99 protein-coding genes, 2 tRNA genes and 1 other RNA gene (1 of these 102 cut by a window edge) are annotated in these 115343 nt (G+C 40.3%); 44 read left to right on the top strand and 58 right to left on the bottom strand.

All coding sequences use genetic code 11. The features are described from left to right. Nucleotides 1-15 precede the first annotated feature (15 nt). The gene (locus tag DX873_RS01340) at nt 16-1110 is read right to left on the bottom strand and encodes a BT_3928 family protein (RefSeq protein ID WP_116182736.1); all 1095 of its coding nucleotides are present in this window, start codon (nt 1108-1110) and stop codon (nt 16-18) included. After that, nucleotides 1107-1649, bottom strand: a complete 543-nt coding sequence (locus DX873_RS01335) for a DUF1599 domain-containing protein (protein WP_116182735.1) — start codon at nt 1647-1649, stop codon at nt 1107-1109. Before DX873_RS01335 ends, DX873_RS01340 begins: the two co-directional genes overlap by 4 nt. A gap of 95 nt (nt 1650-1744) precedes the next feature. Between DX873_RS01335 and folP the strand changes: the two genes are divergently transcribed. Next, nucleotides 1745-2578: a dihydropteroate synthase gene (gene folP / locus DX873_RS01330; RefSeq protein ID WP_116182734.1), complete on the top strand. Its 834-nt coding sequence runs from the start codon at nt 1745-1747 to the stop codon at nt 2576-2578. A 44-nt stretch (nt 2579-2622) separates the two neighbouring features. Then, nucleotides 2623-3408 carry a diadenylate cyclase CdaA gene (gene cdaA, locus DX873_RS01325; protein ID WP_116182733.1) on the top strand — a complete coding sequence of 262 codons (786 nt, stop codon included), beginning with the start codon at nt 2623-2625 and terminating at the stop codon, nt 3406-3408. A 112-nt stretch (nt 3409-3520) separates the two neighbouring features. On the opposite strand, the gene DX873_RS01320 is transcribed toward cdaA, so the two are convergent. Both DX873_RS01320 and truA read right to left on the bottom strand, forming a co-directional pair. Beyond that, the gene (locus tag DX873_RS01320; RefSeq protein ID WP_116182732.1) at nt 3521-5293 is read right to left on the bottom strand and encodes an ABC transporter ATP-binding protein; all 1773 of its coding nucleotides are present in this window, start codon (nt 5291-5293) and stop codon (nt 3521-3523) included. Continuing rightward, nucleotides 5286-6032 (bottom strand): tRNA pseudouridine(38-40) synthase TruA, encoded by a 747-nt coding sequence (gene truA / locus DX873_RS01315; RefSeq protein WP_116182731.1) that lies wholly within the window; start codon nt 6030-6032, stop codon nt 5286-5288. Before truA ends, DX873_RS01320 begins: the two co-directional genes overlap by 8 nt. 88 nt (nt 6033-6120) lie before the next feature. Between truA and DX873_RS01310 the strand changes: the two genes are divergently transcribed. Together DX873_RS01310 and DX873_RS01305 are read left to right on the top strand one after the other, a co-directional pair. Beyond that, nucleotides 6121-6615, top strand: a complete 495-nt coding sequence (locus DX873_RS01310; protein WP_116182730.1) for a metallophosphoesterase family protein — start codon at nt 6121-6123, stop codon at nt 6613-6615. A gap of 1 nt (nt 6616) precedes the next feature. Continuing rightward, entirely contained in the window at nt 6617-7582 is a 966-nt protein-coding gene (locus tag DX873_RS01305) for an MBL fold metallo-hydrolase (RefSeq protein ID WP_116183765.1), read from the top strand. A 131-nt stretch (nt 7583-7713) separates the two neighbouring features. On the opposite strand, the gene DX873_RS01300 is transcribed toward DX873_RS01305, so the two are convergent. After that, nucleotides 7714-8124: a DUF4293 domain-containing protein gene (locus DX873_RS01300; protein WP_116182729.1), complete on the bottom strand. Its 411-nt coding sequence runs from the start codon at nt 8122-8124 to the stop codon at nt 7714-7716. Between the two features lie 194 nt (nt 8125-8318). Here DX873_RS01300 and rho point away from each other — a divergent pair, with 194 nt between their 5' ends. The 3 genes from rho to DX873_RS01285 all read left to right on the top strand — a co-directional run bounded on the left by rho (nt 8319) and on the right by DX873_RS01285 (nt 11420). Further along, nucleotides 8319-9908, top strand: coding sequence for a transcription termination factor Rho (rho, locus tag DX873_RS01295; RefSeq protein WP_116182728.1), 1590 nt, complete (start codon nt 8319-8321; stop codon nt 9906-9908). A gap of 138 nt (nt 9909-10046) precedes the next feature. Continuing rightward, the gene (locus tag DX873_RS01290; RefSeq protein ID WP_116182727.1) at nt 10047-10718 is read left to right on the top strand and encodes a hypothetical protein; all 672 of its coding nucleotides are present in this window, start codon (nt 10047-10049) and stop codon (nt 10716-10718) included. Between the two features lie 12 nt (nt 10719-10730). Then, nucleotides 10731-11420 (top strand): hypothetical protein, encoded by a 690-nt coding sequence (locus DX873_RS01285; protein ID WP_116182726.1) that lies wholly within the window; start codon nt 10731-10733, stop codon nt 11418-11420. 80 nt (nt 11421-11500) lie between these two features. Here the strand turns inward: DX873_RS01285 and rpsT are convergent, their stop codons facing one another. The 4 genes from rpsT to proS form a co-directional block, all read right to left on the bottom strand. Further along, nucleotides 11501-11752, bottom strand: a complete 252-nt coding sequence (rpsT, locus tag DX873_RS01280) for a 30S ribosomal protein S20 (RefSeq protein WP_116182725.1) — start codon at nt 11750-11752, stop codon at nt 11501-11503. Between the two features lie 32 nt (nt 11753-11784). After that, nucleotides 11785-11856: transfer RNA gene (locus tag DX873_RS01275), tRNA-Glu, on the bottom strand. Nucleotides 11857-11913: 57 nt separating this feature from the next. Beyond that, nucleotides 11914-11985, bottom strand: a tRNA-Glu gene (locus DX873_RS01270). Between the two features lie 78 nt (nt 11986-12063). Continuing rightward, entirely contained in the window at nt 12064-13539 is a 1476-nt protein-coding gene (gene proS, locus DX873_RS01265) for a proline--tRNA ligase (protein WP_116182724.1), read from the bottom strand. Between the two features lie 94 nt (nt 13540-13633). Here proS and DX873_RS18800 point away from each other — a divergent pair, with 94 nt between their 5' ends. Together DX873_RS18800 and DX873_RS01255 are read left to right on the top strand one after the other, a co-directional pair. Beyond that, nucleotides 13634-14941: a hypothetical protein gene (locus DX873_RS18800; RefSeq protein WP_181899415.1), complete on the top strand. Its 1308-nt coding sequence runs from the start codon at nt 13634-13636 to the stop codon at nt 14939-14941. Between the two features lie 34 nt (nt 14942-14975). Continuing rightward, the gene (locus DX873_RS01255) at nt 14976-16475 is read left to right on the top strand and encodes an OmpP1/FadL family transporter (protein ID WP_116182722.1); all 1500 of its coding nucleotides are present in this window, start codon (nt 14976-14978) and stop codon (nt 16473-16475) included. A 53-nt stretch (nt 16476-16528) separates the two neighbouring features. Here DX873_RS01255 and DX873_RS01250 read toward each other — a convergent pair whose 3' ends face one another. Further along, nucleotides 16529-17983 carry a T9SS type B sorting domain-containing protein gene (locus DX873_RS01250; RefSeq protein WP_116182721.1) on the bottom strand — a complete coding sequence of 485 codons (1455 nt, stop codon included), beginning with the start codon at nt 17981-17983 and terminating at the stop codon, nt 16529-16531. Between the two features lie 117 nt (nt 17984-18100). Further along, nucleotides 18101-19903 carry a T9SS type B sorting domain-containing protein gene (locus DX873_RS01245; protein WP_116182720.1) on the bottom strand — a complete coding sequence of 601 codons (1803 nt, stop codon included), beginning with the start codon at nt 19901-19903 and terminating at the stop codon, nt 18101-18103. 129 nt (nt 19904-20032) lie between these two features. Between DX873_RS01245 and folE the strand changes: the two genes are divergently transcribed. The 9 genes from folE (at nt 20033) to DX873_RS01200 (ending at nt 27904) form a co-directional block, all read left to right on the top strand. After that, nucleotides 20033-20713, top strand: coding sequence for a GTP cyclohydrolase I FolE (folE, locus tag DX873_RS01240; protein ID WP_116182719.1), 681 nt, complete (start codon nt 20033-20035; stop codon nt 20711-20713). A 13-nt stretch (nt 20714-20726) separates the two neighbouring features. Beyond that, nucleotides 20727-22208 carry a cysteine--tRNA ligase gene (cysS, locus tag DX873_RS01235; RefSeq protein WP_116182718.1) on the top strand — a complete coding sequence of 494 codons (1482 nt, stop codon included), beginning with the start codon at nt 20727-20729 and terminating at the stop codon, nt 22206-22208. Nucleotides 22209-22214: 6 nt separating this feature from the next. Then, the gene (gene yidD, locus DX873_RS01230) at nt 22215-22469 is read left to right on the top strand and encodes a membrane protein insertion efficiency factor YidD (protein ID WP_116182717.1); all 255 of its coding nucleotides are present in this window, start codon (nt 22215-22217) and stop codon (nt 22467-22469) included. 121 nt (nt 22470-22590) lie between these two features. Continuing rightward, the gene (gene lgt, locus DX873_RS01225; RefSeq protein WP_116182716.1) at nt 22591-23556 is read left to right on the top strand and encodes a prolipoprotein diacylglyceryl transferase; all 966 of its coding nucleotides are present in this window, start codon (nt 22591-22593) and stop codon (nt 23554-23556) included. Then, nucleotides 23557-24036 (top strand): DUF192 domain-containing protein, encoded by a 480-nt coding sequence (locus DX873_RS01220; RefSeq protein WP_116182715.1) that lies wholly within the window; start codon nt 23557-23559, stop codon nt 24034-24036. Beyond that, on the top strand, nt 24036-24560 hold the full coding sequence (locus tag DX873_RS01215) for a GNAT family N-acetyltransferase (protein ID WP_116182714.1): 525 nt from the start codon (nt 24036-24038) through the stop codon (nt 24558-24560). Before DX873_RS01220 ends, DX873_RS01215 begins: the two co-directional genes overlap by 1 nt. 40 nt (nt 24561-24600) lie before the next feature. Then, the gene (locus DX873_RS01210; RefSeq protein WP_116182713.1) at nt 24601-25857 is read left to right on the top strand and encodes an ATP-binding cassette domain-containing protein; all 1257 of its coding nucleotides are present in this window, start codon (nt 24601-24603) and stop codon (nt 25855-25857) included. Beyond that, a complete protein-coding gene (locus tag DX873_RS01205; protein ID WP_116182712.1) occupies nt 25844-26368 on the top strand; it encodes a GNAT family N-acetyltransferase in 525 nt (174 codons plus the stop codon). The genes DX873_RS01210 and DX873_RS01205 overlap by 14 nt, the downstream gene beginning before the upstream one ends. A gap of 72 nt (nt 26369-26440) precedes the next feature. Then, nucleotides 26441-27904: a glycosyltransferase gene (locus tag DX873_RS01200; protein ID WP_116182711.1), complete on the top strand. Its 1464-nt coding sequence runs from the start codon at nt 26441-26443 to the stop codon at nt 27902-27904. A gap of 91 nt (nt 27905-27995) precedes the next feature. Here the strand turns inward: DX873_RS01200 and secDF are convergent, their stop codons facing one another. Beyond that, on the bottom strand, nt 27996-30971 hold the full coding sequence (gene secDF / locus DX873_RS01195; RefSeq protein WP_116182710.1) for a protein translocase subunit SecDF: 2976 nt from the start codon (nt 30969-30971) through the stop codon (nt 27996-27998). A 166-nt stretch (nt 30972-31137) separates the two neighbouring features. Further along, the gene (gene mdh, locus DX873_RS01190) at nt 31138-32064 is read right to left on the bottom strand and encodes a malate dehydrogenase (protein WP_116182709.1); all 927 of its coding nucleotides are present in this window, start codon (nt 32062-32064) and stop codon (nt 31138-31140) included. Between the two features lie 234 nt (nt 32065-32298). Between mdh and DX873_RS01185 the strand changes: the two genes are divergently transcribed. Then, nucleotides 32299-32670 carry a hypothetical protein gene (locus DX873_RS01185; RefSeq protein WP_116182708.1) on the top strand — a complete coding sequence of 124 codons (372 nt, stop codon included), beginning with the start codon at nt 32299-32301 and terminating at the stop codon, nt 32668-32670. A 79-nt stretch (nt 32671-32749) separates the two neighbouring features. Here the strand turns inward: DX873_RS01185 and DX873_RS01180 are convergent, their stop codons facing one another. From DX873_RS01180 to asnB, 3 genes are all read right to left on the bottom strand, one after another. After that, a complete protein-coding gene (locus tag DX873_RS01180; protein WP_116182707.1) occupies nt 32750-33760 on the bottom strand; it encodes a DUF6588 family protein in 1011 nt (336 codons plus the stop codon). A 71-nt stretch (nt 33761-33831) separates the two neighbouring features. Beyond that, the gene (gyrB, locus tag DX873_RS01175) at nt 33832-35772 is read right to left on the bottom strand and encodes a DNA topoisomerase (ATP-hydrolyzing) subunit B (protein ID WP_116182706.1); all 1941 of its coding nucleotides are present in this window, start codon (nt 35770-35772) and stop codon (nt 33832-33834) included. A gap of 250 nt (nt 35773-36022) precedes the next feature. Further along, on the bottom strand, nt 36023-37693 hold the full coding sequence (asnB, locus tag DX873_RS01170; RefSeq protein WP_116182705.1) for an asparagine synthase B: 1671 nt from the start codon (nt 37691-37693) through the stop codon (nt 36023-36025). A 241-nt stretch (nt 37694-37934) separates the two neighbouring features. Between asnB and DX873_RS01165 the strand changes: the two genes are divergently transcribed. Continuing rightward, nucleotides 37935-38465 carry a DUF2911 domain-containing protein gene (locus DX873_RS01165; RefSeq protein ID WP_116182704.1) on the top strand — a complete coding sequence of 177 codons (531 nt, stop codon included), beginning with the start codon at nt 37935-37937 and terminating at the stop codon, nt 38463-38465. A 48-nt stretch (nt 38466-38513) separates the two neighbouring features. Here DX873_RS01165 and DX873_RS01160 read toward each other — a convergent pair whose 3' ends face one another. Together DX873_RS01160 and DX873_RS01155 are read right to left on the bottom strand one after the other, a co-directional pair. Continuing rightward, a complete protein-coding gene (locus DX873_RS01160; protein WP_116182703.1) occupies nt 38514-40136 on the bottom strand; it encodes an amidohydrolase in 1623 nt (540 codons plus the stop codon). A gap of 50 nt (nt 40137-40186) precedes the next feature. After that, nucleotides 40187-41269 carry an OmpA family protein gene (locus DX873_RS01155; RefSeq protein WP_116182702.1) on the bottom strand — a complete coding sequence of 361 codons (1083 nt, stop codon included), beginning with the start codon at nt 41267-41269 and terminating at the stop codon, nt 40187-40189. Between the two features lie 162 nt (nt 41270-41431). Between DX873_RS01155 and DX873_RS01150 the strand changes: the two genes are divergently transcribed. Continuing rightward, entirely contained in the window at nt 41432-41755 is a 324-nt protein-coding gene (locus DX873_RS01150) for a carboxypeptidase-like regulatory domain-containing protein (protein WP_116182701.1), read from the top strand. 10 nt (nt 41756-41765) lie between these two features. On the opposite strand, the gene DX873_RS01145 is transcribed toward DX873_RS01150, so the two are convergent. The 3 genes from DX873_RS01145 to DX873_RS01135 all read right to left on the bottom strand — a co-directional run bounded on the left by DX873_RS01145 (nt 41766) and on the right by DX873_RS01135 (nt 47777). Then, nucleotides 41766-42857, bottom strand: a complete 1092-nt coding sequence (locus DX873_RS01145; protein WP_116182700.1) for an OmpA family protein — start codon at nt 42855-42857, stop codon at nt 41766-41768. Between the two features lie 131 nt (nt 42858-42988). Further along, nucleotides 42989-44740 (bottom strand): TonB-dependent receptor, encoded by a 1752-nt coding sequence (locus DX873_RS01140; protein WP_116182699.1) that lies wholly within the window; start codon nt 44738-44740, stop codon nt 42989-42991. A 13-nt stretch (nt 44741-44753) separates the two neighbouring features. Then, nucleotides 44754-47777, bottom strand: a complete 3024-nt coding sequence (locus tag DX873_RS01135; RefSeq protein ID WP_116182698.1) for a tetratricopeptide repeat protein — start codon at nt 47775-47777, stop codon at nt 44754-44756. A 147-nt stretch (nt 47778-47924) separates the two neighbouring features. Here DX873_RS01135 and DX873_RS01130 point away from each other — a divergent pair, with 147 nt between their 5' ends. Together DX873_RS01130 and ppgK are read left to right on the top strand one after the other, a co-directional pair. Continuing rightward, nucleotides 47925-48608: a cell division ATP-binding protein FtsE gene (locus DX873_RS01130; RefSeq protein ID WP_116182697.1), complete on the top strand. Its 684-nt coding sequence runs from the start codon at nt 47925-47927 to the stop codon at nt 48606-48608. A 147-nt stretch (nt 48609-48755) separates the two neighbouring features. Then, nucleotides 48756-49523, top strand: coding sequence for a polyphosphate--glucose phosphotransferase (gene ppgK / locus DX873_RS01125; protein WP_116182696.1), 768 nt, complete (start codon nt 48756-48758; stop codon nt 49521-49523). Here the strand turns inward: ppgK and typA are convergent. From typA to DX873_RS01110, 3 genes are all read right to left on the bottom strand, one after another. After that, nucleotides 49520-51319, bottom strand: a complete 1800-nt coding sequence (gene typA, locus DX873_RS01120; protein WP_116182695.1) for a translational GTPase TypA — start codon at nt 51317-51319, stop codon at nt 49520-49522. The genes ppgK and typA overlap by 4 nt on opposite strands. A gap of 95 nt (nt 51320-51414) precedes the next feature. Then, nucleotides 51415-51957, bottom strand: a complete 543-nt coding sequence (locus tag DX873_RS01115; protein ID WP_116182694.1) for a hypothetical protein — start codon at nt 51955-51957, stop codon at nt 51415-51417. A 62-nt stretch (nt 51958-52019) separates the two neighbouring features. Next, on the bottom strand, nt 52020-54419 hold the full coding sequence (locus DX873_RS01110; protein WP_116182693.1) for a TonB-dependent receptor: 2400 nt from the start codon (nt 54417-54419) through the stop codon (nt 52020-52022). Between the two features lie 187 nt (nt 54420-54606). Here DX873_RS01110 and DX873_RS01105 point away from each other — a divergent pair, with 187 nt between their 5' ends. Together DX873_RS01105 and DX873_RS01100 are read left to right on the top strand one after the other, a co-directional pair. Beyond that, nucleotides 54607-55665 carry a sensor histidine kinase gene (locus DX873_RS01105; RefSeq protein WP_116182692.1) on the top strand — a complete coding sequence of 353 codons (1059 nt, stop codon included), beginning with the start codon at nt 54607-54609 and terminating at the stop codon, nt 55663-55665. Next, nucleotides 55662-56384 (top strand): LytR/AlgR family response regulator transcription factor, encoded by a 723-nt coding sequence (locus DX873_RS01100; RefSeq protein WP_116182691.1) that lies wholly within the window; start codon nt 55662-55664, stop codon nt 56382-56384. Before DX873_RS01105 ends, DX873_RS01100 begins: the two co-directional genes overlap by 4 nt. A 12-nt stretch (nt 56385-56396) precedes the next feature. Here the strand turns inward: DX873_RS01100 and DX873_RS01095 are convergent, their stop codons facing one another. After that, entirely contained in the window at nt 56397-56954 is a 558-nt protein-coding gene (locus tag DX873_RS01095) for a hypothetical protein (protein WP_147296586.1), read from the bottom strand. A 70-nt stretch (nt 56955-57024) separates the two neighbouring features. On the opposite strand from DX873_RS01095, the gene kdsA reads away from it, so the two are divergent. Then, the gene (gene kdsA / locus DX873_RS01090) at nt 57025-57843 is read left to right on the top strand and encodes a 3-deoxy-8-phosphooctulonate synthase (RefSeq protein WP_116182689.1); all 819 of its coding nucleotides are present in this window, start codon (nt 57025-57027) and stop codon (nt 57841-57843) included. 11 nt (nt 57844-57854) lie between these two features. Here the strand turns inward: kdsA and menE are convergent, their stop codons facing one another. Genes menE through DX873_RS01065 form a run of 5 tightly spaced genes read right to left on the bottom strand, consistent with a single transcriptional unit; the run spans nt 57855 to nt 65266 of the window. After that, the gene (gene menE, locus DX873_RS01085; RefSeq protein WP_116182688.1) at nt 57855-59342 is read right to left on the bottom strand and encodes an o-succinylbenzoate--CoA ligase; all 1488 of its coding nucleotides are present in this window, start codon (nt 59340-59342) and stop codon (nt 57855-57857) included. 9 nt (nt 59343-59351) lie between these two features. After that, nucleotides 59352-60338: a 3-oxoacyl-ACP synthase III family protein gene (locus DX873_RS01080; protein ID WP_116182687.1), complete on the bottom strand. Its 987-nt coding sequence runs from the start codon at nt 60336-60338 to the stop codon at nt 59352-59354. 14 nt (nt 60339-60352) lie between these two features. Next, nucleotides 60353-62791 carry a TonB-dependent receptor gene (locus DX873_RS01075; protein WP_116182686.1) on the bottom strand — a complete coding sequence of 813 codons (2439 nt, stop codon included), beginning with the start codon at nt 62789-62791 and terminating at the stop codon, nt 60353-60355. Nucleotides 62792-62814: 23 nt separating this feature from the next. Continuing rightward, nucleotides 62815-63768 carry an alpha/beta fold hydrolase gene (locus DX873_RS01070; protein WP_116182685.1) on the bottom strand — a complete coding sequence of 318 codons (954 nt, stop codon included), beginning with the start codon at nt 63766-63768 and terminating at the stop codon, nt 62815-62817. Beyond that, nucleotides 63755-65266, bottom strand: a complete 1512-nt coding sequence (locus DX873_RS01065; protein WP_116182684.1) for a sodium:solute symporter family transporter — start codon at nt 65264-65266, stop codon at nt 63755-63757. The genes DX873_RS01070 and DX873_RS01065 overlap by 14 nt, the downstream gene beginning before the upstream one ends. Nucleotides 65267-65661: 395 nt before the next feature. On the opposite strand from DX873_RS01065, the gene DX873_RS01060 reads away from it, so the two are divergent. Beyond that, nucleotides 65662-66399: a beta-ketoacyl-ACP reductase gene (locus tag DX873_RS01060; protein ID WP_116182683.1), complete on the top strand. Its 738-nt coding sequence runs from the start codon at nt 65662-65664 to the stop codon at nt 66397-66399. 49 nt (nt 66400-66448) lie between these two features. Next, nucleotides 66449-67843, top strand: coding sequence for a hypothetical protein (locus DX873_RS01055; protein ID WP_116182682.1), 1395 nt, complete (start codon nt 66449-66451; stop codon nt 67841-67843). Between the two features lie 13 nt (nt 67844-67856). Here DX873_RS01055 and DX873_RS01050 read toward each other — a convergent pair whose 3' ends face one another. Beyond that, nucleotides 67857-68225 (bottom strand): DUF1801 domain-containing protein, encoded by a 369-nt coding sequence (locus DX873_RS01050; RefSeq protein WP_116182681.1) that lies wholly within the window; start codon nt 68223-68225, stop codon nt 67857-67859. A gap of 109 nt (nt 68226-68334) precedes the next feature. On the opposite strand from DX873_RS01050, the gene DX873_RS19055 reads away from it, so the two are divergent. Both DX873_RS19055 and DX873_RS19050 read left to right on the top strand, forming a co-directional pair. Beyond that, nucleotides 68335-69018, top strand: a complete 684-nt coding sequence (locus tag DX873_RS19055) for a PHP domain-containing protein (RefSeq protein ID WP_232520829.1) — start codon at nt 68335-68337, stop codon at nt 69016-69018. Nucleotides 69019-69042: 24 nt separating this feature from the next. After that, nucleotides 69043-69471 (top strand): Sb-PDE family phosphodiesterase, encoded by a 429-nt coding sequence (locus DX873_RS19050; protein ID WP_232520828.1) that lies wholly within the window; start codon nt 69043-69045, stop codon nt 69469-69471. On the opposite strand, the gene DX873_RS01040 is transcribed toward DX873_RS19050, so the two are convergent. Next, entirely contained in the window at nt 69455-69730 is a 276-nt protein-coding gene (locus DX873_RS01040; protein ID WP_147296585.1) for a hypothetical protein, read from the bottom strand. The genes DX873_RS19050 and DX873_RS01040 overlap by 17 nt on opposite strands. 84 nt (nt 69731-69814) lie before the next feature. Further along, the gene (locus DX873_RS01035; protein WP_116182679.1) at nt 69815-71020 is read right to left on the bottom strand and encodes an NAD(P)-dependent oxidoreductase; all 1206 of its coding nucleotides are present in this window, start codon (nt 71018-71020) and stop codon (nt 69815-69817) included. Between the two features lie 329 nt (nt 71021-71349). On the opposite strand from DX873_RS01035, the gene ssrA reads away from it, so the two are divergent. The 3 genes from ssrA (at nt 71350) to DX873_RS01020 (ending at nt 72460) form a co-directional block, all read left to right on the top strand. Continuing rightward, nucleotides 71350-71749, top strand: a transfer-messenger RNA (tmRNA) gene (ssrA, locus tag DX873_RS01030). A 129-nt stretch (nt 71750-71878) separates the two neighbouring features. Continuing rightward, nucleotides 71879-72118: a GIY-YIG nuclease family protein gene (locus DX873_RS01025; protein WP_116182678.1), complete on the top strand. Its 240-nt coding sequence runs from the start codon at nt 71879-71881 to the stop codon at nt 72116-72118. A gap of 57 nt (nt 72119-72175) precedes the next feature. Further along, nucleotides 72176-72460 (top strand): DUF2188 domain-containing protein, encoded by a 285-nt coding sequence (locus DX873_RS01020; protein WP_116182677.1) that lies wholly within the window; start codon nt 72176-72178, stop codon nt 72458-72460. 43 nt (nt 72461-72503) lie between these two features. On the opposite strand, the gene DX873_RS01015 is transcribed toward DX873_RS01020, so the two are convergent. Then, a complete protein-coding gene (locus DX873_RS01015; protein WP_116182676.1) occupies nt 72504-72719 on the bottom strand; it encodes a helix-turn-helix domain-containing protein in 216 nt (71 codons plus the stop codon). A 94-nt stretch (nt 72720-72813) separates the two neighbouring features. On the opposite strand from DX873_RS01015, the gene DX873_RS01010 reads away from it, so the two are divergent. From DX873_RS01010 to DX873_RS00990, 5 genes are all read left to right on the top strand, one after another. Continuing rightward, nucleotides 72814-73134, top strand: a complete 321-nt coding sequence (locus DX873_RS01010; protein WP_116182675.1) for a hypothetical protein — start codon at nt 72814-72816, stop codon at nt 73132-73134. A 160-nt stretch (nt 73135-73294) separates the two neighbouring features. Further along, nucleotides 73295-74683 carry a hypothetical protein gene (locus DX873_RS01005; protein ID WP_116182674.1) on the top strand — a complete coding sequence of 463 codons (1389 nt, stop codon included), beginning with the start codon at nt 73295-73297 and terminating at the stop codon, nt 74681-74683. A gap of 6 nt (nt 74684-74689) precedes the next feature. After that, nucleotides 74690-75583, top strand: a complete 894-nt coding sequence (locus tag DX873_RS01000; RefSeq protein WP_147296584.1) for a hypothetical protein — start codon at nt 74690-74692, stop codon at nt 75581-75583. A 43-nt stretch (nt 75584-75626) separates the two neighbouring features. Next, entirely contained in the window at nt 75627-77579 is a 1953-nt protein-coding gene (locus DX873_RS00995; protein ID WP_116182672.1) for a tetratricopeptide repeat-containing sensor histidine kinase, read from the top strand. Beyond that, on the top strand, nt 77569-78201 hold the full coding sequence (locus DX873_RS00990; protein WP_116182671.1) for a response regulator: 633 nt from the start codon (nt 77569-77571) through the stop codon (nt 78199-78201). Before DX873_RS00995 ends, DX873_RS00990 begins: the two co-directional genes overlap by 11 nt. Nucleotides 78202-78429: 228 nt before the next feature. Here the strand turns inward: DX873_RS00990 and DX873_RS00985 are convergent, their stop codons facing one another. The 20 genes from DX873_RS00985 to DX873_RS19045 all read right to left on the bottom strand — a co-directional run bounded on the left by DX873_RS00985 (nt 78430) and on the right by DX873_RS19045 (nt 104849). Further along, the gene (locus DX873_RS00985; protein WP_116182670.1) at nt 78430-79575 is read right to left on the bottom strand and encodes a type II secretion system F family protein; all 1146 of its coding nucleotides are present in this window, start codon (nt 79573-79575) and stop codon (nt 78430-78432) included. A 6-nt stretch (nt 79576-79581) separates the two neighbouring features. Next, a complete protein-coding gene (locus tag DX873_RS00980) occupies nt 79582-80052 on the bottom strand; it encodes a PulJ/GspJ family protein (protein ID WP_116182669.1) in 471 nt (156 codons plus the stop codon). After that, a complete protein-coding gene (locus DX873_RS00975; RefSeq protein ID WP_116182668.1) occupies nt 80033-80374 on the bottom strand; it encodes a hypothetical protein in 342 nt (113 codons plus the stop codon). Before DX873_RS00975 ends, DX873_RS00980 begins: the two co-directional genes overlap by 20 nt. Continuing rightward, the gene (locus DX873_RS00970) at nt 80362-81624 is read right to left on the bottom strand and encodes a hypothetical protein (protein ID WP_116182667.1); all 1263 of its coding nucleotides are present in this window, start codon (nt 81622-81624) and stop codon (nt 80362-80364) included. The genes DX873_RS00975 and DX873_RS00970 overlap by 13 nt, the downstream gene beginning before the upstream one ends. Further along, complete coding sequence (locus DX873_RS00965; RefSeq protein ID WP_116182666.1) at nt 81611-82081, bottom strand: hypothetical protein; 471 nt, start codon at nt 82079-82081, stop codon at nt 81611-81613. The genes DX873_RS00970 and DX873_RS00965 overlap by 14 nt, the downstream gene beginning before the upstream one ends. After that, entirely contained in the window at nt 82078-82773 is a 696-nt protein-coding gene (locus tag DX873_RS00960; protein WP_147296583.1) for an Ig-like domain-containing domain, read from the bottom strand. The genes DX873_RS00965 and DX873_RS00960 overlap by 4 nt, the downstream gene beginning before the upstream one ends. Nucleotides 82774-82776: 3 nt before the next feature. Then, the gene (locus DX873_RS00955) at nt 82777-83505 is read right to left on the bottom strand and encodes a hypothetical protein (RefSeq protein WP_116182664.1); all 729 of its coding nucleotides are present in this window, start codon (nt 83503-83505) and stop codon (nt 82777-82779) included. Nucleotides 83506-83567: 62 nt separating this feature from the next. Beyond that, nucleotides 83568-87074 carry a T9SS type B sorting domain-containing protein gene (locus DX873_RS00950; protein WP_116182663.1) on the bottom strand — a complete coding sequence of 1169 codons (3507 nt, stop codon included), beginning with the start codon at nt 87072-87074 and terminating at the stop codon, nt 83568-83570. After that, entirely contained in the window at nt 87071-87229 is a 159-nt protein-coding gene (locus DX873_RS18795; RefSeq protein ID WP_181899414.1) for a hypothetical protein, read from the bottom strand. Before DX873_RS18795 ends, DX873_RS00950 begins: the two co-directional genes overlap by 4 nt. A gap of 122 nt (nt 87230-87351) precedes the next feature. After that, nucleotides 87352-87942 carry an outer membrane beta-barrel protein gene (locus DX873_RS00945; protein WP_181899413.1) on the bottom strand — a complete coding sequence of 197 codons (591 nt, stop codon included), beginning with the start codon at nt 87940-87942 and terminating at the stop codon, nt 87352-87354. A 96-nt stretch (nt 87943-88038) separates the two neighbouring features. After that, nucleotides 88039-88269, bottom strand: coding sequence for a hypothetical protein (locus DX873_RS00940; RefSeq protein WP_116182661.1), 231 nt, complete (start codon nt 88267-88269; stop codon nt 88039-88041). After that, nucleotides 88270-92853 (bottom strand): RHS repeat domain-containing protein, encoded by a 4584-nt coding sequence (locus tag DX873_RS00935; RefSeq protein ID WP_181899412.1) that lies wholly within the window; start codon nt 92851-92853, stop codon nt 88270-88272. A 44-nt stretch (nt 92854-92897) separates the two neighbouring features. After that, the gene (locus tag DX873_RS00930) at nt 92898-98195 is read right to left on the bottom strand and encodes a hypothetical protein (protein ID WP_116182659.1); all 5298 of its coding nucleotides are present in this window, start codon (nt 98193-98195) and stop codon (nt 92898-92900) included. 17 nt (nt 98196-98212) lie between these two features. Beyond that, nucleotides 98213-98821, bottom strand: a complete 609-nt coding sequence (locus tag DX873_RS00925; protein WP_116182658.1) for a hypothetical protein — start codon at nt 98819-98821, stop codon at nt 98213-98215. Beyond that, nucleotides 98818-99462, bottom strand: a complete 645-nt coding sequence (locus DX873_RS00920) for a hypothetical protein (protein WP_232520827.1) — start codon at nt 99460-99462, stop codon at nt 98818-98820. Before DX873_RS00920 ends, DX873_RS00925 begins: the two co-directional genes overlap by 4 nt. Nucleotide 99463: 1 nt before the next feature. After that, nucleotides 99464-100042, bottom strand: coding sequence for an OmpH/Skp family outer membrane protein (locus DX873_RS00915; RefSeq protein ID WP_232520826.1), 579 nt, complete (start codon nt 100040-100042; stop codon nt 99464-99466). Next, nucleotides 100035-101081: a tail fiber protein gene (locus tag DX873_RS00910; RefSeq protein WP_116182657.1), complete on the bottom strand. Its 1047-nt coding sequence runs from the start codon at nt 101079-101081 to the stop codon at nt 100035-100037. The genes DX873_RS00915 and DX873_RS00910 overlap by 8 nt, the downstream gene beginning before the upstream one ends. Further along, a complete protein-coding gene (locus tag DX873_RS00905) occupies nt 101078-102118 on the bottom strand; it encodes a hypothetical protein (protein ID WP_116182656.1) in 1041 nt (346 codons plus the stop codon). Before DX873_RS00905 ends, DX873_RS00910 begins: the two co-directional genes overlap by 4 nt. After that, nucleotides 102118-103092: a tail fiber protein gene (locus DX873_RS00900; RefSeq protein ID WP_116182655.1), complete on the bottom strand. Its 975-nt coding sequence runs from the start codon at nt 103090-103092 to the stop codon at nt 102118-102120. The genes DX873_RS00905 and DX873_RS00900 overlap by 1 nt, the downstream gene beginning before the upstream one ends. Nucleotides 103093-103139: 47 nt before the next feature. Further along, nucleotides 103140-104849 carry a fibronectin type III domain-containing protein gene (locus tag DX873_RS19045; RefSeq protein ID WP_147296582.1) on the bottom strand — a complete coding sequence of 570 codons (1710 nt, stop codon included), beginning with the start codon at nt 104847-104849 and terminating at the stop codon, nt 103140-103142. A gap of 529 nt (nt 104850-105378) precedes the next feature. On the opposite strand from DX873_RS19045, the gene DX873_RS00890 reads away from it, so the two are divergent. Further along, on the top strand, nt 105379-105816 hold the full coding sequence (locus tag DX873_RS00890; RefSeq protein ID WP_116182653.1) for a general secretion pathway protein GspG: 438 nt from the start codon (nt 105379-105381) through the stop codon (nt 105814-105816). 280 nt (nt 105817-106096) lie between these two features. Here DX873_RS00890 and DX873_RS18790 read toward each other — a convergent pair whose 3' ends face one another. Continuing rightward, nucleotides 106097-106252, bottom strand: a complete 156-nt coding sequence (locus DX873_RS18790; protein ID WP_181899411.1) for a hypothetical protein — start codon at nt 106250-106252, stop codon at nt 106097-106099. A 38-nt stretch (nt 106253-106290) separates the two neighbouring features. On the opposite strand from DX873_RS18790, the gene DX873_RS00880 reads away from it, so the two are divergent. The 5 genes from DX873_RS00880 to DX873_RS00860 all read left to right on the top strand — a co-directional run bounded on the left by DX873_RS00880 (nt 106291) and on the right by DX873_RS00860 (nt 112977). Next, a complete protein-coding gene (locus DX873_RS00880; protein ID WP_116182651.1) occupies nt 106291-107709 on the top strand; it encodes a GspE/PulE family protein in 1419 nt (472 codons plus the stop codon). A 4-nt stretch (nt 107710-107713) separates the two neighbouring features. Then, on the top strand, nt 107714-109918 hold the full coding sequence (locus tag DX873_RS00875) for a type II secretion system protein GspD (protein WP_116182650.1): 2205 nt from the start codon (nt 107714-107716) through the stop codon (nt 109916-109918). A 92-nt stretch (nt 109919-110010) separates the two neighbouring features. Beyond that, a complete protein-coding gene (locus tag DX873_RS00870) occupies nt 110011-111138 on the top strand; it encodes a PilN domain-containing protein (RefSeq protein ID WP_147296581.1) in 1128 nt (375 codons plus the stop codon). Nucleotides 111139-111190: 52 nt separating this feature from the next. Beyond that, entirely contained in the window at nt 111191-111634 is a 444-nt protein-coding gene (locus DX873_RS00865; protein WP_116182648.1) for a hypothetical protein, read from the top strand. 224 nt (nt 111635-111858) lie between these two features. Next, the gene (locus DX873_RS00860; RefSeq protein ID WP_116182647.1) at nt 111859-112977 is read left to right on the top strand and encodes an MBL fold metallo-hydrolase; all 1119 of its coding nucleotides are present in this window, start codon (nt 111859-111861) and stop codon (nt 112975-112977) included. Nucleotides 112978-113011: 34 nt separating this feature from the next. On the opposite strand, the gene DX873_RS00855 is transcribed toward DX873_RS00860, so the two are convergent. The 3 genes in view from DX873_RS00855 to DX873_RS00845 are tightly spaced (at most 25 nt apart) and all read right to left on the bottom strand, a layout consistent with a single transcriptional unit that may run on beyond the window. Then, nucleotides 113012-114082, bottom strand: coding sequence for a class I SAM-dependent methyltransferase (locus DX873_RS00855; RefSeq protein ID WP_116182646.1), 1071 nt, complete (start codon nt 114080-114082; stop codon nt 113012-113014). A gap of 3 nt (nt 114083-114085) precedes the next feature. After that, a complete protein-coding gene (locus DX873_RS00850; RefSeq protein ID WP_181899410.1) occupies nt 114086-115000 on the bottom strand; it encodes a phosphate/phosphite/phosphonate ABC transporter substrate-binding protein in 915 nt (304 codons plus the stop codon). Nucleotides 115001-115025: 25 nt separating this feature from the next. Further along, a protein-coding gene (locus DX873_RS00845; RefSeq protein WP_116182644.1) for an APC family permease crosses the window boundary here: on the bottom strand, nt 115026-115343 show its 3' portion. Its footprint extends 1053 nt past the window's final position; only the last 318 of its 1371 coding nucleotides appear in the window; its start codon lies beyond the right edge, outside the window; its stop codon occupies nt 115026-115028.

The raw sequence follows: 115343 nt of genomic DNA, 5'->3' as shown, positions 1-115343 counted from the left end.
TGTTATTTATATCTTTTAAAAACTTAGTTGGTCCAAATCGTTATAATGTACTTTTTGTAATATGGTTCCTTTTTCCAAGACCAAAACTGCCGGATTGGAACGCACAATGGTCTTTAACGTAGTTTCGTCAGTAAAATAAAAACTGAAATCCAGGCCGTATTTTTTTGCGATTTGTTGTTTTAGTTCATCACTTGAAGCGGACATGCCAATTACTTTGTAACCTTTTTTTCTTGCCGTCGAGGTTACTTGTGCCACTTCAGTGAAAAATTCCTGATTGCTCTTAGCCAGGTCATATGCTACCACCATAACCAGTTTTTCCTCCTCCAAAAGTTCAGCGGCATAATCCTGCCCTTCCTGTTCAATGGTGAAATCATGAATGGGCGGTTCATATCCTTCTTGGATTTCGGTAGTTTCCACATCTATAAATTCCCCATCCACACTGGGATACTCTCCATGGGTCACAACGATTTTTTCCGAACCATCAACCTTAAACCTCCAAGCATATTCATAAACAGGTTTAGGAGCATCATCCGGAATGGTCATGCCCTCTTGGATATTAGCCTCAATCTTATATGGTCTAAAGTCTACGGACGGCAGGTGGTTCAATACCTGGTTGGCAAACAAAATACAGGCCAGCAAGGCAACTCCCCCAACAATCCAATTGGTTTTGGCATTAAAAATTGGGGTAATAAACCTTCTTCCTACAAACAGAATCAATATGAATATTAAAAGCACTATATCTTTTGTGAACGACTCCCAAGGGGTAAGTTTTACTGCATCCCCAAAACATCCACAGTCCGTCACCTTATTGAAATAAGCCGAATAGAATGTCAAAAATGTAAAAAACACTATCATCAACAAAAGGCTCCAAACGGTAAATTTTGGTTTAAATCCAATTAGAAGAAGTACCCCCAGAATTACCTCAACAATGACCACAAAAATGGAAATACCTAAAGCTAATGGCTCCAAAAAAGGAAGGTTAAGCACTCCCTGACTAAAATATTCTTCCAATTTGAACGAAAAGCCCACGGGATCGTTCAATTTGATCAGTCCGCTAATGATAAAAAGTACTCCGACAAATATTCTTGAAATCCAAACCAAATACTTCATTCCTTCTCGCTTAAATGAATCATTGCAAACACGGCATAATTGACAATATCTTGATAGTTGGCATCTATTCCCTCGCTAACCAAAGTCTCTCCTTGATTGTCCTCAATCTGCTTGATTCGCAATAGTTTTTGCAAAATCAAATCCGTAAGAGAGCTTACACGTATGTCACGCCAGGCTTCGCCGTAGTCATGGTTTTTGTCTTCCATCAACTTTTTGGTGACGGCAGCTTCTTCATCATAAAGAGCAATGGCTTCTTCGGCGGTCAAATCGGGTTGTTCCGCCACACCCTTTTTCAATTGAATCAAAGCCATTATGGAATAGTTGATTATTCCAATAAACTCGGATTGCTCTCCTTCATCCACCTTTCTCACTTCATTTTGCTGAAGGCTTCTTATTCGTTGGGCTTTTATAAAGACCTGATCGGTCAATGAAGGTAATCTCAATATCCGCCAAGCGGTACCATAATCCTGCGCTTTCTTAAGAAACAGTTCCCTGCAGGTGTGGATGACCGTGTCATATTGTTGGGAAGTCTGATGCATGTATTCGTGCTAATTTGCGTAAATTTCGTCCATGTTCGGGTGCCTACAAAGCACCTTGCCAAAGATAATCAAACCCAACAAAGCACGTATTGTTTATGGTCATAAACTGCAAAGGTGAGCTGATCGACCTAACCACCCCAAAAGTCATGGGTATCTTGAACCTTACTCCTGATTCTTTTTATGATGGAGGAAAGTATAAAGATGCATCCATAATTCTCAACCAAGTAGAAAAAATGTTGGCGAATGGCGCTACTTTTATTGATATGGGTGCCTACAGCTCCAGACCTGGCGCCGAACATGTTGAAGAAGAATTAGAAATGCAACGATTGCTTCCCATTTTGGAACTGATTCTAAAAAACTTTCCAAAAACGCTTATATCCATTGACACCTTTAGAAGTAGACTGGCCGTAGAAAGCTTGGAAATGGGAGCCGCAATGATCAATGACATTTCCGCTGGGAACTTGGACCCCAGTATGTTCTCGACCATTGCAAAATATCAGGTCCCCTATATAATGATGCACCTCAAGGGCACCCCACAGTCCATGCAAAAACAGGCTCATTATGATGATCTCATCAAGGATTTACTTTTCTATTTTTCGGAAAAAGTAAATGAGACAACCGCAAACAAAATCAATGACATTCTTATTGATCCCGGATTTGGTTTTGCCAAGACCACTGAACAGAACTATACGCTACTGAACCATTTGGACTTGTTTCAAAGCTTCAAAGTTCCCGTCTTGATAGGTTTGAGTAGAAAGTCAATGATCTATAAAATATTGGAAACATCTCCTAAAGAAGCTTTAAATGGCACCACTTCACTACATACCATTGCACTGATGAAAGGAGCAAATATATTAAGGGTGCATGACGTAAAAGAGGCTATGGAATGTGTAAAATTGGTTGAAGCCTTAAAGGCTAATGCCCTCTAGCTTTTGGTTATGCTATTTTTGCTAATTTTACAAAAACACCTCGGTTGGATTTTCTAAATTTTCTTGAATTCCAGATTACAGATGTCATAGACATTCTGCTGGTAGCCGTTTTACTCTACTATATCTACAAACTGGTCAAAGGAACCGTTGCCATCAATATTTTTATAGGAATTGTCATTGTTTGGGCCCTTTGGAAATTGACGGAGCTTTTGGAAATGAAGATGATCAGCAGCATGGTGGGAGGGTTTATGAACATTGGATTGATTGCCTTGATTATTGTCTTTCAACAGGAAATAAGAAAGTTTTTGTTGATGATAGGATCCACAAACTTTGCCACCAAACGTAATTTTACACGTCACTTTAAATTTTTAAAGCAGGAGGTCATGTCCACCAAAACTGATGTGGACGCAGTAATAGGGGCATGTGAAAATATGGGAGGGTCCAAGACAGGTGCCATTATTGTAATGGAACGAACCAACTCTCTTGATTTCGTTAAATCAACTGGTGATACCATGAACATTGAAATCACCCAACCCATTTTGGAAAGTATCTTCTTTAAAAATAGCCCGCTTCATGATGGTGCGGTGATAATCCAAGATAACTATATAACGGCAACACGGGTTATATTACCTGTCTCCAATGACCGTAATATTCCACTAAGGTTCGGGTTGCGCCACCGCGCTGCGGTAGGAATTACTGAGAAGACCGATGCAATTTGCCTTGTGGTTAGTGAAGAAACCGGTTCAATCTCTTACATAAAGAATGGAGAGTTCATTCCGTTCAAGGGGGCAAAAGAACTGGCAACTCTAATTAAAAAGGATTTGGAATAACCACTGCTAAAAATTTCTTTTAAACTTCTTCTATCGTTTTGATTCTTTTTTGGAAAACCAATCAAGAACAAGAATATTTGGTTGCAATTAAAGGTTTTGTTCCCAGGTAGTATTAAGCCACTTCTTCGGCCATAAATTGGGCCTCATATAAATCGTTATAATACCCACCTTTTTCAAGTAGTTCCTTGTGCGTGCCAATTTCCACTATCTCGCCGGCATCCATAACAATGATCTTATCGGCTTTCTTAATGGTGGCCAATCTATGTGCAATGATAATCGAAGTCCTACCTTCGGTAATCTTATCGGTAGCTTGCTGGATCAGTTGCTCAGAATAAGTATCCACAGATGATGTGGCCTCATCCAAAATCAAGATACTTGGGTCGCTAACATAGGCCCTTAGAAATGCTATAAGCTGCCGTTGCCCACTGGAAAGCATGGTTCCCCGCTCTTTTACATTGTACTGATATGCTCCCGGAAGACTTGATATAAATTCATGCACCCCTATCTGCTTGGCCGCAGCCTCTATTTCCTCAAGGGAAATGGATTCATCACGCAATGAAATGTTATTGGCTATCGTATCAGCAAACAGAAAGACATCTTGCAAAACAATAGCTATGTGCGAACGTAGCGATCTTAAAGTATAGTCTCGAATGCTATGGCCATCAACCAAAATTTCACCCGAGTTTATTTCATAGAAACGGTTGAGCAAGTTGATGATAGTAGATTTTCCAGCACCTGTGGCCCCTACAATGGCCACGGTCTCGCCAGCCTTTACTGAAAAAGAAATACCATGAAGGACCTCCTCATCTTCGATGTAGCCAAAACGGACGTCCTTGAATTCAATGGCTCCTTTGACGTCTTCCTTTACCAATTCACCAGTGTCCGCAATATGACTGTCCGTATCCAGGATCTTAAATACCCTATTTGCTGCAACCATGCCCATTTGAAGCGTGTTGAACTTGTCAGCAATCTGTCGTAGCGGTCTGAACAAGAGGTCCATCAAAAAGAAAAAGGCAAAGATGGAACCAGTATCGTTGAGCGCTTCGTTTTCAATATTTTGAATTACCCCGAAGTAAACCACCAAACCAATTCCTATTGAATATGAAATTTCAGCTACGGGAAAGAAAATGGAATTGTACCAAACTGTTTTTAACCAGGCATTCTGATGTTTTTCGTTGATTGACCTAAATTTCTCCTTCTCTATTTCCTCCCTATTGAACAGCTGCACGATTTTCATTCCTGCAATTCGTTCCTGAACAAAGGAGTTTAGATTTGCCACTTGCGCCCTTACCTCAATAAAGGCCACTTTCATTGCCTGTTGAAACAGTCTTGTAGCAATCAAAATAATGGGGAGAATGGCAAAAACGATCAGTGCCAACTTCCAACTGGCATAGAGCATAATTGCTGCCGCGGATAACATCTTAAGTACGTCGGCCACAATCACAAAAAATCCCTGACTGAATATTTCTCCAATACGTTGCATGTCAGCAACCGCCCTGGTGACCAACACCCCAATTGATGAGTTGTCAAAATAGGTCATTTTAAAGCTCATCATTTTTTTGAATAGTCGTATGCGGATATCCTTGATGACAGATTCACCAAGTAAGTTGGCGTAGTAATTGAAAAGTAACTGGCTGACCACCTGACCAAAAAGTACCCCAAGCATCAAAAGCACCAAAGTGAACAGTTGCTGGGCATCCTTGTTTTCCAAGGCTTCATTAATGATCCTACGCACCAAAATGGGAATCTCAACAGCAAAGCCAGCAGACAATACCGCCACAAAGGCCACTACCCAAAAGATAACCCTGTACGGCTTGGTATGTTCAAAAACACGCTTGAACAAACCAAAATCAAACGCTTTTCCTATTTCGTCATTTTTACTCATCAAATATATCTTGAGGGTATAAAACCTTGGTCAAATATAATCCTTTTGCGGGGACGGAAACCCCAGCCTCACTTCTACTTTTGCTCTTGATCACATTGTTGATTTCTTCAGGCTTCATTTTACCCATTCCCACATCCAACAACGTCCCTACAATTGCTCTTACCATATTTCTCAAAAAACGATCTGCCGAAATTGTGAAGATCAATCTATCTTCCTTGGTTTCCCATTTGGCGTGTCGTACATCACATATAAATGTTTTGACATCTGTGTTGGATTTTGAAAAACACTCAAAATCATCATGTTCTTTTAAAAAAGAAGCCGCTGCATTCATACTTTCTATATCCAAAGGGTACCTTGCAAAATGGGCCAAGTCTTTGTAAAATGGATTTTTGGATTGAACTACCCAATATTCATAGGTACGCTCCACGGCGTCAAAACGGGCATGGGCATTCTCTTGCATCTTGTGAATGCCATAAACGGAAATATCTTCTGGAAGAAAGGCATTCAACCTATAGACCAGATCATTTTTGTCCGCAATGGGCTCATAGTCAAAATGGGCGTACATTTCCTTGGCATGCACTCCTGTATCTGTTCTTCCAGCACCAACAATTTCTGTATTGCTTCTCAAAAGGGTGGACAAGCCATTTTCCAATACTTCTTGGACAGTAATGGCGTTGGGTTGTTTTTGCCATCCATGGTAGGCTTTCCCCAAATAGGAAAATCGGATAAAATATCTCAATCGAATACTTTACTTTTAACTCGTTAAAGATAATTCAATCCCCTCCAAAAGATAGATTACCCAATTTTTTTAGCATATTTTTAGCGTTATGACCAAAATTTTGTTGCTTTCGGATACTCATGGGCATATTGATGACACCATCTTAAAGTATGCTGCCCAGACAGACGAAATATGGCATGCCGGAGATATTGGAAATCTGGAAATCATGGATGTTTTGGCAAAATATGGTAGGGTTCGAGGTGTACATGGCAATATTGATGACCACCTAATTCAGAAAGAATTTCCAGAACACAACCGTTTTTTTTGCGAAGACGTGGATGTGTGGATCACGCATATTGGAGGTTATCCAGGAAGGTACAATGTGAAGGTGAGGGACAATATCAGAACAAATCCACCTAAACTATTTATATGTGGCCATTCACATATTTTAAAAGTGATGAGCGACAAAAAGTTGGGACTCTTACACATGAACCCCGGAGCCTGTGGCAAACATGGATTTCATCATGTAAGGACCATGTTGAGATTTGTGATAGATGGTAAAAACATATCAGATTTAGAGGTAGTTGAACTTGGAAAAAGGTAAAATGAAGGTTCATTTTTTTGCATTGGCGCTATTAATTTCATCCTGTATCACCAAAAACGATAAAAAAAGTGCAGATCAATCCCTTGCGCAAGAAATCCAATCTGCAAAAGTAACTTTACACATATTGGGCACGGTGCAGGACGGGGGAAGTCCCCATATAGGGTGCCAGAAAGAATGTTGCAAAGAGCTTTTTAAAAATCCCGATAATACACGAAAAGTGGTTTCTTTAGGCGTAGTGGACCACGAAAACGAGAAATCATATTTGTTCGAGGCCACTCCAGATATCTCCGAACAACTTAAATTGCTCAAAAACCTATCAAAAAAAACCTCCGAAACACCTGATGGCATTTTTTTGACCCACGCCCATATTGGTCATTATACAGGGTTGATGTATTTAGGGAGGGAGGCCCTCGGGTCCAATGCAGTTAAGGTGTATGCCATGCCCAAAATGAAAACATTTTTGGAAACCAACGGCCCTTGGAACCAATTGATAGATTTGGGCAATATTAGTATACTTCCCATTCAGAACGAAGAAATTACGATGCTTTCAAACAATCTGCAGATCATACCCATAAAAGTTCCACATAGGGATGAGTTTTCCGAAACCGTAGGTTTTAGGATAATGGGACCCAACAAATCGGTTCTTTTTATTCCTGATATTGACAAGTGGTCTAAATGGAAAAAGGATATTGAGCAGGAGATTCAAAAAGTGGATTTGGCCTTTTTGGATGCCACTTTTTATAGTGGAACTGAAATCAATACCAGAAATATTGAAGAAATCCCCCATCCTTTTGTGATAGAAAGCATGGAACAATTCAAAAATCTTCCTTCGGAAGGAAAGAGCAAAGTCCATTTTATCCATTTCAACCATACCAACCCATTGCTTGATAAAAAAAGTAAAGCGCACAAAAGTGTAGTGAAAGCGGGTTTTCATGTTGCCCATTTTAAAGAGAAGTTTGATTTATAGCTTAATAGTACATTAAAGTCATAGACACTGTGCTTGAATTATTCCGCTATTAAAGAGGCAAACATGAATTTAAAATAAAAACCCCGGCCAAAGCCGGGGTTTTTCGCACTAATACTACTAAGATGTTAGGTTCAACGCAAGCGATCAACAGATTTTACAAGATCTTCATCCTTTTTGATAGCCCTGTTGGCCAGGACCAGAAAAACGATAGAAAATACAGGAATCAGCATCCCAATACCCTTCTCAGAAATTTCACTTTCTCCGGATAAGTTTAGCGATCGATAAACGAAAAATCCTAGTAAAAAAAGGTTCAATATCATATTCAATCTGTTTATCACAAATTGATGTTGTCTTGTTTTGTACTTAAAAATCGAAACTATTGCCAAGATTGCCGAGGCATAAAATACCACATTGACCCATAGCACATTTTCCGCAAAAACCCCTGTTCCGTCAGCATTGACCCAGAGGCTAAGAAAAAAGGGTAGAATCCCCGCAATCAGGGCAACCAGCACCAAAAAAAACGTCTGAATACGTTGAATCATTGTGCAAATCAATTTCGAAAGGCAAAAATAGCCCTCTTTTTGATAAAAATGGGGTTATTCTTGAAAAATAATTTGTATACTTGTGCCGTTATTAGTGAAGCTCTTACCCAAAGGAAATCTTTCCTCCAGTAGTTCCCCAAATAACCTTACTTCAATTATTCAGAATTAGACAAGTTTAATTTATTCTTTACTTAATGTTCGAGATTTCAGATCTAAAAGCTAAAAAGCTTCCTGAGTTACAAGAAATTGCAAAAGACCTTAATGTTCCCAAATTCAAGTCACTAAAAAAATTGGATTTGGTCTACCAAATCCTTGACGTACAGGCCTCAAATCCTAAAGTTGTGGAAAAAGCCGTTGCGACTCCACAAGAAAATGGTACTCCAAAGCCAAAAAGAGAAAGAGTTTCAAGACCCAAAGGTGATCAGTCCGCTAAAAAAGCAGCCCCTATAAAGGAGCAATCCGTAGACGAGAAAAAACCTCAAGAGAAAAATGAGGATCCCAAAGGGCCATCGCAAAAAAGGGACCACAAACAACATACCCACCAAAAAAATCAAGGCGGGCATAAAAGAGGCAACCAACCGCAACACCAAAAAAATGGTGGGCATGACAAAAAGAACAGCAACTTTGACAAGGACCTAAAAAACAGGTACAAAGAGCCCGAGTTTGAGTTTGACAGTATTATTGAGAGCGAAGGTGTATTGGACATCATGCAAGACGGATACGGATTCTTGCGCTCATCGGACTATAACTACCTGTCTTCCCCAGATGACATCTACGTTTCACAATCTCAGATAAGACTGTTTGGATTAAAGACCGGGGACACTGTTTTAGGTAATATTAGACCTCCAAAGGAAGGAGAAAAGTACTTTCCCTTGATCAAGGTGAACAAAATTAATGGTTTGGACCCCCAAGTGGTCAGGGATCGTGTTTCTTTTGAACACCTTACGCCATTGTTCCCTAAAGAAAAATTTAAGTTGGCAGAACGCCAAAGTACCATATCCACTAGAATTATGGACCTGTTCTCTCCCATTGGAAAAGGACAGCGTGGTATGATCGTTTCCCAGCCCAAAACAGGGAAAACAATGTTGCTTAAAGATATTGCCAATGCCATAGCGGCCAACCACCCAGAGGTTTATCAAATAATCCTTTTGATTGATGAGCGCCCTGAAGAGGTAACCGATATGCAACGAAATGTGCGAGGTGAGGTAGTAGCATCAACCTTTGATAAGGAAGCTACTGAGCATGTACGTGTTGCTAATATTGTGCTGGAAAAAGCCAAGCGCTTGGTGGAATGTGGCCACGATGTGGTCATCCTTTTGGATTCCATTACGCGTCTGGCCCGTGCCTACAACACCGTTCAACCTGCTTCCGGAAAAGTTTTAAGTGGTGGTGTTGACGCCAATGCCCTGCATAAACCAAAGCGTTTCTTTGGAGCGGCCAGAAACATTGAAAATGGAGGCTCGCTTTCAATAATTGCAACTGCTCTTACCGAGACCGGTTCTAAAATGGACGAGGTTATTTTTGAGGAATTCAAAGGTACCGGTAATATGGAACTGCAATTGGATCGTAGAATCTCCAACCGTAGAATTTTCCCTGCCATAGATTTAATTTCCTCATCTACACGAAGAGATGATCTTTTATTGGATGAAAATACCATTCAACGTATGTGGATCATGCGAAAATATCTGGCGGATATGAATCCTGTTGAGGCTATGGAATTCATGGAACAGCGTATAAAACAAACAAAGAACAATGAAGAGTTTTTGTTGACCATGAACGAATAGTTTCTTTGTAAGAAATTGAAAATCAATACTATATAAACTCCTTGGTGCTTTCCAAGGAGTTTTTTATTGACCTATTTTAAAGAAATGGCATATCTTTAAAACAATTCCCTCAAAATTGAACACTAAAACACTTACAAAATGAAAAACACCCGAAACACAGCCACCTTGTTTTTGGTCTCCCTCTCACTTATGCTTGGAGCTTGTCAACAAGGGCAAAAAAAGGAATCCTCCGAACCTGAATCCCCTAAGCACCAACAAGAAAGAGTTGCTCCCCCGAAGGGAATTATTACTTTGGAAGAATCAAAATCATTATATGATAATTATACTCGGAACAGAGTGGATGTCATCCAACAGTTTGAGGCCGAGCAAAATGATGATGAAAAGTTTGAAGTAGCACGTTTTACCTCATTTGAATATTCCGAAATCAAACAATATATGGCCTATATAGAACAGGAAGCAAAAGGTGCCGGAGTGGACATTTCATCTCTACGTTTCTATTTTGCCAACTATCCCAACAAGGAAAAATTTCCTGATGGAAAGAAGATTGTACATCCAAGACAGAATTCAATTTTCCTAGTTCCTACCATAAATGTAGATGGCAAGGATTTTGGGTTCTACATTGGCGCAGATGGAAAAGCCAAGTTGATCAAAGATGCAATGGACGCAAAAGGAATGGGCCAAACCAGTGGCGAAAAAACAAAATCCTATGCAAGCTTTGTTCCTACATTAAGCCCTTCGCCCGCAATGCAAGAGGGAAGCTTAAATCTAAACAGGGGTAATTCTTCCCCTCCTCCTCCAGGTGATTTTTAATGTAACGGTTGTATGGCCCCTGAAATCTACGACTTCTTAAAGGAGCATTATTTTGTTCCCTTTTATCTCCTTACCTGGATAATCTCTGTATTGACCTACAGAAGATATTTTGATACTGCATTGAAATACTTTCCAATGTTTATTGCGTATACCTTTTTTACAGAGCTTCTTGGTTACTTCATCAAGTACCATGAGGAGTTTCAGTTTTTTTCAGATGACAGATATTCTTGGCGTAACATTATAATTTACAATATCTACCAAGTGGTTACCTTTCTTTTCTTTTATTGGGTCTATTGGAGGGTACTCAAATCCAAAACCTATAAAAAGTGGGTGAAATATGGTGCAGTAGTTGCGATGTTCAGCTATGCTGTAAGCCTATTTTTTCAAAACCCCTTTTACGTCAGCCTTTATTATGCAGATGTAATTGGCTCCCTGGTACTGCTAATGTGCATCATTCTGTACTTTAAGGAAAAAAGGATGGAAACAAATCCGTATCCACAAAAACACAACCTACTTTTCTGGGTAAGCGTGGGAACTTTTATTTTTTACCTGTTGGCCCCCTACATCTGGTTGACCGGTTATTTGCGATATGATATTTGGGTCACCTACTATTTTTGGAAAGTACTGATAGTTTTAATCATGATCATGTACTCTTTATTCATTATAGGTTTACTTATGGGAAAACGCAAGGCCTTCCGTTAGGATAGAAAACAGTCTAACTATACTTAAATAAAAATGCCTCTCAAATGAGAGGCATTTCCATACTGTATAACGAGGAAGGTTTACATAGCGGCCACCTTACTCATTAACTTACTCTTTAAATTGGCCGCTTTATTGTTATGGATAATGTTGCGTTTGGCCAACTTATCTATCATACCGACCACGGTAGGCAACAGAGCTTCAGCTGCTTTCTTATCTTCTTCGTTGCGCAGTTTTTTGATGGCATTTCGAACAGTCTTATGCTGATACCTATTGCGCAAACGTACTGCTTCGTTTCTTCTAATCCTCTTTAATGCTGACTTATGGTTTGCCATTGTCTTAATTTATGCTTTCAAAATTGTTCTAGTAGCCCGTAGGGGAATCGAACCCCTGTTACCAGGATGAAAACCTGGCGTCCTAACCCCTAGACGAACGGGCCATTCAATCTAAAAAAATTCAAACTTAAACGACAAAACCTGCCTTAAGTTGAACTTCGTAGCCCGTAGGGGAATCGAACCCCTGTTACCAGGATGAAAACCTGGCGTCCTAACCCCTAGACGAACGGGCCATTAAGGTTGCACAATTGCGGATGCAAAAATACAACTATTTTTAAGTCTTGCAACTGTAATTTTATTTTTTGCTCTGTTTAGTAAGCCTTAGCAAACAATACCCTTTGGGAAGAAGGTTTACCGGTCACCATACATTTTCCTTCTTCTTTTTCTGTATTGAACGGAATACATCTTATAGTCGCCTTGGTTTCTTCCTTGATTTTGTCCTCGGTTTCCATGGTTCCATCCCAGTGTGCAGCCACAAAACCGCCTTTTTCCTCAATTACTTGCTTAAACTCTTCATAAGAGTCGACCACGGTCATATGGTCTTTTCTGTAATCCAAGGCTTTCTTATAGATATTTTCCTGAATTTCTTGCAGCAAAGATTCTATCTTGCTTACCACATCCTCCGCGTTTACAGATTCTTTTTGCAATGTATCCCTTCGAGCAACTTCATAGGTGCCGTTTTCCAAATCCCTTTGGCCCACAGCAATACGAACAGGAACACCTTTTAATTCATACTCGTTGAATTTGAACCCAGGTTTGTGGGTATCCCTTTTGTCATATTTGACGGAAATACCCTTGGAGCGCAATTCCTTTACCAAAGAATCTACTTTTTCCGAAATGGAATCAAGTTGATCTAGTCCTTTATATATAGGTACAATGACCACCTGAATAGGTGCCAACTTAGGCGGAAGTACCAATCCGTTATCATCACTGTGCGTCATTACCAATGCTCCCATAAGTCTGGTAGAAACCCCCCATGAAGTGGCCCAAACATATTCTTGCTTACCTTCCCTATTTGCAAATTTCACATCAAAGGCCTTGGCAAAATTTTGTCCCAAAAAGTGTGAAGTTCCAGCTTGTAGAGCTTTTCCATCCTGCATAAGCGCTTCAATACAATAGGTTTCTTCTGCACCTGCAAAACGCTCGCTTTCAGTTTTTGTACCCTTGATTACGGGAACTCCCATATAGTTTTCGACAAAATCTGCATAAACATGCATCATTTGCTCCGCTTCTTCCAAAGCCTCTTGCCTAGTTGCATGAGCCGTATGCCCTTCTTGCCATAAAAATTCTGCGGTACGGAGAAACAATCTTGTACGCATTTCCCATCGGACTACATTTGCCCATTGATTGATCATTATGGGAAGGTCTCGATAGGACTGCACCCATTTTCTATAGGTATCCCAAATTATGGTCTCCGATGTAGGCCTTACAATGAGTTCCTCTTCCAACTTGGCATCTTCATCCACAACAATGCCGCTGCCATCTTCCGCATTTTTTAAACGATAGTGCGTGACCACGGCACATTCCTTGGCAAAACCTTCAACATGGCTTGCTTCCTTGCTCAAATACGATTTTGGAATAAAAAGCGGAAAATATGCATTTTCATGGCCTGTTTCCTTGAACATTTTATCCAATTGGGCCTGCATTTTTTCCCAAATTGCAAAACCATATGGCTTGATGACCATACATCCCCTGACTCCAGAGTTTTCAGCCAAGTCTGACTTCACAACAAGTTCGTTATACCACTTGGAATAGTCTTCGCTTCTGCTCGTTAAATTTTTACCCATCTACAATAGTTTGGCACAAAACTTGTGACTTTATTAGAAAAATAATTCGGTAAAACTAGTTATTTTTAATATGTCCAACAATAAAAATTGCGTGATGACAAACTCTATACCCCGCTCTCAATTTAAAGTTCTGGCCGGCTTTCTCATGATTTCTTTTTTGGCTGTTTCCTGTGGATCATACCAGCAAGCTTCATATTATGATGATGATGGCATCTATTCTGATGGAAATCCATCTGTTAGGGTTGAAAAAAGGTCTGCCGAAGCTGTACGAATCAACAAACAAGAAAATGATATCTATGGGGATTATTTTGGTCAGAAGGCAGATGAGTATGGGGAAATCTTAGAGGACGAAATCTTTACCGACATAGATAGCTATTCAAGCGCAATAGAAAACGATAGCATTCCCTTAGGGGAACAAACCGATTATTTTGCCAATAATAATGTATATACTGGCAATCCCGGGTGGGGTGACAATCCCACCAACTTAACCATCAATGTCTACGACAACAACTGGGGCTGGGGAGGCTTTGGTTGGGGCGGTCTCGGCTGGGGCTGGGGCTGGAACGACCCTTGGCTTTGGAATGGCTGGGGCTGGGGAGGCTACGGCTGGGGCTGGGGCTGGAACAATCCTTGGAGATGGAACCGATGGGGATGGGGAGGCTACGGCTGGGGCAATCCTTACTGGGGACGTGGATATTATGGATGGGGTGGATACTACGGATACGGTTGGAACAGACCTTACAGAGGGTACCGAAACTGGGGATACTCCTATAATAGGAGCAGAAGGGGGTATTCAAACTCTGTAATCCCAGGAACTACTCTGCGTGGAAGATCTAATCTTGCCTCACGAAGAAGTGGATACACCTCCAGATATAGAGGAAGTACTGGACGTTCCAATGTAAATAGAAGTGCTGTAGGCAGAAGCTCAAGAACCTATAATCGGGGAACAACCGCCCGAAGGTCCGTGAGTGCAGATGCTATTTCCCGAAACAGAAGTTATCGTACAAGCAGAAGTACCCGATCTGCACCAAATTATCGCAGTTCAAGAACATACCGCTCATACGGCACCTCTCCTTCAACTCGAAGTAGTGGTACCTATAGACGAAGCGGCACCATAAACAGGAATTCATCATCCGGTTACCGTTCATCTTCAGGTCGCAGTACCCGGAGCTACCAATCTTCAGGTAGATCGGCACCACGAAGCAGTAGTTACAGAAGGTCTTCAAGTGGCTCAAGAAGTTCAGGAAGCTACAGAAGCAGCACTAGAGGTTCAAGTAGCAGGAGTTACAGGAGTTCTTCAGGAAGAAGCTCCAGAAGCTCTGGAAGCTATAGAAGTTCTGGAGGCTCAAGTAGATCATCTGGAGCTAGGTCTTCATCTGGAAGAAGCGGTAGAAGAAACTAGATTTCATTAAAATTCTCAAACTAAATCAAAGAAAATGAAACGAAGAATAACTTTCATAATGGTATTGGCATGCGTTTTTGCAAGTGCCCAGAACATTGATGATGTATTGCGCTATAGCACGGAAAACATTCAGGGAACGGCCCGGTTTCAAGCTATGGGTGGAGCCTTTGGAGCACTTGGGGGCGATTTATCTTCCCTAAACATAAATCCGGCAGGTTCTGCAGTTTTTAATCACAGTGAACTCACCATAACAGGATCCAATTACAACAGGGACAACGAAGCCCTTTTTGGAAACAGTGTAAGAAGTACGGATATCAACGATTTGGAACTGAATCAAGTGGGAGGTGTTTTTGTCTTTAAATCCTCAAACAGCCCATGGAAAAAATTGGCACTTGCGTTCAACTATGACATGGTCCAAAACTTTGATAACGAATTTTTTGCAGCTGGAAATACGTCTTTGGGAATTGACAACTATTTTCTAAATTTTGCCCAAGGGCAAGCCCTTGGACCATTACGAGTGCAACAAGGAGAATTTATTGAAGATGCTTACCTGGATATCGGTGCTTCCCTTGGGTTTGGCGCCCAACAGGCATTTCTGGGATTCCAGGCAGGTATTATTGAACCAACAGATGACGATGACGCCAATACTTCATACTTTTCCAATGCTCAATATGGTGTTGTAAACCAAGAATATTTACAAACTACAACGGGCTATAACAGCCGATTTACCTTAAACTTTGCAGGGCAGTATCAGGACAATCTATACCTTGGTGCTTCCTTAAATTTCCATAATATTCTTTATGAAAGATTGACACTGTTGGATGAAACTGGATATGATCAAGACTCACCGGTTCAGCTTACCACATTTGATAATTTTCTTCACACAGAAGGATATGGTTTTTCATTTAGTCTTGGAGCCATCGCCAAATTGAACGACAATGTTAGGGTTGGAGGTAGTTATCAATCCCCAACATGGTACGAGCTTACCGATGATACTTCGCAACGTATTAATTCCACTCTTGCGGTTTCTGATATTAATTTCATCGATTTTGGCATTGTCAACCTGTTTGAAGAGTACCGAATCAAGACTCCAGGAAAACTCACCGGAAGTGTCGCCGTTGTCTTTGGAAAAGATGGACTTCTAAGTTTTGACTATGGTTATCAAGATATGTCCCAGGCTGAGCTTAGACCCACTTCTGACCCAAGTTTTACTTCAGAAAATGACTTTATCGCAGACCAACTGGGTGTTGTAAACACCTATAGATTGGGCGGGGAATTAAGAATAGACGAGGTTAGCTTAAGAGCTGGTTATCGATATGAGGAAAGTCCCTATGAAAGCGGTGACATTATCGGGGATTTAACTGGTTTTTCTGGTGGTATCGGGTACAATTTTGGTGGAAGCAGGTTGGATTTAGCCTTTAGTCGTACAGAACAGGACGTGAACACCTTCCTTTTTGATTCAGGAATCAATAGCTCAGCTATGATCAATAGAATCAACACCAATGTAACCTTGGGCTACACCATAAAATTTTAGATTCATTTCTTTTAACTGAAGGTCGGGAAGATTGTTTTCCGACCTTTTTTTTGTTATCTGACCAAAGAGAAATGTCTTCTTACGGATCGGGCCACTAAAACTCCTTGATCATCCTGATCATATTCCAATCGGAACCAATAATCAGAAGATGGAAGGTCTCTACCGTTGAAGGTTCCGTCCCAGCCAGTAGCGTCGTCCAACTGTTTCAACAGCTTTCCGTATCGATCAAATATATAAATGGTAGCATCGGACAGTCTCTCAATACCCTGAACGTTCCATGTATCGTGAAAAGAATCTCCATTTGGAGTGAAAAACTTGGGGTACCCAACCACTAAGAAATCTTGCTCTAAGGTACCACAGCCATTTTTATCATTTACGATTACGGTATTCAGCCCTGGAGGTACATCCAGAAAAATGGGGTCATCCTGAAATTCTCCTCCATTTATGGCGTATTCGTAGTCTCCATCGCCTTGTGGTACAAACTCCACGTCATAGGGGTCTGAAATATCACTGGTCTCCAAATCCACGATCACTACATCATCCAAAACGGGTTCTCCATAAAAGGTAATCAAGATACCTCCATTGTCCACTACGGTCGGGGGAGTTCCAGATGCGGTGGTAATTTCCACAAAGTAGCGACCAGAATTGGGGCTGGAAACAACAAGCTCAGCACCAAAAGGCCCAGTACCGGTCAAAGTATCGTCAATGGTACCATCATCATCGTAGTCCACTGTCCATTCCACACTGCCAATATCGGACCCAGCGGGTGAATTCAATGCACTTAAAACAATATCAGGGTCTCCTTCACAGGCAATGATATCCAATCCCAAAAATTCATCACGAAGTGTACAATCCAATGCGCTGTTTTGATCGGCATCCACAGAACTACCAGTGAAGGTTAACGTAAACGATTCAGGATCGCCATCAAAATTGGTATTATAGTTATTGATGAAAAGATAGTAGATTTCACCAGCGGTCACATCCAACCATTCATCATAAGTGTTCTGACTTCCCCTAACAAAAGGTGCCCCTACCCTACCATCAATAGGATTAACACCAATACCAGTAAATCCTGTGTCGTTATATTCGTAATTGCATCGAATTGGTTGTGCGGTTCCATCCCCAACAAGACCGCAGAAATTCTGACCCGAAGTTTGATCAAAAGGACCATAAAGGGCAAAATCCCACTCTGCAGTAACCACACCTCCTGGGTTTACAGGTAGTGCCTCTATGTCAAAACCGATTTGTCCATCGGTCCCAGCCCTAAATACATACCAAGCCGAATTATTTTCCAGATTGGCAGAGCTTACGCTCCCTTTTTCCAAACAACCAGATTGTCGAATCACATCAGGATCAAAATCATCAATATCACCACCTCCATCTGTGATGCCAGATATGGGTGCATCGGCACAGACAGGAATAGCAGTTCTACAATCTGGTGAGTTTTGCGCGGTTGCCTTAAAATAAAAGAAGAAGAGGCAACAAATGGCAATACATAGGGTTCTCATAGAATTTTGGGGCTATGGGGTTCTTGTATACTATAACCAGTATAACTGCATAAACCCTACTTTTAGTATGATTTCAACCCAAAAATTGTACAGTTAATCGATAAAATGCACAATGTGCTATCTGCGAAGTGAAAAATGGCTTTGTAGGTATTTGGCATAAACTCTGTTTCCATCGCTATCCAAATAAGACAATTTAAACCAGTAATCTGTGGAGGGTAAAGGCTTTCCATTAAAGCTCCCATCCCATCCAGCACTAAGTTCTGTCATTTGTTTGATCAATTTACCGTAGCGATCATATATGGTGACAATGGGTGAACTTAATTCTGAAAGTCCTTCAATCTGCCAGCTTTCGTTAAGCACATCACCATTTGGAGAGAAAATGGCCGGAAAACCAACCACCACTATGTCACGTTGAATCTCACCGCAGCCATGGACATCCCGTATATACACTCTATGTTCTCCAGGAGGCACTTCGGTCAAAACATTACTGGTTTGGTATTCACCGTCATTCAAGCGATATTCAAAATCTCCAGCAATATCAGTAACTATGGTAACTGTATTGCTTGCTTTAAAATCATCAATCTCTATGGAAGTAATTTCTGGAGCAATCGATACACTTGTTGTTACGGTTCTTACGGCTTCACAATTCACTCCGTTTGAAGCATTGGTAACGGTAAGTGTGTATTCCCCACCCTGCGAAACACTAATATTTGGAGTAGTCTCACCAGTACTCCACAGATACGTATAACTAGGATTGGGCATAGTTTCACCGATTACTGCACTGCCAGCGGTCTCACAAATGACCACTTCTTCTTCAAAACTTAAGTTGGGGGATTCAATGGCATCTAAAAGAAAACTTTGTGAAGCATCAAAACAATTTGGGTTGGTCAATGAAGTGGTCCGCACATATATTATTTCTTGTCCCACACTTTTTGCATAATGTTTGGTCAAAGGGTTTAACCCTAGATTGGCGTCTGTCTGCGAAGTATGGTAACTTACAATAAAATCATCTGGATCTTGGGTTCCAAGTGCTTCAATGTCCTTATCCTCCAAATTAAAAATCATATCAGCGGTATGACAGAAAACTTCATCATTCACCGCTTGCGTAACAGGAATAGCCGTAAATCCAACTTGTACATCACTAACAATGTTTCCAGTACCTGTGATTACCACAACTCTATAAGTTGATGAATTCAAGACATTAAATGTAGCCGCAGTTTCCCCTGCAATAAGCTGAAACCCGCTTCCATCATTCCTGTACCATTCGTAGGCCATGGCACCAGAGGTGGTAGCATCTAACGTAATAGGATCGTTCTCGCATGCAGCAATGGGAGGGCCCAAAAGATTGTTGACAATAGAGCAGTCCAACGCAGTATTGGGATTTGTAACCCAGATATCCCCGGTGAATTGTATGGAAAACCCTGAGTTTACATTACTGAAATTATTAATGAACAGGATATAGTCTTCGCCGGCATTTACATCCAACCAGTCCTCATAATGGACAGAATCCACATCTCCAGTGGGATCTTCACCAACCCCAATAAAACTCTTAAAATCACTGTTATCAAAGAAGTTGCATCGAATTGGATCTCCTAATGTGGCGCAATTGCTTGCTTGGTACAGCGCAAAGTCCCAATCTTCATTGCTATTGTGTCCGATATTAAACCCCAATCTTCCGGAAGCAGCGGTCCGGAATCGGTACCAGCCAGAATTAGATTCAATTGAACCGGAAGTGGTCTGTTCTAAACACCCACTAGAAGTAGCTCCATAGAAATCATCCGTTCCATAACCATTGGTTCCACCATTAATGGGGGTATTACTACAAATAGGGATTGCACTGCCACAATCATTAGTAACCTGTGCAAAGGTTACTTGGCATAGGAAGATAGCTATTATGGTCTTTACCACAATTTTTACCATAGAGCGTAGGTTTGCTAACATAAAAGTACTTCGCGTTGCTCCTTAACAATAATTTATGTTGTCAAACAGGGTATACCAGATGTTAAATAGGCTATTAATGTATATCTTTGCTTTCTTGAAGTTACAGCTATGAAACTAGGACAGGCTTTGGAAAAACAGTACGACGAAAGGGGAAATGACCATATTGGGTCGTCTGCGGATACCCCTATCCGTGAAGATGCATTTGTGTTGGACGAGGAGGAAAAAATTGAACGGATAAAGAAAAGTGTCCGTGAAATTATGTTGACCCTAGGACTTGATTTGGATGACGACAGCTTAAAAGGTACCCCTCAAAGGGTGGCCAAAATGTATGTGAAGGAAATATTTGGTGGATTGCATCCAAAAAGAAGGCCCGAATCCTCTACATTCAAAAACAAGTACAAGTACGGTGAAATGTTGGTGGAAAAGAACATTGTACTCTATTCCACCTGCGAACACCACCTGTTGCCCATCGTTGGAAGGGCCCATATAGCCTATATCTCCAATGGAACGGTGGTAGGACTTTCCAAAATGAACCGAATTGTAGATTATTTTGCCAAAAGGCCCCAGGTTCAAGAACGTTTGAACATCCAAATTGTTAAAGAACTTCAACAAGTGTTGGGTACGGAGGACGTTGCCTGTGTTATTGACGCAAAGCACCTTTGTGTAAATTCCAGAGGAATCCGTGATATTGAAAGTAGCACGGTAACTGCTGAGTATGGTGGAAAATTCAAGGACGAAGCAGTTAGAAGGGAATTTTTGGACTACATCAACCTTGACACAGATTTTTAATCCATAGTTTTCAATGCAACTTTACCAAACCCAAGAACTTCGAGTACACAATTCACTTTCTGGTAAAAAAGAACCTTTTGTCCCTCTAAAGGACGGATATGTTGGAATGTACGTCTGCGGACCTACGGTATACAGCAATGTGCATCTAGGGAACTGCCGTACTTTTATGTCGTTTGATATGGTTTTTAGATACTTCAAGCACTTAGGGTATAAAGTAAGATACGTTAGAAATATCACCGATGCAGGGCACTTGGAAAATGATGCGGATGAGGGTGAGGATAAAATCGCCAAAAAAGCAAAACTTGAACAGATTGAACCTATGGAAGTGGTACAACGTTACACTGTTGATTTCCACAACACCCTTCAAAAGTTCAATCTATTACCGCCAAGTATAGAGCCTACGGCTACAGGACATATCATTGAGCAGATAGAGATTATCAAGGAAATTATTGAAAAAGGCTATGCCTACGAGATAAACGGTTCTGTTTATTTTGATGTGGTTAAGTTCAACGAGAGTAATGATTACGGTAAGTTGAGCGGGCGAAAGTTGGAGGATATGATTGCCAACACCCGTGAACTAACCGCCCAGGACGAGAAAAAGAATCCGCAAGATTTTGCCTTGTGGAAAAAAGCCGAGCCACAACATATTATGAGATGGCCCTCTCCATGGGGAGATGGTTTTCCAGGATGGCATTTGGAATGCACCGCAATGAGCACAAAATATCTAGGTGAAACCTTTGATATCCACGGAGGAGGAATGGACCTTAAGTTCCCCCATCATGAGTGCGAGATTGCTCAAGCAGAGGCCAGCACCGGAAAATCTCCGGTGAGATATTGGCTGCATGCCAACATGTTGACCCTTAATGGGAAAAAAATGTCCAAATCCACAGGAAATAATATCTATCCTGCGGAGATGATTAGTGGAGACAATGATATTTTAAGTAAGCCCTATTCCCCTGCGGTTGTGCGTTTTTTCATGATGCAGGCGCATTACACCAGCATTTTGGACCTCAGTGATGATGCATTGCAAGCTTCCGAAAAAGGATACAATAGGCTAATGGAGGCCATGGACAGTCTTGGTGGACTAAAAACTGGGGGTACATCAAATTTTGATGTGAACAATTGGCGACAAAAGTGCTATGACGCCATGAACGATGATTTTAACACGCCAGTTCTTATTTCGCACCTTTTTGATGCCGTCAAACGTATCAATTTGATTAAAGAAGGTCAACAGAGCATCACGGAAGACGATAAAGCTTTGCTTAAAAGCACCATGGAGGCGTTTGTATACGATATTCTTGGAATTGAGAACCAATCTGCCCTCAATGACGATTCCAACACATTGGATGGAGTAATGGAACTATTGATCCAACTCCGCAATGAAGCACGTGCCAACAAAGATTTTGCCACCTCGGACAAAATCAGGGACGACCTTAATGCCCTGGGTATCCAAATCAAGGATGGAAAGGATGGGACCACGTATAGCTTAAACTGAAGATAAATGGAAGATCATAGCGAAACCAAAACCATATCGCTAAAAAAAATCCTAATCGCACCTTTTGTTCTTCTTGTAAGAGCCTATCAGCTTCTAATTTCACCTTATACACCTTCTACCTGCAGATACACTCCCACATGTTCCGCGTATACCTTAGAGGCACTAAAAAAACACGGATTGTTCAAAGGAGGCTGGTTATCCATAAAACGTATCTTCAGCTGCAACCCCTGGGGAGGTAGCGGTTATGACCCAGTTCCTTAAGGGTTTTTCGCTTCCCAAGAATAGTAGTAATCAAAAAACAGTTTCTCATTTAGCTCAAATCTAACATCTAAAAACAAAGCTGTCTTACATCTTTAACTATCTTAGTCCAAAATTTTCTTAAATGTATTTTCTTGGATTCAATTGGAACCCCGAAGGAACACTGTTTAAACTGGGGTTTATTCAAATAAAATATTATAACCTTCTCTGGATCGCTGCATTTGTTGTGGGTTGGTTCATTATGAAACGAATCTTCCAAAACGAAAAGAAGTCGATGGATAAGTTGGATTCCCTTTTCATATACACCGTAGTTTCCATCATGTTGGGAGCCCGATTGGGACATGTATTCTTTTATGATTGGGCCTACTACCAAGACCACCTGTTGGAAATATTGCTACCTATACGCGAGAGTGCAACAGGATCTCTATTTGGCATCATCAACGGGTATGAATTCACTGGTTTTACCGGATTGGCCAGTCATGGAGCTACCATAGCAGCAATCATTGGGGTTTGGCTGTACTGCAGAAAATGGGAGGATATAAAAATGTTGTGGTTATTGGACAGATTGGTCATACCTTCCGCTATTGGGGCCTGCTTTATCCGTCTAGGAAATTTTTTCAACTCCGAAATCAATGGTAAGGAAGTCAAGGAGTCTTTTTTTATGGCCACCAGGTTCATCAGGGATTCGGATGATATGCCTGCCTACAAGGCCATGGCCCTGACCAAAGAAAAAACTGCAGGCGCTGCATACAAAGCCATTGAGCATAATCCAGATTTTGCCAACCTTTTGGAATCCATCCCCTATAGGCACCCTGCCCAACTTTATGAGGGTGTGTGCTATCTTTTTGTATTCATCGCGCTTTATCTGCTATATTGGAAAACGGACAAAAAGGACAAAGTTGGGTACCTCTTTGGATTGTTCATGGTACTGCTTTTTGTTGTTCGGTTTGTTATAGAATATTTCAAGAAAAGCCAAGGAGGATTTGAAGAATCACTGGGATTGCTTTCTACAGGACAATGGCTGAGTATTCCAATGATCATGATTGGACTTTATTTCATGTTTCGCCCTAGCCCACAAAAAGTTTCATAAATGAAATACCTAATCTCCTGTATACTTCTGGTTTTGTTTTTGGCGTCTTGCAAAAGCGATTCAAAAAAGGAAATCAAAACAGAGGTCATAACATTCAGCAAGGAAGGCGATCTATCCATCTTTAAATCGAATACCGATTCTATAATAGCTCGTTTTGATATTGAGATCGCGGAGTCGGATTACGAGACGCAAACCGGATTAATGTATCGAGAATCCATGGAAAAAAATCAAGGGATGCTCTTTATCTTTCAAGATGTGGCCATGCATTCCTTCTATATGAAGAATACCCAAATTCCTTTGGACATCATTTATATTGATAAAAATCAAAAGATTGCCAGTTTTCAAAAGAACGCCAATCCCTTTGATGAAAGCGGGCTTTCTTCGCAAGTACCCGTAAAATATGTGCTCGAAATCAATGCTGGGATATCAGATAATTTAGGGTTACAAATAGGCGACAGTATTGTCTTTAAAAAGAATTAATGGCAAAATTTCTGCTTGAAAATCAAACTACGGAACGTTTGCAGTTTCGAAACTTACTGCCTTCAGACTTTGAAACTTGGCTGCCCTTTTATCACGACCCCAGGTCCACACAATATTGGGAAGGACTTCCCGCAGACCCTATTGAAGCCTGCCAAGCGCAGTTCGCAAGAATATTTGAACGTTATGAAGAAAATACTGGGGGCATGAATGCCCTCGTATTGAAAACCACAGGAGAGCTAGTTGGCATCTGTGGCCTACTGGTTCAAACTGTTGATGGTATAGAAGAGCTGGAAATTGGATATTCGGTATTGCCCCACTTTTGGCAACAGGGTTTTGCTATTGAAGCGGCGCAAAAGTGTAAAACCTATGCTTTTGAACATAATTTTACCGACTCCTTGATTTCTATTATCCATGTGGACAATATCCCTTCCCAAAAAGTGGCCCTTAAAAATGGCATGTATTTGGACAAGACCACTGTTTACAGAGACAATCCAGTACATATTTTTAGGGTAAATCGAGGATAATCTTTAATTTCAAATACAAATCCGTGACTTGCTTCAATCTATGGGCCAGACCACCATTGCCATTTTAACAGATCAATCTTCACAGGCCCAAAACTTTGTAAAAAATTTATTGAGCGGTAAGGAAACAACCGTATTTAAATCCTTGGATGGCAAGAATGGATTACTTTTCTCAAGGTCAGAGATTGAGCGGTATATGGATCAAGAAGAGCGCCATGATATTAAAATTCTGACCAAAAACACAACACAGTCTCTTAAATCCATGAGCAGCGGGGAGCAAAAAAAGGCCCTGTTGAATTATTTAATAACCCAGCAACCAGATTTTTTGGTTCTTGTAAACCCATTTGATAACCTAGATACCAAAACGCGCCAAAATTTAAGGGATACGCTATGTGCCCTCTCTGAAAGTAAAACACTGGTACAATTGGTGGGGCGTTTGGAAGATATCCTCCCCGTTACCACCGATTTTTACAGTTTAAACAAAAATGAGCTAATGGCCTACCCTAGCTCAAATGCCTTTTGGGAATCACACAAAAAAGAAACCACAAAGTTCAAAGGCCGTATTCCGCAGCCCATGGAAACCGTAAATCTGCAGAGTGAAGAATTGGTCAATTTCAACAATGTCTCAGTAAGCTTTGACGGACGCCAGGTGTTGGACAACATCAATTGGAACATCAAACAGGGGGAGTTTTGGCAATTGATCGGCCCCAATGGCAGTGGCAAAACTACGTTATTGTCGATGATTACCGGTGATAGCCATAAGGGATACGGACAAAAGCTTTCCCTATTTGGATTAAAAAAGGGAAGTGGTGAAAGTGTCTGGGACCTTAAACAAAAGATAGGCTACTTTACCCCGGCAATGATCGACAAGTTTCGAGGATACCACACTTTGGAAAACATGATCATTTCGGGCTTACACGATTCCATTGGACTTTATGTACAGCCCACGGATACCGAAAAGCGATTGGCCCATAAATGGCTGGAACTTTTATCGCTTTCCTCAAAAAAGGATAGCCTTTTCAAAGAACTTAGTATGGGAGAAAAACGATTGGTGATGACCGCTAGGGCCATGATCAAACATCCTCCCCTATTGATTCTGGATGAACCTACCGCCGGATTGGATGACAAAGGAGCTTCGCTTTTTGTGTCATTGGTCAATAAGATTTCCCGAGAAACCACCAGTGCCATTATCTTTGTTTCCCATAGAAAAGAAATTGGATTGCACCCAGAATTCAATTTTGTTCTGGAAATGAAAAAAACCGGTTCTGTAGGCAAAATAATACCTTATGCAAATACGTAGGGCCAACAATTCAGATGCTGCTACCATAGCACTCTTGGGGCGATTTACTTTTACCGAGACCTTTGGGCATCTTTTTGGTGACCAACAGGACTTGCTGGACTATCTTGATAGAACGTTCAATGTAGAAAAGCTCCATAACAGTATTGACAAGCCCAACAATCTCTATTGGCTGGCCTTCGTAGACAATCTTCCTATAGGTTATGCTAAGTTAAAGTTGAACTCATCTTCACCTTTTATTGAATCCAACAACATCTGTCAACTTCAAAAAATATATGTACTGAAGGATTTTCTATCCAAAAAGGTTGGTCTCACCCTTCAAAGTAAGCTATTGGAAAAAGCTCAAAACCTTGGATATGAAGAAATCTGGTTATCTGTTCTAAAAGAAAACCTCCGTGCCATAAGATTTTACGAAAAAAATGGTTTTAGGATTATTGGTGACCACGGTTTCCAAATAGGAAAAGAGCATTTCAATTTTCAGGCTATGTCCAAAAAGTTGTCTTTACCATTGTAAAATACTCTCTTAACTATCTTATAATCATTGGTTTTTTGCTATCTTAAAGGATATCTCAAAACTCCCTCCCCTATGCAAAAAATTAAGGTAAAGCCAGGTGCCAAAATTGAGGATTATAAGGCATATGGCTCTTTGTACACATCTGTTCTCGACTTTTTGGAGCAATCCAAAAAACACATCAAAACCATAGAAGGACGCACAATCTGGATGATCAACTCTACTGCCATTGGAGGTGGGGTTGCAGAAATGCTACCAAGCCAAATGCGAATTCTTAGAGAACTTGGGGTCTCCATTGAGTGGTTGGTAATTGAAGCCTCGGAAAACGCATTTTTCGATTTGACCAAAAGAATACACAATGCCATTCATGGTAGCGGCAACGGCATTTTTACGGATGAGGACCGTAAGGTTTACGAGAACGTAAACCAACAAAACCTAGATCGGGCCCTTGAACTCATCAATGACGGGGATATTGTGGTCGTCCACGATCCCCAACCCATGCCACTTGCTGCCATGATCAAAAAAGAGAAAAAAGTGGCAATCGTTTGGCGATGCCACATTGGTCTGGAAGAAGATACTCCTGTCACAGATGCTGTTTGGGAGTTTTTGAGTCCTTACACCAACGATTATGATCATTTTGTTTTCAGCCTTCCCGCCTATGTCCCAAAAGGATTAAAAAATAGAACTTCCATTATCCCACCGGCCATAGACCCGCTAAGTCACAAAAACAGGGCCCTCCAAATTCACAAGTGCATTGGTATACTATATCAATCGGGAATTTTGGAAGAACATAAGTCCATTTTATATGATCGTTACAACCATTTGGTGAGGCGGGTACTACCCAATGGTGATTTTGGGGATGTCAACGAACTGGGAGACCTTGGTTTTCTCTATAGGCCCATCATTACTGAAATATCTCGTTGGGACCGCCTAAAAGGGTTCAGAGAGCTCATGAAGGCCTTTATAAAAGTGAAACTGGACAATCGTAAAAATGGTGACCCCAATAGTTTGGAATACAAACGGATTGAAATGACCCTTTTGGTACTTGGTGGTCCAGACCCGGCTTTTGTATCGGATGACCCTGAAGGACAGGAAGTCCTAAAGGAACTGACCGAAGAATACCAGGCAGTAGATAATGATATGCAAAATGACATTGCCATTTTGTTGCTCCCCTTGGACAATCCAAAAGAAAATGCTCTGATTGTAAATGCACTGCAACGATCATCCAGTATAGTTGTTCAAAACTCAATTCAAGAAGGATTTGGTCTAACGGCCACTGAGGCTATGTGGAAGAGAAAACCGGTTTTGGTATCAGGTGCGGCTGGGCTTAAGTTTCAGGTTGAACACAACAAAACAGGAAAAATCAATAATGACCCCACTGATATTAAAAGTTTAGCAGAAGCATTGAGCTATATGGTCAACCATCCCAAAGAACGCGATAAATGGGGGTTTAATGGACAACTGCGCGTCGTCAAGCATTTTACCCTGTTCAGTCAGTTGGTTTCTTGGTTGGAGGTCTTTGCTAAAAACAAAGACTGATTATCATGTGATTCCTCTTTCCTCTTAATGATATTTAAACAAAAAAAAGCCATCCTTTAAGGATGGCTTTTTAAAATCTGATATTATAAGGTTATGCTTTTGCAGCAGCAACAGCTTCACCTATTTTCTTTTTCAAACTATCGAACATCACCGGAGTTGCGATGAATACGGAAGAGTAAGTACCTACCATCACCCCAACAATCATGGCAAACATGAATCCTCTCAAACTTTCCCCACCAAAAACGAAGATGGACAAAAGCACGATCAAAGTCGTTAAGGAAGTATTCAAAGTTCTACTCAAAGTACTGTTCAATGCCTGGTTTATATTTTCACCATTTTTCCAACCTTTTAGGTTCACTATCTCACGAATACGGTCAAAAACAACCACCGTATCGTTCAAGGAATAACCAATAACGGTCAAAATAGCCGCTATAAAGGCTTGGTCAATTTCCATATTGAAGGGCATTATCTTACCGGTCAAAGAGAATATCCCCAAAACCACCATAACATCATGGAATACGGCGACAACCGCTCCAAGGGAGAACTGCCATCTTCTAAATCGCAATAAAATATAAAGGAAAACCACTGCCAAGGAGCCCAATATTGCCAAAAATGCATTGTTTTTAATGTCATCGGCAATGGTTGGTCCCACTTTTACAGATTGAAGAATCCCAATTGATTTCTCCGAAGCTCCTACTGTGAAATCCTCAAAAGAGGTTCCATCGGGCAAGTATTTTTGCAACGAGGAATATAGTTTTTCCTGAATCTCAGTATCAACTTCAATTCCTTCCACATCAACTTTATAAGGAGTGGTTACCTTAATCTGGTTGGCATCACCAAAAGTTTTTACATTGGTTCCACTTCCAAAAACAGTATTCAATTCTGAAGCGATTTCAGAAGGATTGACTGCCTTTTCAAATCTAATCTGATAGGAACGCCCTCCGACAAAATCAACACCTTGTTGCAGCCCAGTTGTAAACAATGAGAAAATACTAACACCAACCAAGATTGCCGATACTACATAGGCAATTTTACGCTTGGACAGAAAGTTTATGCTCAAGTTCTTGAACAGATTCTTGGTAATAGCCGTGGAGAAGTCCAATCTTCTTCCCTTTTTGGAAAGGTATGTATCCACCATCAAACGGGTAACAAATATTGCGGTAAACAAGGAAGTTACAATACCAATCATCAAGGTAGTAGCAAATCCTTTAATAGGACCTGAACCAAAGATGAAAAGGATAATAGCTGTAAGTCCTGTGGTAATGTTGGCATCCAAAATAGAGGACAACGCATTGTTGAAACCGTCTTCAACGGCCTGTGCCTTACCTTTTCCTCTAGCCAACTCTTCTTTGATACGCTCAAAAATAAGTACGTTGGCATCTACCGACATACCAATGGTCAATACAATACCTGCAATACCTGGAAGCGTTAGAACAGCACCTAAACTGGTCAACACACCAAAAATCAACAGGATATTGAAAATCAAAGCTATATCAGCAAAAATACCAGCCTTTCCGTAGTAGAAAATCATCCATACCAACACGAATGCCATAGCAATCAAGAAAGACATGAAACCACTATCAATGGCTTCTTGCCCCAATGAAGGTCCAACAACTTCAGACTGAATAATTTCAGCAGAAGCAGGAAGTTTACCGGCTCTTAGTACGTTAGCTATATCCTTGGTTTCATTTACCGTGAAGGTTCCTGTAATTTCAGAACGACCACCAGAAATGGGTCCAGAAGAAACACCAGGAGCTGTATATACTTTATTGTCCAGGACAATGGCTATACCTGTTTGATTGTTGTAAGCATCACCTGTCAACTTCTCCCACTCTTTAGCACCACGGGTATTCATGGTCATGCTTACCGCAGGTTTGTTGTATTGGTCAAAAGTATCCTGGGCATCAGAGACAACATCTCCACTTATCCTAGGAACAGCATCTCTATTGGATTTTAATGCAAATAACTCTACTACCTCAGAGTCTTTGGACGGTCTTTCCCAAAGGAATTTGGTAAACTGAATATCATTTGGCAACAATCTTCTGATTTCCGGTCTTCTCAAATACCCTCCAATTTCTGCAGTATCTGTAACCAAGGCCCTAGCTACAGCATGGCTGCCAGGGCTAGCAGGAATCAATTTACCTAACAACGGGTTTACCTGCTGCGTCAAATCCAAAGAATCCTGAGCAACATCGGATAGCAAAGAATCTATTTCTGATTCCGGCTTAGTAGTTTCCTCCTCTGTTTGAACAGGCTCCAATATCTCTTTAAGTCTTTCATTGGCACTCACAAAGAATGCTCCTAAACTTTGGTTGTTCTGCTGATAGGTCTCCCAGAACTCCAATTGGGCGGTACTTGATAGCAGTTCCTGGGCCCTAGCAATATCGCGGGCACCTGGAAGCTCTACCAAAATACGTCCAGAATTACCTTCCCTTTGGATATTTGGCTGGGTAACCCCAAAACCATCAATACGCTCACGCAATACTTCAAACGCAGAAACAATGGACTCATCAATTTTTCTTCTGATAACCGGCTTAACTTCATCATCGGTCATCTGAAAATTGATGTCATCACTCAATCCTTTGTTCGCAAAAATATCAGGCGAAGCCAGTTTGGTTTCTCCCTTGATGGCATCGAATGCATCAAAAAACAAATCCAAATAAGTATCTGGGCTATTTTTGGAAGCATTATCGGCATCAGCCAATGCTTTATTGAAAACTGGATTTTTAGTATTGTTCGCAAGCCCTTTCAGGATATCTTTTACCGAAATCTGGAGGGTAACATTGATTCCCCCTTTAAGGTCCAATCCCTTGTTCAGCTCTTTCTTCTTAGCGTCATCGTAGCTGGTGAAACCCAAAACCGGATTGGTTCCAATGGAATCCAGGTATGATGCCTCTAAAGCCTCACGCCTTGCCACATAGTCCTCTTCTGTTTCCAATATTTGGCTAACGGCGTAAGTTTCAGCATCCTTTTCCAACTTGCTCGTAATGAAAGTATAGGATAACTGATAAATGCTCACCAAACCAAAAAGGAGCGCGAAAAGCCTTATAAGTCCTTTATTTTGCATTGATTATTAAATTTTTAGAAGTTTTCTTAAACAGCGTGCAAATATATCATTTCCCATAAGATTTGCCAATAGAAATTGATGGAATTGCAATTGGAAACCCTGTTAGATTGTTAAAATAAAAAAGCCATTTCGATCGAAATGGCTTTTTAGTATGGTTAAGACTGGTCTACAATTGTAGCAATCCGTTGGTTTTCTTCACGCCTCCGGCACTTTCCTTCATTTTGGCCTTTTCTGCGTCACTTAGTTCAATTTCAACCACTTTTTCAATACCATTTTTCCCTAAGATCACAGGGACTCCAATACAAATATCATCCAAGCCATACTCCCCTTCCAACAAGGTGGAACATGGGAACATTTTCTTTTGGTCGCAAGCTATTGACTGTACCAAGGATGAAACCGCAGCTCCAGGAGCATACCATGCACTGGTACCCAATAGTTTGGTCAATGTAGCACCTCCAACTTTGGTTTCCTCAACAACCCATTGCATTTGCTCTTCTGAAAGGAATTCTGAAACTTTTACGCTATTTCTGGTAGCATGTCCGATCAACGGTACCATTCCCTTGTCGCTATGGCCTCCCATTACCATTCCATCAACATCTGAAATGGGGGCTCCCAAAGCTTCTGCCAATCTGTATTTGAAACGGGCACTATCCAAAGCACCGCCCATTCCAATAATTTTATGTTTAGGCAGGTCTGTGGTTTTATGCACCAAATAGGTCATGGTATCCATAGGATTACTTACCACAATGATAATGGCATTTGGAGAGTGCTCCAAAAGGCTTGTGGCCACAGTTTTTACAATTCCTGCATTGATTCCAATAAGTTCTTCACGTGTCATTCCCGGTTTACGAGGAATACCTGAAGTAATTACCGCAACATCACTATTTGCCGTTTTGGAATAATCGCTGGTACTTCCAGTGATTTTGGTATCAAAACCGTTAAGGGATGCTGTCTGCATCAAATCCATGGCCTTGCCTTCGGCATAGCCTTCTTTAATATCCAAAAGGACAACTTCCGATGCAAAATTTTTCATCGCTATATATTCGGCGCAGCTTGCCCCCACTGCACCAGCTCCAACTACGGTAACTTTCATTTTATTAGATTTTAATTTTAATCGGACAAAAATACGGGATCTCAGTTAGATAAAACCTGACATTTGTCCATTTTCAACCCTGTTTCGCAAAGAAATTTCACAGTAACCTTTTCTTTAAAAACCCGGGATTCAATCAAAAGGGAAAGGTCTCGTTTTATATTGTTGTCATCATGCAATAATTTGTTGTGTAATGCCGTTATAATAGTCCCGAAATCTGTTTTAACCTACTTAACCATGAAAAAGTTCTTTTCATTGTTGTCCATAGTATCCATAATTGCAATAAGCAATTGTACCAGTATACCCGAAAACAACGATCCTATTTTGGGTATATGGGTAAAAAGTGATTCTCCTGCGGACAGCAACAAAAACTCAACCACTACCCGCGAAGAGTGGACCTTTAATGATGTCTACTTGGGTAGATACCAAAATTATTCAGACTCCAAACTTGTTTTTTACACTGACTTTAAATGGTCCGAAGATAACGGGACATATACCATTATTTATGGTAATCCCGAGATTGAGGATGTTATAGTTAATTTGGAACAAGCAAATGATCCAGAAGCATTGACCTTGGGTAATGGCTCCGTCTTCGCCACCAGGGAGTAATTAGGAAGACGCACTTATGAAAATAGAAGGCCCCAACTCTAGAGTTGGGGCCTTTCTTATTTATTGGTTGGTTGGTTTTCTATCTAAACCCAAAGTTTATACCAAAGGTAAAGGTGTTAAATTGGGCTAAATTGTAATCTGCATTCAATCTAAAGAATCCAAGCTTCAATTTGGTTCCGATGTTACCCGACACTCCACTTACATTATTGCTAATGTTAAAAGGGTCTGTATACACAATTGGAGCGCCAATTGTTTGGACTTCATATCTTCCTAAAATATCTGTTTCTGATTTTCCTGTAATGTAGTTCAATCCTCCATAGAAGTTGATAACGGGCAAGCGGGTGGATACCACTGCGCTAAAGTTCCAGGAACTAAATTGGGCATCCAATCTTTGGTTTTCACCTGCAATTACACCCGTATCGGAGAAATCATATTCTCCACTCAGCTTAGTGTACCCTATTACAGCAGAGATAGCCACTGGAAGTAGTTTATCTGCTGGAAGGTGCTTGGTAAAATCGTGCTGTATTCCAAAGCCGTATAGCCCTATTTTAACATCATCTGTGTCAATTTTGGGCAAAAACCTGGCCTTTACCTCTGTTCCTTTAATAAGGCCCACACTGGCTTGTATGTACCCTGAAGGAACAAAATTCAAGTCTTCAGAGGCCAATCCGGAAGGAAGTTCAAATTGAGTGTTTACCTGTTGCCCTTCAATGGTAGCAACAATGGCCACATCTATTCCTTCAATATCACCCAAAGCGGTGGCTACCTCTTTAGAGGTACTTCCATCCAAAAATTGAAGATTTTCGTAATCCGCAGTATTGAGTGTGAAGGATTTTTTATCATCCTTGTTTTTAAAACCGGTTAGGTTTCCAACTATCGAAATTTCAAATCCGCCTAAAGGCTTCGCATCAGCTGAGTTGTACCAGCCATTTGAGATGCTATAAACCCCTGCTTCGGTTACTGGCACCAACCAAGCTGTGGTAAAACGCTCAGCATCGTTGAGACCTGCTGCTAGAAGGTCATTGATGTTGGATTGTGCCATTCCAGAGGAAAAACTGACCAATGCCAACAAAAGAATTATTCTTTTCATCTTGTCAAATTTTTCCTAAAACTAAAAAACTCGCCCTTTTGGAGCGAGTTTTTGTTGTGAATGGCCATTATCTATGCATCTATGTTGGCATAGACGGCATTTTTCTCAATAAATTCTCGTCTTGGTGGCACCTCATCGCCCATTAACATGGAGAATATTCGGTCTGATTCCGTTGCATTATCAATGGTCACCTGACGCAATGTTCTGAATTCAGGATTCATTGTAGTATCCCACAACTGCTCCGCATTCATCTCCCCAAGACCTTTATAGCGTTGGATACCTGCACCGCCTCCTAAGGATTCTACAATTTCATCACGTTCGCTATCATTCCAGGCATATCTCTTCTTTGCTCCTTTTTTAACCAGATATAAAGGTGGAGTTGCGATATAAACATGACCGTTTTCAATCAATTCACGCATATATCGGAAGAAAAAGGTCAAAATCAGGGTTTCAATGTGACTACCATCAACATCGGCATCACACATGATAATAACCTTATGATATCTCAATTTTTCAAGGTTCAAGGCTTTGCTGTCCTCGTCGGTACCAATGGTGACCCCAAGGGCAGTGTACATGTTCTTGATTTCCTCATTTTCAAAAACTTTGTGCTGCATGGCCTTCTCCACATTAAGTATTTTACCCCTTAATGGCAATATGGCTTGAAAATTTCGGTCCCGACCCATTTTTGCAGTTCCTCCTGCGGAATCACCCTCTACAAGGAAAATCTCACAGTTTTCTGGGTCCTGGTCCGAACAATCGGATAGTTTTCCGGGAAGTCCGCCTCCTGTCATCGGGTTCTTTCGTTGAACCATTTCCCGTGCCTTGGCAGCGGCATGTCTTGCCTGAGCTGCCAATTTTACTTTTTCAACTATCTGCTTGGCGTCTTCCGGATGTTCTTCCAGATAGTTGGTCAGCATTTCTGAAACCGCCTGACTCACCGCACTGGTAACCTCACGGTTCCCCAACTTGGTCTTGGTCTGCCCTTCAAACTGTGGCTCAGCCACTTTAACAGACACAATAGCCGTCAATCCTTCACGGAAATCATCTCCGGATATCTCAAATTTGACCTTGTCGAGCATTCCAGAATTGTCCGCATATTTTTTAAGGGTCGATGTAAGACCTCTTCTAAAACCTGATAAGTGGGTACCTCCTTCATGTGTATTGATGTTGTTCACATAAGAATGAAGGTTTTCGGTGTACCCATTGTTGTAAATCAAAGCTACCTCCACAGGAATTCCGTTCTTTTCCCCCTCCATGGAAACCACACTTTGAATAAGGGGTTCACGGTTGCCATCCAAGAATCGGATAAACTCTTTTAAGCCTTCTTCGGAGTAAAAGGTCTCAGAAATGTATTCTCCCTTTTCATCCTTGTTGCGCTTGTCCGTCAATTTGATGGTTACCCCCTTGTTCAAATAAGCCAATTCCCGCATTCTATTGGCCAAGGTTTCATAGCTATATTCCGTAGTCTGGGTAAAAATGGTATCGTCCGGGGTGAATGTGACCACGGTCCCATTTTCCTTGCTTTCACCAATGCTTTTTACCGGATATAAGGTTTTACCTCTTTCATATTCTTGTTCCCAAATCTTTCCTTCACGATATACTGTAGCCTTTAAATGACTGGAGAGTGCATTAACACAGGAAACCCCAACACCGTGAAGCCCTCCGGAAACCTTATAGGAGTCTTTATCAAATTTACCTCCGGCCCCAATCTTGGTCATGACCACTTCAAGCGCAGAAACACCTTCCTTTTTATGCAATCCAACTGGGATTCCCCGTCCATTGTCCTTGGTGGTTATGGAATTGTCTTCATTTATGATGACCTCGATAGTATCACAATAACCGCCCATGGCCTCATCAATGGAGTTGTCCACTACTTCATATACCAAGTGGTGCAAGCCCCTTGTACCTACATCTCCAATGTACATGGAAGGACGCATACGCACGTGCTCCATACCCTCAAGGGCCTGGATACTATCCGCAGAATACTGGTTTTTCTTAGCTTCTTCGCTCATATATTTTTAGTATTTACTTTCAAATTTTCAAATCTTACAAATATAAGGAATACCCAGTAAAATTGGGTAGTTGAAGCTATCCGCTCGGTTCAAGTTATCAACAAAAAGTGTGGAAAAAACAATGCGTGTTTTATCGTGCCCAAACGCCGTTGGAGCCATTAAAAAAGCCCCTTGATTAAGGGGCTTTTCCGACTAATTGAAAATGAAACAAAACATCATCTTCCTGCTCTAAAATGTAAACACTTATTGGTTATTTTTCATAGGCATCCTCATGGACGTGGGCCACCGCCCTTCCAGAGGGGTCGTTCATGTTCTTAAATGCCTCATCCCACTCCAATGCAATTTTGGTACTACAGGCCACAGATGGTTCCTGTGGTACACTCAACGCTGCTGCATCTGAGGGAAAATGACCCTCAAAAATGGAACGATAATAATATTCCTCCTTGGTGGTAGGGGTCTGGATAGGAAACTTAAAATGGGCATTTTTAAGCTGCTCATCGGTCACCTTTTCCTCCACCAGCAGTTTTAGGGTATCTATCCAACTATATCCAACTCCATCAGAGAACTGCTCTTTTTGTCTCCAGGCCACACTTTCGGGCAAATAGGATTCAAACGCTTTGCGAACCACCCATTTTTCCATTCGTTCGCCATTGATCATCTTATCTTTTGGATTGATACGCATGGCCACATCCATAAATTCCTTGTCCAAAAAGGGAACTCTGCCTTCAATTCCCCAGGCTGCTAGAGATTTGTTTGCCCTGAGGCAATCGTACATATGGAGCTTATCCAATTTCCTAACTGTTTCCTCATGAAAATCCTTTGGACTTGGTGCTTTATGGAAATAGAGATATCCTCCAAAAAGTTCGTCGGCCCCTTCACCGGACAACACCATCTTAATTCCCATGGATTTGATTACCCGCGCCATTAAATACATGGGTGTGGAGGCACGTATGGTTGTGATGTCGTAGGTTTCAAGGTTGTAGATTACATCTTTGATAGCATCCAATCCCTCTTGGATGGTAAATTTTATCTCATGGTGGATAGTACCGATATGATCAGCTACCTTTTGTGCTGCTTCCAAATCCGGTGAGCCTTCCAGCCCAACAGAAAAAGAGTGTAGCTGTGGCCACCAAGCTTCCTTGGTATCTCCTGATTCTATTCGCATTTGGGAATACCTTTTAGCAATAGCAGAGGTCACTGACGAATCCAAACCTCCTGAAAGAAGCACTCCATAAGGCACATCTGACATTAATTGACGGTGTACGGCCGCTTCCAAGGCTTCTTGTATTTCAGCTATGCTGGTTTGGTTTTCTTTGACGGCATCATACTCCATCCAATCCCTCTTGTACCATTTTTTGAATTCTCCTTCGGCACTGTGGAAATAATGCCCAGGAGGAAAAAGTTCTATCTTGGCACAAGTACCTTCCAAAGCCTTCAATTCTGAGGCTACATAAAAGGTTCCGTTTTTATCCCATCCAATATATAATGGAATAATTCCCATATGGTCCCTTGCCACAAAGTATTCGCCCTTTTCGCTGTCGTAAATGGCAAAGCCAAAAATTCCGTTTAATTCATCCACAAAATCCACACCTTTTTCTTGATAAAGGGCCAGGATAACCTCGCAATCCGATTGAGTCTTAAATTCATACTTCCCCTCAAATTGTTTTCTAAGTTCCAGATGGTTGTAGATTTCACCATTGGCCGCCAGTACCAATTTGCCATCTTGGCTCAACAGAGGCTGTTTTCCCGAAGCGGGATCGACAATGGCCAATCTTTCATGTGCCAGAATAGCTTTTTCATCGGCATAAATCCCGTTCCAATCTGGCCCTCGGTGCCTAACTTTCTTGGACATCTCCAACAACTGAGGCCTCAAAACCTCAGTACTCTCCTTTAAATCAAACGCGCATACAATTCCGCACATACAAATACTATTTATTACAATTGAGATACAAAAATGGCATATAAAATTTCATTATTAAATACTAATATCAATTTTAGTTATGATTCAATACTTAAAAACTTAAATATCAACTTTATTGTAATTATAATTAGATTTAGTTATAGAATTTCAAACATATTGTAAGGTTCTTAAATTTTAACGTCTCTTTATAAAAACAGCACTCAATTACATCCTAGTTTTGGGAACAACTAAAATCACAATCATGAAAAATGTATTCTTATTTGCTTTTTTAACCTTAGCATTGGTTTTTTCAACTGAGGCAACTGCCCAGAAATTCAGTGGCCTTGACAAAAGCCCTGCGGATATAGCTTCTTTTCCGGCGAGTTATAGAGTATCCGATAAATCGGTACGAGTAATCTATAGTCGTCCCCAACTAAAAGGACGTAGCCTTTCTGAACTTGCTCCTGCAGGAAAAGTTTGGAGAACTGGAGCCAACGAATGCGCAGAAATCACTTTTTATAAAGATGTAACTGTAGGTGGAACAGCTGTAAAGGCAGGAACCTATTCTATGTTCACTATTCCAGGTGAAAAAGAGTGGACCGTAATTCTGAACAGTAATCTGAACCAATGGGGAGCTTACTCTTATGACAGTGCCGCCGATGTGGCTCGTGTTAGTGCAGCTGCAAGCACTGATGGCGAATCTTTGGAAGCTTTCTCTATTGCTTTTAATGATGAAGGTGCTATGGTCATGGGGTGGGGCACCACGCGTGTTTCATTGCCAATAGGGCTGTAACCAGTATAATTTTAATGTGAAACGAAACGGGCCTTTTAGGCCCGTTTTCTATTTTACCTGATTTCCTGAAACAAAAACCTGCTCAGCCTGAAGGTTTGGAATGTTATCAACAGGAACTGTCATGATATCATCGCTCAAAATGACAAAATCGGCAAACTTCCCTACTTCAATGCTCCCCTTTTCGTCTTCTTCAAAATTGGAGTATGCCGCCCAAATGGTCATCCCTTTTAAGGTTTCTTCTCTAGAAAGGGCATCTTCCATTTGAAAACCGCCTTCAGGGTATTTCTCTAAATCCTGTCTGGCCACCGAAGCATAGAAGGTAAGGAACGGACTCACTCTTTCTACGGGAAAATCTGTTCCCAAAGCCACTATTCCAGCCTTATTGAGTAATTTTTTATAGGCATAGGCACCCTTCACACGCTCGTGTCCCAAACGATCCTCTGCCCAATACATGTCGCTTGTGGCGTGGGTAGGTTGAATTGAAGGAATAATTCCATGTTCAAAGTAATCGAAGTCCGCCTCGGAAATCACCTGGGCGTGTTCTACCTTCCAACGCCTATCTTCTTTTCCTTCCAAGGCCTTTTTGTATGCTCTTAAGACTACAATATTGGCAGAATCTCCAATGGCATGGGTATTCATTTGGTAATCAGATTGGGCTATTCTTTCAGCTAGAGCTTCTATTTCATTAACGGGAGTTACCATGGCACCAAAATGTCCGTCATGGTCCGAGTAAGGAGCTTTTAATGCCGCACCCCTTGACCCCAAGGCCCCATCTCCATATACCTTTACAGAACGTACATGGAGTTTGTCTGTTTTTATGACCCCTTTGTTCAGGAAATGATCCAAATTATCGTTTGAATTGCTTACCATGGCATAGAGCCTTATTGACATGTCTCCTGCTTGTTGCAAGCTATCTATCAATTCTATTGTTGCCCTGCCTAAACCTGCATCATTTACTGTAGTAAGACCATAATCCAAACAAATTTCTTCAGCATCTTTTAAAGCCTGAATCTGGGTTTCTTTACTAGGTTTTGGTATGACCGCATCTACCATACCCATAGGTCTGTCTACTAAAACTCCTGTGATTTTACCATCTTTTTTAACGATTTCGCCTCCTTCTACGGAGGTATCATTGGTTATCCCAGCCATATCCAAGGCTTTTTGGTTCACGAGATAGGCATGGCCATCAACCCGTTCCAAAGCTACAGGTGTATCAGGAAACAATTCATCTAATTTCTGCTTGGTGGGGAATTCCTTTACTTCCCAGTCGTTTTGGTCCCATCCTCTACCCAATACAAAGTTGGAAGGGCGTTCTTTATGGAAGGCGACCACCTTATCCAAAATTTCCTCAAAGCTTTCGGTTCCAACCAAATCCACTACTTGTTGATTTAGCCCTAGGCCATAAAAATGGCAGTGGGCATCAATCAATCCTGGGACAATGGTTTTTCCGCCAGCGTCAATCTCTCTTTTGGCTTCAAATTTTTCCCGGATAGCTGCCTCATCTTCAACCGCTACAAACTTTCCATTTTTAACAGCAACGGCAGAAGCCATTGAAAAATCAGCATCAACGGTATAGATGTTGGCATTATAGATTACAAGATCAACTTCTTCTTTGGAAGTACAGGATGCAAAAACAAGTACAACTGAAATACAGAGGAAAATTTTTTTCATTACGAAGTGGTTTCCTCCAAAAATAGAAAATGCAAATGAAAGTCAAAGAATCATTGATCATCAAACTTGGTCATCACAAACTCTATACGACCGTTCTCAAAGTCTTTGGCCTTTATTTTTCCATTGCGCAGTGGCTTGGTATCCCCAACACCTTCCCAGACAATGCGATTATCATCAATACCCAACTTTTTTAAGTGAAGAGCAACGGCCCTAGCCCTTAGTGAGGAAATAAACTTGTGATATTCTGGAGTGCCAATATTATCCGAATGCCCAGTAATTTTCATCTGTACCTCGGCATTTTCTTTAAGATACTTGAAGATTTTTTGAATATCCTTCCTTGCTTTGGCGTCAAGTTCATAGCCTTTTGGTTCAAAAGGATTATTCTCCAACACGTAGATCTTATCCTCTTCATAGTTTACCCTAGGTAATTCCTCGAGAACAAAATTGTCCAGATAGTAGTACGAGAAATCGCTGGATGAGGGGAGTTTTTCAGACTTTAACAACGTAGTATTATCATTGGTCTGAAAGTTTCCGAATATGATATGGTTTTCAAAGCCTTTGGCATCAAATTCAGCTGTCAATGTAACCCAACCTTCTTTCTCCGCCATGGACTTATCCGCCTTCAATGCTATTTCATGAAATTCAACATCCTCTTGTAAGTCCAATTTAGAATGGGTAAGAACCGAGCTGTTAGGTACCTTTACCTTTTTATTTGTCATTATAATTGACATGGTTTTCAGTGCCATTTTGGAAGTTTCCGCCAGGCTCACCTGTAATGATACTTTATAAGGATGCTTTTCACGTAGTTTTTTGGCCGTGTTTAATTGAACATACTCCCGATAATCGTTCAACGCATAAAAATAGAGTCCTACGTAACCGGAACCTTCGGCGCTCTTTTGACTTCCCTTGAAATTCTCCGGGATACTAAAATCCTCTGAACCACATTGATGAAAGTAATCTCCTGAGCTGGATGTTGGCAAAGAAACATCTTGGAGCAGCACATCCATATTTACAATTCTGGATGGGCATTGGTCATTGATTTCGAATCCTGGATTTAAAATCAAGTTTTGTGAGGAAAGTGCTGTGCACACCAACAAACTAATACTGAAAAAAGATAATGTACGGTAACCCATTTTAACTTTGTTTACTAGGTTCCCGTGCAAGCTTAAAAACGCATGTTTTTCTTTTATATTGCTCTGCTACTGGTTTTTACAATCACTATTTTCTGCATTTTGTCCTCATTTTTCACACTAAATTTTGATAAAAAGCGTTACTAAAGTCCAAATCTTATTGTAATGCGCATAGTAACCATTGTGCTGATACTATTCTTATTCCCATTTTTTGGAATTGGCCAAAATACCGTTACGGGAAAAATTATTGATGAATTGGGGCTCCCAATTTATTTCGCTACGGTTGAAATCGATGATACCAAGGATATCGCATACACAGATTTTGATGGCGCTTTCACCCTGGAAAGTGAAAAAGATTTTCACTGGAAAATAAAAATCAGCTCCAAAGGTTACAAAACGGAGTCTTTCTTTGTTTTAAGTGGTGGTAGTTCTGGGGAGATCGTACTGGAATACAATGAAGAAATGAGAAAGATGTTGGAGGGAAAATAGCTTTTCACCTTTAATTATCATCCTCAAACTTGGTCATCACAAATTCTACCCTTCTATTTTTTCTTCTGGCCTTATCGGTAAGGGCGCTATCCACAGGAATCTTGTTGCCATAGCCTTTGGATTCTATACGTTGTCTATCCAACCCCAATGCAATCAAGTATTTTGCAACGGTACTGGCCCTTTGTCTTGACAATACATCATTGTATTCATCAGAACCCAGGTCATCTGTATGGCCGCTTATGGAAACTTTTAAGTCCGGATTTTTCTTAAGATAACTGTAAACATCCTTTAGGCTTTGTTTAGCCTTAGGTTGCAAATCGAAACGATCAAAGTTAAAATTGACGTGGTCCAGCACATAAACCTCATTGGGTTGGTAATCTGGCCCAATGTAGTTAAGGGAAACATCATCAATATAGTAGTATGAATAACCTTCGGTTTTTCCGGAGGCCTCTTTATAGTTTAGATAGTTGGTACCGCCGTTGCTTTTAAAATTTCCAAGTATCAGGTGGTTTTCAAAACCTTTGGCCACAATTTCCAAGCTAATCTGCATCCACTCCTTTTTGTCATCATAAAAACCACTTGAAGTAAACTGTTTGGCATGGGTCGCTTTTATATTCTTTGATGCCAGCGCCGAGTTAGAAAGTTGCCTTTTTGTATGAACGGTCAAAGGTTTTTCTGAAAAAACCGCTCCCATGTCCATTACCGCCCCATCAGATTTCTCGGCCAAGCTAAGGGAAAGGGATAATTGATACCTATGTCCTTTTTGTAAGGTCTCGGTCAATGCTACTTGAATGTATTCCCTGTAATCTTTAGGGGCAAATAGATAGAGTCCTGCATAAGCACTACCTTCAAAAGCTTCTTGTTTGCCCTTAAAGTTCATGGGGATTCCCAGCTTTGTCCGGCTACATTCGTTAAAATAGTCTGTAGTACCCAAAGTGGGGGCATTCCAATATTCGGCATCCCTGTTTAGGTTGCTCATTTTTATGGGACACTCCACAAAGTCTTCAAAGCTCCCGTTATGCACTAAATTCTGCGATAGAACCGTAGTACAGAGCACCATGAAAAAGGAAAGGGTCAATATGTCATAGCATCGTTTCCGCATAACTTTACAGTCTTCGGAACCCCTAGGTTATTGAGGTTGGTAGTCAAAAAAACGAATAAATGACCTCTTTATTGCCCAAGTAGCTGAAAATCACATCAATGGAAAGATAGACGCAATTTGGCTTGAATCGCCTAAAAATCAAACTTGTAGGAAACCCCTGCTAGAGCCTGAAATCCTTGTACCCTAAAATTGGCCCATCGTTGATAATCGTTATTGGCAATATTGGATGCTTTTACAAAAACAGAAAGTTGTTCATTGAATCGATAACCAATATGCGCATTGGCATCAAAAAAACTATCCAAGGTAACAATGGTTGAAGGAAATTCGGATGGTAAAGCATTTTGGACCACTTGCGCTACTAAATCGTCCCGTTCTCCAACATAAAACAAATTGGCCCCTAAATACCATTGCTTGTTAATCTGGTAATCCATGAACACAGATCCTTTTATTGAAGGTAAATTCCAGGCAGGATTATCGGTCTCGGTATCATAATCGTAAAACTCGGCATTGATTCCCAGTGAAAAGTTTCGGTTGACATCAACATTGATCTCCCCAAAAATGCCCAGGGTCTTTACATCATCGTAGAAAACTTGGAAAGAATTTCCATAGAAGTAGCTCTTTTCGTCATCCCTAAACAGGTTTTGTGGATTCAAAAAGAACAATGGTCTTCTGTTTTCCGCTGTATAGGATCCTTTGATGTTATACCCTACATTGGAAAGCAATTGCCCTTTTAATCCCAAATAGCCTTCATATTGCTGATCGGTAGGCTGAATGGTGAGCGTTGGGGAAACGTACGGATTTTCATTTACAAAACCGTGATACGAATTTTGCTTTAGTTGACCTTCAATTCCTCCATAGGCAATAACATTTTCGTCCAACAAACGATAAGATGCGGTTACTGCTGGATAGATATAAAAATTGCTGTCGCTGTTTTCGGTATCCAATCCATAAACAAAGCTAGCTCCAAGATTCAATCTCAAGTCATCACGAAGTACCAAAAGACTTGGAGTCACCCCTACCTGAAATTGACTGTAATTTATCTCCCCATCGTTTACTGTATTGTTAAGCGATGTATTCTTGAAGTTTCCGTTCACAAAATCCATTTTGGCCCCAATGGTGACCAACTCCTCTGTAATGGGCAATTCAATGGTTGGATTGATCACTACCCGATTTTCTCCTGATTCGGTGGCATCCCAAAAACGTCTCAACAAAACAGTCCCTTTCTTAAAAAAGGAATCTTCCATATTTATATGGGCTTTGGCCTCTGCATTGAAATAGTTTTGCTGCTCGTCCATGCCGGCAATGGTGATTTCATCAAAAGCTCCGTTTTCAATTCCGTACCAATTGTACAGCTGATGCTGCAATCCAACACTGGCTCCCCAATCCATATCTCTATCCTTCTTCGCATAGGAGACATCCAATTGGGTATTGTAAAAATCGGTATCCAACGGTGTCGAATCAATATCTCCGCGGGAAGAATGGTGACTCAATCCAAAATCCAACAAATCCTCTCCTCTATTAAATTCCCTGCTTGTATATACATCTACCAAGGCGTTGTTATAATTGCCCAATCCTACCGAAGCATAGGAATTGTACAATGTAGGGGGCGGCGTTTTTTTAACCCTGGAGGCTTTTCCTTTTGCCGGAGTAAATGTAGAAGCTACGGGCACTGAAAATATGCTGTAGTTAATTTCTTTTTTTTGAAGCACAATAGAATCATTGAGATTTGGGGCAGACTTCACCTTAAAGGCATCTGAAACAGTTGGGGAATACGGTTTCACAACCGTAACCGTTTCAGTACCTATGTCATCGGTTTCTTGGGCAACTGCTGTTCCCAAAAGGCTCAAAAATACTAGTGATACTATATAGATGTTCTTTTGCATACCGCGTGTAGATTTAGTTTCCGTTGGGGTCAACGGATGAATTGGTCTGGGCTTCCTTGGCTTTGATCATAGAAAGTTCTCCTTTTGCCTCTGCAACAATTTCTTCGTATTCTGAAAAATTGCTGATCACACTCTCCAAAATGTACGTGGCCTGAAAGGCATCTCCCAAGCTGTAAAAATTCTTTGCCATAACCACAAGCCCTTTACCTCCCCATTCCTTGTAGGGAGCAAAGTCCTTTGCCAATTTTTGCACTGCTGTATTGGAAGCTTCAAAATCCTGGTTCTTGTTTTTGAAGTAGGCATCATAATACCATGCTTCAGCCGCCAACTCCCCTGTTGCAATTTTTTGGACCTCTTTATAGGCCGTTTCTGCCAAAACTTCATCGTTGGTGGCTATGGCCGACCGTGCTATCATGATCTGGGCATCACTTTTTATCCTATTGTCAATCTTGGAAGCATTCAACACCTTTTCTGCGTAGGCAATGGTTTTTCTGTAGTCTTTTTGACCGTAATACCCTTTCATGAGGTTAGATTGGGCAAAAGTTCTGTTCTGAACAATTTCCGCAGTACTTTCCAACCGCTCCAAGTACGGAATGGCATTTTGATAGTCTTGTTTTTCCACAAAAATTTCGCACACCCGTGTCAGTGCCTGTTCCGTGAATTCGCCACTACCGCTATTTGCCACAACCTGATATTTGGCCAGTGCCTGTTCCTTATCTCCTTTTGCATAATAGAGTTGGGCTAAATTGAAGTTGACATCCAAAGCATGAATGCCATTGGGGAATTCTTTTAAATAATCTTCATAGGCACGAATCGCGGCATCAGACTTTCCTTCCACATATTTTCGCTCGGCAGCCTCAAAGCTGGCATTATCCAATTCGGCATCTGTTACCTCTACAAAATCAAGATTTCTGGCCCAAGCTGCATATTCGCTCACTCTACCTTCATCTACGTAGATCAATTTAGCCGTGGCTACGGCTTGTTTTGCCTCTTGGGTGCTAGGGTATTTTTGTACTACCTGTTTCAGTTTGACCAAAGCTTGATCGTTTCGGCTGGCATTGTAATGTACCAAACCTTGTCTTAGCATTGCCCTTGGGGCAAACTTGCTTCGGCTATATTCAGAGATCAATTGATCATAAGTTTGCAAGCCTACACTTTCCTGTCCTGTTTTAACATAGGTATTTCCGAGTTCAAAATAAGCATCGTCCCTTAGGCTTGATTTTGGATAGCGAGTCAAAAATTGGTTCAATCCATCAATTTTGGCAGAATTGTTTCCCAAAAACCCAGAGCACAAGGTTTTTTGAAATGCAGCATAATCCCGCTCCGGACCATTCATTTTTGAAGCTTCTTCATAAGCCGATTGGGCCTGACGATATTTACTGGTTACAAAGTAACTATCTGCCAATCGCAGATACCCGTCGCCACGTTTTTCAGAATCGACCAAGTTGGAATTTGTCACCGTTTTGAAATGAGATATGGCACTGTTGTAATCCTTGAGTTTAAAATAGCAATAGCCCAGATTATAATCCAATTCTTCATGTTCTGGAATGGAATTCACCCCTGGTAAGCCTTTAAATCGCTTAAAACTGATCAAGGCATCATCAAAACGATTAAGTCGATATTCAGATTCTGCTTTCCAATACTGTGCCTTAGCTTCAAAATTTGAATTTTCTGCACTTTTTAGTGATTTGGAAAATCGCTCTAAAGCTTGTTCATAATCCCCATCAATAAACAATTCCACCCCTCGGTAATAAGATACTTTTTGATAGGTCTCCTTGCTGGCATAGCCCTTGTTTTCCTCCAAAAGCTGCATGGCTCCTTCAAAATTCTTTGAAGTGATATAGGAATCCACCAAAAGCTCCTGTATTTCTTGTTGGTGTTCATCCTTTGGATATTTTTCTAAATAGGCCGCCATTACTTCGGGTACTGGCTCATAGGGATTTCCTATTTCATAGCTCAGTCGGGCATAATTGAGTAGTGCATCTTTTTGGATATCCGCGCTAAAATCCATTTGCGATGCATTTCGGAACGCATTTAAGGCCTCTGACTTCTTATCCAACTTTAAATAACACTCCGCCAAGTGATAATAGGCATTCTGGGAAACGCTGTTGGTTCCCCCTATTATTTTATTGAACTGTTGAATCGCGCCCTCATAATCTCCTTGTTTATAATGGCTGTACCCTAATAAATAGTAGTCTGTGTTGTTCAGTTTACCCCGTTTACCTCTGTATTTTTCCAGATAGGAAATGGCCTCACTGTATCTTTTAAGGTTGAAATAACTCTCCCCTATAACTTTGTTGAGCTCTGACTTTTCCTTTCTATCAGATTTGGGCAATTGCTTTTCGGCCATAGCAATGGCCTCTTCAAAATTTCCCAGTTTAAAATTTAAATCCGCTTGATAATATGACAGTTTCTCGTTGAGAAGCTCAGGATCGGTGATTTGATCAAATCTGGCACTTGCCTCATCATAATCATCCTGCTCATAGGCAATGTATCCCAAATAATATTTGGCCTGCGACCCATATTTTGGGGAATTGCTCACTTTGCTCAAATACCGTTCAGCCTGTTTGGGCCTTTTGGAAGCATACAGAGCGTACCCATTATTGAAATTGAACCGTTCCTGATCCGCATGGGACATAGAAGATTCGTCTACTTTTTTGTACCATTTTAGGGCATACGGATACTTTCCGGTTTCAAAATAATAATCGGCCACGTCCAAAAAAGCCGAATTGCGTTTGGTGGATGTAGGATAGCGCTCCACAAAGTCTTCCATCAATTTATCCGCTCCGCGTTGGTTCAATCGTATAGCGGCATTAGCCGCATAGTAGGCACTGTTTGCCTCTGTTTCGGAGTTTTTGGAAGTAGCTTTTACTTTCTCAAAGATAGCTTGAGCAGCTTGATATTGCTGATTGTTGTACAAGGCCAAAGCTTCTTGAAATTCTTTGTCCTCATGAAAATATACTTTGGTTTCCTGTGCTGTAAGTATGAAAAAAGTTCCCAAGAAAATGGGAAACAAAAGGAGGCTTTTTCGATTCATAGTGTTCTACGCTGTTCTCGATTGACTGTAAACATAACGTCAAAATACGGGCCAAAGTATGTCGATTTCCTAATCAACTTGAATTTAGCCAATGGAATGTGAGCTATAATTATAGAACTTAGTACCTTTATTTTCCAAAGTAATATTATGCCCGATACAATTGTAAAATTACAGGATGTAGCCGTATTCCAAAATGAAAACCTAATCTTGAACCATATTGACCTTGAGGTAAAAAAAGGAGAATTTGTTTACGTAATAGGAAAAACTGGAAGCGGGAAAAGTAGTTTTATGAAGACTTTGTACGCAGATCTTCCCTTAAAACAAGGAACTGGAAGCGTAGTTGATTTTGACCTTAAAGAATTACAAGAAAAGGACATCCCTTTTTTGCGTAGAAAGCTGGGTATTGTTTTTCAAGATTTTAAATTACTGCCAGATCGCAATATAAACAACAACCTTAGGTTTGTGCTCAAAGCCACTGGATGGACCGATGCTTCTAAAATGGACTCAAAAATTGAGGAAGTATTGGACAAAGTGGGAATGAAAACCAAAGGTTTTAAATATCCCCATGAGTTATCGGGAGGTGAACAACAACGCATCGCCATTGCCAGGGCCTTACTGAACGACCCTGAGCTCATCTTAGCTGATGAACCTACTGGAAATCTAGATCCGCAGACCAGTGTGGAGGTCATGAAAGTATTGCAGGACATCAATCAGAATGGACGTACCATAATAATGGCCACACATGACTATGCACTTATTTTAAAATACCCTCACAAAACCCTCAAATGTGATGGGAGCAAAGTATTCGAGGTAATACAAAAAGCTATCTAATACAATCCAACAACGCGTTTGTCAATACGCAAAGTCCAGAACCTCAAAAGGAGACCGTTGACAACTGGTGGATATTGATTGCACCCTAACACTTTGACCGCCAAAAGTTTTTTGTTTCTTTGCCAAAACTAAAATTACTTTCCCTTTATGGAAATACTTGGCATAGATATTGGCGGGTCCGGTATTAAAGGTGCACTTGTGAACGCCGAAACAGGCGAAATGTTGACAGAACGCCATCGCATACCAACCCCAGCTTCTAGAAAGCCTGATGAAATGGCAGAAGTGGTAAAACAGATTGTAGACCATTTCAATTATAAAGGCCCTGTTGGGTGCGGTTTTCCTTCTATTGTCAAAAAAGGGATATGCTTATCCGAAGGAAATCTACATCCCAGTTGGGTTGGTGTAAATGTTGATGAACTGTTTACAGAGGCCACTGGGCAAGAGTTTACGGTTCTAAACGATGCGGATGCTGCCGGATATGCCTCTATGAACTATGGAGTGGGAAAGGGAAAGAAAGGATTGGTGATCATGGTTACCATCGGCACCGGACTAGGTAGTGGGGCTTTTTACAATGGCATCTTATTACCAAATTTTGAACTAGGCCAGATTCCTTACAAAAAATACAGAAAGATAGAGCAATGGGCGGCTGCTTCGGCAAAAGAACGTGAAGGCCTCAGTTACGAAAAATGGGGTAAACGATTCAACAAATTTTTAAGATTGGTAGAACTGATAGTCTCTCCAGACCTTATAATCGTTGGTGGGGGAACTTCCAAAAAATGGAAAGAATTCAGCCATTTGATTGATGTTGATACCGAAGTTGTAAAAGCCGAGCTCATGAACCACGCAGGAATCATTGGAGCCGCCGTGGCATGCCTAAGGGAACAGCACCATGGGCATTTAAAAACCGAAAGCTAGTCTATCTTATTTCGTTTTCTGTCCACTTCCTTTAGGAAGATTTTTCTAAGTCTAAGGTAATTAGGAGTAACCTCCACGTACTCATCCTTCTGAATATACTCCAATGCCTCTTCCAAAGAAAACTTGATTGCCGGTACGATCTTGGCCTTGTCATCCGCTCCTGCTGAACGTACGTTTGATAATTTTTTTGTCTTTGTGACATTGATGGTCATGTCATCTCCTCTGGAGTTTTCTCCAATGACCTGCCCCTCATAAATATCCTCTCCTGGATCAATAAAGAATTTACCTCTTTCCTGTAATTTATCTATTGAGTAAGGAATTGCGGTTCCATTTTCCATGGACACCAAAGACCCATTTTGTCTTTGGGCAATTTCCCCTTTTAGGGGTTGGTATTCTAAAAATCTATGCGCCATAATGGCCTCCCCAGCTGTTGCGGTAAGCAATTGGTTTCTTAGACCGATGATTCCTCTTGATGGAATTATAAACTCACAGATCATTCGAGAACCTTTGGCCTCCATACTGGTCATCTCCCCTTTCCTAATGGAAACCATTTCAACCGCTTTTCCAGATACTTCTTCAGGAAGGTCAATGGTCAAGTGCTCCACTGGCTCACACTTGACACCATCAATTTCCTTGATGATAACTTGAGGTTGCCCAATTTGAAGCTCATATCCCTCACGTCGCATAGTCTCGATCAAAACAGAAAGGTGTAGTACCCCTCTACCAAAGACCATGAACTTATCCGCGCTATCGGTTTCTTCAACACGAAGTGCAAGGTTCTTTTCCAGCTCTTTTTCCAATCGTTCCTTTATATGCCTGGAGGTAACAAACTTGCCATCTTTCCCAAAAAATGGACTGTCGTTAATAGTGAACAACATGCTCATTGTAGGTTCGTCAATGGCTATGGTCTTCAATTTTTCGGGATTTTCAAAGTCGGCCACGGTATCACCAATATCAAAACCTTCCATACCAACAATGGCACAAATATCCCCTGCAACCACTTCATCCACTTTCTGACGACCAAGACCTTCAAAGGTAAATAGTTCCTTCACTTTGGTCTTCACAATGCCTCCATCTCGTTTTACCAAAGAAATCTGCTGGTTCACTCTAAGTGTTCCCCGCTGCAATCTTCCAATGGCAATCCGTCCGGTGAAGGAAGAAAAATCCAAAGATGTAATCAGCATTTGTGTTGACCCTTGCTCGGGCTTAAACTCCGGTATATGCTCAACCACCATATCCAAAAGGGGTTCAATATTTTCGGTGGGCTTTTGCCAATCTTCGCTCATCCAGTTATGCTTTGCCGAACCGTAAACCGTTGGAAAGTCCAACTGCCATTCTTCGGCCCCCAACTCAAACATAAGGTCAAAGACTTTTTCATGCACTTCTTCTGGAGTACAGTTTTCCTTATCCACCTTATTGATGACCACACAAGGTTTTAAACCTAAATCAATGGCCTTTTGCAATACAAATCGGGTTTGGGGCATAGGTCCTTCAAAGGCATCAACCAACAAAAGAACACCATCTGCCATATTGAGAACACGCTCTACTTCACCTCCAAAATCGGCGTGACCAGGAGTATCAATTATATTGATTTTAGTGTCCTTGTACACCACGGAAACGTTTTTGGAAACAATGGTGATTCCCCGTTCCCGTTCCAAATCATTATTGTCCAGAATTAGCTCTCCCTTGTTCTCATTTTCACGGAACAAACGGCAGTGATACATGATCTTATCCACTAGAGTGGTCTTGCCGTGGTCTACGTGGGCGATGATTGCAATATTCTTGATTTTGGACATAACCTGATTTTTAAGCCCGCAAAGATACTGCTATTTTTTTCTTGGACGACCACGCCTGTGTTATTTTTATCTTATTGATTTTGAGTATTTTGCTTTTATTTCTTTTTATTGACCACCCACCCTAGTTTAAGTGCCATAAACAAACCAAAATCATTGTCTAATTCATCAAAGAAATAAGCTGGACCTACTTCAAACCTAAAACTAAGGCCTTTACGACCAGTTCTTTGCAAGCCATAAACAGCTCCTATTCCTCCAAAATAATCCGAAGCATAGTCCAAATCCCCAACAACGGCTTTACCCCCTTGAACTGCCAACATAGGTGCAATGTAGTTTCCTGTATTCCTGGAAATGTTTTTTCCTTTCTCCAATCTTCTCTGAAAATTGTAGTAATGTCGATACTGTACTTTGCCAATAGGATAAATACCAAAACCGGAATCAAAAAAATCTGAATCCCTGTAAGCCAAACCAATAGTTGCTTCAGCTGTAATAGTCGAGTTATTGGAAATTCCATGCTCATATACCACTCCCGGCAGTAAAAAATTGAGCGTTAATTGATGATCTTCAACTTTACCGTTGGATTGTGAAAAACTCCAATTTGCAACTAAAAGAAAAAATAAAAAGAATGTGGAAACCTTCATGCGAGTTTAATTTTTGGTTATGCCGATCTCTGAATCAAAAATCAAACCAAAAATCTAAACCCTTAATTTCCAATACGTTTGTTTTCATCTTCCAATCCAGTCTTCCTTTTTCTTGCTTTTTTGATTTCATTTCGCCCAAAATCGTATGTAAAACTAAATGCTACCTGTCGTGAATCGCTTCCTCCCGTCCCATCGATGAACAAATCGCCAAATTGTGTGGTTCCCCTCCATGGCACGGTATACAGAATATCATTGAATGCCAGTCTACCTGTGACTTTGTTACTGAAAAACTTTTTCTGAAATGCAACATTTAGAGACCCCAAGGATTGTGTGGCATAGGTTCCTCCCCAAATAGAAGGCGAACTATACCAACCCGAAACTTCCATTTTAAAATCTTTGGAAATGGTAAACGTGTTTTGTGCATAAAAGCTCAAGGTTTCCTGTTTTATAGCTAAGAACTCCGGGCTTGTGGGTTTGTAATCACTGATATAGGCGTTAAGACTGAAATATAGATTCCACCATTCGTATATCTTTTTAGGGTACGAAATCCCCAAATTGATGACCTCCTGATCAGCGACATTTAAAGTGGTCAAAAAACTGGCACTTTCCCCTTCTGCAACGGTGACCCTTGCAAAAAAGTCCGAGATGTACGAATAACTCAAGGAAGTGGTCAACCGATAATTGAAGGTGTGGGAAAGTTTGATGTTGTCCGTATACTGCGGCTGTAAAAATGGATTCCCCTTTCCAAAAGATAGCTCATCAAATTTATATTCAAACGGATTAAGTGACTGATAGTTGGGTCGTTGTATTCTTTTGCTGTAGGTTAAGGCAAACTGGTTCTTTTGGTTCAATTGGTAGGTCAATCCGCCCGAAGGGAAGAAATCGGTGTAATTTCGCTCTACGCGTTCATTTTCATTCTCCTGTGCACTTTCCAACTTTCCGTCCGAAATGGTATTTTCCATTCGCAAACCCATTTGCAGGTTCCATTTGCCCCATTTCCGATTGTAATTAAAGTAAGCAGCATTGACGTTTTCCTTATATTCAAATTGATTGCTTTGGGTTGCATCCAGCACGTTAGCACCTCCAATTTGGTTGAAGAAATCAAAGGTGTTATCCGTATTCACATAGGCAAATTTGACACCAAGTCCCAATTTTCCCTTTAAGAAGTTTTGTTCGTAATCAGCTTTAACTGTAGCTATGCTAATATCGATAGGCGTTTGTTGAAAGGTGATACGCTCCGTGAGCACTTGGGATTCATCCCCATTGAAATAGGTATTGGGTTGAAAGGCATTTCTATCACTGTTGTATTTGCCAAAATCCAAATCCAAGTTTATGCTGTAGCCCAAGGTGTCGGCATATCTGTAGTTTAGGTTGGCGTTGATATTGTAAGAGGTATTGTCGGTTTGATTCAGAGCTACCAGCACACTATCCACTTGCTGAACTTCAACAGGCCTAATGGGGGTTCTGGTATTGTTTGTATTGAAACCATTGTTGAAATTTCCATTGAATATAGCCCCAATGGTGTGTTTGTCATTCAGATAATAATCGTAACCCAATTTAAGATTGTTGCTGTTCCTGTCGTAGACGCTGTTGGTCTCGGCATCAAACTGGGTGCCGGACTGCGTTCGGAACAAATTGATAAAACCTGTGTTTTTGCCAAACCGATTGCTATAGGTACCATAAAAATTTCCCTTTTTACCCCTATTGTTGAAGTTTAAGCTCGAATTAAATCTGGCAAAATCGCCATTGGTCATACCAGAGGTATATGTACCGTTGGTGCCAAGACTTTTATCCTTTTTTAGTTTGATGTTTATGATCCCCGCATTTCCAGCTGCATCATATTTAGAAGACGGTTGCGTAATGATTTCCACAGCTTCAATATCGGTGGCCTGAAGACTTTCCAAATAATTGATCAGATCTTCACCCTGAAGCACCGATAGCTTGCCATCGATGAAAATTTGTACCCCAGTCTTCCCTTCTACGATGATTCCTCCATTATTGTCCACAATGACCCCAGGAGCCTTTCTCAATAGCTCAAAAGCACTTGTTCCCGTTGCATTGATGGTATTTTCCACATTAAAAACAGTTTTATCCGCCAAAACCTGAACCATAGGTTTATCCGCAACAACGGTAACTTCTTCCAAGCTCTGGGCATTCTCCATCATAACAAGTGTTCCCAAATTGCGTTCTCCTCCCCTGTAATTAATTTTTCTTTGGATGTCGCTTAAACCAAGGGCTGTTATTTTCAATAGGTATTCACTGGGCATGATTCCACTGAGAACAAACCCGCCCTCTTCTCCACTTATAGTGGCTTTCACCAAAGTAGAATCCAATGGACTGTTGAGAGCTATTGCCGCAAATGGGATTGGTTCTCCAGTGGAAGTAGTTAATGTTCCCCTAATATCCTGCGCAGAAGCAAATAGTCCCAAAAGTAAAAGAGGTAGTACAGCTAGTTTTTTCATGTTTATGGTTTTAAATATTGAATACTCAAAATTTTGACTTTGGTTACCTTTTTAAAAGAGAATGTCGATGAGTTGGCCCATGGACTGCTCAATTGCCCGGTCCATTCGTCGGCATATAGGTCAATTCAACTTTATGTATTTTAGAGCATATCCAATAAGGAGTACATTACCGGTAGAACTATTATTTATGGACAAAAAGGTTATTTGGGGCATTAAAGTGAAGGAACTTCTTTTAGTGCTATCGTTTTATATTGTATCGGCTTTCTTCTATCATCTTACGGTCTGGTTGAGCTCCTCTGATTTTTCCAACGAAAACATCACCTTGCTGGGCGTTAGGGCATTTATTGATGGCGGAGGGCTACAGTATGGCATATTTCTTTTGTTCACCATTCCTATTTGGTGGTTGATATTTGTAAAACTTAAACACCAGAAACTATGGAAAAGACTGATACTCCATGCCTTTATCCTCCCCGTGTTCATCTATACCTCCCGTATTGTATACTATGATGTTTGTGAATCCTTGGGCTGGTTCCATCTTGAAGGCTCTGGACAGGTATGGGATTTATACATTCCTGCCCTCTTTTATTTAATACAATTCGGCATTTTTCATGCATACGAGCATTATAGGGAAAATCAAAAAAAACTGAAACTTGAAGGAGAGTTAAAACAAGCCGCTCTTAAAAGCGAACTTGCTGCCATCAAAGCTCAGCTTAATCCTCATTTCCTATATAATGTTTTCAATACGATCAATGCATCGGTGCCAGCAAAACAAGAAGAAACTAGACGACTTATAGCCACCTTGGCAGATTTGTTCCGATATCAGTTAAAAGCCAGCAAAGAAGAATTGGTTAGTCTGAAAGAAGAGTTGGATTTCGTAAAAAAATACCTTGAACTTGAAAAAGCAAGGTTTGAAGAACGCTTAAAAGTCAAAATAAATGTGTCCCAAGAACTCTACGCAGAGAAAATCCCCCCTATGCTATTACAACCTTTAGTGGAGAATTCGGTAAAACATGGTATTTCCAACGCAATGGAGGGTGGTGAAATATCCATTACCATTTTCAAAGAGGCCGAAAAACTGCGATTTGAAATAGCCGATACCGGTATTGGAGTAAAAAACAAGGAAAGTATTTTTAACAAAGGTGTTGGACTTACCAATACACGACTACGTCTCAAGAAAATGTATCAATCTCAAATAGAAGTCTTGGACAACCAGCCTCAAGGGCTAAAAATACGTTTTGCCCTATGAAAAAAGTTTTGATTGCGGATGACGAGAAGGCCGGAAGGACATTGATAAAAGAATATCTAGAGGACTACCCAGAGTTGGTTTTGATCGCAGAGGTGAACAATGGTGTGGACGCCATAAACGAGATAAACAGATTTAAGCCGGACCTTGTCTTTTTGGACATCCAAATGCCTGGAAAAACCGGTTTTGAAGTATTGAACCATTTGGACGAGATTCCAAAAATTATTTTCTCCACCGCTTTTGACGAATATGCCTTAAAAGCTTTTGAGGTACACGCGGTTGATTACCTTCTAAAGCCCTATACCAAGGAACGTTTTAAAGTAGCCATAGAAAAGCTCAATTCCAGCAATATTAAAATAGAAGCACTGGCACGTAGTGTGTTTATGGAGGAAGCTTCTTATCCTGCCCGGGTGCTGGTTCATTTCAACAAAAAACTGATAACCATCAAATGCGAGGAGATTATTTGGATCGAGGCTTATGGCGACTATTCCAAGATTCATACAAAAGATCAGGTCTACCTCAGCAATTTTGGAATATCCGACCTTGAGAAAAAACTCAATCCCCAGATTTTTTTAAGGGTTCATCGCTCATCTATGGTGAACATGGACAGAGTTAAAGAACTCAACAAATATGGCAAAAGCTATGATGTGACCATGGAAAATGGTGACGTAGTGAGGGTAAGCAGAGGATACATGGATGCCATAAAACGAATAATGCTTTAATTCAATATGCAATCAGCGTCCAACACACCAACGTTTTTCGCTGATTATCCAACCCAAACTCAGGTTCACAACGGGATGAACTCCCCCTTTAAAGGGACCGACATAATATCCAGCACCAGCATCAATAGAAAAGCTTAACCCAGAATTGTAACTACGCTGTACTCCATACACCAGACCTCCATAACCGTGCACACCATCCACTAATTGGTCCTGAACAACCCTCTCTCCGGGAGAGAACAGGGCAACACTAGGCGCCAAGTAATTGCCTGAATTCCCATAAATGGACCTTCCACGTCTATGCCGACCATTGAAATTGTGATAGTATCTATTCTGGACTGTAATCGCAGGAAAAAAATCATAATCTTCCAAGGGTGTGGTGCTTGCCGGCTCCAGGGCCACCTGCCAAGCCACCCTTACGTCCAGGGTGCTGTTTACTCCAAGGCCCATTTCGTATTCCAAACCAGGGTTGAATACATTCAACTTCATTTGACGAATCTCACAGTTCTTTCCAAATTGGGCATACGCAACAATGTTGCACAGTAGCAATGAGCCTATTAAAATTTTTCGCATAGTAGGTTAATTGGGTATTAGTATAACATATCCTTTTTCAAAATAGTATTTTTGCCAAAAAAGGAGACTGATGCAATTAGACGTAATTCCACATATAAAACATACAGATAGCAACAACTTTTTTCTTCTTGCCGGTCCTTGCGCCATAGAGGGCGAGGAAATGGCAATGAAAATTGCCGAAAAAGTTGTTTCCATTACCGATAAACTTCAGATTCCCTATGTGTTCAAGGGTAGTTTTAAAAAGGCCAACCGTAGTAGAATAGATTCCTTCACGGGTATTGGTGATGAAAAAGCACTGAAAATATTGAAAAAGGTCTCTGAAACTTTTAAAGTTCCAACGGTCACAGACATTCATGAAGTAACTGATGCCGAAATGGCTGCTGAATACGTTGACGTTTTGCAAATACCTGCTTTTTTGGTGCGACAAACCGATTTGGTGGTGGCAGCTGCCAAAACAGGCAAGGTAGTCAATCTTAAAAAGGGACAATTTATGAGCCCGGAGAGCATGCAGCATGCCGTTAGAAAAGTTACAGATTCTGGAAATGACAATGCCTGGATAACAGATCGAGGCACCATGTTCGGATATCAGGACATGATCGTGGACTTTAGGGGAATCCCCACAATGAAACAATATGCTCCTGTGGTCTTGGATGTGACCCATTCTTTGCAACAGCCCAACCAAAGCTCAGGAGTGACAGGAGGTCGTCCAGCATTGATTGGTACCATGGCACGAGCTGGAATAGCTGCAGGTGTTGATGGACTTTTTATGGAAACACATTTTGACCCAGCCAATGCCAAAAGCGATGGAGCCAACATGCTTGACCTTGCTCTTCTGGAAAAATTACTTACGGATTTGGTCACTTTGAGAAAGGCAGTCAACTCATTATGAGCTGAACGGATCTAATGTACTTTCGCCATAAAATCGGATTTCAGTTTTTTCCGATTGATTTTCCCAGTATCATTCTTTGGAATTGATTCTATAAAATGAATTTCCGAAGGAATCTTGAATTTTGCGAGTTTAAGTCGGCAATACTCTAGTATTTCAGCTTGGGTTACTGTATCATTAACGACCAATAGCGCCACTCCGCATTCTCCCCATTTTTCATGAGGAACTCCAAACACAACAGCCTCTTTTATCTTTTCATGTTGCAGCAGGACCCTTTCAACCTCAACTGGGTACACATTTTCTCCCCCACTGATGTACATGTGTTTCTTTCTATCAACTATGTAAAGAAATCCATCTTCATCCATTTTGGCCACATCCCCGGTTTTAAGCCAACCTTCGTGTTTGGCCTCATAGGTGGCTTCAGCATTTTTCCAATACCCAGGGGTAACGTTTGGTCCACCAATCCATAGTTCGCCAGATTCATTGGATTCTGCTTCCTTCCCCTCTTCATTTACGATTTTTATCTCTACATAAAAGTTGGGCTTACCAATGGAGCCTTGTTTCCGTTCTGCCTCGCTTTGATGTAGGGATGTTAGATTTGGACCCGCTTCGGTAAGACCATACCCCTGTCTAATGGGAACTCCTTTTTTGTGAAATTTTTTGATCAGTCCAATGGGCATACTTTCTCCTCCAACAATAATGTAGTTGAGAAAACTTATGTCCGTATTTTCAAACTGTGGCAGTTCCGCCATCATCTTCAACATGGTAGGAACAGCCATGAACAAGTCCAATTTTTCCTCAACTATAGCATCCAGAACTGTAGCTGCATCAAACTTTCGGAACAAAATTATGGTCCCTCCATGATGAAGTACCGGGGTCAACAACACATTCCATCCCCCGGTATGAAAAAGGGGCATGCAATTAAGAGTCCGGGTATTGCTGCTAATAATCAAACTCAACGCGGTGTTCACACTGTTCCAAAAAAGCATTTTGTGGGTATACAAGGTTCCTTTTGGAAATCCCGTAGTGCCACTGGTATAAAGAATAAATATTGCATCGTCCTCATCCAACTGTTCCGAATACAACGGGGCCTCATCATCTATAAAATGGATAAACGGAGCAATGGGTTCATAGGTGGCCTTATGCTTTATTTGATGCACATCGTAAGAGGTCTCGCCATAAAGTACCAGATGACATTCTGCATCACCCAGCATATACTCTACTTCTTCAGGTGCCAAACGATAATTTATGGGCACCAGGACCAATCCCATCTTTTGGGCCGCTCCGAACAACAATACCTGGGTAAGGTCATTTTCTGCAATGATTCCGACACGGTCCCCTTTTTCCAACCCATATTTGTCCCTCAGGTATTTTGCTATACCATTGGATGCACTGTTAAGCTGTCCGTAGGTAAGTTCCTTCCCTGTGGCAGCATCTTTTACAGCCACTTTTTGTGGTGTGTAGGTGGCCCATTTCAGAAACCAGTCAAAATTGTTTACCATATTTTAAAGTTACAGTATAAAAGCGTTTGCCGCAAAGGCCAAACCTCCTCCTGAACCAATAAAAAGAAGTGTATCTCCTTCTTTTATTTTCTGCTTTTCCCAAGCATCATGAAATGCCATGGGGATACATGCAGAACCTGTATAACCATAGTAGTGCATTACCGTATGGGCTTTGGACGGTTCCACTTCCAAAATCTTCAGGGTCTCCCGAATTGCATTAATATTGATCTGGGTAATCAAGAAATGGTCAACTTGATTCATTTCGATTTCCATTTTATTGACCAAATGTCTTGCCAGCATGCTCCACATTTCTGGATTGAGTTCGGGAGGAAACTTTTTGACAAACTTTAGTTTGTGATCATCTGCATCGATAACCTTTTGATCTATGGGCTGTTTGGTTCCTCCTGCGTAAATACCCATCCATTCAGCATATTCTCCTTTAGAAATTAGCTTACCTACTTGATGGCCTTTGTTTTGTTCATCGGTCGAGGTAAGAATTACAGCTCCAGCTCCATCAGCAAAAAGAGTGACCGTTTTTTTATCCTTTTTGTTCAAATATTTGCTCATGCCGTAGGCACCAATGACCATGACATGATCAACTCCTCCACTTTTAATAAAATGGGAGGCGGTTTCAGTAGCGGTCACAAAGCCTGCACAGGCAGCATTAAGGTCAAAAGTCCCAGCATTTTTGGCGCCAATCCTATTTTGGACCACAGCTGCTGTTGAGGGTGACACAAACTCCGGAGTATCCGTTGCCACAATCAGCAAGTCCAGATTTGAAGCTTTGAGTCCAGCGTTTTTCAATGCTGATTTGGCTGCTCTTTCACACAAATCTGCGGTGGACTCTCCCTGTTTGCACCATCTTCTTTCAAAAATTTCGACATTGGTCCGCAGCCATGTATCCACATCTTCACCCAACAGTTCATCAAAATAGGCATTGGTATAGATATCATCAGGGACATACATCCCCGATGATATAATCTTCGCGTTTTTCATTAAAAGGTTTTTGGTTAGTCCAAATTGATTTTTGCTTCCAATACATACAGTCCCCTAGTAGGGGGAGCAGCGGTAAATTCCCTCATTTCTGTATCGAAAAGGTTGGTGGCCGCAACAGATAGTGTAAGATTATCATTGACATGATAACCGAAGTTAAGATCAAATGTCACGAATCCTCCCAAAGGCCCATAATTGAATGAATCTGCACTGCGGGCGTTCTCCACAATGGGCAACCCACGGTAAGTAAAGTCGGGCAACGTTTCCGAAGCAATCTGGAAACTTGAAAAATAGTTGTACTCCTCTACCCATCTGCTAAAGGCAGATGCAAAGAATTTTGAACCGTTATAGTTCAACCCCAATCCAAACTTGTTGTTGGGCGAATTCACCAAGAAATCCAAAAAGTTGACTTCTCCGTCTCCGTTAAAATCGTTGTCCTGATCATCTTCGTCAAAAGAGTAATCAAAAAAGGAGTAGTTGGCGGTCATGTTCCATTCTGGAGAAATGGAATAGGTCAATGCCAAATCTGCTCCGTAGGTATGTACTTCTCCAAAGTTTATATAGGTTGCCACAAGACCCCCAAAGGCTGCAAATCCCGACTGTACTTCTTCAATGGGCGTATCACCACGCTGCGTGGTTACCCCAACTATGGTTACCGGGCTAAGGAAATCTTTATTGACGTTATAGTATGCATTCACATCAGCATACAACTTTTTGGACAGCGATCCTCGGTACCCCACCTCGTAGGTGTTTACCTTTTCAACTCCCTGGGATTCTACCATACTTCCGTCTGCTAGGGTAAATCCTTCGGCATTACCCAAAATGAGTCCTGAGAATAAATTACCATAAAGGTTTAGGATAGTTGGAGCGGCTATACCCTGACCATATGTAAATCTAACCGTACCTTTTTCAAACTCCTTGAGCAATCCAAATTTGGGTACAAAATTGGTCCCGTATACTTTGTGATTATCTACCCTTGAGGCAGCTATTCCCCTAAAACCATCCCCAAAATCATAATCAAGGTGAAGGTAACCCCCTACTTGTCCAACATCAATGTAATCATCCTCATCAGTATCTAAAAGATAAGTACCGTGACTATTGGCACGATCCAATTGCCATTGTAGGCCCGTTACCAGGTCTAGACGATCAAATAGCGTATTGCTATACTGCAGTTCTGCGTTCCATCTTTTTGAATCATCAATAAATTTTGCTCCACTTTGATAGGAAAAATCCCCTGCAGCTTCAGCTTCAGAAAGTCCAGAGTCTATCCCCCGGTAATATTGCTTGGTTCTCTCGTCAATGGAATAGGTATCATCTGTCTTACTTGTGGTGTAATATGCTTGTGCAAAGAAGTTCCTTGTTTTGAATCGCAATTGAAAAAAGCTTATTCTCCAATCGATTATCTGGTTTCTTCCAACATTTGTTGGTGAAAGGTAGGTACTGTTACTATGTCCGTAGGTAGCAATAAGGTCCGTTCCTTCTTTAGGGGAAAAGTATGCACTGGCTTCTGTTTTAAGGAATTTTACATCATTGTCCAGTTCAAATTCAGGATAGCCTTCTTTTACGCCATCCAAATCTCTATCAATATAGACAGAGTCGGCATAAATAAATTCGGTGGCCTTCGTATACTCCCCAGTTGCCTTAATTGCCCATTTATCACTTAGTTTTTTTCCATATCGAAATCTTCCAGAGTAAAAACCATTACCATCGCTGTTCACCCCAGCATTGGTTGCTATTGTCAATCCTTCATATTTTCTGGGGTCTTTGGTGATAGTATTGATCAAACCATTGTGTGCATTGGGCCCATAAAGGGTTGCGTTTGGTCCCAATACTACTTCAATTTGCTCAATATCTTCTTTGATGGTAGTGGTCAGAGGACCCATGGGCAGTCCAGTAGCAATTAAACTAGAATTACGACTATCTGCTACCTGAAGGTTTTTTGAGTTGAAATTGGAGTTGAAACCTCGAATATTAAATGCTGGAGTTGCAATACCAGCACGGAAATAATCGATACCTTTTTTGCGTGCCAAAAGTTCACCAGGGTTCCCTGCATACTGTTCAATCTGTCTTGGACCAATGGTCACTACGGTTGCAGGGGAATTGGTGATTTTTTCAGCTTTCTTTGATCCAGATATGATGACCACTTCATCCAGATTTAGGCCTGTGAACAGGGTAAAATCCAGAGTGGCGCCACTGTCTCCCACTTCTACAGTTTCAGCAGCTGGTGAATATCCAATATAAGAAACCTGTATAAGGTGTTTTCCTTGGGCCAGAGCCAGTTCATATTCTCCATTTGCATTGGTAGTAGTCCCTACGCTGATTTCGGCCACATAAACACTGGCCCCTTCCAGTGGACTACCATCTTCATCCATGACCTTTCCTGTCACGGAAACTTCTTGGGCATACATTCCAAGAATGCCCACAAACAATGCTAATAGCGTTTGAATTTTTTTCATTATGAGTTGAGTTTAGTTAATTATTAGTTTGTCTCCGAAAATGTTCGGATTGCTTCAAGTATTTTTATTGGTTGATCCCAGATGATAAAATGACCAGCGTTATCCACAGCCTTTATCTCAACATCTGGATAATCGTTCTTCAAAGTGTTCAGCATTTGCTCCAGAGAAAGGTCAGCGTGCAATATTCTATTTGGAATTAAAACATCCTGCTTTCCATAAAAAATCAGCACTGGAACTTCAATTTTTGATATTTCAGAATAAACAGGTTCTTTCAACATTGCTTGAATACAGCTTACAATAGTGCTACAGTATTCTTGGTATAGCGTTTCATCTTTTTTGATTTTCATTCGGTCCTGGAACATGAACTCGGCGTCTTTTGGCAGTTTGTTACCAAAAAAGTTGATGTCAAAGTTTTGGCGAACCTGCTCATCAGTAAGATTTAAGTAAAGTGATTCCGTAACCACCTGACCAAACCAAGCTTTGTCCTGATCAGAAAATTGCTCTATGCCTGCAGGAGCAAAAAGAACCAGCTTTTTTAACCATTTTGGTTGCTTCAATGCCAATTTCATGGATATCTGTCCTCCCATGGAATGCCCCATAACGGTCACGTTGGCCAATCCCAATTGCTCCACAAATTCGTTCAGCACTGAAGCATACCGCTCCATTCCCGGTTCAAAATCCTCAATTTTACTTTCTCCAAAACCGGGAAGGTCAATAGCAAATGCCTGAATACCCTGTGGCAAGGAATCCAGTAGCTTGGCATAAGCTTGTGAATAGCTTCCAAGACCATGGACCAAAACCCATTTCTCGGTTCCGGAACCTTTATGCAGGTAGTGGATTTCCTTATTGAGCTTTGGCAGCCTTATTGTCTTTGATTCTACTTTCTGTCCCATACTGGTTAAAGTGAACATTAAGGCCGCGAACATGAACAACTTCACTGTAAACAACCTATTCCCTTTCATTTTACGTGTTCGCATATTCCAAATGCTTTTTATTCATTGGTTTGATGATATAGATAATGATTCCAGTTGCCGTGGACAACAAAAGCGCAAGAGCTGAGGCCACTGCCGGATTTTTCACGGACATTCCTTCCATATAGGGTGTCAACTCCAAATAATAGACTCCAAAATGAGTAAGGATGGCGACTATTGAAGCTATAATTGGAATCAGTCTGTTTTGAGATTTGGTGAAAATGCCAAAAAACACAGGAACAAAAGCTGCCGAGAAAAAGGCATAAACACCGTTTTGGGCAAATATTCCAACACTCAAGCTTGGATTGATCAATTGATCATATGACAGTAGAATGGCAAATATGGCAACCATAAAAGTCAAAAACTTGTTCACCTTCATTGGGGATACCTCCCATTGTACCTTCTTGGCAATGGGCATGATAAAATCATTGGTAATTGTAGTCGGAATAGACTGTACAAGCCCTTCCAACGTGGAAAGTCCGGCCGCCAACAAACCAAGAATCACTACGATTCCAATGTAAACCGGAAAACGATGGACCACATAGGCCGAAACTATTCCATCCATCTTCAATGGACTTCCATTGAACAATAGGTCTGGGAAACTTACCCTTGCATAAGCCCCAACAAACACCACAGAAAAGAAAAGAATAAGAATCAGGACCGTATATAACAGGAACTTATTCACTTGTGAATCCTTTTTGATCAACAAAGACTTGGTAAGGATGTGTGGCTGACAAACTATGGCTATTCCCACAATGGTATTACAGACCACAACTTCAAAGAAATCCCTGAAAAGTGGACTTTCTGGGTTGAACATTCCCGTTAGTGCCGGATCTATGGATGCTAGTTGTGCTGTTAAAGATTCCTCTCCCGACTTGAATAATAAATCGGCCCCGGAACCGAGTAACAATATGGCGACAATAATCATTAAAACTGCCTGTAAAGAATTGGTATACACCATGGTATTGGCCCCTCCAATGGTCATATAGGTGAACACAACCACCACTATCAATACGAGCACCAATAATTCATCAGCGGTCAATGCTTTGGAAATTACCTTGGTCATACCTACACAAATGAGAACAATAAAGGTGATGAGCAAGGCACTGAGTAATCCAAAAAACACTTTTAAAAACTGAGAATTATATCGCTTTCCAACCCAATCTGCTATAGATATGGACTTTACATCCATTCCATACCTTCTAAACCTCTTGATAAAAATGATCAGTGCCACATAAATGGCCATGGGCATTACTATTCCAAAGGCTAAAAAAGCGCTAAATCCGTATAATGCGATAAAACCTGGATTGATAATGAATGTTGCCGCACTGGTAATTGATGCCGCCAAAGAAAGGGCCACAGAAATGGAAGAGAAGGACTTATTTCCCACGGCATATACCTCTATGCTATCAGACGTTGTCCTTGACTTATACACGAGATATATCAAACCCAGCATGAACCCAACTAGTACTATTAAGGTTATGGTTTGATAAGAGTCGGTCATAATTATAAAATGATGGTTTTGTTCTCCCAATAATGGATATTCAACAATATTTGCATTGTTTTTCTATCAATATCTCAATTCAAGATTAAAATTATTGTGGACAAACCTTTAAAGAGGAATTAAATTGTGACTATGGACTTTTTAAGTTCCATTTGAAGTTTTCGACCTGGATTAAGACTAAAATTTGTAAATCCTTCCCACTATTGGAGAATTAAGGAAAAAATGAATGGAATAATGACTTGACGTTGCATAAAGTCAATACTTAAATATTATATTTAATAAGCTGATTAATAGATATATAAATTTCATACTTATCATTAGTCAATATCTAATTTTTAATTTCTATTATCTTTAGCCTAGCTAATATACCCTAGCTTTATCGGAAAACAACTATTATGCAACGCTTAAACAACAAGGTTGCCATTGTCACAGGTGGCGCAAAGGGTATCGGAAAAGCAACCATTAAACGATTTTTGAGGGAAGGCGCTAAAGTTATTTGCTGGGATATAGATCAAGCAGCTGGGGCAGCTCTACTGGATGCAAATCAAGGTACACCTCTGCAGTTCCAACAAGTGAACACTGTAGACCGGGAGTCAGTAGACAAAGCCGTTGAGGAGGTCATCGTAAAATATGGAAAGATTGACATTTTAATAAACAACGCCGGAATCACCCGTGATGCCACGTTGAAAAAAATGACTCCTGAACAATGGAAAACGGTACTGGATGTAAATCTGACCGGGGTATTCAATTGCACCCAGGCCATATCTGAGCACATGGTACAGCAAGGAGCGGGAAAAATTGTCAATGCAGCCTCAATTGTTGGACTATACGGGAATTTTGGACAGACCAACTACGTGGCTACCAAATCCGGTGTTATTGGGATGACCAAGGTATGGGCAAGGGAACTGGGCAGGAAGGGTATTTGCGTGAATGCCATTGCACCTGGCTTTATTGCAACCGAAATGGTAGGCACCATTCCCGAAAAAGTAATTCAGAACCTAGAAGAAAAAACCCCTGTGGGAAGAATGGGAACTCCAGAGGATATTGCCAATGCATACCTGTTTTTGTCTTCAGATGAGGCCAATTTTATAAATGGGGCCGTCCTTAGCGTAGATGGCGGATTGGTCATGTAGCCCAAATCCATATGTAGGGAGGCTCATTGGTTGCTAAAAGAGTACGTTTATGAAACTAAAGAAATTCATTTCTTATTCAAACTCGGTTTTACCACATGAGATACTCCTGCTGAACGGGATCAAGCAGTTCCAAGATGTCGATAGGGAGGCCATTTTTGATACACTCCACCACAACATTCTCAACAAAGAAGAAGACAAGTCCTTTGATGCAAATATAGACAAGCGCAAATACTCGCACTTGATGAACTGGATGCAGGCAAAGCTTAAGGGGTTTTGCACCGACAACTATTACGAACGTCTTAACTATTTTGATATCCGAATTAAAACGGATACCATTTCTTCCGAAGAAGAAAAGGAGTTGCTACAATTGATTAGATTGTACAACCCGCATCATTTTCATTTTATTCGCTTTTTTGAGGTGGTTAAAAATTACCTCATGTTCTTGCTGGTCCGGGTAAGGTTGAACGACTATGAGCTGATCCACAAATTTGTCCACGATTATCATGATGATTATGCCCGGTTCAAGGAAGTCAACAACAGAATGACCCAAGCCACGGTGGACATTGTAACGGATTATCACAACTCCCATATTTCACAAAATTCATTAAAATGGGTCTCCTGGCTGCGAAGGCTTTGGAAAGACAAAGGACTTGATGGATACAATAGGTATCAGACACTTATTTTACTGAGTTATGTTGCGCTGCTCAAAAATGAAATGTTGGAAGAGGTATTGGAATATTATACCGAACTGGAGCCCCATCTGGAGGATGGGTCCTATTATTCCAGAAAATTGTTGCTGAACTATTATGGCAACAAGCAACTCATCCTCATGAAGCTCCATCAATACGACTCAGCTCTTTACTATGGAAAACTTTCCATTTGCGAGCAAGGCAATGACTATGTGATGTACCTCAACAACTATTGTTTCAACCTTTTGAAACTAGGAAGGTCCAAAGAAGCACTTCGTCTTTTGATGGAGGCCCGGCCATTTGCAAGGCAAATGTCAAACAAATACAACCGAACGCTCTTTATTTCTTCTTTGATGAAGTGCTACAATGACAACGGCCAGTTTCAAAATTCGAGGCAATATGCTGAAAATCGTTTGGCTCTGTACGAGAAAGATATTCTAGAGCACAACTGGAACAAGTTTTTCAGGACCTATATTGAAACACTTCTCCATTTGGGGAAATTCCAGCAGGCAAAAAAAACCATCAGGAAGTATAATTTAATAGATCGCGAGGCCGGTTTTCTTAAAAACTACGTTTCGTTTCCTTATTACAAATGGTTTCTGGCACTGGTCAATCACAAAGAAGGGAATATAAGCGAAACCAAGTTTCTTGGAAATATTCAAAAGGAAATTGATCGTATACAGACCACTTATCAGATTGCTCCTTCCAAAAAAGTAATATCGCTGCTTCAAAATTCCATTTCTCGAAGTATTTGAAACAAATCCCTATTTATTTCTTCCAAAAACCTTTGTGGTTCACTTTGCTGGCATCCTGTAGTACCTCCACCAAAATTTCAGGATCAATATCCTCCAAACTAAAATAGCGGAGCGATTTCATCACCTTTCTACCCTCGGTCACCATTTTGTCCAGGTGAACGGTTAGATGTGCAGAACTCCAAAACCCCATATCAACATATTTCTTTTTGGCCTTTACAGTTAAATAACAGAACGGTTTTCCATCCAAATAATAAAAAGGGATTCTATACTTGTACTTAAGTTCCAATCTAGGAACGGTTGTTTCAATGAGTACTTGCAGCTGCAATAGTATGCTCCTGTAGGGCTCTGGTTGGTTTAGGATATAGTCTTCTGCTGGGTTCACAGTTCAAAAATCGAAAAAAACCTTTCAATTAACCGTTTCTTAACCAAGAAAAACTATAAATAAAATCATCTTACAAGCAGGGTTTTCTAAATTTGGAAAAACCACAGCCATGAAATTCCAACCTTTGTATCTAATTTTCTTCGTTGCATCTTTCTTAACTGCCCAAGAACACTCTCATAAAACCAAAAAAACCATAACTTTTCCGGATGTGCCAGGTTACGTGACCCTCAAGACCGATTTGCACCAGCACACCGTTTTTTCAGATGGCAATGTATGGCCCACTATAAGGGTAATGGAAGCGTTACGTGATAATCTCGATGTAATCTCCCTAACGGAACATTTGGAATATCAGCCTCATTACGAAGATATTCCCCATCCAGATAGAAACCGTTCTTTTCAGCTTGCTTTAGAAGAGGCCGAGGAGCACAATCTTATGATCATTAATGGCTCTGAAATTACCCGAAGTGCTCCTGCAGGACATAGTAATGCTATCTTTGTTACTGATGCCAATAAACTTATGGATCAAGACTCCGTTGCACAATTTGCCCAAGCCAAAAAACAGGGAGCCTTTGTATTTTGGAATCATCCTGCATGGTATCCGCAATCGCAAAAAGGAACCCCAATTTTAAGCAATTTTCAAAAAGACCGGATAAAGAATGGGGAGCTGCATGGCATTGAGGTCATCAATGATGGTGATTATGCTGAGGAATCTTTGGCACTGGCCTTGGAACAAAACTTGACCATTATGGGCACCAGTGATATCCATGGATTGATTGATTGGGATTATATGTAAAAAGGCCACGACCGCCCCATCACTTTGGTATTTGCAAAGGAAAGAACTGAAAGTTCATTAAAAGATGCGCTCTTTGCTGGTAGAACAGTCGCTGTTTTCAATGATCTTTTGGTAGGAAAGAAAGAAAATCTCGTTCCCTTAATTAAGGCCTGTATTGTTGTTAAGGAGGCCACATACATTAAAAACACATCCATCTTAAAAGTTCTTTTGCACAATGCTTCAAGTAGTAATCTGATTTTTGAAAATGCAATGCCGTACACATTTTATTCCAGCTCTCCAGTATTTACAGTACCCGCTGAAGGAACAAAAACCCTTCAAATCAAAACGCTGGAAAAAGTGGATTCCTTGACCTTAAAATTAAAGGCTTTGGGAGCTTACGTAGCTCCAAAACAGCATCCGATTATTAACTGGGAAATAGATTTGAAAAAAATAGAGTTTAGGCGACAGAAATAAATGTGGAGCCGTTGATTTCGGTATCAAAATCACGTTGAACCTTGTCAATGAATTTTTGAGGTGTTCTTTTGGATATGGTCACCCATTTGTTTTCAACATCCACATCAAAATAAAAACACGAAAAATCCGCACAAGAATCAGCATCAAGTCTGGCTAGGAGGAACTTGGTGATTTTAGGTCGCAATTGATATTCTAGATCAATGCATACCTTTTTGGTGGCTGGATCGGTTTTTCCAGAAATTACCCAATTAAATTTCACTAGTTTGGCGCTAATAGGAAAGTCCAAGATAACAAAAAATAACATACCTGAGACCGACGATTACAATATGTCGATTAAGTGTTATTATTCACGCCCATCAACATAATCCTGCAGGTAGGAATAACGTTTGGTCAGCCTCCCATTTTTTGTCATTCTGGCCCGTTCCAGAATACCGTCCTTATCCCCATTAAAAAATGCTGGAATCACGTATTTTGAAAAGGCTTCACCAAAACCATTACTGGCATCACGGGGAAGTTCGCAGGGTAAGTTGTCAACCGCCATTACCGCAATAGCACTCTCATCCCTATAATCTGTTTCCTTCTCTGTATTGGGGTCATATCCGTAAACAGGCTCTGCTATGGTGGACGCCCTTATGGTCGAGGCTACAGGACCATCAATATCACAGCTAATGTCCGCAACAACTTTTATTTTGAATTCTGGGTTTTTGGCATCTTCCCGTGTAAATAGAAACGGAGCTCCATCCCCATAAAAATGACCGGCAATATAGAGGTCTGTTACCCTTGTAAAGCGAAAAAAGTTTGATCTGTACTCTTCAGGGTTTTGTAAAAAGTCAGCTTTGCTCCCACGCACTCCATCCTTCCTTTTGTTGTATTCCGAAGCATCTATCTGACAGTATACCGGTTCATCAAAGGAGTTTTTCAAATAGTCCGCCACTGTAGTTCTTTTAATACCCATGGCATCCAGCATTTCCCTGGCTCCATTTCCAACCCTTCCCCTGCCCGTGAGCAAGATCTTGGTTTTGGAAAGCTTTATAGCTTTGAGTTCATCGATCAGGGCCTGCTGGTCCTTCAAGGTTTCTGCCTTGGGCAAGTTGAAAGTCCCAAATTTTAGGCCATAGGCCCTAATACCATTGTAGGCACCAACAATACCAGCGTAGCGACCAAAAGCCACCAAACGTTGGCCTTTTGGATTGGTAATCACTTCATGGTCGTAAAGCTCTATGTTCTTGTTAAGGATAGCTTTGAGTAAATCCCTATTGTATGGTTGTTTTTTTATGGTATGCGAAAAGAAAAAATACTTTTTGTTCGGAATCAGGTTTTCAATGGGAACCTCTTTTACCCCTAGCATTACATCACAGGATTCAACATTTTCCATTACAGGAATTCCTTTGGAGGCATATTCTTGGTCCGAAAAGACTCTTATGGGAGATGTTTCCACATTGATTTGGGCTTCAGGAAAACTGGAAAGGACATTTTGGCACTCCTTTGGAGACAATACCACCCTACGATCTGGTGGGTTCTTTCGTTCCCTAATAATTCCGAACTTCATTAATTTATAACTTTTTATTTTCGAATTGTGACAAACATAACATTTAAGCTTTGGTACGCAAAACTTTTTTTGGAACAGTTTTTGGAATACCTTTGCAAGCTGCGTTAGGGATAGAGGCAGGTACCCCGCTTTCGCACTGCTTTAGCAGGGCATGCGTGTACAACCGATAGCCCGGTGCTCCGAAACCTGTGGTCTTTGAAACCATTTGGTGAAAAAGACAGGTGAAGGGGCAAACGCCCGCAAAAATACTATTGTTCTTTGATAAAAAAATGGGAAATGGATTATGAGGTCCTGAAACAAGTTCAGGACATAATTCGATATCTCATTATGGGGCCGACTGGTTTTGACAGCAAGACCAATTGGATTGTAAGCATGTCGAGCTATGAAATTAACGCTCGTAAATCTCTATTTCAACCTTTTTAAATGGCGAAAATAACTACGCTTTAGCTGCTTAATCGACTGAATTACAGTAAGTCCTAGCCTAGTCGCGCAAGGCGCGAAAGCTAAATGTCCCTTGGTAGCCCTTGTTGATGGCGACCTTTTTAGGGGCACCATAAAAGTCAACATAGCATTATTACGGCTTCGGTAATGGTGTAAAACTTAAGAAGCTAAGGGTATGGTAGGCGGTTTTTGGTCAGCCATGCCACTAAAATTGAACAAGAACTAAGCATGTAGAAAGCAATGCGGTTGCTTGTTTGGACGAGGGTTCGAATCCCTCCGGCTCCACCTACGCCCTTCGTAGCTCAAGGTTTACCTAGAGCGTAGAAGGGCTTTTTTTTACTTTTCAACCTCTATTTTGTTCTGAACACTTGGCTTCGGTGGACCCGGTCCACGGTAGTTCCATTAAACTTTTTAGATATGAATTGGACGGTTTACATTCTTAAATGCAGTGATGGGAAATTCTATACTGGTTTTACCAATAATCTACAACGACGATTAATAGAACACCGGGAAGGCAAATCGTTTTCTACCAGTTACCGTTTACCCTTTGAATTGGTCACTTATATTGTGTTCAGCGATAGGCAAAAAGCTTATGCTTTTGAAAAATACCTGAAATCGGGTTCTGGCATTGCGTTCAGAAACAAACGTTTGATTTAAAATTCAACACTGCACTTTGGTTGATTACCATTATCTTCGAAACAATTACTAATTCCCATGTCCACAGGAAAAACTTGGTTGCGAATTCTAATTGATCTCATTGAGGCTTTTATTAGTAGCAACGAGAGCAACAAACGAGGTCGGACTTGGCACCAACATGTGGTCCCTTTTGAAGGAGATTGGGCCGTACGTCGTGAAGGTAACAAACGAATCACCAGCAAACATCGCAAACAGAGTACGGCCATTCGCAAAGCCAAAAGTCTGGCCAAAAAATACAAGGCAGACGTTATAATACATAGAGCAAGTGGAGGTATTCGAGAGCGAATTAGTTATGACGATTAACCAAAGTGCATGTTAAGTTGAATCTCTACTCAGGAATACACTTCTAAAAATTTATAAGCTTCGACAAAGATACTTCCAAGGCTTTGGCAACTTCAAGTAGTGTGTACAGGGTTGGGTTCACCTTGCCGTTTTCTAATTTCTCCATAGCTTGACGGTCTTTTCCACAAGCTCTAGCCAAATCAGACTGGCTCCACCCCTTACCAGTGCGTAATTCAACAATACGCTCCCCCACTTTTTGTTTAAGCTCTTCTTTAGTCACAAAACAAATGTCAACTTATGGTGTGACATTTTTGTCATACAAAAGTTTGACAGACTATTTCTTTTAAATACATTTGTCGTATAAAAAGTTGACAATGTGTAATAAAAAGCAAAATCTTCATAAAGAATTAATACAAAACCTAGACCTCCCTTTGCAAGCTTATTTTGGTTCGTTAACGCCCCAGAAAAGGGATTTTAGCGCTACGCACTTACGGTTTAAAGGCTATCGCGACCTGCTTTTTAAGTTGGAGTCCCTCCTTAACGTATGCATTTTGGCTTTGGACAATCCCAACTCGGGTAATCATGAAGCCATTGTGGAGCCTGATGTGAGCATTTTATCTGTTCTGGAAATGGCCGCCCAACTAATTCCGCACGAAGAAGCCGAGTTTTTGGATGGGGTTAGGGAGCAGGTTTAACGGAACAACTAAATTTTACCTTAAGGTAAAGCCTCTTTTTTCAGCAGTTTATTTTCTAAGGGGATTCCCTGATTTTTTTAAAGTCAGGGAATCCCCTTAACTATTTCCCAAAGCCCAAAACTACCTTGCAACTACTTAGTAATCAATAAAATTTAGTCCAATGAAAACCTTAAAATTTGTATTAATACCTGTTCTTATAAGCTTGTTGTTATTTGGTTGTAAAGCGGAACCGCTTGATGGCGATGAAGATGCTCCTGTAATAGAAGTCTTAGCGCCATCAGACAACCCGGTTTTTTATGTGTCGGGCAGTCAATCAACCCCAACTACTTTACAAATACGTGCAAGGGCCACAGATAACAATGCAGTGGTTTTTGGAATTTTGACCATTGAAGATGCTAATGGTGATTTAGTCGATGCTGATGTGGAGAGTAGTTTTAGTGAAAACAACACGGTGATGGAATTGCTGGCCAATTTTTCCACAGATACTCCTGGGACTTACAAACTTAATTTCCTGTTCAGGGATGCCAATGACAACAATGCTTCGGTAACAAGAACCGTAGAATGTCTGGCAGGAACAGATGAACAAGCAGAGGAAGAGGAGGAGGAAGAACCGACCAATGATATCACATTCCAATTCTTTGCGTCCGACAAGAAGAACGAGACCGTACTGCGAATTGATGTCTATGAAGACGGTCATAGCGCCAATCTGATAACCAATCAAGTAATCGATGCCAAGGGGATGAGATTTTATCCTGATCAAGAGGAATTGCTTTTTGGCTCAACCCTGGCAGGATTGAACGTAGAAATTTTCTCCACAGATATGGAAGGCAAGAACCTAAATAGTACTACAGTCTCCAATGCAAACTTCCTGTTCAGCACCTTGGCCAAAGATTATGATAAACAAGAAATCTACTATTTTCTGGAAGGTGCCGACCTGACCAAAGTACCACGTCATGCACTCTACAGAATGGATGCCGATGGAACCAACCAAACAATGATAGCCCAGATAGACAATGCTACCAGGGAAAATGCAATCCAAAAAATGCTACTATATGACAATAATGGCTCGCCAATCTTGATTATGCACGACAGGACTACTTTATATGTTTACAATCCAGGCGGTGAGGGTTCATGGGAAAGTAGCGCAGTTTTTTCCCAAGACAGTATAGAAATACATGATATTGCTATGGGCGCTGACAACAAAACGGTATATATGGTCCTAAAATATGGTAACTACTATAATGTGGGCACAACAACCATTGAAGGCTCAGAGACCAATGTAAGCCTTGTGCACATACCCGAAAACCAGCCCGCTGCTTCGGACAACCTGCCTCATAGAATAAAAGTTGATGTAGAGAACCAGCACATCTATTGGTTCACCCAAAGTGAGGATCGTCAAAAATCCATATTAAAGCGTGCTAATTTTAACGATACAGAGGTGCAGACAATGTGGGAAACCACTACTTGTTTATGCGATGGGGAAGTAGAAGAAATACGGATCGAAGATTATCAAATAAATACTGGGGAAATCATTGTTGCCACTAACTAGAATATCATGGAGAAAAATAGTTCAACCTCTAAAATGATGAAAACACTTTTAATACTGTTATTAGTTACCATGACCTCAGTTGCACAAACAAAGTTTAGCGGTATTGCCATTGATGCTTCCTTGCCCAACGGTTGGCAGGTTCAAGAAGAAAACTATGGACAGATCTCGATAAGCAATACAAACGAGGAGGCCGCCATTATATTGATGGAACATGGATGGGCCACAGAACAGGTTATTTTGCATAACATGCAGCAGAACATTCAAGAAGAAGGTATTGAAGCTGCCTTGGCCAGTGATGTGATGCAATTGGAAAATGGGGATTATATAGCCCTATACCAGGGATATGCCGGCCAACAACAGGTTATACTGGTAGCTGTGGTCTCCAAAAGTAAACTATGGCAAGTAGGTGGGGTTATGACCATAGTAATGGCATTGCAAGAGAATTTTAAGGATTCATATCAAGATATGGCGGTGGAAATCTCCAAGTCGATCAGGTATAGACCATTCATGAACCGATTGGCCCAACAAAAGGCCAACATGTTCAAAGGGCGAAAACTCATGAGGTTCAGTTCATATTACACAAGCGATTACGATAATACCATAAGTGTAGGTTCCAGTGGCAAAACAACCATAAATTTTTGCTCAAATGGCCAGTTTGCTTTTGATGGATATTCCGATTTCAGTGCAGGAGGTGGTGCTTTTGATGGACATGTATCATCAAACAACAGCGCTGGCGTGGGATTGTGGAGCTTGATGATGATTCATGACTATATGGTATTGCGACTGGTATCCAATGCAGGTGAAGTGAATTATATGCCCATAGAACGTTACACTGAAGATGGAGCTTATTACATTAACGGGGATAAATGGGTGATTGGTGGAAGCGATATATGCAATTAAGAGAAAATTGTACTTATTTTTAGTTAAACTAAACTCAGCCTTTTTGAAAAATAGAATTCTTATTTGTGTTTTGATTGCCTTCCTGTGCTCTCCGTCAATTATCGGCCAAACCACGGTTATTATTGATAGCCTTTATCAAGTATTAAAAGCGACCCATAATGACACTGTAAAAGCAAAGTCCCATTACGAACTTGGCTGGTACCTTAAGCTTCAAGATCTGAATGGGGCAATAGCACATATGGATTCTTCCATCACCATTTACAAAGAACTTGAACTTCCTGGTGAAATAGCATTGAGTAATTTTCAGTTTTCAGTGCTTTACAGACTTTCAGGGGATTATGATAAGGCCCTTGAAAGTCTAACAAAGTTCCAAGATTATGTTGAATCTGTTAAAGATACGGCGAACTTCACCTATGCATTTTATGAAAAGGGTGTGGTATATTCCCAAAAGGGAGATCTTGAAAAAGCCCTTGGAAACTTTATCGAGGCCAATAAACTATCAAGAGCGACCAGGAATGCTGACATGGTGGCTTCTACCCTGAACAGTATTGGTATTGTATATATTGATTTGAAAAAATACGATCAGGCAATTACATCATTAAAAGAAGCTGAGAGCACTTATAAAAATCTAGGAAGGAAAGATGAACATCTGGGGGATGTTTATTTTCAATTGGCCAATGCGTACAAAAACAAGAATGAACTGAAAAAATGCCGTTCGTACTATGAGAGAGCTTTGGCCAATTATCAAAACGCCGATAGTGATTTTGGAGTGGCCTTGGTCAATTTTCAATTTGGGTTATTGTTGAATGAAGAAGGACAATTTAGAAAGGCCATTCCCTTTTTTGAGAAGGCATATGAAATTCAAAAAAGAAATGACTATTCCACGGAATTGTTGCAAACATTGTCAAATTTAGCCACTGCCCATTCGGAATTGGGCAATCTAAAAAAGAGCGAGACATATTTAAAAGAGGGTGTTGCCCTAAATTCCAACAGCAAACAACATGTAAAGGAATTGAACCTAGAATTATATAGGCTTTTTGAGAAAAGGAAAAAATATAAAGAAGCCTTAGAATACCATAAAGTCTTCGTTGTTTATAAAGATAGTATCCTAAACGAAGCAAATATTAAAAACATTAATGAGCTGGATAAAAAATACCAAACCGAAAAAAAGGACAAAGAAATAGCAACACAACAACTAGCTCTCAGAGAACAAGAAACTGAGATTCAAGCCAAAAAATCCCAAAACAATTTTATGCTGGGAGGACTTGTGTTCTTGATAGTGGGTACAACTTTGTTGATATTTTTGTTCAAACAGCGTCAAAAACGGAAAAATCAGGAACTACTGACCCTAAAAAGAGAATTTCAGATTAAAACGTTGGAATCTTTGATCGAAGGAGAGGAAAAGGAAAGGCTTCGAGTTGCCAAAGAGTTGCACGATGGAGTAAATGGTGATTTAGCAGCCATTAAATATAAATTGTCGTCCTTGCTGGAAATGAACAATACTGTGATCAAAGAGGCAATTGCCATGATAGATGATTCCTGCAAACAAGTAAGGGCCATTTCCCATAATTTGATTCCGCCGTCACTGGAAAACTTTAATTTGTTGGAAGCCACTCAAGTCTATTGTGCCAATTTAAATGATGTTTCTCCCAGCATAGAAATCAATTTTCAACACCTTGGTGAAGATATCGATATACCTAAAAAAGCAGAAGTAAACGCTTTTCGGATTATTCAAGAACTGGTAACCAATGCGGTAAGGCATTCCGAAGCCTCACATATCAATGTTCAGATAAGTGCCCATGAGAATATTATTCAAATAACGGTAGAAGATGACGGCAAGGGCTTTGATAAACATACCATTGAAAGTGATGGCATTGGTTTGGGCAATGTACAATCAAGGACAGATTATTTAAATGCCACCACGGATTTCATTTCCAACGACAAAGGAACCTCCTATACTATTGACATTAATAAAGAACTCTTGAATGGAGACTAAAATAGCCATAACCGACGATCATGAAATGGTATTGCAGGGTATAGCTTCCATGCTTGAAAATACACCTGAAATTGCCATTTCGGGTACCTATAAAAATGCATCGGAAACCTTGGAGGGGATATCTAAAGTACAACCCGATGTTTTGTTGTTGGATATTAATTTACCGGATATTAACGGTATAGATTTAAGCAAACAATTGCTAAAAAAGTACCCAGATTTAAAAATAATTGCGCTCACCAACTTTGAGGACATCTCATTTATAAAACGCATGCTTAAAAATGGGGTGCACGGCTACTTACTCAAAAACACGGATAAATTGGAACTTTTGACTGCAATAACCCAAGTGTTATCTGGGGAGGTGTTTTTGCAAGCAGACCTACATAAAAAACTATTGGGTCAAACCAAAACAGCTAGTGATAATGGCCTAAAGCCTAAGTTGACCAGACGTGAGCATGATGTGTTAATAGCTATTTCTGAAGAATTGACCACTCAGGAAATCTCAGAAAAACTGTTCATCAGTCCAAAAACTGTGGAAACCCATCGCATGAATATCATGAGCAAGCTTGGGGCCAAAAATAGTGTGGGCATTATTAAAATAGCTATAGAGAAAGAGCTGTTGTAGTCCTTACCTTTTTCTTGGATTTTGGATGTGGTTTTTGATGAAAGAATCAGATAAAATTTGAGAAATCCGCCCACAATGTGGAGGCAAACTCTTGGAAGTCTGGAAGTCATTACTTATTGGTAGTTTGAAAGGCAGGTTCTTGTTCCTAGGACAATACTTTTCCCTGGACAAATACACCCATAAGTCTAATAATGTTGTTTACATTGGCATACTAAACAGTGTTCAATTTTACCCTCCTAATACAGTACCCAATTTAAACATTGGCAGGTACATTGCTACGAGAATGACCCCTACACAAGTGCCAACAACCAAGATAATCATGGGTTCCAACAAAGTGCTCAAAAGCTTGGATTTTTGCTGTACCTCAATGGCGTACTGTTGATTGAGCCTGTCAAACATAAATTCTGTCTGATTTGTCTCCTCCGCCACCTTCACCATGGATATCATCTTATTGCTAAAAATAGCTCTATCTTTTAGACTATTACTAAGACTTTCACCTTGTATGATTTTTTTATTCACCGAATCCAAAGCATCTCGCAGGGGATAAAAATCAATCATTTTACCGGCCATTTCGATGCTGTTCAGCATTGGGATCTTTGATGCTGTCAATAAGCTAAGTGCTCTGGTAAATTGTGCAAGATATACAGCTTTCAAAAAAGCGCCCAAATACGGTATTCTCATCATCAAATAATCTGCTGCCCTTTTGAATTTATCCTGTTTAAAAAGAAGTTTTCTCCCAAATACCACAACTATCAAGGCAAGTAAGATCCACCAACCATAATCCTTGATCAAATCAGAAACACTAATAATCATTCTGGTTATCCAAGGTAAATCCACATTGTTCTGCTTAAAGATATCCTGGAACATGGGCACAACCAATCGTAACATGAAAATTACCACCAAAACGGCCGTAATCAGAATAATTATTGGATAGGTAAGAGCATTTACCAAATCTCTTCGCTGTTCATTTTTCTTTGCAAAAAAAAGTCCCAGCTCCTTGGCAATGGTTTCCAACGTTCCAGACTCCTCTCCTATTTTTATTGAATAATACTCATACTCCGTGAATTCCTTTTTCTCCCGAACGGCTTCAGAAAAACTTTTTCCCGAAAGCAAGCTTTCACCCAAAAAATTGATAAGTGCCTTGTGGGATTCTCTTTTTTGACCATCTTCAATCAATTTCAAAGCTTCCTTTAATGTAATGCCAGCCTTGAGCAGAATACTTAGTTCTGTATAAAAATCTTCTTTCTTCTTGTTCGAAAAAGGTTTCCCAAACAACCTCACTTCACGCTCAAGCAATGGTTTCTTTACCTTTCCAATGGTATCATCTCTCTTTGGAGACTCCTTGTGTGCAATATTTTGAAGATTAAAACCCATTTTCTGTCAATTCATGAAAATTGCTGCATCATTGCTCTTATAGATAAAAAAGTGCTTTGTTTTACCCTCAATCACTCCAGCCAGCTCAATAGCATCAACAATACCCCCTTGGACCTCATCTCCTCTAAAATAGAGTTTATCAACCTTTAGGTTGGTATGAAAAGTATCCCTGTCCTTTAGAACATATTCCTTCATAAAATAATATGTAGTGGATTCCAATTCATTAGCCATGATCAAAGTGCTATTCCCATTGGTTACCTGAATTTGAGAATGCCTTCCAAAGTCAATCCATAAAGCTTGTTGCAATACATTTTCAATTGTTTTTGTTTCATAATTATCCTGAATGCCCCACATCTGTCGCTGTACCAAGCCTAACATGGAAAATGCCAAACCAACCACAATGATGGTCAAAAGCATAACCACCAGCATTTCACTTAGCGTAAATGCCGAAACTTTTCTATGGGTTATTTTTATCATAAAAAACATGCTTTATTGCCCGTACATTAGGTTCTTCGAAACGTGTAGCATTGAATTCTAAAACTCTATCACTACCGGATTGATTCAAATTAATTTCCCATCCTTCCCATTCTTCATAAAAGGGAAAGTTCAATTTTTTATGATTATACAGGTATTCCAATTTTCGTAAATGATTCTTCAATGGTTGGGTATTGTTCTTTACCTGTGCACCAAAAAGTGAATTGAGTACAAGGCTGGCCATCATAAACAAAACCACAATAAGTACCGTTGCCACCATAGTTTCCATCAAAGTAGAGGCTTTAACTTTTTTCAGTACATCCATTTTGCAATTGTTTTCTTATCATCCAGCACAAGACCAGCAAATTGTACTGGTAATATGCTGGAATCAATAGTACCGTTGAACAAATGATTTTGATATACACTCCCATTTTCAAGGGAAATAAAATTGTTGGTCCAGACCTTACCGTGCACCGTTCCCTTTAATTCCAGGTTTTCTTCACAATACACCTCTCCTTGAACTAAGGCGTTTTCTTCAATTTTTACTTGTGGAATGAACGAGTTTTCGGCCAACTTTCCATGATAGGAAACTACTCCGCGAACAGTGCTATTCTTTTTAACAAGAATATTTGGAATCCCATTTTTTTTGGGAACTACCCCTTTTTCCATGTTCACCAGTAAAGCAGAGGGATACTCCAGTTCTACATTTTCCTCAACAACTATCTCCCGTGAAGCTATGGCCTGTAATGACCCCTTAAATCCACTTTCTATTACAATTTTGGGCGCAACCAGTAACGCATCATTGATCGTACTATGCGCTCCAACTTCAATTTGACCGGATGCAACCACAATAACATTTCCAACAAGCTCTATATCATCGAGTCTAAGAACATATCCTGTTACCAATTGTGTGGATGATTTAAAGGAATTCATCACTTTCATATTTCTCTGGTACCTTAATTGACCATTTCCCTCATCCCCAAACAATGGGTTCAAAAGCTCTTCAAATGAAATCTTCAAAGACATATCAATAGAGGGAAGTTCTTTGGAACTGTGTTTCGTATTTCCAAAAACTGGAGTACTGTATTGATAAAAATGTCCGCCAATACCTCCTGGCCGGATTCCCTGTTTGGGTAAATAGGCGTTTCCGGTAATTTTTGACCGGCCGGCTATGATCATTGGTCTATCATTGTCCTTTAAATATAGTGCTGGGAATTGTTGCCCCATTGCTCCCCCAACAAGGGCTGTTTTAACATATTTGTTTTTTTTAAATTTTGTAACTACCGAATACTTTTCGAAAACGCCCCAATAAGATTTTTCAACATATACATTGATGCCATCATCTCCCGGTAGATTCAATAACACAGAATTGTTCAAGGGCAAATTTTGCTCCATGGCATATTGAACACCCATATCCGCTTTTTGCACTAGTTGGACAGTTTTCAACGTTTTTTTGTCAAAAAGTTGATGCGCTTGATGTAGTAGAACAAAAGTCAACAATAATACTGCGATCAACGCCCCAACAAATAAGACAAATTGAAGAGCCCCAGCCTTGACTTTTTTATTGCTCAGCATTCTGTATGGGTATTGTTTTTACGATTCCCTTATGTCTGACCCTAATGCTTTTGGAGGAACCGCCCAACAGGGTAACTCCATCATTGGTGCTTCCCTTCTTCATCAGCTTTTGATTGCCCGCTATGGTCACAAAAAAAATATTATCCTTGGTTTGGCCACCCGAAACAAGGCCTGTAAAAACTATATTGGGAAACGGTGTTGTAGGAGCCTTGACCTTAGTAGTACTTTGTTTTTTTCGGGTTGATTTGCTCCTTGTTCCCAAAAAAGGATCTCTATAATCTGCTATTAAACTAAATGTATCCTTTTTGATGGTTTTTTTAGGTTGATAATCATCGATTGCAACAACCGAGAGTCCGTCTGATTCTGGAGAGAACACACCAAGTAATCTGTACCCTATTATACCCCAAATGGCCAGGACAAGCCCCAACAAAACGTATGTTTTAACATTCTTGCTCAATTGTTTATGGTAAAGTTAAAGGTGGTACTGGGGTCGCTTTCATTGCCGGCGGTATCATACGCTTTTACAAACCAATAAAAGGTTCCGGCAGCTAAATCGATAGTAAATGTCTTATTGGCCCCCAGAGCCTTGGTTGAAAGATTCTGTAGATTCTCATCGGAGTAAATAAAAATACTATCACGTTCAGCTGTACCGGGAACATCTTCCCTGGTCCAAGAAAAGTTGACCGTAGCATTGCTTTGTGATGCCCCATTGGCCGGAGCCGCCAATTGCGGTATGTTGGGAGGGGTAGAATCCAAATTTTCATCCCCTTCTACTCGAAAACTGCTCAGTGAATACACCGTTTCATAGTCGCTATTCAATGCTTTTACCCGCCATGCATAGGTTCCATTAAGCAAATCCTGATTTATTCGTGTTGATACATTTCCCAAAGTGTCCTCTTGTACTATACTGTCCAAAATAATCTGAACGGTGTTATCAAAATCCGGAGCAGCAATTTGAATTCTATATGCTGCAGCTTCATTTACCTTCTCCCAATTAAAACCGACTGCATTGGATGCGATAACGCTTCCATCCGTTGGTGCCAAAATGGAAACCGTCTCACCAGTAATATCAGGGACTTCCAAAATATCTTCACAGCTACATACCCATACGAGTGCCACAGCCCATATCACCATACTAACCTTCCTCATAGTTCAAAATTTAAGATATGCTTTATCTCCATTTACCTTAGAAGCCTTCACATAGGTTCCTTTAGGACATTTCTGCCCTTCGGAAATGAGATTTTCTATAATTAAGTTATGATACTGGTCCTCGCCCCAGCAAAAATGATTGTATTGATAGCCAAATACATGCAATTCCGAAAAAAAGTACCGTTTTTCAAAATCACCGTTAATCACGACAAGTTGAACGCTTCCATACCTATCCTTCTGCAATTGAACTGCCTCTGCCTGCAGAAAAGAGGGCATATCGGTTTCTGGAACCGTAATATTCAAACCTGTCACCAACTTGTAAGCGTCATCAGCAGAAATGTAAGACCTTAGTTGGTCATGGGCCTCATTGTTCAACAAACTGGCGAGACCTACCTTATCCAGTAACTGTAACCTGAGGTATTTTGGTTTATAGGGTAACGAGTCGTTGTAGGAAATACTATTGATTTTTCCCGCCCTTTGCATATGTGCCGCATAGTCCAGATAACTTGTCCTATTGAACGGTAACTGTTGTACATCTACCTTAAGTTTAGACCATTTTGGAACCCCAATTTGCTCGGCGGCACTATACCACAAATCCCCTTTGGTCATCACCAAAGTGCCTAAATCTGGGAAACTCAACAACGCTTCTTCTTTTTGGGCTTTGTACGATTTGCAACTATGGAGCAAAGTAACTCCAATTAATATGAAGCCAAAAAATCTGGAATTTTTCATTGAATTTATTTACATCTAAAATAAAGAAAATTCATGCTTTTTTATCATAAAAAGCTTTCATCTTATCGTTTTAATGTAAAATGTCCAGTAAATACCTCACCCTCACCATACTCAAATTTAAACCAGTAGTCAGAAGCCGGCAAAGGTCTGCCCATGTATTCCCCATTCCATCCGATACCTTGCGGCGAGACTTGTTGCAACAGCTTGCCATATCTATCGTAGATATAAAGTTTGGAATTCGGATAATCATCAGCGCCAACTATATTCCAATTCTCATGGAAACCATCTCCATTTGGTGTAAAAAATCTTCGAAATCCTAATATAGTAACTTCTTGGTTTAAGGTCCTACATCCATATAGATCTCGGACATAAACAGTATATTTTCCAGGAAAGACCTCAAATTTGTTATTGGACTGATAGTTGACACCATCCATTGAATATTCAAAATCGCCAATTCCCTCAGCGCTCACGGTTACTTCAATGTTATCCGAAAATCCACTTGTAGAGATTTCAAAACTTTCAGGTGCTCCAGACGATACCACTTCGAAAAAAGTCGCATTTTCACAGGTTATACCATTGGTTGTTTGGGTCACAGTTAGTTGATAGCTGCCTAAATCAGCAATTTGGAGAATTCGTTGGCTCCCAATATTGTTGCCCAATCCATCCTGCCAAGAGTAACTTTCAAAGTTTCCCGGATCAATTATCAAATCCGGGTTGTCCGGACAAATAACATAGATGCCCTCTAAATTCAATTGGGGCAATGTACTTATACTAAGGTCAAAACTGGTTATATCGTAGCATGAACCCAGTTGGTTATGCTCAACTCTGGCATATAGGGTTTCATACATGTCAGTGTTTTGATAGCTGTTTTTTGAGACTGGATTTGCCTTGTTCAAAGCATCCAATTCTGAAGTGTGGTAGGTAACCCCATAAATGGCTGAATCCTGTCCATTAAGAACTTCAGCATCTTTCTGACTTAAATTGAAACTATAGGTTCCTGTTTCATCTGTATCACATATCACAATATCGGTTGGTACCTGTGCAGTTGGGGAATCCAATACCTGTAGTTCAAATTGTCCAATATCGAAACACTCCTCCTGATTGTTGTTTTCTAATCGAAAGTAAATGGTCTGGGGGTTAACAATGTTGGTATAATTACCTGCGACTGGGTTTTGATCCAGTTCAGCATCCATTTGGGATTCATAAAAGCTAAGGATACTACCCGAAACAGTTGTGAGGATTTCATCAGCTTTTTGGGAAAGGTCGAAAAGAAACTGTCCATTGTTGTCATCATCACAAACCAACCAATCGGGTAGAGCCGGTGCGACCGGTGTATCAAAAATGTTCAATTGAAAAGAAGTGGTATCGTAACAAGAATTATCCGAGATATTGGCCACACGCACATAAATGATTTTCTGGTATTGTGTGCTTGGGTAGATAATTGGCAAAGGGTTACTACTCGCATCCGCATCTGCTTGTGAATCGTGATAGCTGATCACAAGATTTGATGGATTCTGGCCACCTATCACTTCTGTTTCGGCCAGGGAAAGGTCAAAAATGGCATTGGCGTCATTGTTATCGTCACAGATTTCCAAATCGTTCGGGGTATTGGCAACCACCTGGCCAATGACCTCAATATTAAAACTACCCGTTTCAAAACATTCAGGGTAGGTTGCGTTTTCTATTCTAAAGAATAGGGTTTCATTTGGCAGTGTATTTGTATAATTGGTGCCAAGAGCGTTAGTTCCATTATCTGCATCTGTTTGGGAGCCGTGATACGTTATGGTAAAAATTGAAGCATCTTGTCCATTTAAGATTTCGGAATCCTTTATACTCAAATTAAAAGCATACTGATCATCTCCATCATCATCACAGGCTGTCCAATCGTCCACCACATTCAATATTGGAGCTTGTTTGAGCAAAATATCAAAGTTAGTTACATCATAACAACTGGGGTTTTCTATACTGGAAATGCGCGCATATATTGTCTCTTGGAAACTCATATTTGTATAGGGAACAGCTAAAGCGTTGCTCCCCAATTGGGCATCCGTTAAAGTGGGATGATAACTAACACTAAAATCAGTGGCTGATTGTACCCCCAAAACTTCACTATCCTTAGAGGAAAAATCGAAAGGCACAATGGCATCAACCAAGCAGATTTCTATATCAAGGGGTGCGTTTGCAACGGGAGTATCGGTTATTACAATATCCTTAACTTCAGTAGCGGTATCTGATGCGGTCGTTACCGTAACCGTAACCGTGTATGTGCCTATTGTAGCATAGGTATGCGTAGGGTTTTCTAGCGTAGAGGTATTCCCATCTCCAAAATCCCAAGCAATACTCAAAATAGGTTCACTTGAGGTGACATTAAATTCGGTTGCATCTCCTAAGCAAAGGTTGTCTGCGGAAAACCCTACAAGAAAATACGATTGTATAAAAGGAGGAAGACCCAACGCACTCGTAGCGACACCCAAGGACACCACATTGTCCTGATAGTTACAGGCCAATCCACTTAAATTGGGGTCATTGATTGCCGCCAGACTTGACTCTCCATGGTGTGCCACATAAATTTTGCCATCAATGGCCAATTGCAATGCCCCGGTTTCCCCATTTTTGGGGGGAGAAATGGCCAATCCGGAATTAATAATGGTTGTCTGATCATAGATACCCATATCAAACTGATACAAAGTACTGGTAAATGTGAAGGAAGCCGTCGAAACTGTGTTGCCTACGTATAATTTGCTACTATCAGGAGAAAACTCAATACCGTAGGGATTGTTACCTCCAAATAAGGGAGGAGGTGGAAAAAAAGAATCCAAAAGTATGGGACTACTTACCTGACCCGTACTGCTATCAAAACGGAAAAGCTCAGTGTGTACTGTACCTGCGGATGCCGAGGCCAAAAACTGACCATCAGGAGATACTTTTAGGTATCCTCTAACCCCTTGGCCGTTATACAGAATAGGGTGGCTAATCCCAACTCCGGAGACCACCGGAGTGGTATTAAGTCCTGTACCTGTGACCAAATAGGCTAAAAACTCATCGCTCCCATAGCGGTGGGACAATACCCAAATATCCGTGCCATTGGCATGTTCCACGGCGGTCAGTTTTTCGGTCACGGGAGTGGCCAGCGGTACATTTTTGGTGGTTACATCACCTAAGCCGCCATCCAATGTCATATCAACGATGTTGTACTGTAGCCCGTTTGATTCTCCCGCTTCATCAACGGTAAATACAAAGAAAATATTGGTATTAGCCGGTGATGGCACTATAATTCCCGACTGTGTGGAGGAGGGATGACCTAGAAGTCCTGCCCCATTTGGCATGGGCAGATGGTTTCTATTCCAAACCGTGATTCCATCGGTATAGAACAACAAATTGCCCGATGCATCTGAGATGGTAGCGCAACCCTCCTGTGTGGATAACGCTCCATTGGTCAAGGTCAGTGGGGACCCGGAGTTAAAATCAAGCCCTGCATTACGGCCAAAATACCAGATAGCAGCCTGTTTTTGGGCCATAACGGGCAATGTTCCCAAAACCAGCATCCCCAAAAGGCACCATTTTATCATTCCTCAAAGTTATGGACTTCAACAGGGTTAAAACAATCCACCACATTGCCTTCTACATCCTTAATGGCCACAGAACCCTTTGGGCATGTATCGTTATCGCATGGCGAAAAGGCCATTATACATATCAATGTAATCCAGAGGTGTTTTATGTTCATTATAGCCTGTTTACTCAGTGATACTCTGATCCATAGATTTCTCCAAGCTATGCTTGTTAGAAATAATAAATGCCTGATATAAGTTTCTCATCGCTGCGCGCTCCAAATAACCGTATCAAATGCTATATTCTCACTCCAATCCCAAATTTGAGCAGGCCAATGTTGCGAAAAAAATCAGAGTCCACATAACCTTGTTTTTTAGAAAGGCGGATGTAATCGTATTGGGCCTTGATGTATATGATACTGATCACATCATAACGCAAGCCCAAGTTTACATTAAGCCCATCAAAGCTGGGTTTTTCATCATAGCCCATATCCTCGCGTCCCAGTTTAAGGTCGTTGCTCAGGGATTGAAAGGTATAGCCCAAGCCCACACTGGGACGCAATTTGGGCAGGGCCTTACTATCTAAGGTAGCATTAAAACGTGGCTGTACCAAAGTGGACTTGCTCTTTTTAAACGGAGTGGGTTCCCCCAGATCATTGGGGTCTCCCTCACTGAACATTACATTGGTGGAAAAACCCAATTTTACCGGCCCCAACGCCACAAAGTCAAAACCGGCCTCTAGATCTATAATACCGCCCTGCACCACCTCAAAGGCATTGTCTCCCACAGCCAAAGGGTAATTGACCCCAACATACACTCTTTTGTTATCTAATTGAGCATTTGACATAAGCGCCAAGCTAAAAATGAATATGCTCAAAATTTTTCTCATTTTTAAGTTCATATGAAGTTTCCTTATTTTAAAATATTTTACTAATACAAGTTGTTATGAATTAGGTAATAAAAACAATTGATAAACATTAATTAATCATGATGATGTTTCGTCAATTTCACACAAAACCTTTAATTCACGAAGTCCGTGTATAAAATCTATAACCTTATCATTCTCTATTTCAAAAGTTACTTTTTCTTTACTTATAAGTTCATCTAAAATTTTTTTAGACTCAATCAACCCATTCTCTGTATTCTCAAAAATGAACTTTATAAAATCTAATCTGTTAAAGGATGGATTATATGAAACAATGAATATTTTCTTCATTTAAAATTGAAAATTAAAATGTTGTGTTTTCCCAGGAAATGCTCCTGTAGTACGTTTTCCAGTATTAATAATGACATTTTTAACACCATTTGATTTTGCAAACTCCCTTGCCAAATCCCTTATTCCGGTTATCCCTATTTCACCTGCAAAATCCGCACCTTCTACAATTACTTTGTCTCCAAACCTATAAAAATAACCCCCAATTTGGGTCTTTTTTCCATGAACCGACCCTTGTAATATAACATAATTATCTTCGTAAATATCAACGGCCATTTTAACGCCGGCACTATTTACAGTTAAAACTGGCTTAGAAAGTCTCGTCTTGGGAGAAAAGGATCTTTTATTTCTAATTGCATTTTTAGCTAGAGATCTGCTCAAACTTGATAAGCCAATAATTTCTGATATTCTTAAGGCTAATCCCCCAAATTCAACAACATTAATTACATCTTGAATTTTTTGTTCAGATATAGCTAGTGCAGCTTTATATTCTCCCATGGAAGCCTCATTATCTAATAGAAAATAATTCCGAGCATAAGACTTATGCTCACTACTATTAAAAAAAACTGTTACTTCATCAAGCTTCATAGCATAGAGATCACCGTTCCACTCCCAAATATCTCCATTAACATCAGTAACCTGTTGACCAATCTCTGTTCCATTGTCACATGGAATTGGGATATTATCATCGGTATATCCTTTTACACAACCACCATCTGGATCAACACCAACTATAGGATTATTCCCCATCCCAACATAAGGAGAATAAAATTGCCCATAAGGATCAACTGTCAACCATCTTCCAATCCGCGCATCCCATAACCGTAATTGAAAGGCTTCTTTATTGGTTTCACCATCCTTCTCTTGGCCTTGGTAGGTATAACGGTAACTATTCCCCAATGTGTTCATTCCCGGTAAGGTCATCCCAAAGGGGTAGTAATCCGTAAAACCCTGAAGGTTGGGGCTACTGCCATTCTTTTTAAAGAGGGCCCGTACATTGCCCAAATGATCGGTCAACTCGTATACATAGCTATTGTCCGCTTCATAACGCATGCCCAAACGTTGGCTTCCATACAAAGGCTGTTCCTGTAGGGTTATGCTACCCCCATTGGGTCGATAGTACATGGCCATGGGGTTGCCCGTAAAGTCCCGCACATAATAGGTAGTACCCGAAAGCTGCCCCCCTGTGGTATAACTTTCTTTTTTTACCCTATGCCCACGTTCATTATAATTGAATTTTACCCGGGTATTGCCACCAACGGTCACCTCAGTGACCAACCCTTGGGCATTATAGCTATAGGTAATGCCTTCCGCACTATTACCTGTCAGTTGCCCAATGGCATTATAGCTATAGTTGTTAGCTGCTTGGTCACCAATGTCATCGGCCCCAGAGACATCTCCACTACTATCGTCTACATGGGTCAGTCTATTGGGTTTGGCAGCATCATAGTGGTACGTCAAATTATCCATGGCATTAGTGTTGCCCGAGGTTTGTTTGTTCCGTATCAGCCGTTGAATATTACCATTGGCATCGTATTCAATACCTGTTACGTTATAGTCTCCGCTGCCATTTTCGTTAAACCCATCCAAATCTACAATCTTGGCATGGAAGTCACTTCCACTTTGTGCATGAAAATTAGGGGACAGCGTGATACTTTGAGTGGCTTCCAAATCTATGTTTCCACTACTACTGGTATAGGTGTTGCTATCGGTTATGGTAGGTTGTGCATTGCTGTTGCCCGTGCCAATAAAAGCCCCGTATTCTGCCTGGGTAAGCCAGTTATTTCGATCATAGGAATAGCTATAGATGCGCTGTTCCCCGCTTACCATAGTGCCAGGGTCATTGTTCCAACGAATTCCCTTAATATTCCCGTTCAACTGGTCCGTACCATACACTGTGGCCTCTATATTGGCCAATGCCCTTTGGTAATCTGCATTATGATAATCCACCTGCATACCAAAGAGGTCATTGCTATCTCCTCCGGGATCCAAACTGGAATTGCCCAAGGTTGGGTGGTTGATCCCTTTAAGCTGACCGGCCATATTGTATACATAATCGACTCCTTGGACACCATCTGCCAGCTCTACCCGTTTTAACCCTCCCGATTCATAATAAAAATATTCAGCCTGAGTGGCATAGCTGATATCATCGGTAGAGGTCTCCACTTTAATAAGTTCATTGGCATTGTTATAGGTATACCTATGGATAAACTCATCCGAGGCATCTTTTTGATAGATGACCCGGGTCACCATTCCTGTAATGGGATCGTATTCATAATCCAAAGTCTTTATGGTCCCAATACCATTAATGTTCTGTACCAGCCATTCCAACCTACCGTATACATCATAACTATAAAGTGTAGTGCATTGGTCGTTCTGCGTAGCTGCTACATTCCCCGATAAAAATGTAGGGTCGGTCCTCCCGCTATAGGTGGAGGTATTGAACTGGGAAGGAAAAGAGTCATAAAACGTGGTCACTACTTCCCTTTTGGTACCAGAGGGGAGGGAACCGTCCACATCCGCAGTGGTAAAAAGTGAGCTTTGCAGCACACCGCTTTCTTCTGGTCGTCCGTATTCATCATAATTGGTATATGAAAATTCGTTTGCCGTTGCTTGAACAGCATTTTGGGAAAACCGGATCTGTCCATCACTTCGATATCTGAATTCCACCACTCCTTCGTCTGGGCTCTTAGTATATATCAATTGTCCCAAACTGTTATAACGATACTCTGTACGTCGGGCATCATTGTTTCCTTGTATGGGTTGGTATGAAAACACGAGTCGGCCTGCATTGTCGTATTCATTTAATGCATAGTCATAATAATTTTCATGATAGGTCACAGTGACCGGACTTGCCGGGTTATAAGAATCAGGATCATTTACTGAAACCCTATAAAATCCATTGGGCAAGCTATTGGCAGCTGTTACCGTAGATTCTGTAATCAAATCGTGTGTAGTGATGGAGTATCCATTGGCACTTACTGTAAAACCCATGTTGCTACCGGAAGGCACATGGATATCAACATAACCCAATCCGCCTATGGTAAGCGTAGCCGTTCTGGAAGTGGCACCGCCACTTCTGGCCGCTGCCAAAACTTTTCCATCTCCATCTGTAAATACCACATTTTCCACACCATGTAGGTCCCTGCTTACTGTTTTATTGATTTTGTAGGCAGCGTTGGCGTAAGTGGCATCATTAAAAGCGACACTTTGGGAAAGTTCATTACCTGCTTGCATGGTAAACGTATAACCTTGTGGCCATTCGTTATTAATTTTATTTCCACCTATAGCTTTAATAGGGGTTCCTGGGTTGAGTTCACTATATATGACCCTTGAAAAAGGGTAAGAAGTTACATCTTGATAAGGTTCTCTATTGTTGTTACTGCTATAGTACCAACCCAAAGTATTATTTTGGGCATTAACCGTGGACGGGCTATCGGGATTAGTCTCAAAATCGGCCCGATTATAGGCATTTCCTGAACTGTCTTGAATAAAATCATCTTTGTATTCGAAGTAACCGTTAATTCCAATAGGGGCTCCCAAAGTGCTCAATGCTGGTCGTCCATAGGAGTCATACATAGTTTGAGTTGCCCAAATCTGACCTGTTTTAATATCCAAACTTTGAGTTTGGGTAGGCTTACCAAGACCATCAAAATAATTGATTCCATTTCCTTTAATGTTGCTATCTGTATCATATGCTATAGACCAAATCCAGTTTTTATCTCGGTCATTGACCACTAAAGGATTTCGTGTTGTACAACCATTATTGGCCTGAGGGCCATTAACCGTTGGGCAAAGATCATTTTTGTTTAACACATAACTTCCGTTAGAGTCATTCGGAGGTTGTGTACATTGCACCTTATTATAGGTAGAAGATGCCCCGAGGCCATCGCCGTCGGCATCTAAATACCATAGCGTTTCCGGGTTAATATCTATATCGTTATCGTCACAGTCTCCAGCATCTTCCACATAACCCGTAGGTGCAAAACTTTTGTAAACTGTATTGGAGCTGGTCCCATAATCATCTCCATCATTGTCGAAATAAAAAGTTCTAGGCTGCACATTAGTAATTCCGCCATCGGTATCGTCATAATCCCCTCCTCTTGTTACTGGGTTCTGCATCCCTGGGGGTGGTGTACATCCATAGGACCCTGTTGAGGAGTCTCCAAATGTATCATTATCCACATCTGCATACCAAGTTCTCTTAATAGTGATGAAAGAATCGCTATCATCACAGTCTCCGCTATTCCTAGAAAATCCTGATGGTGCTGTCGACGTACCTTGGCATATAAAGGTGCTTGTGTTTCCTCCATAACCATCCCCATCATTGTCCACATAAAACTTGCGAGGATAAACCGAGGAACTGTTATCATTGCAATCTCCACCCTTTGTTGCATAATTTGCAGGATTTGAACCAAAAAAACATGTTTGGGAACCAGTTCCAAAGCCATCACCATCACCATCATAATATCCCAATTTTCCGCAACCATCAGGTCCATCATCAAAACAATTGGTACAATCCTGTGCAGATACTGAAATAATCCCTGCAAAACAGGCAATCAATGCTGTGATTAGTATTTTTTTCATTTTTTCTATTTTAGTTTTGGTGTTGTATTTCATCTCTATAAGGCTTATTGTTGGGGAGTTCCTCCACCTCCTCCACCTCCATTGTCAGCGCAGCCTTTGTTGAAATAGGCCACCTTTATCTTAATTTCTCCACTGCCAACATCTCGGATTTTAGTTTTAACCGCATAGGCATTGTAACCATAAGACCCTCCAGAACAGGGAATGGTAGCACTTATAGTAAATTGATTATTGGTTGTTTCTGTTCCATAATTGTTCAATGCGGAGACTTCCGCCGATGAAGTTACCAATCCATGAGCATAGCTATATCGATAATTCCCAGATCCGCCACTTGGTAAAGTGGTAAGAACCCCAGTGCTGGAGTAACCATTGGAAGCAGATTGTGCCACCTGCATATCACTATAGACCTCATTGTTGTCAATGATTCCATTGTTATTCGCATCCAACTCATTGGCTACCTTATGATTATACTGGTTTTCACTTATGATTCTGAAACCGCCGGTCAGGGATGGAGTATCTCCAACTTCGGTGTATGTTCGAATCAGTCTCCCTGCCTCATCATATTCAAATTTTGTGGCCAGATTGGTCCTCCCCAAAATGGATGTCAGTTCATCCCATTGATTATAAACATAAGATGTCATGTCCACTTCAACAGGGTGAATCCTGAAATCATCCACAATTACAGTACTACCCATTGTAGTAACATAAACATTCTTCGTATTTTGAATGTCCGTATAAAAATTCAACTGCGTCCAGTTTCCTGCAGATATGATTTCATCTGAATCATAATTAATATTTGTTCCCCCAACATTTACTCGAACATTGGTATAAGAACCGGTTAATGTCCAAAGCGAAATTTTATACCCCCTTGCTGCTCCAGCTCCATTGCTTACTGTAACCCTGTAAGCTGTTTCTCCTGAATCCACTTGAAGCGCATGGGATCCTGTATGGGCTGTAGATGACAAAGAGGCTGTTCCACGTTGAACACCTCCAGAAGAATTTGGCCCTTGTAAATCTTCTGCACCAGAATAGAAAAACTTATCCTTGCTCGTACTTCCGCTTGCAAAAACTTTCGAATCATCATCCCCCATCTTAGTCGAAGCCAGATTTTGGTTGACATCCATTACTTCAATAGGACTAGAAAACGCATTGTAAGCTGTAATTTCTGAAAGTTGCTTCCATTCTGAACTTTGAGTAACATCTATATCATCTACCTCCAAAGACCAATCAAAACCATCATCGTTTGAATCATTATACCCAGTGAAAATTCCATCTGAGTTAGAGGTTCCTTGCCAAGTATAGTTTTTATGTTTTCTCCAAACATTATGATTCCTATTCAGAGCGACCTGATTAGGTGGGTCACCTACCCATTCGGTAGAGGTATATTCGTAAGGCTTCCAGGTGGTAATTCCAACCGAAACCAAATCGGACAAACCATTGTAATAGGTTTTGCTCATGGCATTTTGAACCAACATATTTTTATTGCTCGGATTATCCACTTTACTCCCCATTTCTGAATATTCAGAAATGGTATAAGCAGGCACAGTTACCACATTCATCTCCTCACCTCTAGCAGAAGTGGTTTGAATCCTTGTTGCTTGACCTGTTATCGGATCTAAATCCTTGAATTCTGTGGTATACGAATATCCTCCATTATATGAAGTAGTCGACTTTAACATATTTGGATAGCGAATCCTTGAGGAAGCATTTATTAACCACCTATCAGTTTTGTAAGATGGGACATAGTCCACCTCTTTATATGATTGGTACGATTCCTTGCCTTGCCATATTGGAACATTCTGGGTTGTATAATATTCATTTGAAGTTCTACCCAGTATATGTCCCTCGTTATTTATGGTTTTTACCTCTAAAAGCTGTCCAATAGAGGCTAGGTTGTCTTTAACTGTATAGCTTTTTATATCTATTTCTCGGTTTGATGCATCAGTATATGTGTTATCGCGATTTGTCTCTATTTCATAGAAATCGCCATATTTTATAGAAGTCTGGGATTTCTCCTTCATCACGTTGAATCTATATACAGTCTCAATCAATGAAGGCTGTCCATTAGCTTCGTTCTCAACGGAAACATATTCATACATTGCTCTTGGCGCCGGAAGTTCCGCACTATAAGGAATTTCCAATTGCTGTTCTGAATCAAAAGGCAGATAACTTACATACCCCCATCCACTTTTGTTTTCACCATACGAATACACCGTTTTATAGGTATCCGCCCCATTGGTAGCAGTAATAGATTTAGCACGAATGCCGCCTTGTTCATAAAGTACAGATGTTCTAGGATAATATGTTACTTCAACAGAGTTTGTGGGGGTAAGATTTATGTGATAACATGGTATACTAAGCGATTCTGTGGTTTGGTTCCCATCCAAGGATGCCAAATAAACCCCACCTCCTAAATTTGAAGTTATTGTTCCCAGTCCTTTGTATGAATATTTAATAGAGGTGGTAGTGCCAGTACATTCCTGTCTTGTGTAGTCAATGTAAACCTTATCACCTAACAAAATTCCTAAATCATCAGTTGTATTATTGGTCAACTTGATATCCGTAATTCCATAATTATTGGAATTAAATTCGGAAATGTATTGCCCAGAATCCGTAAACTCCAGCTGATTAGTGATGCTTTTAAATTTATTGGTCTCATATTCAATTTCCAATTGGCCTCCTTCAGGAGTATTTATGGTCCTTAGAGACCATGCATCATTAAGGTTTTCATAGTATCCATAATTATCTCTTCTATCTACATTATAGCTTAAAGTACTATGCCAGTAATCAAAAGTATATGGTGGTAACAATTGAATACCTTGTTTTCCTTTAAAACTAACTCCTAACAATGTAGATCTGCCAAAACTGTTTTGAGTGTTGGGTGCTCCGGTTACCAAACTGTTATCATAATTGAACTCAATACTTTTAACGATTTTGTCTTGAATACTGGAGATGTTATCCCCTGTATCCAGTACATTGTCCAATATGTTAATATAGACCGTTTCGCTAGGTTTTTCAGAATCGTTAAACGAAATGGTAAAACTCTGGGAGGAAGAAGCGCCATAGTGTTTCGTAATGGTATCATCCTCCTCGTTAAGCAAAATGATTTTCTGAAGACGCAGCTGATTTTGTGAGGGGATAGTAAAGCGATTCACATAGTCACCACTGTTTTGATTCAAGTCATCAATATGGGAAACAGAATTATAGGCCCAATCTACAGAACGGCCATCCAATCGTTCCTCTTTTACAAATAATGCAGTATGGGTCCTAGTTTTTACTTTATCCAAATAATACATTTCCTTTCTCCCCTTGATCCAAGTCTTTATATCATCATCATCTGGATTAGTTAAATAATCTTTCCCGTAAGGCGTTTGCCAAACAAAGGCATCGGACCACTTTCCATACTCAAAACTCGTCCAATAGCCGTAGTCTCCCCTGTCGGCATAACCATTGGCGTTTTTATCAACATAATCAGGCCCTGTCACAGCAGTCAGTAACCAATGCGTGGCATAAGGTTCCAATTGCCGCTTTTCAAAATAGGAATCACTTTCAGTCTTTGGGCTATCATTATTATTTTTTATTATTCCGAATGTACGGGTAACAGTTTCGTGATTATAAACAGGTAAGGAATAATGATATGTTTTACCGTCCGCTGCGGTAATCTTAAATGCTCCGATTCCTTGTAGAGGTTTGGCATCTCTATTAAATCCAGTATTTGCAGGCTTTAAATACCCTAAACCTTTAATCGAGCTGTAATTATCCAAAATCTCAGCATTGGTATAATACTCAATGTAATTTCCAGTTTTACGTCTTGTATTTGGAGTAACATTAGTAGGTCCTGAAAAGTAATCAGTGATAATGGTATTATTTGATGTTGAAGAGTCAAAGTTAGCTTCATATGTATTTAAGTGGGTGCTGATTTCATTATCAAAATAAAAGTTTGGAGTCTGGTTGAATTGCGTATGATCTGGTGGCGCTGTCGATGAACCATCAATTAAATAATCCAATGTAAAATCATCACTGTTAGTCCGATTTGTCAGACCAAACAGCGCCCCATTTTCAAATATCCTACTTGTCATTCCGCCTGATAGCCCTTGCGCCTGAACATTATAACGATCATAATTTGGAAAAACAGGATTGTTATTCGTCACATCAGTTGAAGAACTTATTAATTCGCTATCAATCGAAAATTCATTTATATCCATAAAAGACTCCCCCAATGTTATCGTTTTTTGGCAAGTTTGAATACAAACATTATTGGGTCCTCTAACACAACAATAATCAACAATTTCCGTAGGGTTCTGAGATTGAGCAAAATAAACAGGCCCATTTACGTAATTCTCTTCTTTTTTTCCCAGATAATAACGAAACTTCTGCTTTCCAAAGGATAGACTAAAAAAACCTATAGGAGTTGGAACCACCAAAGGAATATTGTATCCACTGGATTTGACGACATAATCCCCCATTTTTACTGTGTTACTGAAAGCCAATTGGAGGCCAACACCAACGCCGCCGTCTACATCATTTCCAGTTAGATTAGTAACTCCTCCATTTATTCCCACCCCTGATGAAGACATGCTTATCCCCACATAACTTGAATTGCCATTCCCTGTTTCGCCACTGTACCCAAGGTTAACGTTTCCAGAAGTTGAGGCTCCAATCTTAAACCCTGAATCATTTTTAATCCCAATGGATCCATTAAAACCACTTCCAGAAACGCCGGCTCCCAATGATAGACCACCTGCCGTTGTCCCTCCTAAACTAAATCCCGTGTTTCTCCCCACGGATAGATTTCCTCCTATGCTGCCTGCATCTCCTGCAAATTTGTAACCAAAACCTACACTAACCGTTCCTCCCAAACTCAAATTACTCCCCCAGGATAACCCTAAACCAACCGAAACTTGTCCTTCAGGTGATGTATACCCTACAGACAAGGAATATACCTCTTCACTACCCCCTTCATCATAGAAATATTCCGTCAACAATGCTGAATTGTAGTCATCGGGATAGCCATTGACTGACCTGTTAATGGCCCCAGGGTTCAGGTTCCATCCAAGCCCTACCCATGAAGCTTCTTGATCCATGGCAATACCTGCATGATACGCCAAAGCCAAAGGGTACCCCCCTTCGGGTGATGGCACATTCAACAATGGTAATACGTAACTGAGGTTTCCTGTTGACAGGTTTACCATATCCGTAGCATCCACAGGTTCAAAACTTGTGGCTTCAGGTGTTGTTGGCCCATTATTGGAAGCCAATAACATATTTACAGGAACTAAACTGGGCAGAAAAGTAAGTGTTAAAAACACTGCCATGACTTTGTGGGAAAATTTGGTTTTCTTCATCGTTGATATTTGATTATTTAATTGCATTTGTTATTGTAATAGGCTACAACCTCTTCTATGTGTTTCTTTTTATATTCCCTTTTCTGGAGTTTCTCCACTAAAGAGGGACAATTTTTAAAGTATTCTGAAGCCGCTTTTTTGAAGCTTTTTTCAAAAAGTTGATTTGAACCCATATGTATGGCTTCTTCATTTTCTTTTTTAAGGTAATAACGGTTTATGGCATAGAATTGTCCTCCACCAAAACCGGTTCCTCCAACACTGCCAACACCACCAGGCCCAGTTGGCATATATCCATGGGAGCTTTGTTGATATAAACTAACTTTTCCAGCTAATTTCAATTCGAGCATAATCGGTCCTTCCACATTTTTCACTTGAATACTGCGGTATCTACCCCATTCAGCCCCTTGCTTAATTCTAAATGACTCCAATTCCTGGAAGGAAAAATATTGAGGTTTTGCTTTTTTTTGAGACCAATACTTAACTTCATTGTTTTTCAACTTACCCAACCCTTCCATTACACGGCCATCGTGAAACTTAATCAAAACAGGTGCCTTTTGTCCAACAATTGGGTTTGATAATATGAATGATCCTATCAAGGCCAATCCCATTTTTAGTTCATTCTTCATACCTTAAAATTCAATTTTGGTTCGTTGGTTAAGCTTTTTGTTGGGATTTTAAATCCGACCTCTCCTGTAGAAAAACCTAAGTCTTCTATGGTAAAATGGAAGAATTCTCCTTTCAACAATCTTGGATCTTTGGGATATACCAGTAACATATTTGTGCTATTGGACATGCCATACATTCTTGGATAGCTATAGTCCGCCATAGGAATGGTATCTCTTTTTTGACCAATAAGGTGTACCTTTTCTGCCATTCCAAATGCCAGTTGGTTCACCATGGCTCCAAAGGCGTTCCTATCACTCGCCTTGCTGTTGAGCAGTTCTTGATCATTGGCGCTCATACTTAGATTGAAATACAGGTAATCGCCATATTTGTTCCTAAGACTGTCTACCTTGAACTCGGTATAGTTATCCCCAAGTGCCTGTTTAACCAAGATGTCTGTGGGCCGATAAGTCAAAGTATAGATTACATTGCCTACCATTTTTTGGTGATGGTATCCATTCTCTTCATCCTTTACATGAGACCATAGTTTGGACACTGAATCAAAAGTGTTCGGTTTGCATGACGCCACTGAGCACAACAGTGCAATTGTCATTGCACAAATCCCCATCTTCTTTTTAAAGAATATTCGGTTTGCTATTCCCATACTAGATTCCTTGATATTCTGCGTTCAAACCTTCCAACACGGTCTGTGTCAAATCTGAAACCTCTTCCGCATACATTATGTTTCCACTACCTTTGGCCCCGAAAATGATGCGGTAGCCTTCCTTTTTACCATATTCTTTTACATAATCGTTGATATCGTTGATTACGGTCTGGGTCATTTTTTGATCTTCATCTTGAATCTGTTTCTGAATGGCCTGTTGGTAGTTGGCAATCTGTTGTTGCTTGTTCTGCAACAACTGCTGTTTCAGTTCCAATTCCTTCTTGGTCATTGAGGAACGTTCTTTTTCATAATCCTTTAGCTCATTCTGCCAATCCACCATTAAACTGTCCACGTTGGCCTTGAGTGTACTTGCCTTTTTATTAAAGGACTCACGCTCTACCTTGGTCCGTTCATAGCCTTCCACCAATTTGTTAATGTCCACATAGACCAGTTCTGACTTGGAGTGGGAAATATAAAATGTGGCTACGCTTGCCAATAAGGCCAACAGGGATAGAGGCAGTGCCAGTTTGTTCATTGAAGCACCTGCTTTTTGGTGATTTGTTTTAGATTTATTATTCATGGGTTTTCTGTTCGTTTTCTAGTTTTAACAGCCTATTTTCCAGTTTTTGGTTTATCTCTTTTTGAATATCAATTTCTTTTTGCTGCTGTAGGGTATATAGGGTCAATTCTTCTATTTTCTCCAACAGCAACTTGTTCATCTCTCCCAATTGAATTCCATTTTCTTCCACTTCCTCAGCAGATGGAATATTGATGAGATGGCCTTTTTCTTGAATGTGCTTTTCCACTTCTTCTAGTGTGGGGAGGTGATAATCCTCATCAAAGACATAATCGGCCCAACCGGTCTCCACTTTGATCTCTTCTGCTCGGATTTTGCCTTTCACGGCAAGTTTCCATGTTCCTGGGTTGGTGGTGCCGATTCCTATATTCCCAGAATGATCAATAATCATCCGAGGGTCATCTGTAATGACTTCTCCTTGAGTAGTGTTTCCATATTTTGTGTAGAAATATAATTTCCCCCAACTGCTCCTCATTCCAGAATAGCCATAGTTTCCATTATGGCTGGATGGTGTTATCAATTTATTATGGTCAGCTCCGCCTTGGACCACACTTATATTGGAACCAAAAATGGCATTTCCTCCTGTTGAACCCGATACATTTGCGCCAAAATTACTTGTTACCACAAATTGGGATTTCGGGTAAATCTCGCTTCCAACAGAAATATTTCCATTATCTCTAATACGCATTTTTTGAGTGGGTGCGTTGTTATCATTGGAACCTTTTGTCTTGAATACTAAATCTGCCTTCCCGTAAGTGCCCACGTTGGTGATGCCGATTTCGGCATTTACCCTTGTACCACTACTAGTTGAACTATTAAAACCATCCCTTCCTGACCATTTAATGGAAGATTGCCATCCCCCACCATTACTACCATCGCCAAAAAGTATGAGGTTCCCTCTACCGTCGCCAGTTGATCCACTGGAATACGTATTGTAATTGACATATAGATCATTTTCTATGCTTGCGTCGGCATGCGTTTGTGAAATCGAGATTATTGGGATGAATAGCAACAAGCTGCCCAAAGACGTTTTTATTTTCATTTCTTCTGCTTTTTTAGTTGCTCTATTTCTTTTTGTTGGTTTTGATTTTCTTTCTTCAGTTCGATTACATACAGTGTTAGTTCTTCAATCTTCTCTAACAACAACTTGTTCATTTCTCCCAATTGAATTCCATTTTCCTCCACTTCGCTTGCAGATGGTATATTTATGAGATGGCCTTTTTCTTGGATATGTTTTTCCACTTCTTTTAAAGTAGGGAGGTCATGTCCTTTTTTGAAGACATAATCCGGCCAACCCATTAAGTCCACCTTTACCTCTTTAGCATGGATATTTCCGTTGACCGCTAGTTTCGCATCTGGAGTAGTGGTGCCAATGCCAATATTACCATTCCTCGCAATTCTAAGACTCTCGTAAATTGGCCCTGGACCATCAGTGCCCTGGGTAAAAAATGCAAGTCCAATATGATCAGAATCTGTGTGTTCTTGGACAGCTGCAATGGCCGCCCTTCTCCTCGATCCGGTTTTCCAAGTTATTCCACCGAAAAAGTTTCCAATCCCTGGGGTATTTGAGGTGAAGGAGATATGATCCTGGGATTCAGGATTCATATTGGTATTGAACAAATTTGAATTGTAAATCTCCAATTTTTGACTTGGGACTGCGGTTCCTATACCTACTTTGCCGTCATTTTTAAAAGTTACATAGGTTGTATTATCATGACGATTCTGAGTACCATAATTTATATGTAACCCAGAGTCTCCAGAACCTAGTGTGGTCTGCCTTACCAAAGACCAAACATTGGTGTTGGAAACCCCATTCCCTTCTATAAAATTGATGGCCGACCCCCAAGTACCTCCTGAACTGGAAACGATATCCAATTGAGCATCTGTTGCCTCCAGCATGGACATGGAAAATTGTGACTTAACTCCAGCATCTTCCTTCATTACATGGAAACTTGCCAATGGACTGGTTGTTCCAACACCAACTATATCTGTAGTTGTGATAGCGCTGCCATTTTCTGTCCATTGGGCATTAATTCCAATAGCGAAAGAGCATCCTAAAATCAAAACTATTTTTTTCATCATTTTTGCTTTACTTTAATCATTATTAAATTCTCTAAATCTTCCAACCTTTTATTTAATTGTTTTCGATCGCTGTTTTCAATCAAAAGGAACTCTTTCAAATGTTGATTCTCTGATTTTATTTGAAGTATGTATAGCGTTAATTCCTCGATCTTCTCCAATAGCTTCATATTCATTTCACCGAGATCAATACCGTTGGACTCCATTTCCTGGGCAGATGGAATATTGGGCAAATGCCCATGTTCCCATATAAAGTTTTGGAGCTCTTCCAAAGATTTGAGGTCATACCCCTCTTTGAACACGTAATCCGGGCCGGGAACGGAAAGGTCCACCTTCACCTCCTCGGCGTGAATCTTACCGTTTACAGCAAGTTTTGCATCTGGAGTAGTAGTGCCAATTCCAACATTGCCGTTTTGAGTGTTGATAGTGAAAGTATTCCAGCTATCTTGTCCACTATATCTAGTGCCAATTCCAAAAATGTTTCCCCCAAAGTTACCTTCCGAAAATCCCACATTTGCTCCTACTCCAGTACCATCCTGTCTAAATTCAATCAATGGATTATCATATTCATTGTTATTGTCGGTATCCGCTTCCAACCTAAAAATAGCATCACCACTGGTACCGGTGGAAACATGTAACTTACCTGTTGGGGAATTGGTGCCAATACCCACATACCCATTGCTCTTTATAATCATCCGGTCAGCTGCCAAACCCGAATCAAAAACCGACCGAAATTTCACTATGTCAGCACCATCCTTGGTCCCGATATGCAAGACATGGGAGCCATACAATTCATTTGGGTCCATTATGGTATACTGCCCTCCACCATCAAACATGGTAAAATAACTATTGGACGGGTTCCACACCCCCCCAATAGTACCTGTCCTTTGAACTTGCAACTTTGCTTGTGGAGCTAGTGTACCGATCCCTACATTTCCATCGTCCGGAAAAATGTTGGTTATCTGTGCATTCATTGAAAAAAATGTCGTTGACGCAATACATATTGAGAATAAAACTCTCATTAATCTTGGTTTAAAAATTGTTCTATTTTTTTAAGCCGGTTTTCCAACTCAACTATCCTTTTATCTTTATTTTCAAGCTTTTCAATTTGGAAATTTTGAATTTCTAGTTTTTTCTCCTGTTCAAGAATGTAAAGCGTCAACTCCTCGATCTTCTCCAATAACTTCATATTCATTTCTCCAAGATCAATGCCGTTAGCCTCCATTTCTTTGGCCGATGGAATGTTGGGCAAATGCCCATGTGCTTTGATATGGTTTTGGACTTCTTCCAAGGATTTGAGGTCATAATCCTCTTTGAACACATAGTCCGGACCTGGCACCGAAAGGTCTACCTTGACCTCCTCTGCATGGATGTTGCCTTTTACTGCTAGTTTTGCATCTGGAGAAGTAGTACCGATGCCAACATTACCACTGGCATCAATCATCATATCTGAAGAATGATTGTTAACCCTAAAATGAAGCGCATCATCTGGATGACTGTACTGAATTCCGCCTACAAAACCATCATCCGTATCTGCAAAGCCATAGTAGGCCTGCTTAGTATTATAAGTCATTAAGGAAATCATAACATGATCCGTATCCTCAACAGACAAATCAGAGTAGTTATGGGGATTTTGCCCAGATGAGCCATTAAATATGTGTACTTTGGACAACGGATTGGAAGTGCCAATACCAAAACTTCCCGATTTTATATATGAACTGCCCGCATCGCCCCGTAGCAACACATCATATGTACCCGTGTCTGTATTGTCCATAATCTGAAGCGATCCAACAGCCCCATGGCCGTCTATCTTTACCATCCTGTTGACCTCAATATTTCCGTTGATATCCAGAAGCTCCGAGGGATTTGTTGTCCCTATCCCCACATTTCCATCATTGTAATAAATATTTGTGCCATCCTGCGTCCAATGCCCTCCTGTGGTTCCACCACCGGAGGTGGAGCTCGTGGTCACCGGGACTGCGTTGCTAGCCACACTCTCATTGCCTGCGGCATCAAGGGCCGTAACGGTAAAACTATAAGCGGTACTCGCTGTAAGTCCTGTTACCTGGTAGCTAGAGACATTACCCAAGGTGGTTTCTAGGACACCGTCCTTGAAAACCTTGTAATTGGTAACCCCGGTATTGTCAGTAGCCCCGCTCCACGATAGGTCTACGGTTGTGTCTGTCTGGCCATTGCTCAGAAGTGATGGCGCGGTGGGGGCCTGGGTGTCTGCTCCGCTCAAAGGAGTTATGGAAAAGTAATCTATATATACACTTTCCCCGGCAAGCGCAGGAGATCCTGGATATATATTAAGTGCTATGTTGGTACCGTTTGCCGTAACAGTTTTGGAATATTGCGTCCAGTTTGAGCTTGTGATATCAATTTTCTGGTTTTCCACAACTCCACCACCACCCCAGTAGAGTGCAGGATTGCTAGAGCTGGCACTCTTGGCGTAGAACGTGACGACATATTGTTCATTTGCCGTGGTAGCAAAAGTATAGGCTGCATAATTCCATCCATTGTTGGGCGATTCCAACTTGATACTATAACTTCCTGAATACACTTCTGAAGAAACCGAGCTTTCTGTGGCGCTACCTCCCCATCCTGATACCGAGTTAGCCTCATTGCTCATACTAGCAGCATTGCTATGGGTATGAAGTTGTTGTGATTGAACTGATGCTATCCCTAGCACACTCAAACCAAATAGGATGTAAATTTTAAAATGTTTCATAATCAACTTAATATGTTATTGTGTTTTTTATATGGACTAAAGATTTATTTGTACAATTCCAATAAATAATCAGCTCTATTGTGCAGTTTACCTCAGAGGCATTATTTCTATTGTTCCTTTCATGAGTTTTTGGAACAGAGAAAACAAAATTGAAAATCGGTAAGAGTTTTAGTAATCTTCTGTTGACTTTGGATATCAAGCACGAAAAAAAAGTAGTTTTCTTAGAATACTTTTTAATACTCATCGGAAATTCTGGCTGGTTATTAATATTATTTATTCCGACAAAAATTAATAAATATTTTCCTACTTATGTATGAGAAATGAAATGTTTTTTACGAAGGAATTTACGATTCATTGTTAACATTATGACTTTCAATTGATTGTGCTTAAACAACATTATAGAGAGTTAACAATATCTTAATATTTCAAAAAAAAATACGAATATTATATTAATATATACACGAAAAAAGCTACTTTTCAAGTAAGATACATTTGGTAAATTGATTAATAATTTCTTTGACCCGTATTCATGAACAACCTCCATATTAAATCAAATCGAGAAAAAAAATGGGATAGAAAAATAGCCGCAATCAACCTTCAAGAAACACTAATTGTACTGGCTATCATTGGGATTTTGCTTTTACTTGCACTTCCCAATCTAATGCCCTTGATATCTAAAGCCAAAAGTGTGGAAGCCCAAGTCCAATTAAAGGCTATTTACAACGCCCAAACCACTTACCGTTACATGAACAGCAAATATTCCAACATAATGGATGAGTTGGATTTTGAAGCTCCAAAAACAGTGATGGAAAATGGGACTGCCAACTATGTCTATGAAATAATTTCAGCGGACAACTCAACATTTAAAGCTCGGGCCGAAGCAATTACTGATTTTGATGGAGATGGTATCATGAATGTTTGGGAAGTTGACCAAACTGGAAACCCCAAACAAGTTATTAAGGATTGATTACACCTATTAAACTGTTACTTATTGTGAGTCTGGGATTTATGGCATATCAAGACTTTAAAGAAAGAAGGGTGCTGTGGTATATTTTTCCTCTTATTGCGGTGTTATCTGCTTTCATTCATTTTACAAATACCATTCATTGGAAAGTCTTTGTTTACTATATGGTCATAAACTGTATATTGGTTAGTTGTGTTATAGCTATTTTGTATATCTATACCAATCTGATAGCAAAGAAGGCTTTCTTGGACCATAGTATTGGCCTTGGAGATATTCTCTTCTTTTATGCTTTTGCATTAGGATTTCCAAGTACTTCATTTGTGGTTCTTTTTGTATGTGCCATTCTTTTTTCCCTATTTACTTTTCTTTCAATCAAGAACAGGTTTAAACTCAGAACAATTCCATTGGCAGGTTTAATGGGTACTTTTTTAATTCTCATATTCTCGTTTGATTTATTTTTTAATACTACTGTATTATATGGCCATTGATACGAGCGAAAAGTTTCTGGTAGACAAAAATTTGATTCAGTTAATTACAGCCGAGCAAGCCTTCTTTTATAGAATCGTACCTAAGATCAAAAAAAATGGCGTTGTTACTTTTTGGACGGATAATGATAATCCTGAAAAGCTGGCATCAGAATTGGAAATAGTCTTAGGACTTTCCACAAAACTTGAAAAACTGCCTACATCAGAATTACAGGATTTTTTAACGGCGAACTATCGCAAAGCGCAATTCCAAAATAGTGAGTTGCACTATACTCCCGATTTTTTAGAGAAAATCATTTTCAATGCTAAAGCAGTTGGGAGTAGTGATATTCACTTTGAGCCTTATGAGAATCACTGTAGGGTCCGTTTTAGATTGGATGGTAAATTAATTGAACAGTTCAATATCCCATTAAACGAATATCCATCGATCATTAATAAAATAAAGATTCGCGCAGAACTGGATATAGCCGAAAAGAGACTACCGCAAGATGGGCGAATTACAATGAAATCTAAAGGAGTAGAATTTGATATTCGTGCCTCAACACTTCCGACTCTTTTTGGGGAGAAAATAGTATTAAGGATTCTCAACAAGGACACAAATACCATTTCGTTGAAGGATCTAGGTTTTAACAAAAGTGAATTAAGAACATATAAAGAAGCAATAAAAAAGCCCAATGGTATTGTATTGATTTCTGGTCCTACTGGTTCTGGAAAAACAACAACCCTATATGCCACGCTAAAACTGCTAAATGATACAAAAACCAATATTTTAACCATTGAGGACCCCATAGAATACACTCTAGAAGGGGTAAACCAGGTACAACTTAAGGAAAACATAGGGTTGGATTTTGCAAGTGCTTTAAGAACATTTTTACGTCAGGATCCAGATATAATCATGGTAGGAGAAATCAGAGATGTAAAAACAGCCAATATGGCCATTAGGGCCGCCCTTACCGGACATTTGGTCTTATCAACAATCCATACTAATTCTGCATGGGCGACCATCTCAAGATTGATAGATATGGGCATCCCTCCATTTCTTATAGCAAGTACCTTGAATATTAGTGTAGCACAACGTTTGGTTAGAAAACTATGTAACTCCTGCAAGAAGAAAGAAAAGACAACTCAAAGTTTATTCCCGGACAATTTTATTCCCCCTAAAAGCTTGACCTATCATTTTAAACCCATTGGTTGTCAAGATTGCCACCATACTGGTTATAGTGGTAGGAAAGCGATATATGAGGTCATTCCAATTACAAATGACCTAATTCCCCATATCAAAGATAATTCCTTGGAAATAGACAACTATTTTATTAAAGGCAATGTTACAACCCTAAGGCAAAATGCCCTCATTCTTGTTGAAAAGGGAGCTACCTCGATTGAAGAAATCTACCCTTTGCTAATGAACTGATTATATGAAAAACTATTTGCTCCCAATACTATTATTTTTTGTATTTCTAACCTTCGGTCAAGAGGAGAATAGAATACAAAAAATCAAAAACAATCTTGAGGTCTTGACTATTGACAACCCGGGGCTCTCTGAAAATCTGAAACTTGACATCAATGTTAACAGTGTATCACTAACCAACTTTCTATTAGCGGTATCACAAGTGCACAAAGTAAACATTAATATTGACCCGTCCCTTCAGGGAATCAATATTGTAAACAATTTCTCCAATGTAACCGTTGCAGACCTTTTACTTTTTTTATGTAAACAGTATCACCTTGATATTAATTTCACTGGAAATATCCTTTCCATCCAAAAGTATCAACCACCCCCAGAGATTATTCCTGAAAAAGTAATTCAAGTTGAATTTGAAGCGTTGAACAACCTTATTTCAATGGACCTAAAAGAGGACCCGCTGGAAAAAGTGTTTCGAAAACTAACCGATGTTACAGGACAAAACATGTTGTATAGTGATGGTATGGAAAACATTCCGTTAACACTCTATATAAAGAAGGTGCCTTACGATTTGGCTATGGAGAAACTTGCGGAAGCCAACAATTTGAAATTTTCTAAATCTAGAGACGGGTTTTATTTGTTCAACCAAGTGGTTTTGAATAATGAAGATATTGCCAAAGGTTCAAGAACAAGCTTTTTAAGAAATAACAGTTTTCAGTATGAGGTATTGGATACTATCAATAGACTTTTAAATGTAGATTTTATAGATGTTCCCATTGCGCAAGTGGTAAAAGAAATTAGTTTGGATCTTGATCTGGATATTTATCTCGCAGCTCCGCTAACATCAGCTGGAAATGTAACCATTAAGGCTAAGCAAATTTATTTTGATGATTTATTGACCAAAATATTTGAAAACAAACCTTCCAGTGTCCAAACACAACCAATTGGTAGTCCCAATGGTCCAACAAGGAACAGAGCCGACACAAATTTAAATCTCACACCTCAATTAAACTCATTGAATTTTACCTTTAAGAAAGAGAATGACCTGTATTTTTTTGGTACAGCAGACCAACTAAGTGTCCGCAAATTAGAGGTTGTACAAATGATGCACAGGTCGGTGGAGCTTTTGGGGGACCCAATGCAATCATCTGGCTATAGGAGATCTGCGGGAAGAACTGTTGCAGGAGGAATAAATTACCTTGGAGGTGGTGGTTTTCAAAACAGCCCAAACGCGTTTGGCACCCCTCAGGGGAATTTTGGACAAAATTCTGCTAATACAAGAAGCATCAATACTCGAAGTAATCAATTCAATGATTATGCCTCCAACGCTGAGGCAATAGTAAGTATACTTCCTGATGATGTTGTTGCTGACCTAGATATCAAAATTGATTTCGAGCTTAACAGTTTTTTGATCAGCGGACCTGCTGCCAGCATTAACAGGTTTAAGAAGTTCATAAAGGAGATTGATAGACCTGTACCTGTTGTCCTTATTGAGGTCATGTTAATAGAAGTAAGAAAATCTGCTACTGTTGAAACAGGAATTAGCTGGGGAATCGGAGAAAATCCAGTTGAAACCTCTGGCGGAATATTTCCGGAGACCAATCTTACATTAGGAGCTAAAACTGTAAACAAGATAATTGGAGGGTTTGATGGCTTTGGCTCTTTTAATATTGGAAGGGTTGTTCCCGAATTTTTTGCCACCATAAAAGCAATGGAGGCAAATGGAAACATAAAAATAAAATCTACTCCAAAATTATCAACCTTAAATGGGCATAGAGCCAATCTGTCAATAGGTGAAACCACATATTATGTAGTAACCAGCCAAAGTTTTTACGGCTCACAAATTCCAAGCACATCAGAAATCAGAAATTTTCAACCTATAGATGCAGAATTGGCCATAAGTATTAAACCCTTGGTTTCCGGTAATGGTCAAGTTACTCTAGATATCAATGTCATCCAATCAGATTTTAGTGGTGACCGTATTGAAGATGAAGCTCCCCCTGGGCTTACCTCAAGAGAATTCAGCTCTATAATACGAATGCAAAACCAAGATTTGGCAATTTTAGGTGGCCTAGAGGAAAAAGTAAAGAATGATAGCGGTAGTGGTGTTCCCTTTTTAGCAAGAATCCCAATACTGAAATGGTTGTTCAGTAAAAGAAAAAGAGAAGATTCTAAGCAAAAGCTTACCATTCTAATAAAACCTACTGTAATATACTAGTGTTAGAACGATTAAAAACATACGTTTTAAAAGGGATTACTTTTTATGGTCTGGAGGCATACCAGTACCAGGGTTCCGTTAAATTTCGGTTATTGGAAATCAGTAAAAAGAAAGGTGATCTGATAGTTCTAAACAATCATCAACTTGACAACATTGAACTACTTCAGGAATTTGCACGTAAAAATCATCCTCTCTATTTTGTTTGCAATACCGATAAAGTCATAACCAAAGTTTTGGAATCTGACCCAACCGGAAAGGTCATGACCGCAGTAGAAAAAAGCTTTCCAGGTTTAAACTTTGAAAACTTTTATTTTCAGGCTGTTCATTTGAATCAAAGCCTAATATTAAGTGTTGTTAAAAGGGAAATTGTTGAAGGTTTCGTTGATTACTTTAAGAAAATAAAACTTCATATAGCCGGAATATCTATCGGCCCAACCTCTCTCAGTGAAATATGGGACTTCGTTAAGGATGATTACGTGCTCACAAATTCAGAAAAGATCTCTTTGCATAGCAATTTGGCGCCTTACATTTCAATCACCGAGAACAATGACAATGCTCCTGTGGAATACGATGTCAATGGGTTACGACTCAGCAACTCTGCTTTACTTTCTTTTTCGGTAGTTCTTAAGTTTCTATCGGGAGACCAGAAAACGCAATCAAACCTTAATGAATTGAATTCCAAGCTAGGAACTCAACATCGAGACAAAAAAGTTTATGGAATTCTTTTGCAATCCTCTATAGTGACCATATTAATATTGCTGTTGGTCAACTTTGTCTTTTTCAGTTATTATTTCAAGAAAATACAACAACTAGAACAGAATACACTACTTAAGGACGAGAATAAAACAAGTCTAACCAGAATTACTTCTGAAGTAGCCGAAAAGGAAAAGAAAGTTGAGGCAATACTGTCTTTCTCTAATTCCAAGACATCTTTTTATCTAGATAGACTGGCTGTTACTGTTCCTGAAAGTATTCTTCTAGAAGAACTCATCTATCAACCATTATCCAAGCCTGTTAGGCCTTCAAAATCAATAGAACTGAAAGAACAAACCATACAGGTTATAGGAATCTGCAGGAACAATAGTGATTTTTCAGAATGGATTTCAAATTTGGAAAAATTACCTTGGATAGAGTCGCTGAAGACGCGGGATTATGATTACGAAAATGAAACAAGCTCAAATTTTAAGATATTAGTCCATGTTACGGAAATCAAGAAATAAAATTCTTCTACTTGGAGGGGTCTTTATTACTGTGCTATTATTATGTTATAAAATGGCAATCCAAAAAACATGGACATTAAGAAAAGAATATTTAAACCTAAAAACGGAAGAACAGCAATTCGAGAATATCTCACAACAATTATTCGCTCTTACAAAAAAAGAGTCTTCATTGGACTCAATTCTTCTGGCATTGAATCTTGAGAACAAATCTATGGAGAACAACCTATTAAGGTTTGTAAATGAGGTGGCCAAGGAAAACCATATTAAAATTATTGATTTTAATTCCCCTCATATCTATGAGACCAACAGTAGTTCCTTTACCACATATGATTTGGTACTAAGAGGCGATTTTCTATCCATTGTAAAGAGCATAAACTCAATTGAAAGTCAATCCAGCTTTGGGGAAATTGTTCATGTAAACTTTGTTAAGCAAAAGAATTACAGAACCTCCAAAAACTTCTTGGAGGCTACTATATTCATTCAAAAAATAGAGTAGGACCGATAACTGTTCTTGTTTCTAACTATGAAGGTTCAATGTATTTGCAGCTGAACAAAATTCGGCAATTCTGTCAGAGTAAACCAAAAAATTGAACCAAGACAATAGATTACATTAAATTTATTGCTTTGAGTAAGCAAAACATTTGGAAAACATGGGAATCTATGTCCCTTCCGTATTAAATCATCAACATTTTGAGAATACTCCTAAAACTCCTAAAGCGAATGTTAATATACACTTTGGTGCTTATAGGCATCCTTATTCTTGCATATTTCTTATTTGTGAACTTTAATCCTTCGTTTGGTGGTGATGTTTCGGATGAACGAAAGCAACAATACGCTTCTTCAAAACAGTTTGGGGAAGGGATTTTTAAGAACACTGAGGACGTTCCGAAAGACCCCAGTTTTTCCGAGCTGCTTACCATGACGAGAAAATTCTTCTTTTCCTCGGTGGAAAATGGACGGCCTGGGCAGAATCTTTCAGTTGAAAAAATCGATTCAACCAGCATAGCGGACTACACCTCTCAAACTCGTTTGATTTGGTTTGGGCATTCGTCTTTTCTGTTGCAGATCAATTCCAAAAACATTTTGATAGATCCTATGCTGGGAGACGTTCCAGCTCCCCATCCTTGGCTGGGTGGATCTCGATTTAATAAAGAACTCCCTATTGCAATAGAAAAACTCCCAAAAATTGATGCTGTCCTTATCTCTCACGATCACTATGACCATTTGGATTATGAGTCCATTCAGAAACTGAAAGACAAAGTTGGTAAATTCTATGTTCCTTTAGGTGTGGGTGTTCATCTTGAGTCATGGAATGTTCCCAAGGATGCTATCATGGAGATGGACTGGTGGCAGGACACCTACTTTGATGACCTTCAATTTGTTTGTACTCCTGCACAACACTTTTCTGGAAGAAAATTCAATAATAGGCAAAGTACATTGTGGAGCTCATGGGTTATCCTTTCTGAGAGTGAGCGTATCTTTTTCAGTGGAGATAGTGGTTACTCCCCACATTTTAAGGAAATTGGTAATATTTACGGTCCATTTGATTTTGCTATGTTGGAATGTGGCCAATACAACAAAATGTGGCCAGATATCCACATGTTCCCTGAGGAAACAGCCCAAGCCGGGCTCGATGTTAAAGCAAAAACAATTATGCCCATTCATTGGGGAGCATTCAAACTTGCCCTGCATTCCTGGACAGACCCCATTGAACGAGTTTCAAAAAAGGCCAGAGAATTACAAATTCATATGATAAGCCCCAAAATAGGAGAACCGATTATCCTAGGGAATCTCAATAATGAATCGGAACATTGGTGGGAACAACCTAATAACCCATAGGAGGTAATTTAAAGTTTCAGCCTTTTCTTGATCACTATTTATGTGCCACGAAGTAACAATTTTGAACATCGTGCTCCAATCTATGTTCTTTAACTGAGGTAAAACCAGCCTCCGTAAGCATGCGCCCTGCTCTTTCCACGCCCCACATAGCTCCCAATCCCATACCATTTTGCCCCAACGATACAGGCATGCAGTGCATGCAAGATGCAGCATACAACATGCTTCCTAAAGGAAGATCTAAATTATTGCAAACGTTCTCAGAAGCGTCAATATCCTGCATTAAAAAAATACCATTGGTCTCCAACGCCCCATGAATGGACTTTAGGACCAAATCTGGTCTTGCTTGATCATGGATAGCATCAAAGGCCATTATCAAATCATACTTCCTTTCAAATTCAAAATTTGTAAGGTCTGTCTGCTCAAAAATTGCATTTTTTAGCTCTTTTTGCATAGCAATTTCTTGGGCACTTTTAATGGGAGGGCCACAGAGATCGAGTCCTTCAAAATTACTATTTGGAAAATGCTCCGCGAGCATAAGCAAAGCTTTGCCACTTCCGCATCCAACATCAAGTACACTGATGCCTTCTTCCAGTTTCTCCAAACCATTCGGCACCAAAGGAATGATATCTTCAACAAGTGAGCTCAAAACAGTTTGTTCGCTATCTTCTGCCATGACCTCATGAAATCTATCATAGGCTTCATATGCAATCCCCTCTCCTGTTTCAAAACATTGAACAAGTCTATCCTCTACCCCACCCATAACAGATAAATATTGTGCGTAGACCGCAATGTTATTCCCACCTTCTCTGGTTAAAAAAGGTACATGTTCTTTGGGCAAATTGAATAATTTTCCTGTATTGTCCACGGTTACAATTCTTCCTACCGCCATGGCACCGAGCCACTCCCTCACATAGCGCTCATTAAGGTTAGCTACTTTTGCAATCTCCACACTCGTGGCCCATTCCATGGTTTTCATGCACTCAAACAGGCCTGTTCTATGCCCAAGGGAAATCATCAACCCCAAAGAGCCTTCGTTGATAATCTGCATCATTCTTTGCGCGAATGATTCCATTTGCTCCAAGTTCATTTCACAAGCAACACACATATTTTAAGGTTTTGAAAATTTGGTCAAAATCAGTTTTAAGTCTATCTCATTTCCATTTAACTGTCTAAAGGAATCGTAGTACGAATCATCAATTTTGATGAAGTTTTTGGTTTTTTTGGCTTCAGACCACCCAGATTTTATAGCCTCTAGAACCTTCTTATTCTTAGTGTGAAGCCGAAGCAGTAACCGTGTGAATTTTCTCTTGAAAGATTTAGATAAACTCTTTCTCACCAAAACCGGACCAAGTGGAATCTCATCCGATAAGAAAATAGCATTAATCTTATCTCTTAGACCTGGATTACTTTCAATTTGTTTGAAATACTCCGTACTACCCACGGCACATACGTCAACTTTACCTCTAGATAATTGTTCTAAGGTGTTCGCATGATTTTGGCCATAAAACAGTTGCTTGAATTGACTCTCAGGTGAATTCAACCCAATCGAGCTCAGTATCAGTCGCGGAACCAAATTTCCGGAGGTAGATGTTTCGCTAACAAACATTATACTTAGTTCCTCAGCCCTACCTCTTAAACTCTGCAAATCACTTATTTCGACTGATTTGTTGGCCAAAAGCACTGTTTTGTAATTATCCTTTGCCTTTCTATGGACCTTGAGTGTAGCCAAGGGTTCCATAGTTTTATCATCAGAAGCCAACAAGAGATACCCAAAAGTGTTTATGAAAGCTATATCCACTTCTTCTCTATGAATGGCTTTAATCAGTTCTCTTGAAGTCTGATAGCTTTTCGTTGTAACATTCACTTGGAATAATTTGGATAGATATCCAGAAAGCGGTTTAAGATTTTCTATACGGTCATTTAAGGCATATCTATAGGTTGCCACAACTAATGTATCTTTCTCTTGGGCAAAAGCTAAGACGCCAAATATGAGGACAAAACCATACAATATTAATTTCTGCATATTTTTCTCTTTTATCATTAGAGTATTAAGATTTGTGAAGTTTTGCCCGAATTTTTTCAGAACTTCTTTTATGACTCAGAACTAGGGTAATCAACAAGGATGCTCCCAATACCCAAAGTGTTTTTAATCCATAATTGGAATGCGCCCCGTAAAACACAATAAAAATGGTCAATCCGCTAAGGAGAACACCTATGATACCTAGTATCAAAGGAAGTATTTTGCCCTTGTGCCTGTATAGGCTCAATCCAAAGTAAAAATGATAGCACCCGTACATCATAAGTCCAATGTAGGCCGCAGCAATCACCCATTCCCCCACATGTTGCGAGTACATTGATGGAATAAC

Source organism: Flagellimonas nanhaiensis (genome assembly GCF_003382275.1).
Classification (GTDB): Bacteria; Bacteroidota; Bacteroidia; order Flavobacteriales; family Flavobacteriaceae; genus Flagellimonas; species Flagellimonas nanhaiensis.
The sequence above is the reverse complement of the archived record's forward strand: the minus strand, read 5'-3'. Positions and strand labels throughout refer to the sequence as shown.

Coding starts and splice junctions, on each gene's coding strand:
- DX873_RS00860 (WP_116182647.1), top strand. CDS start 111,859: ATGTTAATATACACTTTGGTGCTTATAGGCATCCTTATTCTTGCATAT.
- DX873_RS01305 (WP_116183765.1), top strand. CDS start 6,617: ATGAAGGTTCATTTTTTTGCATTGGCGCTATTAATTTCATCCTGTATC.
- DX873_RS01020 (WP_116182677.1), top strand. CDS start 72,176: ATGTCCACAGGAAAAACTTGGTTGCGAATTCTAATTGATCTCATTGAG.
- DX873_RS00865 (WP_116182648.1), top strand. CDS start 111,191: ATGGCAATCCAAAAAACATGGACATTAAGAAAAGAATATTTAAACCTA.
- DX873_RS00930 (WP_116182659.1), bottom strand. CDS start 98,195: ATGAAGAAAACCAAATTTTCCCACAAAGTCATGGCAGTGTTTTTAACA.
- DX873_RS01320 (WP_116182732.1), bottom strand. CDS start 5,293: ATGAGTAAAAATGACGAAATAGGAAAAGCGTTTGATTTTGGTTTGTTC.
- DX873_RS00975 (WP_116182668.1), bottom strand. CDS start 80,374: ATGGATGTACTGAAAAAAGTTAAAGCCTCTACTTTGATGGAAACTATG.
- DX873_RS01200 (WP_116182711.1), top strand. CDS start 26,441: ATGCAAAAAATTAAGGTAAAGCCAGGTGCCAAAATTGAGGATTATAAG.
- DX873_RS00955 (WP_116182664.1), bottom strand. CDS start 83,505: ATGAAAAATTCCAGATTTTTTGGCTTCATATTAATTGGAGTTACTTTG.
- DX873_RS01205 (WP_116182712.1), top strand. CDS start 25,844: ATGCAAATACGTAGGGCCAACAATTCAGATGCTGCTACCATAGCACTC.
- DX873_RS18800 (WP_181899415.1), top strand. CDS start 13,634: ATGACAAACTCTATACCCCGCTCTCAATTTAAAGTTCTGGCCGGCTTT.
- DX873_RS18795 (WP_181899414.1), bottom strand. CDS start 87,229: ATGAACATAAAACACCTCTGGATTACATTGATATGTATAATGGCCTTT.
- menE (WP_116182688.1), bottom strand. CDS start 59,342: ATGGTAAACAATTTTGACTGGTTTCTGAAATGGGCCACCTACACACCA.
- yidD (WP_116182717.1), top strand. CDS start 22,215: ATGGAAGATCATAGCGAAACCAAAACCATATCGCTAAAAAAAATCCTA.
- DX873_RS00890 (WP_116182653.1), top strand. CDS start 105,379: ATGAACAACCTCCATATTAAATCAAATCGAGAAAAAAAATGGGATAGA.
- DX873_RS01025 (WP_116182678.1), top strand. CDS start 71,879: ATGAATTGGACGGTTTACATTCTTAAATGCAGTGATGGGAAATTCTAT.
- folE (WP_116182719.1), top strand. CDS start 20,033: ATGAAACTAGGACAGGCTTTGGAAAAACAGTACGACGAAAGGGGAAAT.
- DX873_RS00875 (WP_116182650.1), top strand. CDS start 107,714: ATGAAAAACTATTTGCTCCCAATACTATTATTTTTTGTATTTCTAACC.
- DX873_RS19045 (WP_147296582.1), bottom strand. CDS start 104,849: ATGAAACATTTTAAAATTTACATCCTATTTGGTTTGAGTGTGCTAGGG.
- DX873_RS00980 (WP_116182669.1), bottom strand. CDS start 80,052: ATGATAAAAATAACCCATAGAAAAGTTTCGGCATTTACGCTAAGTGAA.
- DX873_RS01130 (WP_116182697.1), top strand. CDS start 47,925: ATGCCCGATACAATTGTAAAATTACAGGATGTAGCCGTATTCCAAAAT.
- rpsT (WP_116182725.1), bottom strand. CDS start 11,752: ATGGCAAACCATAAGTCAGCATTAAAGAGGATTAGAAGAAACGAAGCA.
- DX873_RS01105 (WP_116182692.1), top strand. CDS start 54,607: ATGGACAAAAAGGTTATTTGGGGCATTAAAGTGAAGGAACTTCTTTTA.
- DX873_RS01300 (WP_116182729.1), bottom strand. CDS start 8,124: ATGATTCAACGTATTCAGACGTTTTTTTTGGTGCTGGTTGCCCTGATT.
- DX873_RS01110 (WP_116182693.1), bottom strand. CDS start 54,419: ATGAAAAAACTAGCTGTACTACCTCTTTTACTTTTGGGACTATTTGCT.
- gyrB (WP_116182706.1), bottom strand. CDS start 35,772: ATGAGCGAAGAAGCTAAGAAAAACCAGTATTCTGCGGATAGTATCCAG.
- folP (WP_116182734.1), top strand. CDS start 1,745: ATGGTCATAAACTGCAAAGGTGAGCTGATCGACCTAACCACCCCAAAA.
- DX873_RS00945 (WP_181899413.1), bottom strand. CDS start 87,942: ATGAGAAAAATTTTGAGCATATTCATTTTTAGCTTGGCGCTTATGTCA.
- secDF (WP_116182710.1), bottom strand. CDS start 30,971: ATGCAAAATAAAGGACTTATAAGGCTTTTCGCGCTCCTTTTTGGTTTG.
- DX873_RS00900 (WP_116182655.1), bottom strand. CDS start 103,092: ATGAATGCACAGATAACCAACATTTTTCCGGACGATGGAAATGTAGGG.
- DX873_RS01290 (WP_116182727.1), top strand. CDS start 10,047: ATGAAAAACACCCGAAACACAGCCACCTTGTTTTTGGTCTCCCTCTCA.
- DX873_RS01215 (WP_116182714.1), top strand. CDS start 24,036: ATGGCAAAATTTCTGCTTGAAAATCAAACTACGGAACGTTTGCAGTTT.
- DX873_RS01255 (WP_116182722.1), top strand. CDS start 14,976: ATGAAACGAAGAATAACTTTCATAATGGTATTGGCATGCGTTTTTGCA.
- DX873_RS01250 (WP_116182721.1), bottom strand. CDS start 17,983: ATGAGAACCCTATGTATTGCCATTTGTTGCCTCTTCTTCTTTTATTTT.
- DX873_RS00925 (WP_116182658.1), bottom strand. CDS start 98,821: ATGAAGAATGAACTAAAAATGGGATTGGCCTTGATAGGATCATTCATA.
- DX873_RS00915 (WP_232520826.1), bottom strand. CDS start 100,042: ATGAATAATAAATCTAAAACAAATCACCAAAAAGCAGGTGCTTCAATG.
- DX873_RS00960 (WP_147296583.1), bottom strand. CDS start 82,773: ATGAGGAAGGTTAGTATGGTGATATGGGCTGTGGCACTCGTATGGGTA.
- DX873_RS01000 (WP_147296584.1), top strand. CDS start 74,690: ATGGAGAAAAATAGTTCAACCTCTAAAATGATGAAAACACTTTTAATA.
- DX873_RS01220 (WP_116182715.1), top strand. CDS start 23,557: ATGAAATACCTAATCTCCTGTATACTTCTGGTTTTGTTTTTGGCGTCT.
- DX873_RS01310 (WP_116182730.1), top strand. CDS start 6,121: ATGACCAAAATTTTGTTGCTTTCGGATACTCATGGGCATATTGATGAC.
- DX873_RS00985 (WP_116182670.1), bottom strand. CDS start 79,575: ATGGGTTTTAATCTTCAAAATATTGCACACAAGGAGTCTCCAAAGAGA.
- DX873_RS01245 (WP_116182720.1), bottom strand. CDS start 19,903: ATGGTAAAAATTGTGGTAAAGACCATAATAGCTATCTTCCTATGCCAA.
- DX873_RS18790 (WP_181899411.1), bottom strand. CDS start 106,252: ATGAGAATTAAAAAAGTACCCATTAAACCTGCCAATGGAATTGTTCTG.
- DX873_RS01070 (WP_116182685.1), bottom strand. CDS start 63,768: ATGCGAACACGTAAAATGAAAGGGAATAGGTTGTTTACAGTGAAGTTG.
- DX873_RS01065 (WP_116182684.1), bottom strand. CDS start 65,266: ATGACCGACTCTTATCAAACCATAACCTTAATAGTACTAGTTGGGTTC.
- DX873_RS01010 (WP_116182675.1), top strand. CDS start 72,814: ATGTGTAATAAAAAGCAAAATCTTCATAAAGAATTAATACAAAACCTA.
- DX873_RS01095 (WP_147296586.1), bottom strand. CDS start 56,954: ATGCGAAAAATTTTAATAGGCTCATTGCTACTGTGCAACATTGTTGCG.
- DX873_RS01100 (WP_116182691.1), top strand. CDS start 55,662: ATGAAAAAAGTTTTGATTGCGGATGACGAGAAGGCCGGAAGGACATTG.
- DX873_RS01005 (WP_116182674.1), top strand. CDS start 73,295: ATGAAAACCTTAAAATTTGTATTAATACCTGTTCTTATAAGCTTGTTG.
- DX873_RS01035 (WP_116182679.1), bottom strand. CDS start 71,020: ATGAAGTTCGGAATTATTAGGGAACGAAAGAACCCACCAGATCGTAGG.
- DX873_RS01060 (WP_116182683.1), top strand. CDS start 65,662: ATGCAACGCTTAAACAACAAGGTTGCCATTGTCACAGGTGGCGCAAAG.
- DX873_RS01135 (WP_116182698.1), bottom strand. CDS start 47,777: ATGAATCGAAAAAGCCTCCTTTTGTTTCCCATTTTCTTGGGAACTTTT.
- DX873_RS00850 (WP_181899410.1), bottom strand. CDS start 115,000: ATGCAGAAATTAATATTGTATGGTTTTGTCCTCATATTTGGCGTCTTA.
- DX873_RS01340 (WP_116182736.1), bottom strand. CDS start 1,110: ATGAAGTATTTGGTTTGGATTTCAAGAATATTTGTCGGAGTACTTTTT.
- ppgK (WP_116182696.1), top strand. CDS start 48,756: ATGGAAATACTTGGCATAGATATTGGCGGGTCCGGTATTAAAGGTGCA.
- DX873_RS01080 (WP_116182687.1), bottom strand. CDS start 60,338: ATGAAAAACGCGAAGATTATATCATCGGGGATGTATGTCCCTGATGAT.
- DX873_RS01335 (WP_116182735.1), bottom strand. CDS start 1,649: ATGCATCAGACTTCCCAACAATATGACACGGTCATCCACACCTGCAGG.
- DX873_RS01285 (WP_116182726.1), top strand. CDS start 10,731: ATGGCCCCTGAAATCTACGACTTCTTAAAGGAGCATTATTTTGTTCCC.
- DX873_RS01140 (WP_116182699.1), bottom strand. CDS start 44,740: ATGCAAAAGAACATCTATATAGTATCACTAGTATTTTTGAGCCTTTTG.
- DX873_RS00990 (WP_116182671.1), top strand. CDS start 77,569: ATGGAGACTAAAATAGCCATAACCGACGATCATGAAATGGTATTGCAG.
- DX873_RS01165 (WP_116182704.1), top strand. CDS start 37,935: ATGAAAAATGTATTCTTATTTGCTTTTTTAACCTTAGCATTGGTTTTT.
- DX873_RS00950 (WP_116182663.1), bottom strand. CDS start 87,074: ATGATAAAATGGTGCCTTTTGGGGATGCTGGTTTTGGGAACATTGCCC.
- DX873_RS01055 (WP_116182682.1), top strand. CDS start 66,449: ATGAAACTAAAGAAATTCATTTCTTATTCAAACTCGGTTTTACCACAT.
- DX873_RS01075 (WP_116182686.1), bottom strand. CDS start 62,791: ATGAAAAAAATTCAAACGCTATTAGCATTGTTTGTGGGCATTCTTGGA.
- DX873_RS00910 (WP_116182657.1), bottom strand. CDS start 101,081: ATGAAAATAAAAACGTCTTTGGGCAGCTTGTTGCTATTCATCCCAATA.
- DX873_RS01115 (WP_116182694.1), bottom strand. CDS start 51,957: ATGAAGGTTTCCACATTCTTTTTATTTTTTCTTTTAGTTGCAAATTGG.
- DX873_RS01180 (WP_116182707.1), bottom strand. CDS start 33,760: ATGAAAAGAATAATTCTTTTGTTGGCATTGGTCAGTTTTTCCTCTGGA.
- DX873_RS00920 (WP_232520827.1), bottom strand. CDS start 99,462: ATGGGAATAGCAAACCGAATATTCTTTAAAAAGAAGATGGGGATTTGT.
- DX873_RS19055 (WP_232520829.1), top strand. CDS start 68,335: ATGAAATTCCAACCTTTGTATCTAATTTTCTTCGTTGCATCTTTCTTA.
- DX873_RS01150 (WP_116182701.1), top strand. CDS start 41,432: ATGCGCATAGTAACCATTGTGCTGATACTATTCTTATTCCCATTTTTT.
- DX873_RS01210 (WP_116182713.1), top strand. CDS start 24,601: ATGGGCCAGACCACCATTGCCATTTTAACAGATCAATCTTCACAGGCC.
- proS (WP_116182724.1), bottom strand. CDS start 13,539: ATGGGTAAAAATTTAACGAGCAGAAGCGAAGACTATTCCAAGTGGTAT.
- DX873_RS01155 (WP_116182702.1), bottom strand. CDS start 41,269: ATGGGTTACCGTACATTATCTTTTTTCAGTATTAGTTTGTTGGTGTGC.
- DX873_RS00935 (WP_181899412.1), bottom strand. CDS start 92,853: ATGAAAAAAATACTAATCACAGCATTGATTGCCTGTTTTGCAGGGATT.
- mdh (WP_116182709.1), bottom strand. CDS start 32,064: ATGAAAGTTACCGTAGTTGGAGCTGGTGCAGTGGGGGCAAGCTGCGCC.
- DX873_RS00940 (WP_116182661.1), bottom strand. CDS start 88,269: ATGAAGAAAATATTCATTGTTTCATATAATCCATCCTTTAACAGATTA.
- DX873_RS00880 (WP_116182651.1), top strand. CDS start 106,291: ATGGCCATTGATACGAGCGAAAAGTTTCTGGTAGACAAAAATTTGATT.
- asnB (WP_116182705.1), bottom strand. CDS start 37,693: ATGTGCGGAATTGTATGCGCGTTTGATTTAAAGGAGAGTACTGAGGTT.
- DX873_RS01160 (WP_116182703.1), bottom strand. CDS start 40,136: ATGAAAAAAATTTTCCTCTGTATTTCAGTTGTACTTGTTTTTGCATCC.
- cysS (WP_116182718.1), top strand. CDS start 20,727: ATGCAACTTTACCAAACCCAAGAACTTCGAGTACACAATTCACTTTCT.
- DX873_RS00970 (WP_116182667.1), bottom strand. CDS start 81,624: ATGCTGAGCAATAAAAAAGTCAAGGCTGGGGCTCTTCAATTTGTCTTA.
- DX873_RS01185 (WP_116182708.1), top strand. CDS start 32,299: ATGAAAAAGTTCTTTTCATTGTTGTCCATAGTATCCATAATTGCAATA.
- lgt (WP_116182716.1), top strand. CDS start 22,591: ATGTATTTTCTTGGATTCAATTGGAACCCCGAAGGAACACTGTTTAAA.
- DX873_RS01145 (WP_116182700.1), bottom strand. CDS start 42,857: ATGCGGAAACGATGCTATGACATATTGACCCTTTCCTTTTTCATGGTG.
- rho (WP_116182728.1), top strand. CDS start 8,319: ATGTTCGAGATTTCAGATCTAAAAGCTAAAAAGCTTCCTGAGTTACAA.
- DX873_RS00855 (WP_116182646.1), bottom strand. CDS start 114,082: ATGTGTGTTGCTTGTGAAATGAACTTGGAGCAAATGGAATCATTCGCG.
- typA (WP_116182695.1), bottom strand. CDS start 51,319: ATGTCCAAAATCAAGAATATTGCAATCATCGCCCACGTAGACCACGGC.
- kdsA (WP_116182689.1), top strand. CDS start 57,025: ATGCAATTAGACGTAATTCCACATATAAAACATACAGATAGCAACAAC.
- DX873_RS00905 (WP_116182656.1), bottom strand. CDS start 102,118: ATGAAAAAAATAGTTTTGATTTTAGGATGCTCTTTCGCTATTGGAATT.